Here is a 115343-nt window from a genome sequence, read left to right as displayed (position 1 = left end):
TGCCTTTTGTCGGTATTCCTACTATCGCAGCGACCTGCGCCGCATGGACACCGCTCTCCGTCTGGTACAACGATGCAGGCCAGGCGCTGCATTTCGAAATTTTCGCTGACGCCAATTTCCTCGTGCTGGTCGAGCCAGAGATCGTTCTCAATGCGCCTGAAGAATACTTACTGGCGGGGATCGGCGACACGCTGGCGAAATGGTACGAGGCAGTCGTGCTCGCACCTGAGCCGGAAAACCTGCCTCTGACCGTACGTCTGGGTATCCATGCTGCGCAGACGATCCGCGACGTCCTGTTGGAAAGCAGCGAGCAGGCGCTGGTCGATAAGCAACAAGGTACGTTAAGCCGCACGTTTTGCGATGTAGTGGATGCAATTATTGCCGGAGGCGGCATGGTCGGCGGTCTGGGTGAGCGCTACACCCGCGTGGCGGCGGCGCATTCGGTACATAATGGCCTGACCGTGCTCCCGCAAACGGAGAAGTTTTTGCATGGCACCAAAGTGGCGTACGGCATACTGGTGCAGAGCGCGCTGCTGGGACAAGATGATGTGCTGGCGCGGTTAATTACCGCCTATCAGCGCTTCAACCTGCCAACCCGGTTGGCTCAACTGGACGTGGACATCAACAACCGCGCTGAAATCGACAACGTGATTGCGCACACCCTGCGCCCGGTGGAGTCCATTCATGCACTGCCGGTAACGTTAACTCCACAGACGCTGCGCGCAGCGTTCGAAAAAGTAGAATCGTTTACGGTGTGATTATGGTGTGAGATGCCTGATGGCGGCAACGCAGCGAAACCCTGGAGCTTACAAAGGTAAGTGACCAGGGTGAACACGCCTGCAGCTTGAATGATGAAGAGCATTAACAGCAGCGCGCGCCGCCTTTCCCCCCGTAGCGCGCATCCTGGCGTTCGCGGAAAAATTCTTCGTAGGTCATTGGCGTCAGGTCCGGATGCGTGATGCGCATATGCTCAACATAGTTGTCGTAATCCGGCACACCTATCATTAATCGGGCGGTTTGACCTAAATACTTCCCGGCTTTAGAGAGCGTTTCAAACATAGTGGTTCCCTGTCGAACAAACGCCCTCCCCATTCAGGAGAGGGCTCGTTGGTTAAGAGAATATTAGTGCGCGCCTTTCGCCTGCGCCACGATCTCTTCGACATTCTCAGGCATCGGTTCGTATGGCGTTTCTTTCGACGTAGGTTTGTCCTCTTTCAGTGCTGCCAGTGCAGTTTTGATGGAGAACAGACCCAGCACCACAACGACTACCATGAAGAAGATAGTGAGACCCGCATCCAGGCGGTTGTTAAACACCAACTGCGTCAGCTGCGACTGAGTGTACTGCGCCGGAATATTACCGCTGTCGATCATCGCCTGGAACTTGTTAGCGATGGCGAGGAAGCCAATTTTCGCATCCGGGCTAAACGCTTTCTGCCAGCCGGCGGTCAGGGTACAAATCAGCAGCCAGGCCGTTGGCACCAGCGCCACCCACGCGTAGCGTTGACGTTTCATCTTGAACAGCACCACCGCGCAAAGCATCAACGCCATACCGGCCAGCATCTGGTTGGCGATACCAAACAGTGGCCACAGGGTATTAATACCACCCAATGGATCCACCACACCCTGGTGCAAGAAGTAACCCCAGGCCAGCACGCACAGCGCCGTTGCCAGCAGGTTCGCAGGCAGCGAATCGGTACGTTTCAGACCCGGTGACACCACGCCCAGCAGATCCTGCAGCATAAAGCGTGCGGCACGGGTACCGGCGTCTACCGCCGTCAGAATAAACAGGGCTTCAAACAGAATGGCGAAGTGATACCAGAACGCCACATCCATCATTCCGCCCAGTGCACCATGCAGAATATACGCCATGCCCACCGCCAGCGTCGGCGCACCGCCTGCGCGGGAGATAATGGATTGTTCGCCGACATCGTTCGCAATCTGGTGCAGCGTATCAGGCGTGATAACAAAGCCCCAACTGCTCACAACCTGTGCCGCTGACGCAACCACATCGGTGGTTCCGGCAGGTGCCAGTACAGCCATCGGGCTGTTCATCGCAAAGTAGACGCCCGGGTCGATAACGCAGGCCGCCACCAGCGCCATAATGGCGACAAAGGATTCCATCAGCATCCCGCCGTATCCAATAAAACAGGCCTGACCTTCATTCGCCAGCATCTTCGGCGTGGTGCCGGAGGCAATCAGCGCGTGGAAACCAGAGACCGCACCGCAGGCGATGGTAATAAACAGGAACGGGAACAGGTTACCGCTCCAGACCGGGCCTGTACCGTCAACAAACTTGGTCAGCGCAGGCATGGTCAGCGTCGGACGCATGATCAGAATCCCTACCGCCAGACCAACAATGGTACCGATTTTCAGGAAGGTAGAGAGATAATCACGCGGCGCCAGCAGCAGCCACACCGGCAGTACGGCGGCGACAAAGCCGTATCCCACCAGCATCCAGGTCAACTGTACGCCGGTAAAGTCAAAGTACGGTGCCCAGGTCGGGCTTTCAGCCACCCAGCCGCCGGAAATAATAGCAAACACCAGGAATACCAGACCGATGACCGACACTTCACCAATGCGGCCCGGGCGCAGATAACGCAGGTAAATCCCCATGAAGATCGCCAGCGGGATAGTAAAGGCGACGGTGTAGGTTCCCCACGGGCTGTGGGTCAGCGCTTTCACGACGATCATCGCCAGTACCGCGAGGATAATCACCATGATCATAAAACAGGCCACCAGCGCAATGACGCCCGCCGTTGGGCCCATCTCTTCTTTCACCAGTTCGCCAAGGGAACGACCATCGCGACGGGTAGAAACAAACAGCACCATAAAGTCCTGCACCGCCCCCGCCAGTACCACCCCGGCAAGCAGCCAGATCATACCCGGCAGATAGCCCATTTGCGCCGCCAGCACCGGTCCAACTAATGGACCCGCTCCAGCAATCGCCGCGAAATGGTGGCCAAACAGCACTTTTTTATCGGTAGGAACATAGTCCAGACCATCGTTATGACGCACGGCAGGCGTCATACGCGTCGGGTCCAGCGCCAGTACATTTTTCGCGATGTACAGGCCGTAGAAACGATAAGCGATAAGGTAGACACAGACCGACGCCACGACTATCCACAACGCGTTGATCTGTTCGCCACGATTTAATGCGATATAGCCGAGGGCAAATGCTCCCATAACGGAGAGCACTGTCCAGACGAGGTACTTCCCTGATTTATTCATACTTGGTTTTCCGTTGTCCTGGTCAGAGAGATGTTACATTTTGTTTCTATAACATCTTTTCTGAATTTAACAACCTGACAACCATGTAAACCCGAAGTATCACTGAGTATTTACATTGCATTGTTAACTGGATCACTTCATTTAGCCGTTAACCCTGCAATTTCATTTTACTTTGTCGGGCGACTTCACCCCATCACCGCAGTGCCTAAACGACAGGTGCAACAGCGTCGTCCCTGCTCATCAAAGATGACGATTTCCCAGCTTTGACTCTGACGCCCGAGGTGCAGCGACTGGCAAACGCCGCGCACTTTCCCCTGCGCAACCGCCCGATGGTGCGTGGCGTTCAATTCCGTACCCACCACACACTGCCCGTCGCGAGTCATCAGATAACCCGCCATCGAACCCAATGTTTCCGCCAGGGCCGCCGACGCGCCGCCGTGCAGCAGACCAAACGGCTGATGCGTCCGGCTATCCACCGGCATTTCGGCTTCCAGCACATCATCCCCCAGTCGGGTATAGACCATGCCTAAATGCGCCACCATCGTGTTCTGACTGGTGGCATTCAGTTCATCCAGCGTTAAATGACGTTTCCAGATCATCGTCATGCCCCCAGCGTGGAGCCGCCGTCCACCACGATATCCTGAAGCGTAATGTGGCTCGCCAGATCGGAAGCGAGGAATAAAATAGTGTTAGCGATTTCCTGTGGACGCGCGATTTTCCCCAGTGGAATGCCGAGCTTAAACTGCTCGCCAAACCCACGAATGCGCTGTTGCTCCGCATCATCGCTGACCCACAACGTACGCTGCATGTCGGTATCGGTCGAGCCTGGCGAAACCACATTGCAACGCACACCGCTGCCTGCCAGTTCAAGTCCGACGGTCAGTGCCAGGTTTTTCAGCGCGGCTTTTGACGCACCGTATGCGCTCATACCGATACGCGGCGTGTGCGCCGCATCCGACGCGACGGTCACGATTGCCCCGCCCTGCTGGCGACGAAACTGCGCCATCGTCTGTTGAAACAGATTGAACGCCCCACCAACGTTAACCGCAAACGTCTGCTGCCACTCCTCAATACTCAGCGCATCGGTGGCCCCCATACGCAAAATACCCGCCGCATTGACCAACACATCCAACCGCTCGCGCGTTTGCAGGACGCGCTGACACACCTCAGCCACCTGTTCAGCATTCGCCACATCCAGCACTTCGGTGGCAAACGGGTAGTTATTCTGAGAAAATTCACGATCGAATCCTGTCACCTCAGCACCCGCTTTCACAAACGCCAGCGCCGTGGTGTAGCCAATCCCTTTTCCCGCGCCGGTTACCCAGACGGTTTTCCCTGCGAAGTCAAATCCAGACATTACTTCACCTCGCGAGAGAGCAGCGTCCACCAGGCGTCAATGGTCGGGTTTTTCGCCAGCATCACGAAGTCAATATCGCCATGAACCTTACGCCAGCGCGCCGCCAGCGCCATCATGCGCACGGAATCCAGTCCGTAGTCGATCAGGTTTTCGTCATCCATCGGCTCTTCGGACTCATCGAGCAGCGGCAGAATAATGCTGCGTAACGCATCTTTGCTGGCCGGTACCGGCGTCGGTAATAATTCCTGAGTCATCACCACACGCCCGGAGCGTCCCGCCACGTATTTCAGCGACATCAGATGTTCGTCACGGCTAAAGTCTGCCAACGCATCGGCAACCATAAACGGCTTGATGTCGCGCATAAAGGCGTCCGTTGCGGTGGTCATACAGCCAATATGCGCATACACGCCGGTAATGATCAGTTGATTACGTCCGGTCTCCTTAAGCATCTGTTCCAGCGGGGAGCGATGAAATGCGCTGTAACGCCATTTCACCAGAATGGTATCCGCTTCATCCGGCGCCAGCGCCTCAACGATTTTCTGCTGTTCCGGCGAACGCGTCAGTCCCGGTCCCCACATATCATTGAGCAGAGCGCGGTCTTCATCACTCTGTTCTTTCGGCTGAGCGGTGTAATACACCGGAATGTTATGCTCTTTGCAGTACTGACGCAGTGCGGCGATGTTAGCGACGACCTGCTCCATCATCGGGCAGTTATCGCCCCAAAAACCGATAAAATAGTCCTGCATGTCGTGGATCAGCAGTGCGGCGCGTTCGGGGTCAAACGCCCAGTCCACTTTGTTCACCGGAACATCAAGCGCCGTGGGTAGCGCATAAGCCTGCAGTTTAGGAATTGCCATCTCTTATTCTCCTTCAGGCCAGTGAACGTGATGCCAGCCACTGACGTAATTGTTTTTTATCTACTTTCCCAACCGGAGTCAGCGGTAACGACTCAACGCACTCCACGCGGTCAGGTAATTTAAATTCCGCTACGCCCTGTTCGCGTAGAAAACGACGCACCTGCACCGCTCGCAGCGGCTCTTTTACCACCAACCAGGCACAGCTTTTCTCGCCCATCAGTTCGTCATCCATACTGACCAGCGCGGCATGGATCACCATCGGGTGGCGCAGCAGCAGGTTTTCAATCTCTTCTGCAGCGATCTTCTCTCCACCGCGGTTGATCTGATCCTTCTCGCGTCCCTGGACGGTGATGTAGCCATCTCGATCGATGGCGATCAGATCGCCGGAGCAGTAAAAACCGTTGGCGTCAAAGGCGCTGGCATTGTGCTCAGGACTTTTGAAGTAGCCGCGGAAGGTGTATGGGCCACGTGTCATCAGGCGCCCGGTTTCTCCCTGGGCTAAAGGGTTGCCGTCAGCGTCTGCTACCCAGACTTCATCATCGGGACACATCGGGCGGCCCTGGGTATTGATGATGCGTTCAGGACTGTCGTCCAGACGGGTGTAGTTCACCAGCCCTTCCGCCATGCCGAAGACCTGCTGCAGCTGGCAGCCAATCTCCGCCGGAATACGCGCCGCAAGCGAGGCGGAAAGCCGTGCCCCACCGACCTGTAGCAGCGTCAGCGAAGCCAATTGCGCATTGCTCCCCCACTCCGCAATTGCCTGCAGCCACAGGCTCACCGCTGGCGGCACTAGCGCCGTGACGTTAACCTGATGCTGTTCAATCAGAGGGAAGCACAGGGTGGCGCTCGGGTCAGCCGCCAGCACGACGGTGCCGCCAGCCAGGAATACCCCCAACGCGCCAGGCGAACTCATCGCGTAGTTATGCGCCGCCGGGATCGCGCATAAATAACGCGTTTCCCCGGTGAAGCGGCAAATCTCATTGCTGCGACGCACGCTGTAGTAGTAATCGTTATGGGTACGAGGAATCAGCTTTGGCGTCCCGGTAGTCCCGCCTGAAAGCTGGAAATAGGCCACCTCATCAGCAGGCGATGGCGTGGCGGAAAAATCAGTCGCAGGCTGGCTTATCGCCGTTTGCAGATTGTGTTCGCCTTCGTCATTGCGCAGTTGCACCACGCGCACTGAATTGTGTTCAGCCACAAAAGCGTTAAGAAAATCGTCTCCGCTAAACAACGCATGCTGACGATCGGCAATCAGCAGCGCAGGTTCGATCTGTTTGGCATAGGCGTTAAGTTCGTTTCGCTGATGGCTGAATAATGCCAGCACCGGGGCTACACCCAGCTTGAGCAGCGCAAAGAAAGTGATATACAACTCAGCCACGTTGCCCAGTTGCACCAGCGCGGTTTCGCCGGGTTTGATCCCCTGACGGCGCAGGCTGCAGGCGAGATTGTCAGTGGCCTGATTCAGTTGGCGATAGCTCAGGTGGCGTTCGCCATCGATCACCGCCGTATGGTCGCTGTCGGCGTGACGGGTCAGAATGTCGGTCAGCGGCAAATCCTGCCAGTAACCTTTTTCACGATAGCGGCGGGCAAACTCCTCCGGCCAACGGGTGAAAGGAATACTCATTATCGCTCCTTAGAGGCCTGGTCAATAAGGCTCTTAATGCAGTCCAAAAACATTCAACATCGTGGAGAGTTTGGCTCCCGTTTCACGCCATTCCGCAACCGGGGACGAAGCCGGAACAATCCCGGCACCGGCAAAGAAACGTACCTGATTACGCAGCAGCTTCGCACAACGGATCGTCACCACCCATTCGCCGTTACCTTGGGCATCACACCAGCCGACAATGCCACCGAACAGTTCGCGATCGAACGGCTCCAGCTCGGCGATAAGTTTGCGCGCAACCTGATGCGGGAAACCGCTCAGCGCAGGCGTCGGATGCAGCAGGCACGCGAGCGTCAGGGCGTTTTCTTGCGCGTTGGCTTTACCCTCAAACGGCGTGCCGAGGTGCCAGAGCGTAGGCGTGGTGACCAGTTGCGGAGAAGAAGGGAGTTGCAGTTCACGGCTGCGATCGCGCAGGACATTTTTCATGGCCTGCGTCACCAGTTCGTGCTCATGGCGATCCTTTTCGGACGCCAGCAGGCGGATGCCCGCCTCCCGGTCCAGCACATCGTCCGGTTGACGACGTGCCGAGCCTGCCAGCGGTAATGAGCTGAAACGCTCGCCTTCTTTGCGTAACAGCAGTTCCGGACTGGCGCCAATCAATACGCCACCGTCTTCAAGGGGAACGTGGAAGTTGTAGCTCGCCGGATTTTGCGCCACTAGGCGCTCCAGCAGCGCCCCGCTGTCAATATTGGCATCAGCGGTGATATCGATCAGGCGTGACAACACCACTTTGTCGACTTCCGGGGTTGCCGTCAGCGCAGCCGCACGAGCGACCATATCTTCAAAGAAGTTCTGTTCCGGGATCGATTTACGTTCAACGACGTTCAGCGACTGATGCGCGTTAAAGTAACGAGATGATTGCTGCTTCGCCGTTCGGGAGAACGTCTGCCACGACTGGGGAATAAACAGCGATGACGGCTGGCGGGTGTCAAAAGGAATCGCCCCGACCATGATGGGGTTAGCGATACCCTGCGCTTTGGCATCAGCAAACAGTACATGCATTTTCTGTTGGAAAGGGCTGTCTGGCGAATCGCCATCAATTGCCGGTTCCGCATAGCGGGCGAAGCATCCTGACGTCGTAAAACTACGGTACGGCGACATAAAGAAAAAACTGTCGGGAGCGAGCGTCTGCATAGTCTGCGTTTTTTCCTCGGCCAGTGACGTTTCCATATCATCCTCCAAAAATGATAAAAGCTCTAATAATGATTATCATTTATATTTTCGGTCGCTAACCTAAAAGCAAAGCGGCGGTATGTCAACTCTTGTGGCAGCACAATGTGCGACTTTGGCTTGCATCCTTGTCCACTAACAATGAAAATGAGAAGCATTACTTATACTGATAACAGGATGCTGATTCGTGAGTCTCCCCTCTTTTTGCCGCACCGTGCTCTTACTGGCAGGTTTGTCTATTTCAGGAATTTCTTCAGGTTATGCCGCCGACTGGCCGCGTCAGGTTACCGACAGTCGTGGTACGCATACGCTGGAACATAAGCCGCAGCGAATTGTCTCCACCAGCGTCACCCTCACCGGCTCGCTGCTGGCAATTGATGCCCCGGTCATCGCCAGCGGCGCCACTACGCCGAACAATCGCATCGGCGATGCACAGGGCTTTTTACGCCAGTGGAGCGAAGTGGCAAAAGCGCGCAAACTGAGCAGGCTGTATATCGGCGAACCGAGCGCTGAGGCCGTGGCGGCGCAAATGCCGGATCTGATTCTGATCAGCGCCACCGGGGGAGATTCAGCCCTCGCGCTATACGATCAGCTGTCCACCATTGCGCCAACGCTCATCATTAATTACGACGACAAAAGCTGGCAGTCGCTGCTGACGCAGTTAGGTGAAATTACCGGTCAGGAGCAACAGGCGGCTGCGCGTATTGCCGAGTTTGATAAGCAACTGCAGGCGGTCAAGCAGCGTATTACCCTACCGCCGCAACCGGTCAGCGCGCTGGTGTACACCGCTGCAGCGCACAGCGCCAACCTGTGGACGCCTGAGTCGGCGCAGGGCAAGCTGATGGAGCAGTTAGGTTTCACCCTGGCACCGCTGCCTGCCGGATTACACACCAGCCAGAGTCAGGGCAAACGCCACGATATCATCCAGCTTGGCGGTGAGAACCTGGCGGCTGGCCTGAACGGCGAAGCGCTGTTCCTGTTCGCTGGCGACAACAAAGATGCCGACGCCATTTATGCTAATCCGCTGCTGGCACATCTGCCGGCCGTGCAGAATAAACGTGTTTACGCCCTGGGTACGGAAACCTTCCGTCTCGACTACTACAGCGCGACCTTGCTGCTGCAACGTCTGTCAGCTCTCTTTTAATCGCCAGCGCCGGATACGGCTAACGCCTTATCCGGCCTACAAACCGTAGAAGACAACGCTATCCGGCATTCACAGGCATTTGTCGGAATCGGCGCACTTCTCCCAGCAACAGCAGCAGTAGCAGACCGACAATCACCAGCCCAAACCCACTTACGCTTGCCGAAGCAACCGGTGTCATCATCGCCCCCAATCCCCCTAACAGCGCCGCGCCGATCGCATCTCCTGTAACGTTCTGCGCAGTCCACAAACCGTTAATTCGCCCGAGCATCGCTTCTGGCGTCTGCGTCTGTAACAGGGTGTACTGCAACAAAGAGCTGACCGCACTCAGCCAGCCGAACAGCGCCAGGCAGACAACGCCAAGCTCCCAGACCGGCATCACCCCAAACAGACCGATAGCCAGGAACGAAGCCACGGTCGATACCAGCATGATCAGTCCCGGACGCACGCTGTGCGCCAGTTGTCCGCTGGTCAACGCGCCCACCGCCGCGCCAAGAGGAATGGCCGCATACAGCAGACCTATTTGCGCACTCGACATTTGCCAGTTAATCGCCAACGCGGGATACAACACGCGCACGGCGCTCGCCATAGTCAACAGACCGCCAAGCAGCGCAATGCCGCCAATCAGCGGGCTGGCAAGCAGAAAGCGAAATGCTGCCAGCAGCGATTTTAACGGATGCTCGCGCGGCTGAGTCGGAGGCGGCAGCGCGGGAAGGCTCAGCAACGGCAGCAAGGTAATGAAAGTGCCCGCCGCCGCCAGACCGTAGTTCCAGGCCACGCCACCGGTCGCGAGCAATACCCCGCCAAGCATCGGCGAAATAACCGAACCCAGACGTACCGTCAACATGGTAATCGCCCCGGCCTGCATCAAATTCTCCCGACCAACCAGCGCCGGTGTTGCCGCCAGCAACGCGGTCACGCCCAGCGAGGCAAAGAAACCGTCCCATAAGCCAAGCAAATAAATCGCCAGTAACGACGGTTCGGGCAGCAGCGCATTCAGACACAGGCCAATAAAGCCGATTCCGCAAGTTCCACGAGCCAACAGGATCACTTTTTTACGCTCATAGCGGTCGGCCAGCACCCCGCCCACCATCAGACCAATAAACATTGCGCTGCCGGTCAACGTTACTGACAAACCGACCTGCCAGGTCGACTGGGTCATCATCTGGATCTGTACCGGAACCGCCACGCCGAGTAGCCCCAGAGAGACAATGGAAATAAAACGGGCGAGGAAGACGGCGCGAAATGCAGGGTGGGTCTTTAACAGGCTGAGATTGAGCAGCCAGGATTGTCGATTCATTACAGAGCCTTACCAGGTACTTTTTCAATATCCATTCGATGGCTGCACATGCTAACATATCCAAATAAGATCGATAACGATAATTACTATCATTATCAGGGAAGTTGATATGTCATGCTCTGTTTCCGCGACACGTGCCTTCGCCGTGCCCGGACTATTGTTATTACTTGTTCTCACCACGGTATTAAGTCTGGTTATTGGCGCCAAGTCGCTACCTGCCTCCGTGGTGCTGGATGCACTTACCGGCAGTTGTCAAAGCGCTGATTGCACCATCGTGCTGGACGCGCGACTGCCGCGCACGCTGGCGGGGCTGCTCGCCGGTGGGGCGCTGGGTCTGGCTGGTGCATTAATGCAAACGCTCACGCGTAACCCTCTCGCCGATCCCGGCATTCTGGGCGTTAATTCCGGTGCCAGCTTCGCTATTGTGCTGGGAGCCGCGCTGTTCGGCTTTTCCTCTGCGCAAGAACAACTGCTGATGGCCTTTTCCGGGGCGCTGGCCGCGTCGCTTATAGTGGCATTTACCGGCAGCCAGGGCGGCGGGCAGTTAAGCCCGGTACGCCTGACGCTGGCGGGCGTTGCGCTGGGCGCGGTGCTGGAAGGATTATCCACCGGAATCGCCCTGCTCAACCCGGATGTCTACGATCAGTTGCGTTTCTGGCAGGCCGGTTCATTGGATATCCGCAGCCTGCAAACGCTGAAGGTCGTCCTGGTGCCGGTACTGATTGCCGCGGCTGTCGCGTTGTTCCTTAGCCGCGCCCTGAATAGCCTGAGCCTCGGGAGCGACACCGCCACCGCGCTTGGCAGCAAAGTCGCTCGCACGCAGTTTATTGGCCTGTTGGTGATTACCGTACTGTGCGGCAGTGCGACCGCGATTGTTGGCCCTATCGCCTTTATCGGCCTGATGATGCCGCATATGGCGCGCTGGCTGGTGGGGGCAGATCACCGTTGGTCGCTGCCCGTTACCCTGCTGGCAACCCCCTCTCTGTTGTTAATTGCCGATATCATCGGTCGCCTGATTGTCCCCGGCGAACTGCGCGTTTCAGTGGTCAGCGCATTTATCGGCGCGCCGGTGCTTATCTTTCTGGTACGCCGGAAACCGCGCGGGGGTGGCGCATGATGCACCTCTCCCGCCGCCTGATAGTCAGCAGCCTGCTGCTGGTTGTAGGTTGTCTCGCCGTTGGCTTATGGAGCCTGCGTAGCGGCGTCGTGACGCTGGAAACCCAGCAAATTATTGCCGCTCTGCTTGGCGATGCGCCGCGCAGTATTACGCTGGTGGTGACCGAATGGCGTTTGCCACGCGTGCTGATGGCGCTATTGATTGGCGCGGCGCTCGGCGTGAGCGGTGCAATATTCCAGTCGCTGATGCGCAACCCGCTGGGCAGCCCGGATGTGATGGGTTTCAATACCGGTGCCTGGAGCGGTGTGCTGGTGGCAATGGTGCTGTTCGGACAGCATCTCACCGCTATCGCGCTTGCGGCCATGGTTGGCGGGGTCCTGACGTCTCTGGTGGTCTGGGCGCTCGCCTGGCGCAATGGTATCGACACCTTTCGGCTGATTATTATTGGGATCGGTATACGCGCCATGCTGGTTGCGTTCAACACCTGGCTACTGCTGAAGGCATCATTAGAAACCGCGCTGACCGCCGGACTGTGGAACGCCGGATCGCTCAATGGCCTGACCTGGGCCAAAACCTGGCCTTCTGCCCCACTGATTATCCTTATGCTGGTGTGCGCCACGCTGCTGGTGCGCCGGATGCGTTTACTGGAAATGGGTGATGACAGCGCCTGTGCGCTTGGCGTCAGCGTAGAGCGCTCACGTCTGATGATGATGCTGGTTGCGGTTGTACTGACCGCAGCCGCCACCGCGCTGGCTGGCCCTATCTCGTTTATTGCCCTTGTCGCCCCACATATCGCGCGGCGGATTAGCGGCACATCGCGCTGGGGATTAACCCTGTCGGCGCTGTGTGGCGCGTTGCTGCTGTTGATGGCGGATTTATGCGCCCAACAGCTGTTTATGCCTTATCAGCTTCCGGTGGGCGTTGTCACCGTAAGCCTCGGCGGTATTTATCTTATCGTCTTGTTAATTCAGGAGTCCCGCAAAAAATGATCGAATCAGTAGCCCGTTTGCGTGGCGACCAGTTAACGCTGGGTTATGGCAAATTTACCGTAGCGGAAAACCTCAATGTGTCGATTCCAGACGGTCACTTCACCGCAATTATCGGGCCAAACGGCTGCGGAAAATCAACACTACTGCGCACGCTTAGTCGTCTGATGACGCCCGCGCACGGTAAGGTCTGGCTCGACGGCGAGCATATCCAGCACTATGCCAGCAAAGAGGTTGCTCGCAGAATAGGTTTGTTGGCGCAGAACGCCACCACGCCGGGTGATATTACGGTACAGGAGCTGGTTGCCCGTGGGCGCTACCCGCATCAGCCATTGTTTACCCGCTGGCGAAATGAGGATGAAATCGCGGTCTCAAACGCAATGCAGGCGACGGGAATCACTCATCTTGCGTCACAAAGTGTGGATACCCTTTCCGGTGGACAACGCCAGCGCGCATGGATTGCGATGGTGCTGGCGCAGGAAACGTCGATTATGCTGCTCGATGAACCTACCACCTGGCTGGATATCAGCCATCAGATCGATCTGCTAGAGCTGCTGAGTGAGCTAAACCGGGAGAAAGGGTATACGCTGGCCGCCGTTCTGCACGATCTTAATCAGGCGTGTCGCTATGCGACGCATCTGATTGCGCTGCGTGACGGAAAAATTGTTGCCGAGGGTGCGCCGAAAGAGATCGTCACCGCGCAGCTTATTGAAAAAATCTATGGTCTGCGCTGTATGATTATCGACGATCCGGTTGCCGGAACGCCGTTAGTGGTGCCGCTTGGGCGTACACCGAAAATTCATACCCAGTCATCTCTATAGGGATGACTACACGGGTCAGCGTTTAACACGCTGACCCGATGACGTTTATTGGATATTTTGGAGCAGGTCACGCATGACAGGCCCAATCTTCTCAAACGCTTCAGGAGTTATGATATCGACATGCGCGCAGTCCTGACGATATACATCCAGACTGGATATCCACGGTGACCAACTGCGTTCAGGACTGACCCCCGGCACTAAGGTGCGCTCAGCGACGAACAGTGTGGCGTGACCAGCAAACGGCACGCTGTGTGCGGTGGTGAGCAGGCGAACCGCATCGGCGTAGTTGCCTTCGATAGCATTAAATAAGGCCTCTGACGCATTCCCCTGCTGCGCTGCCAGAAACGCTTCACGTTCACGCTCGATCTCGGCCAGTACCGCGGGATCCAACCCATTGGCCTCCTTTTCCTGCCAGTTTTGCGTTTCCGGCGGCCAGGTATCCAGCAGCCCCAGGAATGCAACTGTCTCTCCTCTGGCATGTAAGCGTGCGGCGATTCCCTGCGCCAACGTCCCACCCAGCGAGTAGCCTAATAAATAATAGGGACCATGAGGCTGCTGGCTGAGCAGCGTTGCCAGGTGATGTTCGCATACCGCATCAAGGTTTTCCGCCGTCTGCATAGGGCCATCCGGTCGCGGCGACTGAATGCCAATAATCGACCACTGCGGGCTGAGGTAACGCGACAGCACGCTAAACTGCCAGGCGAAACCCGACGCCGGATGGAAGCAAAACAGCGTTGGGCCATGACTTTCACGCAGCGGCAGCAGCGTTTCGAATCCCAGACGCTGCGACTGTTCATCATCATTGCTCTCCAGCAGTGCACTCAGTTGTTCAACAGTAGAAGCCACCATTATTTGCCCAGGCGTTACCTGACGCTCAAAAATCCGGCTCAACTGCGCTGCCAGCTTCATCGCCAGCAGCGAATGTCCGCCAAGCGCAAAGAAGTCAGCCTCTACGTCATTAACCTCGCAATCCAGCAAAGCCGCAAAAGACTGCGCGATGGCGGTTTCAGTCCCTGCTCGCGGCGCACGTCCTGACGTACGCGACGTCAACTGCGGCATCGGCAGCGCTTTACGATCCAGTTTACCGTTTGCACTCAGCGGCAGCTCCGCCAGTTGCAACAATACCGTCGGCACCATATGCGCAGGCAGTTTTTCACGCAGAGTTTCTCGCAATGCAGACGTATCCAGCGGTAACCCCGATTGCGACACCAGATACCCCACCAACTGTCGCGCATCGCCGCCTGTCGCCGCCGCCTGGTTGAATACGCAGGCGTGGGCAACGGCATGTTCGACATCTGGCAGTTGCTGCATCACCCGATCAATCTCACCGAGCTCAATGCGCTGTCCGCGAATTTTAAGCTGGTCATCGCTGCGCCCGAGGTATTCCACTGCGCCATTCTCCAGCCAACGCGCCACATCCCCGGTACGGTACATGCGTTCACCAGGGTTAAATGGATCGGCGATAAAGCGGCTCGCAGTTAGATCCGCTCGCCCGAGGTATCCTTGCGCCAGTTGGATCCCCGTCAGATAGAGATCACCTGCCACGCCAAAGGGCACCGGGCGCATCATGGCGTCCAGGATCCGTAAACCGGTATTCCATACCGGATAGCCAATCGGCACGCTATTGCCCGTTACGGCAGCGAGATCGTCCCCCCAGGCCGGATACCAGCTCACATCGACCGCCGCTTCCGTTGGCCCGTATAAATTGTGCAGTGGCGCATGAGTCAACTGTTCCCATTCGCGGCATAAATCTGCAGGTAAGGCTTCGCCGCTGCAGAATACCCGTTTCAGCGAGGCACAGCTCTCCCGCGCGGTTTCCGGCGTCAGTGAAGCAACAAAAGCGGCCAGCATAGAGGGAACAAAGTGCGTGGTCGTCACCCCTGACTGCGCAAAGAACTGCTGCATCGCCAGCGGATCGCGGTGCGCTTCAGGTTCTGCCATGACCAGTTTTGCCCCAGCAATAAACGGCCAGAAAAACTCCCATACCGAGACGTCAAAACTGCACGGTGTTTTTTGCGCCACCACATCATCCGCGGTCAGAGGATAGTGATTTTGCATCCACAGCAAACGGTTAACGATGGCTGTTTGCCCAACCATCACCCCTTTTGGTCTGCCGGTAGAACCGGAAGTAAAAATAATATAGGCCGTATGATTAGGTTGAGATAGCGCCAGCGGTGCAGCATCCTCTTCTGGCAGCGGCGCGTTGTAGCACAGACTTTCCAGCTCCGGAATATCGCTAAAGCGCGCCAGTTGCTCTTCGGTCGCGATCAACAATTTTGGCTTCGCGTCTTCGAGCATCATCCGCAGGCGATCGTCCGGGTATCCGGTATCCAATGGCAGCCAGGCGGCTCCCGCCTCAACAATACCGTGCAGCGCCAGCGTGAGGAACACGGAACGCGGTAATGCCACGGCAACGCTGTCACCAGGCTGTACGCCACGTTCGCGCAGGCGGCGCGCCAGCGCCACAACCTGTTGGCGCATTTCACGATAGCTAAACTGATAGCGGGCATCAGCCAGCGCCGGGGCATCCGGCGTTTTATCGGCCTGCTGTGCCACCAGCGCGCTCAGCGTGGTAGACGGGATCGCCACGGTCGTGTCGTTAATCTTCGCCAGCCGCTCATGTTCTATCGGCAACAGCATCCCGGCATCGCCGCAGCATAGCGACGGATTGTCGGCAAACTGCGCGATAAGCGCGGTTAAACGTGATGCATGTTGCGCCAGCGTCGCGGCATCGTAGCGCTGTTTATTGGCCAGGATTTCAATACTCAGCCCGCCGTTTTCATCCGGGAACAGCGCCAGCTCCAGATCGTTCACCGGACCTGTCGCCAACGTATGGGTTTGCGCCTGAACGCCAGGAATATTCAGTTGATAGTCGAATATTTTCACGTTTAGTACCGGGCCAAACAGCGGTTCGGCACCGGCTGCGCGCCCGCTGTCGCGAACAATTTGCTCAGCATCATATCGCTGATGTCGGCGCATTTTCTTCAACTGTGCGGCCAGTCGTTGGGCAAGTGCAGGCAAGCTTTCTGCCGCATTCAACTGCACGCCAAATGGCAGGACGTTTAAAACCGGTCCGGTGGACGTGAGCGCCGCCGACCCCATACGCCGCATAAAGATAAACCCGGCGGCATATTCCATTCGGCTGCATAAACGTCCGAGCCACAGCGCCACCAGCGCAAGGGCCAGATCCGCACGCTGAACGTCTGGCATACGTGCCGCAAGCCGGCGAAACTCCCCTTCAGGCGCGGTTAACTTCAGACGAATAATATCCGCGCTGGCCGACCGCCCTGGCAGGGGTTTGTTAGACAGCGAAGCCGGAGGTGGGAGTTGCTTTCGCTGCTCGGTCCAGAAGGCGCCGTCGCGTTGCCAGGCATCGCTTTGCCGATACTGTTGATACTCTTCCACCACCTCAGAAAATGGCGTAAAGGTGATTCCGGCGTGGGCTCGCCATGCAGCCATACGCGGTAAATCGCGGCTATCTGGCGGGTAATGGCCGGGAAACTGAAGCCATCAACCAGCAGATGATGATAACGCTGATACCAATACCAACGCTTTTCTCCCACCTGAATGAGCAGGTGAAAAACCAGCGGCTTAGTGCCATCAGCACGGATGTCCTGCTGCAGGTCTGCCTGCATCAAGGCGCGCGCTGCCGCATGCGGATCGGATTTTTCGCGCAGATCGATAATTTCTGGTGGCGCAAAGGCAAGCGCAGAGTCTACCCATTGCCAGACCTCGCCGTTATCTTCGCTAAACCGCATCCTTAGAGTATCGGCCTGCTCCAGACCCGCCACTACCGCTTTCGCCAGCAACGGTGCGTCCAGTTCGCCGGTTAATTCTACGTAGTGCGCCACGCTCCACGCAGAGGGCAATGTGGAGAGTTTTTCCGCCATCCAGATCCCCGGCTGAGCCGCAACTAACGGTAAACGTTGAGTCATGGAGCCTCCTGCACATCGACGTAGTTCGCTGGCGTCAGCGTGGTCCAGTTTGCATCCAGCCATTGCTGGCAGGCTTCCTGTGATTGGGGTTCGCACGCGACCGTCCAGCCAGCAGGAAGTGAGCATTGCTGCGGCCAAAGGCTAAACTGACGTTGGGGATTTTGCAGAATGTAAAACTGGCCCTGCGGATTATCGAAGGGGTTACTGAATTCCATACTCAACTCCTGTCGTGGAACATCGTCCGGTTAAATCGTGTCGGTAAGCGGTTGCCAGAGCGTGATCAGCCCTTGCATCAGTCCGCCGCGCCAGCAAAGCGCATCGTGTCCACCATCAACCTGACGCCAGAAAATAGACTGTGGTGCAGAGGGTAACTGGGCATAAAGCGCCTGATTTGCGCGATAAATAATGGGCTCGCGGATCCCGGCTTCCAGGACAATACGCAGCCCCTGGGCGCTTATCTTTCCGCTCTTCAGTTGCTCAACGATCGCCCCATCCTGATGACCACCGCGATGCGGCCACCAATAAGAGCCCGACTGGCTGAGCACGCAGCCAAAGCGCGCGGGCCAGTTAAGCCCGGCATATAGCGATGACAGCCCGCCAAAACTTTGCCCGGCGACGACGGTACGCTGCGGGTCGTCACTGAACGCGGTCGTGGTCTTCACCAGCGGCAATAGTTCCTGCTGTACTGCCAACCAAAAATCCGCATTACACGGCAATTCGCGGCTGCGGTGAGCCGTGTCGATGGTATCAATCAGGAGATAAACGGCGGGCGGGAGGTGTCCGCGATGGGTGAGTGAAGTCAGCGCAGGCCAGACCGGCATACTTTGTGCCCAAAACTGTCCGTCCAGCAGGATAGCCAGCGGACGCGCTTCCGGTTGGGCTTCACCAGTGGTAAACACCCACACGCGGCGTGTATTGCCGAGCCTGGCGCTACGCCATTGCAGGCAAACTGCGGGCGAGTCGGGGTTTTCAGGTCGATCCCATCCCGGTTGTACGGGTGCATCAGGCATTTCCAGCGCAGACACCGCATGGCCACGACCGCCCTGCCAGCTCTGCGGATTGAGGGGATCGGCAATAGCCTGCGGCAACAATTGCCGCCAGCCTTCACGCAGCACGGTTCGGTCAGGCGCTTCGCCCGGCGTCTGCGCAGCAAAAATATCATTTCGTTCTGTTGGGATAAAACAGTAACTGCCGCGCCAGTTGGCGCTAAGGGAAACACTCCAGCACCAAACATTTGTTCCGTCAATGCGTTGCATCGACTGCGGGGTGGCATTTTGATGGTGGTCGGTGACGCCGGTGATATAGACCCATACGCGATGAATGGCTGACTCTTTTTCCGTTCCCTGCGGGTCGCGCCACCAGAAGGTTACCCGATAATTTCCGTTGTCTTCACGCTCCCACTCCGGGCCTTTTTTTGACTGCCACCACGCCTCGCTTCCCATCTTTAACGTCGTCACCGCCATAACCCCATGTTTATTGTCGAATTTTATGATCTAGCGTGAAATATATTGATAATATTATTGATAACTATTTGCATTTGCAATAGCGTATTGTCGCGCTGTGGGAAGCGCGCACAGTTTTTCACCACTTATAAACCGGCCTGGCGCTGCGTACTTTTTCTGGAATGGAGGGTTTACGCGGATGCGGGCGACATCAGACCAAATGCCGCACCACGGCACATTGGTACTCGTGGCTAAAAGAACAGCAGGACATACAATGAACAACAAGATTCATTCACTGGCCTTATTGGTCAATTTAGGGATTTACGGGGTAGCCCTGCCAGCGATGGCAGAAGATCAAACCGATAGCGCCGCTGTCTCTCATGAAGACACCATCGTGGTTACCGCCGCCCAGCAGAACCTGCAGGCACCGGGCGTTTCAACCATTACCGCTGATGAAATTCGTAAGAATCCTCCCGCTCGCGATGTGTCGGAAATCATCCGTACCATGCCAGGCGTCAACCTGACCGGTAACTCAACCAGCGGTCAACGCGGCAACAACCGCCAAATCGATATTCGCGGCATGGGGCCGGAAAACACCCTGATTCTGATCGACGGCAAACCAGTAACCAGCCGTAACTCTGTGCGTCAGGGCTGGCGCGGCGAGCGTGATACCCGCGGCGATACCGCCTGGGTGCCACCAGAAATGATCGAACGTATTGAAGTGCTGCGTGGTCCTGCCGCGGCACGCTATGGCAACGGTGCGGCTGGCGGCGTGGTGAATATCATCACCAAAAAAGGCAGCAACGAATGGCACGGCTCCTGGGATACCTATTTCAACGCCCCGGAACATAAAGACGAAGGTTCGACCAAACGCACCAACTTTAGCCTGAACGGCCCGCTGGGCGGGGATTTCAGCTTCCGTTTGTACGGTAATCTCGATAAAACCCAGGCCGACGCGTGGGATATCAACCAGGGTCATCAGTCAGAACGTACCGGCACGTATTCAAATACTTTACCGGCCGGTCGTGAAGGGGTGATCAACAAAGACATTAACGGCGTGGTTCGCTGGGATTTCGCCCCGCTCCAGTCACTGGAACTGGAAGCTGGCTATAGCCGTCAGGGCAACCTGTATGCGGGCGACACTCAAAACACCAACACCAACCAACTGGTGAAAGATAACTACGGGAAAGAGACCAACCGTCTTTACCGCCAGAACTACTCTCTGACCTGGAACGGCGGCTGGGATAACGGCGTCACTACCAGTAACTGGGTGCAGTATGAACATACGCGTAACTCCCGTACGCCGGAGGGCCTGGCGGGGGGTACCGAAGGGATTTTCGACCCGAATGCGTCACAAAAATACCTCGACGCCGACCTGAGTGACGTCATGCTGCACAGTGAAATCAGCATTCCGTTAGATCTGCTGGTTAACCAAAATCTGACGCTCGGTACCGAATGGAACCAGCAGCGCATGAAGGACATGTTGTCCAATTCGCAGACCTTTATGGGCGGTGATATTCCAGGGTCCAGCAGCACCAACCGCAGCCCGTACTCAGACGCAGAGATTTTCTCTCTGTTTGCTGAAAACAACATGGAACTGACCGACAGCACCATGCTGACGCCAGGTTTGCGTTTCGATCATCACAGCATTGTGGGCGATAACTGGAGTCCGTCCCTGAACCTGTCTCAAGGTCTGGGCGATGACTTCACCCTGAAGATGGGGATTGCGCGCGCCTATAAAGCGCCAAGCCTGTATCAGCTCAACCCGAACTACATTCTGTACAGTAAAGGTCAGGGTTGCTACGCCACCGGCTCCGCGACCGGTATTGGTTGCTACATGATGGGCAACGATGATCTGAAGGCCGAAACCAGTATCAACAAAGAGATTGGTCTGGAGTTCAAACGCGACGGCTGGCTGGCCGGGGTAACCTGGTTCCGCAACGATTACCGTAACAAGATTGAAGCAGGTACGGTCCCGTTCGACAGAACGTCTATCACCAACAAAGGGAAAACGACTTATACCGATATCTATCAGTGGGAAAACATTCCTAAAGCGGTAGTTGAAGGTCTGGAAGGGACGTTGAACGTGCCGGTTAGCGAAACCGTTAACTGGACTAACAACATCACCTACATGCTGCAAAGTAAGAATAAAGAGACCGGCGAGCGTCTGTCGATTATTCCTGAATACACGCTGAACTCGACCCTGAGCTGGCAGGCACGCGAAGATTTGTCGCTGCAGTCAACCTTCACCTGGTACGGCAAACAGCAGCCGAAAAAATACGATTACCAGGGTAAACCCGTTACCGGTAGCTCGGCCAGTGAAGTCAGCCCATACAGCATCGTCGGCCTGAGTGCGACCTGGGATGTGACGAAAAACGTCAGCCTGACCGGCGGCGTGGATAACGTCTTTGACAAACGTTTATGGCGTGAAGGGAATGCCCAGACCACGGGCGATATCGTGACCGGGAACTATATGGCGGGCGCAGGCGCGCACACCTATAACGAACCGGGCCGGACGTGGTTCATGAGCGTTAACACACACTTCTGATAACGTTTTTCCCTCTCCTCGCTGCGGGGAGAGGGAAACCGTAAGAAATCATGCACACAACGCACATCCCGCTCCCTTTCGCAGATCATACGCTGCACATTGTCGAATTTGATCCCGACACTTTCCATGAGCACGACCTGCTCTGGCTCCCCCACCACACTCAGCTCCACTCCAGTGGGCGTAAGCGTAAAGCTGAGCACTTAGCGGGGCGTATTGCTGCAGTCCACGCACTGCGTGAATTTGGCCACAAAACCGTGCCCGGCATCGATGTGCAACGCCAACCATTGTGGCCGCAGGATCTGTTTGGCAGCATCAGCCATAGCACAACAACGGCGCTGGCGGTCGTATCAACGCATCCCATTGGGCTGGATATAGAAGCTATTTTTACACCACAAACCGCAGTTGAGCTGGCTGATGGCATTATTGATAACCACGAACATCAGATTTTGCAGCATGCCTGCCTGCCCTTTCCGCTCGCCTTAACCCTGGTATTCAGCGCAAAGGAGAGCCTGTATAAGGCGTTTTCCAATCAGGCATCGGGGCTACCAGGTTTCACCAGCGCAAAAATCACCGCACTCACGACTCAGCAATTAACATTACAAATCATGCCGTCATTTTCGGCAAACCTCGGCAATCAAGAAGTTAACGTTCATTGGTTTCAGCGTGATAAAAATATCGTGACGCTATTTCCATTCTCACCATCAGGATCGTGATCCTTTTCTCTTTTTAAGAAATTAGCTGCGCAAATCGTAGACAGTTCGATTATCTCGACTTATCGTTAACTTGAATAATAAATCATATTTGAATAAATATTCAAAGTGGAGAAAGAGATGAACAAGACCTTGATTAAATCCGTATTACTGGCCTCGATCCTTACCACATCGGGTTCGCTGTATGCTGCCGACAACGGACTGATTGCGATTATTACCCCTTCTCACGATAACCCGTTTTTTAAAGCCGAAGCCGACGGTGCAGTCGCCAAAGCAAAAGAGCTGGGATACGCCACGCTGGTTGCCTCTCATGATGATGACGTCAATAAACAAAACCAACTGATTGAGACTGCTATTGCTCGTAAAGCGAAAGCGATCATTCTTGATAATGCGGGTGCAGATGCCACTGTAGGGCCGCTGGAAAAAGCCAAAGCAGCGGGTGTAGCTGCTTTTCTGATCGATCGCGAAATCAATAAAACCGGCATCGCGGTGGCGCAAATCGTGTCGAATAACTATCAAGGCGCACAGCTCGGCGCAGAGAAGTTCGCCAGGTTACTGGACGGAAAAGGGAAGTACGTTGAACTGCTGGGACGTCAATCCGACACCAACGCCCATGTACGCTCGCAGGGGTATCACGATGTACTCGATGACTATCCGGACATGAAAATGGTAGCCCAGCAGACGGCAAACTGGAGCCAAACCGAAGCCTTTACCCGAATGGAAGCCATTCTACAAACCAACCCAGATATCGTAGGCGTGATCTCAGGTAACGACACTATGGCGCTGGGTGCAGAAGCCGCACTAAAAGCGGCGGGGAAAAATAATGTCATCGTGGTCGGTTTTGATGGCAGCGACTACACCCGCGATTCAATCATTAATAAAAGCAATATTAAAGCGACAGTACTGCAGCCCGGCTGGCAGCAGGCACAAATGGCTGTTGAGCAGGCGGATTACTATCTGAAAAACGGCAAAGCCCAGAAAGAAGAAAAACAGCTCATGGATTGCGTGCTGATTGACGAAACCAATGCCAGCAAGCTGAACAAGTTCAACCTGAGCCACTAAGCGGAGGCACTATGTCGTTAACACAATGGGGTGCCGCGCTGGTTGGATGCGCCACCCTGTTGCTGACGGCCTGTACGGTAGTTGACCTCGACGAAAACGGCAAACCAATTATCCCGGCCGATCCTCAGGCCAAAGCCAGTTTCGACAACCAGACTCCCGATCAGATCGCGCAACAAACCTGGCAATCCCGCGTCCTGGAAGCGGCACAGCAACATGTTCTGGATGCTTCAGCGCTGACCACTCGCCTGAAGGCCCCCTCACCCGCTCCCGAAAGCGTGTTTGTACGCCTGACCAGCCAGATTGATAGCGTCGACACCACCAATGGGCGAGAGCACACCATCGTGGTGAGGGTCAATGATATGCCCGTCACGATTCAGATTGGCCCGGTAATGCGTGGCAATGCTATTCGCGATGCCAGTGGTTTCAAGTTTGAAGATTTTACTAACCAGGTTCAGTTTGCCCAACTGTCACGGGCTTATAACCGTGAAGCGGCGAAACAGTTACCCGCCGTAGACACTAGCTGGCAAGGGAAAACTGCCACGGTGCTGTTTGCCGTGACGTTGAATGCTGGAAAAGCGGAAAACGCAGCAGCACTGACGCTGGAACAGGAGGCTCACTAATGCGCAATACCTCAGCTGATGACATCATCCTGCGCACGCATGCCATTTCAATGCTGTTTCCCGGCACAATTGCACTGGACAGCGTCGATTATCAGGTCTGGCGTGGCAAGGTGAATGTGATTATTGGTGAGAATGGTGCGGGGAAATCGACGTTGATGAAGATCCTCGCAGGCGTTCAGCAACCCAGTAGCGGTGAGATGTCGCTCAATGGAAATCCCGTGCGCTTTGCCAGCACCCGGGATGCTGCGGCACATGGAATTGGTATGGTGCATCAGGAGTTAAACCTGTTTGAGAACCTCACCGTCGCGGAAAACATTTTCCTCGGTCGGGAGATTCAAAAAGGCATGGCCCCCATCAATGAGGCCGAGCAAGAGAAACGCACCGCGGAATTATTAACCCGGCTCGATCAGCCGATATCACCGCGCGACCTGGTTGGCAATCTCAAAGTAGGGCAGCAACAGCTGGTCGAAATCGCCAAAGCACTGGCTGAAGATGCAGATATCCTGATTCTTGATGAACCCACCTCAGCGCTCAGTAAAACTGAAGTCGAGATTCTGTTTCGCGTGATCCGTGAACTTACTCGCCAGGGCGTGTCGATAATCTATATCTCCCATCGCCTCGAGGAATTGATGGCAATTGGCGATGTGATCACTATTTTACGCGATGGTAAATTTCAAGCCGAAGCCAAGGTTAGCGACATCGATGTCCCGTGGATTGTGCGCGAGATGTTGGGCAGTGACCCGGTAAGTAACTTTCTCGAACCCGGCCGCACGTTTGGAGCTCCGGTTCTGGAAGCTGAACATATCACCTGCGTGAATACCGCTGGCAGCGCAGTCGTCAATGACGTCACCTTTAACGTTCACGCCGGTGAAATTGTCGGTATCTATGGACTTATGGGGGCTGGGCGAACCGAATTGTTCGAGTGCTTGTTAGGTACTGAGCGCAACTACCTCGGAAAACTGTGGCTCGACAGCAAACCGGTCCCGCAGCGCTTAACCACCGCCGATCGCATCCGTATGGGAATGAGTCTGGTGCCGGAGGATCGCAAGCGCACAGGGATTTTCCCCATTTCATCCGTCGCCACCAATCTGACCATTGCCAGCCTTTGGCGGCGTCTGCAACGTGGCTTTGCCATTGCCCGCAAAGACGAAGAGGCCGTGGTCGCCAGCACAATTGGCAATCTGTCGATAAAAGTCTCCTCGCCAGAGGTTGAAATTCAGGCGCTGAGCGGGGGGAACCAGCAAAAAGTGGTGATTGGTCGCTCTCTGCTCACCAATCCCAAAATTCTATTTCTTGACGAACCCACACGCGGCATCGATGTCGGGGCGAAAGCCGATGTGTTCCGCATGATGGTCCAGCTTTCCCAGCAGGGTATTGCTGTGGTCTTCTCCACCTCAGATTTAAAAGAAATTATGGCGGTTTCTGACCGCATTCTGGTGATGTCCGGCGGCAAGCTAACTGCCGATATCGCCCGCGATCGTGCCGAAGAATCGGCGCTGGTAACCGCAAGTGCTCAGGGGTTCTGATATGAAAACACTACAATCTGCCGCCATCGCGCCTCGCTCCACAGTCGCCTTCTCTCGGGAAAATATCCTGCTACTAATCCTAAAACTGCGCACTTTTATTGCACTGTTTTTAATCGTCGGGTTCTTTGCCTTCACCGTACCGGGATTTCTCTCTGGCGGCAGCATGGTCATTATGATCAAGCATATCGCCATTAACGCCTTTCTGGCTCTGGGGATCACGTTTGTCATTATTACCGCCGGGATTGATCTCTCAATTGGCGCTACGCTTGGGCTGTGCGGCATGGTCGCGGGATGGCTAATCACTAAAGGCATTGTATTGCCAATGTTCGGCATCGCAATTTTCCCCAGCGTCTGGGTGATTGTGCCTGTCGTCTTGTTGATTGGTGGGCTGATTGGCGCGGCGAATGGTTGGATCATCACCCACTATAACGTCGCACCGTTTATTTGTACGCTCGGAACCATGTACGTTTTGCGCGGGGCGGCGATGCTGACCTCCGATGGGCAAACCTTTCCCGGGCTTTCCGGCAATCCGCAGCTCGGCAATACCGGTTTTGATGAGATTGGTGCCGGTACACTGTTTGGGATTCCGTGGGCCATCTGGATGATGATTGTGCTGGCACTGGTCATTGCTTACGTCGCTCGTCGTCTACCTTTTGGTCGCCACGTTTACGCCATCGGGGATAACGAACGCGCTGCTGAGCTGTCAGGGGTAAAAGTAAAACAGGTGAAAATCTGGGTGTATACCCTATCCGGACTGTGTGCCGCGATTGCTGGAATTGTGGTCTCGGCACAGCTTTCCGCCAGCCATCCGGCCAACGGTACGGCATTTGAGATGAACGCCATTGCCGCAGTGGTTCTCGGCGGTACGTCACTGGCCGGTGGACGGGGCACGATTTTAGGCACGCTGATTGGCGCTTTCGTTATCGGTTTTCTGGCCGATGGTCTGGTGATGATGGGCGTCAGCGAGTTCTGGCAAATGGTGATTAAAGGTATCGTGATTATCGTCGCGGTCATCATCGACCAGATGCAAAACCGGATGCAGCAAAAAGCCGCGGTGGTAGCACAAAAGGCGGCGATGGAAAGCCAGTAATCCCCTCTGAAAAGTCTGATATGCACAACCAGACAGCTCCAGGAACCTCCTGGGGCTGTCAATTGTTTAACTCACCGTGACATCACCCTTTCACCAGACTGCGGGCTGTCGGGTAGTCGGTGATCAATACGTCAATATAATTCCCCTGCAATGCCCCGCGTATCGCATTCTGTTTTTCCACACCACCAGCCAAAGCAATCACGTGGTTACACTCCCGGATCTGCGAAAGCTCCATTCCGATGACCGGGTCTTCCTCATGGCTGAGTACCGGGTTACCTGCTGCATCGTAATAATGCAGACAGATATCGCCTACTGCGCCGCGCTCGGCGAGCAGTCGCAACATTTCTTCGTTGTAGTAGTTGCCTGAGTTTTTCAGCAATTGAGAAGGCTCCAGTTCGCCAATACCGACAATTGCCACATCCACTTCAGCAAACTTTTCAACCACCGCGGCAACGTCAGGGCTGTTAACCAACCGTGTACGCTCTTCAACCGAATGCTCAATACTTTGTGAAGGCAGCAGCCAGGCCGGACAGCCAAGGTGCGCTGCCAACTGTTGCGTAAGAATCGTGGCCTGCACGTTACCATTCGGCCCTACGCCGCCCAGCAGTTGGATCACCCCCGCCGCACGGATATTTTGCGGGTGCATCTCATCGACCATACAGCGAATGGTGCTACTCCAGGAGGAAATTCCAACCAGGTCCTCGGCTCGCAAGCGGGTTTCAACGTAATGCGCCGCCGCACTGCCAATAGCATGCTTAATTTGCGTATTGCTAGGGTTGTCACCGACATCCACGACAATCGCCTGACGAATACCAAACTGCTCTTCAATGGCTTTTTCCAGCGCCACAAAGATATTGGTCGGCTGTACGACGGTGATTTTCACCAGCCCTTCTTTCTGACAACGCGTTAAAGCACGGGAGACAAAGGACTGCGACAAATGCAGCAGCGTGGCGATTTCAGACTGTTTTTTATTTTCGGCGTAGTAAAGCGTGGCAATCTTAACCAGCAACCGCTGTTCATCCTGCTTTGACATGGCATTCCCCCTGATAAACTGCCTGTTATTTTTATTCATACCTGAATAGATAACAAGTCATCAGTACCTTTCCAGTTATCACGTTAGTGTGATCCTTTTCTCTTTTCTCCAAAATTTGGTGGCACAAGCCGTAGACAAACCGCCAGACAAGGCATATCTTTAATCGTGAATAATAAATCAGTAGTGAATATTTATTCTAACCAATAACGACTGACTGTTTTATCTGCAGATTACGTGGTGGGTAGAGAGACAGTTGCACTACTGCACTCACATGGAATATTTATTCATTCAAGATTAAACATTCAAGAGGTGTCTTATGAATCCGTTTTCGCTCTCAATACCAGAGCTAGAAAAGAAAGCACGTGCCGTGCGTCGCCGCATTATCGTGTTGAATGCTGAAAGCCCGGCTGGCGGGCACACTGGCGCAGACCTGTCGCAGGTTGAACTGCTGACAGCACTCTATTTTCGTATCCTGAATTGCTCCCCGGAGATTAAAGAGAGCGACGAGCGCGATATCTACATCCAGTCAAAAGGTCACGCTGTGGGCGGTTACTACTGTGTCTTGGCAGAAGCCGGTTTTATTCCTGTGGACTGGCTGGCGACCTATCAACACGCTGATTCGCATCTGCCGGGACATCCGGTAAAACATAAAACGCCAGGAATTGAATTGAATACCGGAGCTCTTGGTCACGGTCTGCCGGTTGCAGTAGGGATTGCGCTGGCGGCTAAACGCAGCAACAGCAAACGCCGGGTGTTTGTCGTCACCGGTGATGGTGAACTGGCCGAAGGCAGCAACTGGGAAGCGGCACTGGTCGCTGCCCACTATAAACTGGATAACCTGATTATCATCAACGACAAAAATAACCTCCAGCTTGCCGGCTCAACCAAAGAGATCATGAACACCGATCCGCTGGATGAAAAATGGCGAGCCTTCGGTATGCAAGTCACAGAGTGTCGCGGGAACGATATGAGCGATGTGGTGCGCACGCTGGAAGGATTAACCCCTGAAGGCAAGCCATATGTCGTCATTGCACACACCACCAAAGGAGCCGGGATCTCTTTTATCCAGGGCCGCCCGGAATGGCACCACCGCGTGCCAAAAGGAGAAGAAGTTGAACTGGCGCTGGAGGAACTGAAAGATGCGTAATAGCGAACACCTCGCCACCGTCATGGTGAACACGTTAATTGCCGCGGTCAAACGTGGAATGGATGTTGTGCCGGTGGTGGCTGACTCAACATCAACAGCAAAAATCGCCCCATTTATGAAGGAATTTCCCGGTCGTCTGGTCAACGTGGGTATTGCCGAACAGACGTTGGTCGGTGCTGCTGCCGGACTGGCGCTGGGCGGTAAAATCGCCGTCACCTGTAACGCTGCGCCCTTCTTGATTTCACGGGCCAATGAGCAAATTAAAGTCGACATTTGCTACAACAATACCAACGTGAAGTTGATTGGCCTGAACGCAGGGGCCAGCTACGGACCGCTCGCCAGTACGCACCACAGCATTGATGATATTTCCGTGCTACGCGGTTTTGGCAATATTGAGATTTACGCCCCGTCCTGTCCGGTGGAATGCCGACAGATTCTCGACTACGCCTTAAGCCACATAGGTCCGGTTTATATTCGCTTGGATGGCAAAGCCTTACCCGAATTACACGACGAAAACTACCAGTTCGCGCCGGGTAATATCGATATTTTGCGCAAAGGAAAAGATGTCGCACTGGTGGCAATGGGCTCAACTGTGCATGAAATTGTCGAGGCTGCCACAGTGCTGGAACAGGCGGGTATTGACGCCAGCGTAATCAGTGTACCGTCAATTCGTCCCTGCAATACCCAACAGTTACTGGCAGCTTTAACCCACTGCAAGGCAGTGGTTAGCGTGGAAGAACATAACATTAATGGCGGCGTGGGAAGTCTGGTGGCTGAAGTGCTGGCAGAAGCTGGCTGTGCTATTCCACTGCGTAGATTGGGGATTGCCGATGGCCAATATGCAATCGCAGCCGATCGTGCAGCAACGCGCGCACGCCATGAAATTGACGCGGCGGGTGTCGTGAAAAACGCCACCGCACTGTTGCTGGCAACACGATAAAACAATAACAACAACAGAACACTTACTGGAGAAAGCGATGTCACGAATTCCTCATCAGTTGACCATGGCGGTGATTATTGGCAATCGGGGATTTTTCCCGAGCTATCTGGTTGCTGAAGCCCGCGAACAAGCCAGCGTGCTCTTTGAGCGGCTGGGCATTAACACCATAATGCTCAACGAAACGCAGACAGAACTCGGCGGTGTTGAAACCCGTCAGGATGCGAAAGTTTGTGCTGAACTTTTCCGCGCTCACCGCGACAAGATTCACGGTGTGGTGGTACTACTGCCGAACTTTGGCGATGAAAAAGCGATAGCGGAAACGCTGCGACTTTCCGGTTTAGATATCCCGGTTCTGATCCAGGCGCAGGAAGACAACCTGGATAAAATGGGGCTTGCCACTCGCCGTGACAGCTTCTGCGGCAAGATCTCCCTGTGCAATAACATGCGCCAGTACGGTATTCCGTTTACGCTAACCACCCAGCATGTCTGCGACCTGTCAGGCGAGGTGTTTGCACAAGACCTGAAACGTTTCGAACAAATCTGTCGCGTGGTCGCCAGCATGCGCGGAGTTCGCGTCGGCGCTATCGGCGCACGTCCAGCCGGGTTTAATACCGTCCGTTACAGCGAAAAATTGCTCGAGAGACTGGGTATTGCCGTCGAAACACTGGATCTGTCTGAAGTCTTTACCCGCATCAAACGACTGCGCGACGACGATATCCGGGTGGATGAAAAACGCCGCCTGTTGATGGATAACGCCGACGCCAGCGCCATTCCAGCCGACAAACTGGTCACCATGGCAAAACTGTTTGTCGTTATCAGCGAATGGGTCATCGCTAATGATATTGATACGACTGCCATCCAGTGCTGGACATCGCTGCAGGAAAATTTAGGCATCAACGTGTGCTCAATCATGAGCGTGATGTCCGGGCAGTTAATGCCCAGTGCCTGCGAAGTGGATGTGATGGGCGCGTTGTCAATGTACGCCCTCGCCAGCAGCAACTTAAGTCCAGCGTCCATTGCCGACTGGAACAATAATTTCGGCGACGATCGTGATAAATGCGTTCTTTTTCACTGCGGTAATTTCGCATCAGCCAGTCTGGACAGCCCGAAGATGGGGACGGCGGATATCATCGGTACCACCGTCGGTAAAGAGAACACCTGCGGTGCAGTTCACGGTCGTATGAAAAGCGGTGCCTTGACCTACTTCCGCCTGAGTACCGACGATTTAACCGGCGAAATCAAAGCCTACGTCGGTGAAGGGCTATCGGTTGACGATCCGCTGGACACTGTCGGCTGCCGAGCGGTAATCCAGGTACCTCATCTGGAGAACCTACTGGCCTGGATTTGTCGTAATGGCTTTGAGCATCACGTGGCAATGAACCATTCCGCCAGCGCAGAGGTGCTGCATGAAGCTTTCACCCGCTATCTCGGGGTGGATACCTTTTTCCATCGCTAATACTCAGGGAAACCGAAGGGCTGGAGAAAACAATGTCAGCACAAAAAGACATTATTATTGCGCTTGATGAAGGCACCACCAATGCCAAAGCCGTAGCGCTGGATGGTCAGGGAAACGTGGTCGCGAAGTTCTCCCGCGCGCTGGCGATCCACACGCCCCGTGAAGGCTGGGTTGAACAGTCAGGTGATGCACTTCTGGACGCATCGCTGGATGTTGTGGCACAAACCATTACCTGCGTCGGCGCACAACGCGTCGCAGCGCTGGCGATCAGCAATCAACGTGAAACGGCGATAGGCTGGTATCGTGCCAGCGGTCGCCCTCTCGGCCCTGCTATCACCTGGCAATGTTCGCGCACGGCCGATTTTTGCCGTGCATTACGTGAACAGGGGCACGAGGCGTACATAAAATCCATCACCGGATTACCCGTTGCCCCACTCTTTTCCGCCTCTAAAATGCGCTGGCTGCTGGAGTCAGTTCCCAACGGTATGACGCTCGCACAGCAAGGGGAAATATGTCTCGGGACCATCGATAGCTGGTTACTGTGGAACTTAACGCACGGCGAGGAATTTCGTTGCGACATCTCCAACGCTTCACGCACGCAGTTGCTCAATCTCAACAGCGGACAATGGGATAGCGAGATGTTGGCTCTATTCGGTATTCCGCAGCAGGCGTTACCCGAAGTTTGCCCTTCCAGCCACCATTTTGGCGTAACAAAAGGTCTGGAGAGGATACCTGATGGAATCCCTATTCTGGCGATGATTGGCGACTCTCATGCTGCGCTTTTTGCCCATGGGCTGGGTATGGAAGGCTGCGTCAAAGCGACCTATGGCACCGGATCTTCCATTATGGCACCCGTATTCTCGGCGCAGTCCGAGGTGAGCGCGCTGGCAACGACCATTGCCTGGCATGACGGTGACACCCTGGTCTACGGGCTGGAAGGTAATATTCCGCATACGGGAGATGCCGTCGCATGGATGGCCGATAGCACAGGTCTTAGCGAATTACCGGAAGAGCAACTGCTTCATGAGCTCAATACGCTGCCCGCCACGGTTGACTCCACGCTGGGCGTCTATTTTGTTCCGGCCCTTACCGGGCTGGGCGCGCCCTGGTGGGATGAAGATGCCCGGGGGTTGATTCACGGTCTCAGCCGCGGAGTGAAACGCGCACATCTGGTACGTGCGGCACTGGAGTCGATTACCTATCAGATTGCCGATGTTGTTTTAGCGATGCGCCAGCACAACGGTTTTCGACTCAGCGCGTTAATGGTTGATGGCGGGCCAACAAAAAATGACTGGCTAATGCAGTATCAAGCCGATTTATTGGGCTGTCCGGTGATGCGCAGCGATATCCCTGAACTTTCCGCTATCGGTGCCGGATTGCTGGCACGCAAGAAGCTGCAAGGTGCATCTACCTGCCAGTTGCGAGATTATCTGCCCGATCACGTATCGTTCCAGCCAAACATGGCGCGCCATGGGAGATTGCAAAAACGCTGGCATGAATGGCAAGGAGCCGTCGAACGCACCCGTTGGCAAACCCGTTAATAAATCAACGCTAATGATAAATGCGCCCGCAGCCATAACTGACTGTGGGTGCACTGTTAATTCTTCAAAAGCGAGCTACTGCGGCTGACACGCCGCCAGCGATCGGCGTTGCTGTCCTTTTTCATCGAAGTTGTCGGCAGCCAGCCAGTGCTGCAAAACAGCGTCGCACTGGGGCCATTCGCTATCAATCATCGATAACCAGTCGCTGTCGCGATTACGCCCCTTGCGCACAATCTTCTGGCGAAAACGTCCTTCGAAGATAAACCCAAGGCGCTCCGCCGCCCGACGGGAAGCCGTGTTCAGAGAGTCACATTTCCACTCCACGCGACGATAGCCCAACGCAAACGCCTGGCGCAGCAACAGCCAGATGCTTTCGGTGCCGAGTACCGTATTTTTCATGCGCGGTGACCAGGTTACATGACCAATTTCAACCGAACCATGCTCCTGTTCGATCGCCATAAAGCACACCAGTCCCACCGCACGACCGGAACCCTGTTCAATGACAGCATAGGGAACCAGAGATGCATCCGTAGATTTGCCCTCTACCCAGCAAGCTGTGGCCTCAACGCTCGTGGGGCGAGAACTTGCAAGCCAGGTCCAGTCGCGATCGTCTGGCGCCTGCGCGTAAGCATCAAACAGATCGGCGGCATGGCTGTCGGCATCCAGGGGAACCAGTCGACAATATTGCCCTGCAAGTTCTTCCCGCGGCAGTACGGCGGCACCATTCCTGTCAGGCACAATATCGCCGACGGTCTGTCCATAAAGATTAATTTCCGGCACGATTCAACCCCTGTTGCGAAGTAAAAAATAGTTATAACACCGGCCATTTCGCCGTCAAAGCATCGCGGGGGGATTTCTGACATCGAACAGAAATTCAGCGGCCCTTCTATATGCAGCTTGCAAGATGACGCGTCTATACTGATTAAAAATCAACGCTGAAGAGAACACTATGTCCCTACCCGATTTTCATGTTTCTGACCCTTTTACGTTAGGCATTGAACTGGAAATGCAGGTGGTCAATCCTCCGGGCTACGACCTGAGCCAGGACTCTTCCCGACTGATTGACGCCGTAAAGCCGCAGCTCACCGCCGGAGAAGTAAAGCACGATATCACTGAAAGTATGCTGGAGATGGCGACCGGGGTTTGTCGCAATATCGACCAGGCGAGTGCTGAATTATCCGCCATGCAGCAGATAATCTCACGGGTTGCTGCCGAGCATCACCTCGCCATCTGTGGCGGCGGTACGCATCCGTTTCAAAAATGGCAACGTCAGGAAGTCTGCGATGACGAACGCTATCGGCGCAACCTGGAAAATTTTGGCTATCTTATTCAGCAGGCGACGGTATTCGGCCAACATGTGCATATCGGCTGCGCAAACGGCGATGATGCTATTTACCTCCTGCACGGCCTGTCGCGATTTGTTCCCCATTTTATTGCACTCTCTGCCGCCTCACCTTATATGCAGACGTCCGACACGCGGTTTGCCTGCGCGCGGCTGAATATTTTCTCCGGATTTCCCGATAATGGCCCGATGCCGTGGGTGAATAACTGGCAGGAATTCGAGGGGTTATTTCGTCGACTGGCTTACACCAGCATGATTGATAGCATTAAAGATTTACACTGGGATATCCGCCCCAGCCCGCACTTTGGTACGGTAGAGGTTCGCGTCATGGACACTCCGCTAACCCTTGAACACGCAGTCAATATGGCGGGACTTATTCAGGCTACCGCCCACTGGTTGCTCACTAAACGGCCATTCAAGCACCAGGAGCGTGATTACCTGCTGTATAAATTTAACCGTTTCCAGGCCTGCCGCTTTGGCATGGCGGGAATCATCACCGACGTCAATACCGGCGATGGGCACCGCCTGTCAGATGACACGCTACGGCTACTGGAGAATGTCGCCGCTTCTGCGGACAAAGTGGGCGCGACCAGCGCGATTGAATCCTTACGGCTGCAGGTTAAAAATGGTCATGATGAAGCGCAGAGCATGCGTGATTTCGTCGCCGACGGCGGATCTCTGAGTGGTCTGGTGAAAAAACATTGTGAGATTTGGGCCGGGCTGTAAGCGTGGCGTTTGCGTTGCCCACAGAGATCCCGGACAATGGCTTTTTAACTCAAGTTTAACAATGCCATGAAACACCCGCTTGAATCACTGATGACCGCCGCAGGGATCCTGCTACTGGCTTTTTTGTCTTGCCTGCTGCTGCCCGCCCCCTCACTGGGCATTGTGCTGGCGCAAAAACTCGTCGCCACCTTTCATCTAATGGATCTCAACCAATTTTATACTTTGCTGTTTTGTCTGTGGTTTTTACTGCTGGGGGTGATTGAATATTTTGTACTGCGTTTTATCTGGCGGCGCTGGTTCTCGCTGGCGGATTAGACCCGCGAGAACCCTTTGCCGTTAATGCGTTCGGCTATGATTTTCTTTGCGATACGCGCCCGGCGGCTGGCTGAACGTACGGGTGAAAATTCGCGTAAAGGTCTGCTGCGAATCGAATCCGTATTTCAAACAGATGTCATACACTTTCTGGTCGGTATCGCGTAGATCGCGCGCCGCCAGTAGCAGCTTACGCTCGCGGATGTAGCGCCCGAGGCTTTCACCTTTGTACTGCATAAAAAGACGCTGCAGGTGCCATTTGGAATATCCCGCATGGCGTGCAATATCATCAATGCGCAATGGCTGATTCAAATTATCATCAATCCATTCAACAATCGTATCAATGACCTGAGCAGAAATCGTCATCATGCTCTCCCCTGTATTCATTGAGTCGCCTGTTGCCACCAGGCCGTAAACGGTTGGTCCGGTTCGGACAAAATTACCGGTTCACCCAGCATTGGCGTCAGTAGTCGGTAATCCTGACGACGGCTGGCAAGCGCCAGTCGTTTGTAAGGATCATCCCAGGTATGTTTCGCCAGAACGAAACGGCCGGCATGCCCTGGCAACACGGTTTTCGCATGCAGATCGGCCGCGGCCTGCGCCGTCTCTTCTGGCATCATGTGAATAAACTTCCAGTCCTGGTCATATTGACCGTTCTCCATAATCGCCAAATCAACCGAGCCAAACTGCTCACCGATGGCTTTAAAATGCGGTCCATAGCCGGAATCTCCGCTGTAATAAACGTTCTGCTCCGGCGTTTCGAACATGAAGCTCGCCCATAGCGTCTGGTTGCGCTTGATACCGCGCCCCGAAAAATGACGAGCAGGCAGCACATGAACGATCAGTGAATCCGTCACTCTGACGGACTGATTCCAGTCCCGCTCTTCGATTATCTCGCTGCGCATCCCCCAGTAACGCAGATGCGACCCTACGCCGAGCGGCGTAATCACCCGCTTAATTTTCGGCATTAACGCCTTGATAGTGGCGAGATCCAGATGGTCATAGTGATCGTGCGAGATAATGAGCAGATCGATCTCCGGCATCGTCTGCGCAGTCCACGGATAATCCCCGGCAAAGGCTTTGTTCAGGAATGAAAACGGTGCGGCATAATTGCTAAATACCGGATCAATCAGGATACGTTGACCCGCCAGCTGCAAATACCATGAGGAGTGGCCCAGCCAGACCAGAGTATCCTGCTGTGGCGAAAGTCCGGCGAGATCGGTTGCCACCAGCGGTAACGGCTGCGCCGGGCGCGCATTATCACGCTTAGCGACCAGAAATTCCCACCAGGCCGCCAGCATGCCTTTGTTGCCGGTATAGCCCGGTGTCGGCACCTGGTTATGAAACTGTCCATCACGATAGTGAGGTGACTGTTCAACCAAACTCAGTTGTGCCCCTTGCGGGGCCTGACCAAACCCGGCATTGAGTACAAACGGTAAACTTGCAGCTGCGGCAATAAGCATAATAACAACCACATAAACTGTGAGACGCTTCATATCCTGACCTTAAACGCGCCCCTTTCCGCTGGTTTGCGCGACTGACTCTTGATTATGAGTGAGTAAGCACTCATTATAGAAATCGAAAGTTCGCCGTCAAGATGATTTTCAATCTTTGACATTCGCCGTTGCGGTGCTGCAAAGGCCGTGATTCAATCATGTTTTTTACAGACTTAAGGGTAAAGTGTAGTGGCTCGTCCGAAGAGTGAAGACAAAAAACTGGCATTACTGGAAGCTGCAACCACAGCATTTGCACAATCAGGCATTGCGGCATCTACCGCCGTGATAGCCCGCAATGCAGGGGTTGCGGAGGGGACGTTGTTTCGCTATTTCGCGACCAAAGATGATTTGATCAACGAGCTTTACCTCTTTTTGAAGCAAGACCTTTGTCAGTCGATGATGGCAAATTTGGATCGATCGGTGACCGATGCCAAAACCATGACTCACTACATCTGGAACAGCTACATTAGCTGGGGCCTGAACCATACCTGCGGGCATCGCACGATTCGTCAGTTGGCCGTCAGCGAGAAAATCAGTAAAGAAACGGAACAGCAGGCTGACGATATGTTCCCGGAACTGCGCGATCTTTGTCATCGCTCCGTACGACCTGAGTTTATGTCTGACGAGTATCGCGCCTTTGGCGACGCGCTGTTTCTTTCTCTGGCAGAGACCACCATGGAGTTCGCCGCCCGCGACGCGGCTCGCGCAAAAGAATATATTTCGATGGGATTTGAGGCGATGTGGCGCGCACTCTCACCCGTGAGGAAAAATAATGGACGGCCAGACCTTACATGCCTGTGCAAAGCGCCTTGCGCTTGAACTGCCTTTTACCGAGCACTGCTGGCCATTCGGCCCGGAATACGATGTCTTCAAAGTCGGCGGCAAAATTTTTATGCTGGTCTCAGAGCTTCGCGGACGCCCGCTGGTTAACCTGAAAGCCGATCCGCAAAAGTCACTGTTAAATCAGCAGATCTACCCCAGCATTGAACCCGGCTATCACATGAATAAAAAGCACTGGATATCGGTCTACCCAGGCGACGACATTACCGAGTCATTACTGACGGAGTTGGTAAATGATTCATGGCATCGCGTCGTAGACGGCCTGGCGAAGCGGGATCAAAAACGCCTGCGTCCAGGTTGATTTATCGTTAACTCCGATAAGTGTTTTTGCATTTTCCTGTCTTATCTTTTTCTTGCTAACCCTGTACTCTGCTGAAACAAAACGCACCCGCAGGGTATGAAAAATCACCAGGAGTAGTTATGGATATTGTTTCTGTCGCCTTAAAACGTTACTCCACTAAGGCATTCGATCCGAATAAAAAACTGACCGCAGAGCAGGCCGAAAAATTAAAAACGCTGCTGCAGTTTAGTCCGTCCAGCACCAACTCTCAGCCGTGGCACTTTATCGTTGCCAGCACTGACGAAGGTAAAGCGCGCGTGGCGAAATCCGCAGCCGGCGGCTTTGTATTCAACGAACGTAAAATGCTGGATGCTTCCCACGTCGTGGTGTTCTGCGCCAAAACGGCGATGGACGATGCCTGGCTGGAGCGCGTGGTCGATCAAGAAGAGCGCGATGGCCGTTTCGCCACCCCTGAAGCCAAAGCTGCAAACCACAAAGGCCGTACCTTCTTTGCCGACATGCATCGCAAAGAGCTGAAAGATGACAACCACTGGATGGCAAAACAGGTGTATCTGAACGTCGGTAACTTCCTGCTGGGCGTGGCGGCGATGGGTCTGGATGCGGTGCCGATCGAAGGCTTCGATGCGGCGGTGATGGATGCAGAATTTGGCCTGAAAGAAAAAGGATTCACCAGCGTAGTTGTGGTCCCGGTGGGTCATCACAGCGTAGAAGATTTCAACGCCGCGTTGCCAAAATCTCGTCTGCCGCTGGAAACAACACTGACGGAAGTTTAATCCCCGCATTTGCATAAGCTCTACACAGCGGTCATCATAGACCGCTGTTTATTAAGGAGACGTTATGCAGGAATTGATATCTCAGGTAGAAGAACTCGGCATTGAAATAAATCACACCACCTCACTGGTGATGATTTTTGGCATTATTTTTATCACCGCCATTATTGTTCACGTTATTTTGCATTGGGTGGTATTACGCGCATTTGAAAAGCGCGCCAACGCCAGCTCCCGCCTGTGGCTACAAATCATCACGCAGAACAAGTTATTTCATCGGCTGGCATTCACCCTGCAGGGTATCATTGTCAATATACAGGCCGCACTCTGGTTACAGAAAGGCAGTGAAGCAGCAGAAATATTAGTAACCTGCGCACAGCTGTGGATCATGATGTACGCCCTGTTGTCCTTGTTTTCCCTGCTGGACGTCATTCTCAATCTGTCGCAAAAATTCCCTGCCGCATCGCAATTGCCGCTAAAAGGCATATTTCAGGGCATCAAGCTCATCAGCGCTATTGTCGTCGGAATATTGATGATTTCCCAGCTGATTGGTCAGTCACCGGCAATATTGATAAGCGGTCTGGGTGCCATGGCCGCCGTGTTAATGCTGGTGTTTAAAGATCCGATCCTCGGGCTGGTGGCCGGAATACAGCTTTCAGCCAACGATATGTTGAAGTTGGGTGACTGGCTGGAAATGCCTAAATACGGCGCAGATGGCGCGGTAATTGATATTGGCTTAACCACCGTAAAAGTGCGCAACTGGGATAACACCATCACCACTATCCCAACCTGGTCACTGGTATCGGACTCTTTTAAAAACTGGAGTGGGATGTCGGCTTCCGGTGGGCGACGCATTAAACGCAGCATCAGCATTGATGCTACCAGCATTCATTTTCTTGATGAGGATGAGCGTCAGCGGCTGCATAAAGCGCACCTGCTGAAACCGTATTTGACCACGCGCCATCAGGAAATTGACGAGTGGAATCAGCAGTTAGATGCGCCTGAATCGGTATTAAACCACCGTCGGATGACGAATATTGGCACCTTCCGCGCCTATCTGAACGAATATTTGCGTCATCATCCGCGGATTCGCAAAGATATGACGTTAATGGTGCGCCAGCTTGCGCCAGACGATCACGGCTTACCGATCGAAATTTATGCCTTTACCAATACGGTGGTCTGGTTGGAATATGAAAGTATTCAGGCTGATATTTTCGACCATATATTCGCCGTGATCGAAGAATTTGGCTTGCGCATTCATCAGTCGCCCACCGGAAATGATATTCGCGCGCTGTCAGGCGCGTTTCAACGCTAACGCTCAGGTACTGGCGCGTGAAATATAGCGCCAGTCCATCATCACCCTTTCCGTCTGCGCGTCAGGATTTTCTATTTTATTCAGCAGCAATCCTACCGCTTTGCGGCCTATATCCCGCGAGGGCTGCTCAATGGTCGAAAGCTGTGGGGAAACCATTTCTGCCAGTTCCGTACCGTCGAAGCCCACGACGGCGATATCCTGCGGGATCTGTAATCCGGCATTGAAAATAGCACGCATCGCGCCAGCGGCCAGCGTGTCCGATACGGCAAACACCGCGTCGGGTTTCACCTCTGCGGCAAGCAATGTTTTCATCGCCGCAATTCCTGCGCTGGAACTTAATTCGCTGGCGTATTCTACGGCCTGATACTCAAGCGACAGCGCATGCAGCGCCGCTTTATAGCCACGTTCGCGCAACCGGGCGTATTTATAACTCAGATCATGATTGATTAGCGCAATGCGTCGATAGCCCTTTTCCACCAGGTGAGATATTACCGACTGCGCAGCGTCAACATCGTTAATCCCTACGCAGGAAACCGCGCCTTTATCAGCATATTCCGCACACTGAACCCAGGGAGCGTCGCCAATCAGCGTGGTCAGTTCCGGTAATTTTGAGAATGCATCCATGGTGATAATGCCATCAACGATTTTCCCCGACAGCAGCTTTAGCGCCGATTTTGAGCGGGCGGTATCCGAGCCGGAATTACACAGCAAAATGCGATAGCCATTCTTTTCCGCCTCTTCTTCAATGCCTTTAACAACCTCTGCACAAAAAGGATTGGCAATGTTGGAAACCATCACCAGAATCATCGAACTGCGTGCCGTACGCAGCTGACGAGCCAGCAGGTTGGGCTGATAATTGCTTTCTTTAATAGCCTGTAGCACGCGCTCGCGATTTTTGGCTTTGACGGTATCACTGTGATTCAGCACACGCGATACCGTCGCCACCGACACACCGGCAAGCTGGGCGATTTTTTGAATAGACATAACGACGACAAGTCCTGCGGTTTAGGCTTTACGTTGAGGCTACCATAAAATCACTGCCCGGCGAACCGGGTGCGTGTTTAGCGCTGCACTGATACCCAGCGCTGCTGCTGATGGCTTTTTATAATCGCATCAATGATATACATCACATCCGCACCATCAGAAAATGACGCAAATCGACGCTCAGCCGTCGCGGGCATTTTGCCTGCCTGCACCGCCTGATAGAACTGCTGCATCATATTCTTGAACGCATCCGGCCAGCCCTCAATATGCCCACCCGGAAAGTGCGCACTGGCAGCAACATCCGCATTCATCAATCCTGGGTCATCGGTCAGGATCTGGTTCGCCTGCTGACGGTGCCCGATCCAAAGCTGTTGCGGCGTTTCCTGATCCCAGTGCAGTGAACTCTGGCTACCGTTAATTTCAAAGCTCAGGTGATTCTTGCGCCCGGCACTCACCTGTGAAACGCTAAAGCAGCCTTTGCTACCATCGTCAAAACGTACCAGCACCGATCCACAATCTTCCGTCGTCACCGCTTTATCCTCAAATTGCAGGTCAGCCGTTTGCTGGCCAAACGTAGCGTTACTGGCGATGCTGGCTTTTCGTACCGGCCAGACGATAGCCAGATCGGCCATCACCTCGACAATACGTTTTCCAGTGACGAATTGCACCGTGTCACACCAGTGGGAACCGATATCCGCTACCGCCCGTGAGTTGCCGCCCTGTTTGGCATCGACCCGCCAGTTGTAGTCAGTTTCCAGCAGCATCCAGTCCTGCAAATAGCTCCCCTGGACGGCAAACAGACGCCCCACGCTACCGCGCCTGACCATGCTGGCAGCCTGTTGTACCATCGCAAACTGACGATAGACAAAGCTCACGCCGTGCACCACTCCTCCCTGCTCCGCCAGCGTTTCCAGTTCACGAGCCTCCTCAGGCGTCATACACAGCGGCTTTTCTGAAAACACATGCAGACCCGCGCGTAGAATCTGCCGATTGATGTCGGCATGCAGATGATTCGGCGTACAGTTATGCACCACCTGCAGCCCGGGATGCGCCAGCAGCGCCTCAACGCTGCCGTACGCCTGAGGAATATGAAGAGCATCTGCACGTTCCTGAGCAACCGCCAGCGAGCTATCACAAAGCGCCACCACGTTCACACCGCCGAGTCGACGCAACGCCTCGATATGTGCAGGCCCAATAAAACCGCTGCCAATAATGCCAACCTGTATCATTTGCGTACCTCATCGCCAGCGGCGAAATCATCAAATGCGCGTGAAGAAACCGGAATAATGTGGCGGCGTATAAAATCGCTCCCCTCACGCGCCCCGGTTTGCGCGTCTTTCAGGCAACACTCCCATTCCAGTACCGCCCAGCCAGGGAAATCATATTGTGTGAGCTTGCTGAAGATGGTTTTGAAATCGACCTGACCGTCCCCCAGGGAACGGAAACGCCCAGCGCGATCGAGCCACGGCTGATAACCGCCATAGACACCACTGCGGCTACTGGCATGGTACTCAGCGTCCTTGACGTGAAACGCTTTAATGCGCGAGTGGTAAACATCGATAAACCCAAGGTAATCCATCTGCTGCAATAACAGATGGCTCGGGTCATAGAGAATGTTGCAGCGAGGATGATGATTAACCAGCGCCAGAAAGCGCTCGAACGTTACGCCATCGTGCAGATCTTCACCGGGATGGATCTCAAAGCAAACATCCACCCCATGATGATCAAAGCGATCGAGAATGGGTCTCCAGCGGCGCGCCAGCTCCAGAAAAGCCTCTTCAAAGCGCTGACGGTTATGCGGTGGCCACGGATAAAAGAAAGGCCAGGCGAGCGAACCAGAAAACGTAGCATGCGCCGTCAGCCCCAGCCTTTGCGAAGCCGCAGCGGCCTGGTGGAGGGTTTCGATGGCCCACGCCTGCCTGGCCTGCGGATTAGCGCGTACAGATGGCGGAGCAAATCCGTCAAAAGCGTCATCGTAAGCCGGATGGACGGCAACCAGTTGGCCTTCAAGATGGGTAGATAGTTCGCTAATCACCAGCCCATGCCCGGCCAGCATCCCATGAATATCATCACAATAGGCCTGACTTCTGGCTGCTTGTTCGACATCAAACAAAGACTTGTGATTACACGGGATTTGTAATGCCTTATAGCCCAGCTCCGCCGCCCATTTTGCCACGCCTTCCAGGGTGTTAAATGGGGGACGATCCCCGATAAATTGCGCCAGAAAAATGCCAGGCCCCTTGATGGTTTTCATAACCCCTCCTGAAAATTACGCCTGCTCTTTGTCGTCATACTTGAAAGAGAAAAGGAAAATCACGGCAATCACTGCGGCAGCCACTGCCGGGATCCACCAGAATGTGGTCCACGCCTGAGGCACCGTTTGCCCCGCCACCAGACGGTTGTAAAGTGCGCCTGAAATTTGCGAACCAAGCAGCATACCGATCCCATAGGTAAACATAACGATCATGCTTTGCGCCTGGCCTTTTACTTTCTCCCCGGCAATACGATCGGTGTAAATAAAGCCGACCACGAAGAAGAAGTCGTAGCACACGCCGTGCAGCAGAATGCCGAGATACAGCAGGAATCGGCCCTCTTCGCTGATGCCGAGGGCAAAGAATGCGTAGCGCACAAACCAGGCGCACATCCCGATTAACAACATGTATTTCACGCCCAGACGCCTGAACAGGAACGGGATCACCAGCATGAAGAAAATTTCAGACATCTGACCAAACGACATCGCCGTACTGACATCGCCAACGCCCGCATCAGCCAGAAACGACGCGGTATATGCGTAATAGGTTCCCAACGGTACAGAAATAAGGGTCGCGCAGAGCGAGAAGACAAAAAAGTGACGAACCTTGAGTAAGGCGAAAGCATCCGCACAAAACAGATCGCGCACTTTTACCGGCAGTCCTTTCGCCGGTGCGGGCGTGTTGGGCAACGTCAGGCTGTAGAGCGCCAGAATCACAGAAATAACCGCCGCCAGCGTAAAGATGCCGGTAGTATCCGAGATTCCGGTTACGCCGATAAAAATCCCCGCGACAATCCAGCCAATGGTGCCAAACACCCGCACCACCGGGAAAGTTTTGTCTTTATCCGACAGGCTATGAAAAGCAATGTTGTTGGTAAGCGCCAGCGTTGGCATGTAGCACAACGTGTAGCCAAACAGCAGACCAATCAACAGCGCACCGTTTTGCGCCACCAATGCCTGCGGAACAAACCAGAGGATCGCCGCGCCTGCAAGGTGCATCACCGCCATCACCTTTTGCGAGGCAAAGAAGCGGTCTACCAGCATCCCTAAGACGAACGGCGACAGAATAGAAGCAATGGGCCCGGCTGAAAACGCATCGCCAATCAGCAGCGACATGTTGTGCTGGCTCATCACCAACCCCAGCGTGACGGACCAACTTCCCCAGATAAAGAACTGTAAGAACATCATTAGCGACAGCCGGGGTACCAGCAGCCGGTACTGTACGTTCTGTTTTCCACTACTTTCGGTTGTTGACACCATTTTTTGCCTCACCTTTAAAAAGTAATCGATTACAAAATAGATTCAATAGAAAAGTAATCGATTACAAAATAAAGATCCTGCCAGCAAAGGCAAAATTGCGAGAGCGGTCACGATAAACATTGGGAGAAGATCCGATCCCATCCTGACGATGGGATCGGTAGAAACTTAGCGGGACTTACGACACAGCAGTTTGAAGGCAACGAACAGGAACAGGATCCACACCGGCAGGAGGATAGCTGACAGGCGCATATCGTCCATCGTACACATCAGCACCAGAATCATGCCAAGGAAAGCAATACACAGATAGTTCCCTGCCGGGTACAGCAGCGCTTTGAACTGCGTCTCACGTCCCTTACGACGCATCGCCGCCCGGAATCGCAGATGGGCCAGGCAGATCATAATCCAGTTCAACAACAGCGTCGCCACAACCAGCGCCATCAGCAGGCTAAAGGCCTTTTGTGGCAGGACATAGTTGATCAGTACGACCAGAGACGTAATAGCACCGGAGAGGATCAGTGAATTCACTGGTACGCCGCGACGGCTGACGCGGGTTAAGAACTTCGGCGCGTTCCCCTGGACAGAGAGACCAAACAGCATACGGCTGTTAGAGTAGACGCCACTGTTATATACCGACAGCGAAGCCACCAGAATGACAAAGTTCAGCGCTGAAGCCACCACGTTGCTATCAAGATTATGGAAGATCATCACAAACGGGCTGCTGTTGGATTTCACTTCCACCCACGGGTACAGCGCCAGCAGCACCACCAGAGAACCGATGTAAAACAGCAGAATACGGTACACCACCTGGTTTACCGCCTTTGGAATGCTTTTCTGCGGATCCTGCGCTTCTGCGGCAGTAATCCCGATAAGCTCAAGTCCGCCAAAGGAGAACATAATCACCGCCAGCGACAGGATCAACCCGTTCCAGCCGGTGGCAAAAAAGCCGTTGTAACGCCACAGGTTATCAATGCTTGCATGTTCCCCGCCGTGACCGGAAAACAGCATCCACACGCCAAAACCAATCATGCCGATAATGGCCAGCACTTTAATCAGCGCAAACCAGAATTCCGTTTCGCCATACAGACGTACGTTGACCAGGTTAACTGCGTTGATGATCACGAAGAATGCCGCGGCCCAAATCCAGGTCGGGACATCGGGCAGCCAGTACTGCATGTAGATCCCAGCCGCGGTCAGTTCCGCCATGCCAACCAGCACAAACATCACCCAGTAGTTCCAGCCGGACAGAAAACCCGCGAACGGTCCCCAGTATTTATAGGCAAAATGGGCAAACGATCCGGAAACGGGTTCTTCCACCACCATTTCGCCCAGTTGACGCATAATCAAAAAAGCGATGATCCCGGCAACGCCGTAACCCAGTAACACCGCAGGTCCCGCCATCTGAATAGCCGGGCCAATGCCCAAAAACAGGCCGGTACCAATTGCGCCGCCCAGCGCAATTAATTGAATATGGCGGTTTTGCAACCCCCGCTGAAGCGTCGGCTCATTCGTTGACGCGGCATCAGACACGCTGGTGTCAGATGCAGTTGACGCGTTTTTCACGCCCTTCCCCTGTGTCGTTTTTATTGAAGGGGCTTCTTTTAACATTTCAACCTGGTTGTCGCAAGGCGCAATAAGGACCCGCTGTGCCCGTGGCATTGCGTTTGTTCATAATTACAGTGAATTATTCTGGACGAAAAGGCATCGCAGGCCACAGAATGCGCTTTACTGTTTTTCTAACATTTTCAAACGGGTGAACCCGCTGTGTTTCAGCCACTCGTTTTTGAGCCAGGCCAGGCAACGACTGTCATGAATAAGATCATCAAACGACTGGAAATCGTCAAAAGCGCTATTGAACTGGAAGATGAGGAGATTATTTTCCAGCAGGTAGATCATCTGAAAAATGAGCCTATGTCAGTCTTGCCAGGCGCCATCGTTCAGGCGCTCGAAGCACGGCGCTTTAGTGATGCCCTACGTGAAATCACGGCCTGGCTGCAATCTCAACGGGCAGTCTCAACGTGGCAGGATCCTGCCATTGCCGCCAGTAAACTGGAACTAAAAGCGCTCGAAACACAGCTGCGTGACCTGATCGATAAGCGCAACACGCGCATTCAAATCCTCGATGATTTCAACGATCTGTATCATCTTCGCCTTGGGCCGCTGATGAGCCGGATCCTCGAGTTGCGTAAACAGCTCGCCGCCAGCGCCCAGCGCAAACAGGAAGCGGAGCGAAAACGCCGGGAACAAGACTATCAATCCTGCCAGCACTATATTTCCCAGGCTGTTGATCAACTGGCCAGGCTTAAGCAGCTCTGGATGAACCAGAATTCAGATTCGCACGAATCGGTGGAAACACGTCAACGAATTCAGCAACAAACGGAGCTTATTACCGCCCTGCTGGCGGAGATTCGTGAGCTGGAAAACGACTTTTCTCGCCAGGACGACAGCGCAGCCCGTCAGGCACAGGAAGAAGCCAGCCATGAATATGATGAATATCAGGAGCAGCAGCAGGATGCGCAACATCGTTTTAGCCGTGACCAACGGCTTTCTTCTGAAGAGCGTAATGAGTTAAAACGCCTGTGGCGTCAGGCCAGCCGTCTTTGTCATCCGGACGTGGTGGCGGACGATCTGAAAGAGAAAGCGCATCAGATGATGGTGCAGCTTAACCAGGCGCGCCAAAATGCCGACCTTGCTGCCGTTCGGGCGCTACTGACTCAATTGCAAAGCGGCCTCGAACCGATGATGGCGAGTGACCGATTGAACGATCTGCAGCATTTACGCAGCAAAATACAGCAGCTCAGAGAACAAATTAACGCTCTGCTCAAAGAGATTACCGAACTGGAAGCTGAGAACGCCTGGCGCCTTGCCACCTCCGTGACGGATAAAGAGGCTTACTTCTCCGATCAACAACGGGCGCTTACGGAAATCCGCAATACGCTGGAACAACAGGTGCAACAGGTTGAGCAGGAGCTGTTGGCGGGGTAAGCGCTATCAGCGATAGCAAGCAGAAAATACAACATCTTCAAGGGAGGTTTGAAGATTAAGCACCAAATGATAAAAATAGCACAAAATGCTTAGTTATTAAGATAGGTCAGAGTTATCACCTTAAATGCTCGAATTTTAGGTCGATAACTGCAAATAAGACAATATTTCTCTCTCCCACCGCTCTCCCTCTCTCTTTATCCTGGCCTTGATTAAGAATTCTCCTACCTGCCAATAGTCCCATTAAGAAGAATGGTTATCTGTTTGAAATATAAGATTTTTCATATAAATCCCCTCCAGTATAAATAGGAATACCCTGTCTTTATAGAAATGGCTGAAACATTATTCGCGTGATCCATAAGCGAAATCTATCAATCATTTACTCAGAGCTGAAATAAACGATTTATCTTAAATTTTAACAAAGTGTAATATCTACTTTAAGAATAGTTAATGATTCAAATTAATACAGAAAATATCTGTTGAATCTGCAATAAATAAGGATGCGTTCACACCAAAGAACGTCATACGAGATTTAATTAACATTTCATGCGTCGCAAGAAACTCTTTTTTTAGACTAAAAAAAGAGGCGACCGCCTGCACCAAAATTTCAAGGAGATCGTTATGTCTAAGGCTATTTTTTTGGGTGAATCAATTTATCCCTGGCTAGGCATGCGTGAAATCCTACGTGGTTCATCATTATATATTGATATCGCGTACTACTCCTCTCAGACGCTTTCTGCCGTCAACATAATCCCTTATGAAATGGATTGCATCATTATTAATCCTGACAACTCAGATTTTTTAAAATATGCCAGGATTATCCGCAACATGGCTTTACGCCCTGCCACAAAAATTATTGTTTTGGCAGATGAAGCTACTTTTTCTATTTTTCAAACCGTTTGCGGGAGGAACATGCTGTTCCTCGATCAAGACGCCAGCCTTGATCGGTTACTGCATGCCGTGACGTGCATATCACAAAACAAAAAACCAATTAATATCAAAGAAATAAATAACAAAATCACAGCAAACGAATTTAACGTAATGATGATGCTTGCCCGGGGTTGGTCATTGACTCAAATCGCTGGGGCATCACAAAAAAGTGAAAAAACCATCGGTGCGTACAAAAGCAACATTGCCAGAAAACTCGGGAAAAATAACTCCCGACTCAAGTACACCATTTCTCACTATAGCCAGCCGTAACTGACTTATTTAAGGACAATTATCACGGTTATTATTTAAAAGATTTCCTTTCGGCTCACTTTTTAATTCCGCATTGCACGGAAGGGAATCCTATTTCCAAAAATCTATTACCGGGTAGCACATCCGCGTGCCAACCATAGCCAACAACTCAATGTATTAACAATACACATAACAGGAATGTAGACGAGGGTTATATATGAACAAAGTTTACAGCATTATTTGGAACGCGGCGCTCGGTATCTGGGTGGTCGTTTCCGAATTAACCAAAGGAAAGAAAAAAAGCAGCTCACGTAAAACTGTCGCCGTACTGGCGGCCGGCGCATTAAGCGCTGCTTCAATGCAAGCTTCAGCAACTCCGATCATCGACATCGGTGAACATAATATTTTCGCCGACTACCAGACAGGTATTTCTGTTGGGGATTATGAGGGTGTCCACGACTACGGATTCTTATATGAAGATATCACTGCTGGTCAGGCGCTCAATATCAGCGGCGCGATCCCAACCATCAGTCCGGGTCAAAGTGGCGTTGTTGAATCAACGACCATCAGAGAGCTACTGCAAACCGGCAAAATCACCCTGCAGGCCACCAGCCCTGACCAGGGCGTAAAAACGATTACTACCGCCGAGGAGCTGGCGGAATACCTGACTTATAACCAATCATCAACGCCTTCGCAGAGCACAGAATTTGAGATTAACGACCCGGCGTTCCCCGGCGAAAAAACAACCATTAAAGTCTTTGATACCAACGCGTTAAGTAACTTTCTTACCGAATCACAGATTGGCGATTCGGCATTAAACACTTACGATCCGACGCAGTCTAAAATCTACAAACAATTTGGCATCGCGCTGGCGACAAACGGCTCCACGGCCAATCTGAATTTGGGCGACGACACGCTCAATGTACGCGCCAAAGCCAATACCATCGAATTACTGGCCAAAGACTCCTCCTTACTGGAGGCTCAGGACGCGGGTAGCCAGGTTTACTGGCAATCCGATAACTTTATAAAATTTAACGCCGCCCCGGTTATTCCTGAAAAAACCTTCGCCGGCTCAGCGCAAACCTCCGTGTTTGGCGATGATGTCACGCTCATGACCTACGGCTATGATACGGACGGCAAAGTCGTCGAAACGGGTGAGCGCACATTTAACATCACCAACACGCAGGAGTTGGCCGAATTTAACGACTGGCTGTTGGGCAATAGCAGCGACGCGGCGGAAAACCCGGAAGGCGAAAAAGTCAGCCAAATCCAACTGTGGCTGGAAGCGAATGAAGTCACTACCGTCACCGCAGCACAAACGAAGTATGCCGAGCTGATTGATGGTCTGATCAATTCCAGCAAGCCCTCTGACGTGCTCAGTTGGATTACGACGTCTGGACAGACGGCTTATCGCATGTCAATAACGCGACCGCTGGCCGCGGTGAGCTGCATGCTATTTACGCCAACGGCGCAGGCACCTCCGGCACCCTGAACAAAGATGCGATTCTTGCCGTTGACGGCAGTATTAATGGCGTCATGAAAGCCGTTGATAGCGGGGTTATCACAAACTTTGGCGAACTGAACGCATTACGAACGTCTACCGGGCAGAGCCTGGCGATTGGCATGCTGGCACAAGACGCGACGGCAACCAACAACGGGATGATCAACTCCGGGCTGTTTATCGATAAAGACGGCAACCAAAACGTCAACAGCTATGGCGCATTTGGTATGCAAGGTCAAGGCACCAGCCAGATCGCTAACAACGGCATCATCAACCAGGCGATCACCACCGATAACTTTGGTACCGCTTCGGCAGCCGATCCCTGGAGCAAAGACGTCCCCGCTTCTTCGCTGACGCTGGCGATTGGTATGCAATTGTCTGACGATGCGCAAGGGGTCAACAATGGCGAGATTAACGTCGTAGACGGACGTAAAAGCGGTACATCCTTTGCCAGCGGCACCGCTTATGGCGTAGAAGTCGCCGGGAATGCCACCTTTACCAATGCTCAGAATGCCTCTATTTATCTTGGTCGCGACGCAAGCGATCCGGCTAAAGATGTCACCATGGCAGGCGGTTCCAGCCTGAGCGCCGGTATTATGATCAAGAGCGCCAAAGAGGTGATTAACAACGGCCTTATCACGCTGGGAACCGGCGTCCGTAACGCCGCAGGGATTTTGGTCGGAAATGCCACGGGCAACGTCCTCAATACCGGCAATATCGTGATCAATGGCGGTTCTAAAGGGGGCAGCAGTAAAAACTACGGCATCTCCGTACACGACAGCGGCGCAGAAAATAATCAGGAAATCCGTAACGACGGCAAGATTAACGTGAATGGCACCAACAACGTAGGGATCCACGTTAGCGCCAATAACAAAAATGCCGAAGTCACCACCAGCGCTGCAGGCTCTATCGTGGTGGACGGTGAAGGCGGCGTCGGTAACCGTAACTACGCCATCTGGGCGGAAGGTGGCGCCAACGGTCAGGCAGTGGTCAACGTCTACTCTAATATTACGCTGGATAAAGCCGGTAACATCGGCGTCCACGTGCGTGATAACGCCATCGCTAACGTTGACAGCTTAAGTAGCCCCTCATTTAACAGCACCGATCAGATTGGTTATTACCTGTATGGTAAGGGCGCTACCGCCAATATTGGTCAGGCGGTGATGAATGACAACGGTCAGGATCGCACCACCATTTTCCGTATCGCCAATGGCGCATTGCTGGCCGGTAATACCACTAACCCGAAAGATCAGTCCACCTCCAACCTGGATTTGACTCTCAGCGGTAACAATTCCGTGGGCGTACTCGCCACCGGCGCAGGCAGTAACGTAGATACCGGTGAAGCAACGTTTACCGTTAAGGGCACTGACTCTGCGGCGCTGGTTATCGAAGGCGGCGCGAAAGGGACCATCAGCGATAAAACCACCATCAATTTAACCGGTGAAAGAACCGTTGCCGGGGTTGTGGATGGTCAGGCGCATCAGTTGAATGGTAATGTGCAGGGCAATGCCACGAGCACGACCCTGACCTCAAACGCGAAGATCACCTCTGAAGCCAGCGGCAACAAGGTAATCGCCTATGTGGCGAGGAATCTGGGCAACCTGATCCTCGATACCAAATCGATTATTGATCTGGCCAGCGTCGACAGCATCGGTGTCGATGTTCAAAAAGGCGGTAGCTTAACCAATAACTCCTCCCTCGCCCTGCATGTCAGCAACGGCATCGGCGTACGCGCCTCAGGCTCCAGCGCGCAGATTAATAAGCTGGGCAAAATTCAGGTTGATGATGGCACCGCTGGCGTTCTGTTGACCCAAGGGGCAAGCCTGCTGATTAACGGTATGACTGGCGACAGCATTACCACCGATGGCTCCGCTGACGGTATTCGCCTGGCCGAAGGCGCTGGCGCTCTGGCCGCGCAAAGCGTGATGATCCGCGCTGATGGTACCGGTGCCGGTATTCAAAACGATGCCAACAACACCAATATCACGCTGCGAGATGTCACCATCGACTCCAACGATGGCCCAGGGATCCGCACCAGCGTGGCGCTGACCATGAACGATGGGCTGAACAACATCCTCAACGTCAACGGTAAAGGTACCGGCTTCGCCTTTGAACAACGAAATGGCGACGCGGTGACGGGCAATCTAACCATCGGCAAAGGCTATACCATTGAGGTACTCAACAGCGAAGGCAGCGGTATTCGCGCCAATACGGACGGTCGTATCACCACCAATGCCGACATCAACGTACATGACAGCGCAGGTGGTTCAGCAATCATCGCGAAAAACGTTAGCGCATTGACCAACAGCGGCAAGATTATCTCTGCCAGTACCACCTCACCGGTAATAGACGCCAGCGGCGACAGCAGTAAAGCCATTACCAACACGGGAACCCTGCAGGCCATCAACGACTCGGCCGTGGCAATTCAGTCTGGTAAAGGCAATGACACCATCGATATCAGCGGCGGTGTGACCAGCGGCGTAATCAACACCGGCGAAGGTACGGATACCTTCAACTGGCGTAGCGGCTCTTATGCTGGCGAAGTGAATTTCGCGGGTACTGGCGGTAACAATAAAGCCAACATCGGCAATGTGACGCTGGATAAAACGCGCCACATCCTTACCGCAGCGGGTACGGGCAACGCCCTCACCTTCACTGATACAAAAGATGCGAAGATTGGTACGCTGGCTAGCGACAACCTGAATACCGGTACCAACATTGGCACTGGCTGGGATTCACTGACCATCAGCGGGTCAAATGCAGATGTACGCATCGTTGAAAACCTGAATCTGGCGAGCGAAACCCTTGCTGTAAACAATGGCGCCACGCTGCGTACCGGCGACCACGTCGAACCAACCAGCACTGCCGCAAGCATTGGCGATTACAATGTCACCACCCAGGGCGCAGACAGCAAGGTTATCTTCGATACTCAGGGGGATACCTCAACAGCACAGATCTATCGCGGCATCATCAGCGGCGACGGGAAATTTGAACGTGCGGCGGGCGGTACCACGGTATTTACCGCCAACAATAGCTACACCGGCTCTACCACCATTGATCAAACCGGTACGCTGCAGTTAGGTGACGGTGGAAATGAAGGCGAAGTGAGCGCCGTCTCTGACATCATCGACAACGGCGTATTGGCGATTAATCGCGCCAACACCGTGCTGCTCAACGGTGTGATCTCCGGTATCGGTGCGCTACAGCAAATCGGCGGCGGCATTACCCGTCTGAACGGCAACAATACCTATACCGGTAACACCACCGTTACTAACGGCACTCTGCTGGTGAATGGCGATCAAAGCGCGGCGCGCGGCGTCACCACCGTCAGCGGTACGTCCACACTTGGCGGTAAGGGCATTATCGGCGGTAACGTGCTGATGAACGATGCCACAACCATCAGCGCCGGTGACGGCGGTGCGGGTACGCTATCTGTTAACGGTAATCTGCAGCTTGGCAGCAAAACGACCTCCGCTTTCGAACTGGGGCAGGCCTTTACGCCAGGCGGTGCGCTAAACGATCTGGTGAACGTGGCAGGCGATCTGCAACTGGACGGGACCCTGGATGTTACCACTTCGCAAGGCGGTAACTTCGGACCGGGCGTGTACCGTATCTATAATTACGGCGGTACGCTGGATAACCAGACGCTGGAGCTGGGCGCAATACCGGACAGTCAGGATAAGAGCAATATTTTTGTCCAGACCTCTATCGACAAACAGGTCAACCTGGTGAACGCCAACGGCGTTACCCTGCAATTCTGGGACGGGGCGACGGTAAGTCAGAGCCACGGCGCGTCGGGCATTGAGGGCGACAGCAAAATTGACGGTGGCGATGGCAAATGGATGGCGATCGGCAGTCAGGGTGATAACAACTGGACCACGGCAACGGGCGAAGGTAACGCACCTTGGGCGCAGAAGTCCTTTGCCGTCTTCACCACCAAAGGTGGCACCGTTACCGTGGATAACGCCGCAGGAGAAGTTAACTTCTCCGGGGCACAGTTTGACGCCGATGGCTATGTCGTTAAAGGCGACGCACTTAACGCTTATGCCACCACGGAAAACGCGACCCACGCCGGCCAGACGCCGGGAACCGGTGAACTGCTGCTGCGCGTTGGCGCGGGTGGCGCGGGGCAAAACTATACCGCGACCATTGAGTCCGTCATCCGCGAAGCCAGCACGACTGACAAGCTGACGCTGGTGAAAACCGACCTTGGCCGTCTGATCCTCAGCGGTGATAACGCGTATCGCGGCGGCACACGCATTGATGGCGGTACGTTGCAGATTTCCGCCGACAGCAACCTCGGTCAGAGCGGAACCGACCTGGCTATCAACAATGGCTCCACGCTGCAGATGGGTGCGGACCTGACCAGCAATCGCACCATTGCGCTGGGCGCGAATGATAACGCGGCGGTGTTTGACCTCAATTCACATAACTTCACGCCAACCGGTGAGATTACCGGCGACGGTAAACTGAAAGTCACCAGCAGCTCAAGCGATGCGGGCAGTACCTTGTCGCTCAATCGCGCGAACAGCTATAAAGGCGACACAGAAATTGCCGGTACCGGAAATGCCAACAATGTGACGGTCAACGTCAGCAAAACCGGGGCCTTAGGTAGCAATGAAAGCAGCACCGTGAACGTCAATAACGGGGCGACGCTCAATGTCAGCGGAACAGAGACCAGCCTGAAATCCCTGACCATGAACATCGCCGACAGCCTGTTAACACTGGCGGATAACGTCACCGCCGCGAGCGCAAAACTGAACCTGACGGGCACAGCGAAAGCGCTGTTAACCGATAACGCCACCGCGGGCGAGGCGACGGTTAACGTGTCAAAAGACAGTACGTTGGCGCTGGAAGAAAACGCCAGCGGTGGTTCTGCTAGCGTGAATAACAGCGGACTGATGACCTTTGCGGACCAGGCGCTAGCAGAGAATACCGTCGTTAAAAACCTGGCTGGCGGCAAGGTCGATATCAGCGCAGTCGACAGCGCAACATCTATCGGCTCGTTGTCCGGCGCTGGGAATGTCGAACTGGGCAATAAAGAATTGTCGCTGGGTAATCTGCATCTTGATGACACCATCAGCGGCATTATCAGCGGCAACGACGGCAGCCTGGTGAAAATCGGTGACGGCACGTTAACGCTGACCGGCGATAACACCTGGACCGGCACCACGGACGTCAATGAAGGCGTACTGCTGGTCAACGGTAATCAGTCTGCCGCGACCGGTCAGGTGACGGTGAAATCTGGGGCAACGCTCGGCGGGAACGGTATTATCGGCGGCGCGGTTGATGTACTGGATGACGGCCATATTACCGCGGGTGCGGCCATCAATAGCGTGGGTAAACTGACTACCGGTTCACTGACGCTCAGCGATAACGCACAGCTTGATTACCAGTTTGGTCAGGCCTATACCCCAGGCGGAGCCTTCAATGACCTGATTGATGTGAATGGCGATCTGACGCTCGATGGTAAGCTCAATATCCAGACCTCTCCAGGCGGAAGCTTTGACGTTGGTGTTTACCGCGTCATCAACTATACCGGCACATTAACCAACAATGTGATGGACATTGCCGACGCGCCGGAAGCTGCGGACAGCCTGTACGTACAAACCTCGGTTAAAAACCAGGTTAACCTGGTCAACCATGCCGGGCTGACGCTGCGTTTCTGGGACGGCACCGGCGGTGAGAATGGCGAGCTGAAAAACAACGGCGTCATCAACGGCGGCGACGGTATCTGGCAATCCAGCCAGGGTAATGACAACTGGACTACGGATGAATCAACGCCAGAAGGCGCGCTGAATGCACCGTTTACCGATGCTGCGTTCGCCGTCTTCCAGGGTGAAGCGGGCAACGTAACCGTCGATAACAGCAAAGGCGACGTCATCATCAGTGGCGCACAGTTCGCCACCGATGGTTATCGCGTGGGCGGTGAAGCCATTACCACCGATACGGCTAATACGCTGATTCGCGTCGGCGATGGCACAGTAGACGGCGCTAACTACACCGCGACTATCGACAGCGTGATCCGCGGCACCGGCGGCTTGAATAAAGGCGACCTCGGTACGCTCATCCTCACTGGCGACAATACTTACAGCGGTGGAACCACCATCACCTCAGGTACGCTGCAGGTAGCGGGTGATACCAACCTTGGCGCACCAGAGACGGGAATTACCTTTAATGGTGGTACGCTGAAATATGGTGAAGCGTTTGATACCGCTCGTCAGGTGACTCTGGAATCCGGCGGCGGGACATTCGACACCAACGGACATAACGTTTCTCTGCTGACGGAAGTCGAAGGTAACGGTCAGTTGACCAAAACCGGTAAAGGTTCCCTCACCCTGACGCTGGATAACACCTACACCGGTGGCACCACCATCGAGCAAGGCGTTTTACAGCTGGGTAACGGCGGTGATATCGGCAGCATTCAGGGGGATATCGTTGATAACGGCGTACTCAACGTCAATCGTGGCGATACCCTGGCGCTGACCGGTAATATCAGCGGCGAAGGCCAACTGCATCAAACCGGCAGCGGTGTTACGGAGTTGCATGGTGAAAACAGCTACAGCGGCGCAACGCTGATTGCCAACGGTGTACTGCAGGCGGGTAATACCAACACTCTGAGTAGCGCATCACACCACTACGTTGTCGCTGACACCACCCTCAACACGCAAGGTTACAACCAGACGGTAGCGGGACTGAGCAACGGCGGCGATGTTTCACTCATCGGCCAGCAGACTGGCACAACGTTAACCGTCAAAGGGGATTACACCGGCGAAAAAGGGACTATCAACATGGCGGCCACACAAAATGGCAGCGGCGCAGGCATTGCCGACCGTCTGATTATCGATGGCGGTAAAGCCAGCGGTAGTACGCTATTGGATGTCGATGGTTCTGGTCTCGGCGCACCAACCATTGGTGATGGTATCGAAGTGGTAACCGCGCTCAATGGCGCAACCACTACGGCACAAACGTCACGAGACGCCTTCCATCTTGCCGCCGATCGTATGGCAGCAGGCGCATTTGAGTATCAACTGCATGCGGGCAACGCTCAGGGTCAGGGTGAAAACTGGTATCTGAGAAGCGAATATCGTCCAGAAACTATGCTGTATTCTGGTCTCGCCAGCGTCGTTCGTCAGGGCGACATCAGCCTGTTAGGCAACATGCACCAGCGTATGGGTGACGAGGTTAAACCGGGTATTGATGAAGACAATCGCGCCTGGGCAAGAATGATTGGCTACTCCGGTAAAACCAAACTGGATGATGCGGCTGGAACGCAAACCAGCTCCCACACCATGGGGATTCAGGTTGGCGTCGATATGTATGCCAACGAAAGCTGGAAAGCCGGGATGTATACCAGCATTCTTGATATCGACAGCAACGTGAAAGGCACGAAGACAGGCAGCGACGGCAAAGGCGGCAACATCGACGACAACGCGTTTTATGTCGGCGGCTACGCCACCTGGTTCTCGGGCGACGGGATGTATGTTGATAACGTCCTGCAATACGGTAACCATAAATCCCGCCTGGCGGCGACCGGTAACAACGGCTCGTATACCGTCAGAGGCAACACGCTGACGGCGTCAACAGAAGTGGGTAAATCGTTCCGTTTAGGCGCCAGCGCATGGAGTCTGGAACCTCAGGCTCAGTTGATCTATCAATACAGCGACTTTGATAACGGGCGGCTTGATGGTGTGACCCAAACGAAAGTGAAAATGGATACCGCGGATTCCTTTACCGCCCGTCTGGGCGTGCGTCTGGTCGCTGACTATGACACCAACCATGGCAAATTCCAGCCTTACGGCAGGGTCAACGTCTGGCAGGGTCTGGGTTCAAAAGACAAAACGCACTTTAGCAATGCGGTAGCCACCACCACGCTTGAGTCTTCACAACAGTACTCCAGCACTGAAGTTGCAGCCGGTCTGTCATGGTCTATAGACAGAAACCTGCAGGTTTACGGAGAACTGGGTACGCAATTTAGTAACGGTGGCAGTAAGTCGCAGGTTGAAGCGCCGGTTAATGCATCAATTGGCTTTAAGAAATCGTTCTAAGCTGACATAAACTCGCTAGCCCTCTGTTTAACAGGGGGCTTTTTTTTTGCCTGTCACAGATACAAAGCTACCTGATGCGCTTAACGTATCAGGCCTACGGACTTATTTTTATAGGCAGGAAAAGCGCGGGAGCGGCCCTCTGGCAACGCGAAACAAACGAGATTCAGGGGAACAACAGAGAGGGAGAAGATTAAGGATTATACTGCGTCAGGAGTAACGGGATCTCTTCTGCTAACACTGGGGGAGAAATGAAAAAGCCTTGAATTTTGTCACAACCAATCTGCATCAGCCGGTCCAGTTCGGACTGGGTTTCCACCCCTTCAGCAAGAACTTCAATACCAAAATTGTGCGCCAGTGAAATTATACCCTCGACAATCTTTGTTGAGCGGGTATCGGGTTCAATGCCGGCGATAAATTCCTTATCAATTTTTAAGGTATCAAAAGGATATTTCAACAGATAGTTAAGATTGGCGTGGCCGGTTCCAAAATCATCAAGGGCAATTTTGACCCCTATCGCCTTCAGCTCCGTCATATTTTTAGCCGCGACTTGACTGTCGCACAGCGGCGACGTTTCCGTGACCTCTATCTGGCATCGATGAGGCGGGAGACCACATACAGTAAGATTTTTTCTGACGCGTTGGGGTAACAGCGGATCGCAGAATTCAAGCGCGGAAATATTGACGGACAATACAAGGGGCTCTGGCCAACGGGTTGCCACATCCCAGGGAGTGTGGGTAACCATATCTTCAATTGACATGATATTGCCGCTGTCTTCCAGCAAGGTAATAAAAATATCGGGAGAGATCATCCCCATCTGGGGGCTATTCCAACGCATTAATGCTTCAAACCCGCTAATACGCTGATTACGCAAATTAAAAATTGGTTGATAAACCATATAAAGCTGACTGGTATTCAATGCCTTTTCAAGCGCGGTTAACACCTCACTAGAATTAAACATTCCTCTCTCCCTCAACAAATCATAAAAATTAAAAACCAGTCAATATCACTCCCGAATTGTATCTACTATTAGGTGTGTTACATCAGAATAGAATGGCCAGGTTAGGGTAAAAAAGACATACGATGGGTAAATCTGACAATTAATTTATTTAATTCCGAGGTATTGGTCAGTCCCAGCTTGGTGACGACCCTCATTTTATGCGCCTGGATAGTTTTATAATTCAGGCTGACTAACTCTGAAATTTCTCTCGCGGTATATCCGTTTACCAATAAACTCAGAATCTGCTGCTCTCTCTCGGTTAATCTTTTCTGTGAGCGATACAGCCGGGGATTCCATTTCCCGGCCGTTAACGACGCCAGTTGACCGAAATCGCGCAGTGAAGATTTCTCCGTCAAAACTATCGTTTTTTCAACATATAATAACTCTACACATAATTTCGCCACCAAACTATCAGCAATAATTACCACGACATTATTATAAAACTTGAAGCGGTTTTTATTCAAAAACTGCACGATAGCTGAACATGGTTGTTCGTTATCAATGATATTAAAAACCATGGTTTGATGCTGGCATAATGATGACTGATGCAACATATCCTCAAACTGGAATGTTTGTATCGGTACATGTTTGCTTGTCAGGTAGGCGAACAAACCGTTGCCCACAAAATTATCACTGCCACACATCAACATCCTGTTCATCGCTCCTTATCAGCATCAAATCTTGTTACTCATTAAAAATTTAATAATAATCTTTTCGACCTCTGCCTCTTCACGACGATTTTTAAAATCGAACTCACATGAGATCTGATGACAGGCATACAATTGATTATCCTCATCAAATTCATTGATCATGACGACATCGATCACTTTCAAATCCAGCTGTAAACTGCCAAACGTATCAAAATCCAGCGCGGCATTTTTAATCACCGCATCTTTATAGAGAAAACGGGAGTTCACATCTTTAACAATTAATGCACAACCGCCCTGCGAGATGTTTTTAATCTTCAGAGAGTAGTTTTCTCCGTTTTTGTAACGACCAAAACAGAAAAAGTCGTAACCCTTCAGGAAGGAAAAACGCTGATTTTGTCGCTGCTGGGCAAAGAAAATCATATCTGGGATGAAGTAGGATAATCCTGCTTGTGCACCTGCTGATAAGGTTTGTTCGAATCTGGCACTAAATTTTACAATCCCACTTTCACTGTGCAGGATAAAGTACTGGACCTTTTCAGGAACAATATCTTCGTGTCCGGAGATGACAAACCGCTCGAAATCAATCTTCTCTAACTGCGTGATAACACTATGGTTTTCACATAACACTTCCAGTTTCGTTTTCTTGTGCAACTCTTCACGAAGGGTAGCGATGATTTCAAACTTGTTGTCCTTTGCTAATCCAAAGCTCATTCTAAAACCCTTATTTCCATATTTAAGATATGTCTCGCTTGTGGTTACTCACAAAACGCAAGATCAGCATCCACCCCTGGTGCTTAATTACCATAGTGGATTCCATGTCGAACAGTTGGTTAAAAATTAAGTTTTTAACTATCTTTAGCCATTTATTGATACGTAAAAACATTTAATCAAAGTTAATTCTAGCTGAAGCCATGCCTAAAACCACATGAAGTTGTTGGCTAACTATAACAAAAGAGAATAATAAATTTTTTTGAGATGTCATTTTGAGATAACAAATAGCAAGAACTACACAGAAAAAAAATAGAGGGAAATGAATGGGTTTTGATGGAAGGACCACGCAGTATGCGGACTGGCGTGCTATCGCAAGAAGAAGAGAAAATGCTTACGGCACTATATCATTAACCAGGAATATAGCTCCGACTAGTTATTGTGAAAAAGTGAATAATTATAATTCACATGTAAAATGAATTTACCTTAGGGCAGAAAAAAGGCCAGCATCCTGCTGGCCCGGTAATTACCGAATCGAACTATAGAGGCTTACTGTCTTACAGAGGGTACAACGTTAAAAATTCAATACTTTTGCTTAATAATTGATCGCGATGAATCTGCGATGATCATCACCGCTCCCGCCAGCATTAATGTGTCTTTCAACACCAGACGCCCGGCTCCTGACAAGTACGGAAAACCGTGGTGCAAATCGCCCAGTGGCATCACCCATGCTTCCGGTGTGGTAATTAAAAATGATAACGTCACAATCGGAGTAGCAAATGCCAGTACGCCACCAATTAATCCCAACCAACGGCTAACAGGATTAGCCAGCACCAGCAATGCGATCAGCACTTCGACTACGCCCAGACCATTGGAGAACGTATAGGTGTTATTCGCCTTCTGCCATTCCCGCTCCTGCGGTTTAAACTCACCTTCGTGGGTTAAATGCTGCTTATATTCTTCTGGATGTTCATAAAAAAATGACATTACCGGACTATTGGCAACAAATGGCGTAATACTATCGGCTTCGTAAGGTACAAATTTCAATAAGCCAATCCAGATAAAAACAATGGCAATACTCAGGCGAATCAATGTTAATCCAATTCTATCGCCCTTGCTGAGTAAACGCAGATACTTTTCCATTCAGACTCTCCTCACTTGTACAAAATTGCGGTTGCGTGAGTGCTGCTATCAATGCGCATTGAGGTAATTTTCCAGGAAGTTGCCTTCTTTTCCTGCGCCAGCCTGGCGATTGCATGTTCAACAACAGAAGGTGCAGCGGCAATTGCCGACACGCTGACGCGGGCTACTTCGACTGGCTGTTGTGCCAGTGCAGAAAATGTCACCGGCGCAGTCAGTAAAGCAGTCAACAATAATGAAGTTTTAAGCATGTTCATTTCTATTTCCATTAACAAGTGATTTCACTCGTAATAGAATAAAACATTATTGCTTATCTTATTTCCTCCATAACACCAGAATAACTGTTCATGAGTATTTCTTTATATATGATAAAAAAAAGCCCCACACAGGTGGGGCAATCATGCAAACTATATTATTATTTTATTAGAGAGAAGAGATCGTTCAGTGATTCGCTCATGCTCGGATGAGTAAATATTTGATCGCGCAATGTCGTGTAAGGTAAACCAGCATCCATAACGGTTTTAATGATATTAATCATCTCATGAGAATCCACGCACAGCAGCGATACGCCTAATATCTGTTTCGTTTCGCGATTTACCACCGCTTTAAGTACGCCACGCGTGTCATTCATCACCCGTGCACGCGGGATAGCCGCGACAGGCAGGGTGACAACCTGGACCGCCGCGCCGCTGGCGCGAGCTTGTTCTTCTGTCATCCCCACACGGGAAAGCGGCGGCGTCATAAAGACAGAATACGGTACGTTTTGGCGATCGCCGGTGTTACGTAATCCCTCGCCTAACAGGTTGTCGCGCACAATACGGAAGTCATCCAGCGAGATATAGGTAAATTGTAACCCCCCCGTCACATCGCCCATGGCCCAGATATTGTCTGCCGAAGTACGCAGATATTTATTCACTACAATGGCACCGCGCGCGTTGACATCCACACCCGCTTTCTGCAACTGCAGATTTTCAGTTGCCGGTTTGCGACCCGATGCCACCAGTAGCGCATCCACAGTCTGGACGCCTTCCGGCATTTGCACCTGCACCGCGCCGTCATGGGACGAAACCGCCTGCACCCTGGCATTAAGGATAATCTCAACCCCTTTGTCGCGTAAAATGTTGGCGATAGCGTCGGCAATATCCCGATCTTCGCGGGCTAAAAACAGTGGGGCGGCTTCATAAATGGTGACCTTACTGCCAAAGTTGGCAAACATTGATGCGAATTCAACACCAATATAACCGCCGCCCAAAATCCCCAAACGTTCCGGACGTTGCGTCAAATTTAACAACCCGGTACTGTCAAACACGCCCGGTGTAGTCATTACCCCTGCCACGTTTGGCATCGTTGCCTGTGCGCCGGTATTAATAAAGATCTTTTCGCCGCTTAGCTCAATCGCGCCTGTTGGCTGCACGACCCGCACCGTATGGTTATCAATGAATTCAGCACGACCTTCAATCACATCTACATTTTCCAGATCGGCAAGATTATGGAAGTTTTTATCACGCAGAAAGCTGACAACGGAGGCCTTGCGCTGCATCGCCGCAGCAAAGTCATGCTGAAGTTCAGCATCGTGTACCAGGGTTTTGGTGGGAATGCAGCCGATATTGATACATGTCCCGCCATACATGGTGTTTGACTGTTCAATAATCGCCACTCGCCAGCCCGTTTTCGCCAGGGTAGCCGCCAGCGTTTTACCCGCTTTGCCAAATCCGATAATAATCGCCTGATACTGATTCATGCTGTCTCTCCGCCATGTCACTGTTCGTTTGTTGAACTGAAGTATAGGTTTAACGATGCATGAACAATGTATCCATATCGCGCAAATTACTGTCAAATCGTCTAAATCACTACTATCTATCTTCCACTCAATCCATCGAGGAAATAAACTAATACCATAAATTTATTTAATAAATAATGAGTAACAGCGTTACTTCATCTCGACAAGCATCAACAAGAACTGCTCAGGAGTCTTTATGGATGCACTTAGCCGATTACTTATGCTTAACGACCCGCAGGGCTCGATTGATCAAAACTGCCTGCTGAGCAGGGACTGGCAACTGCCGCACGCGGCGGGTGAGCTGTCCGTTATCCGCTGGCATACGGTAACCCAGGGATTTGCTCAACTGGATATGCCAGACGGAACGTCTTCTACGTTACGCCCAGGAACAATAGTCATTCTGCCTCAAAACTCCGCGCATCGGCTGTGCCAAACAGGGGAAGAACAAACGCATATTGTCTGCGGAAGCCTGCGATTGCAGGCATCTTCACGCTATTTTTTAACCGCCCTTCCGGAAATATTAATACTGGCACCAGAAGATAACAGTCCCATTAGCCACTGGCTGAAGGCCATGATTGCGCTGATGCAGCAGGAATACATCAACGATCTGCCTGGCTCCAACATCGTTTGCAGCCAGCAATGCGCTACGCTGTTCGCGTTAGCCGTTCGCGAGTGGCTAGCCCAGCCGACACCCGCTAAAAATGTGCTGAATTTACTGCTGCACCCAAGGCTGGGTGCCGTTGTCTTCATGATGCTGGAGTCACCGGCTTTTCCCTGGACTGTCGAAGAACTGGCAAAGCGTGCCCATATGTCGCGGGCCAGCTTTGCGCAGCTATTCCGTGAAGTATCAAACTCCACGCCGCTGGCGGTGTTAACCGAGCTACGCCTGCAATTCGCCGCCCAGATGCTGTCACGCGGATCGCAGCCGTTGATCGTTATTGCCGAGTCGGTGGGTTACGCCAGCGAATCATCGTTTCACAAAGTCTTTTTACGGGGATTTGGCTGCACGCCGGGCGAGTACCGCAAACGCGTGAAAGCGTTGGCGGCATAACGCACCGCCTGCTTCGGCAACAAAACCGACGCAGGCGAGCGCTTCAAGGCATTACTTTTAGCTACGATGCCTGTGCAGCCACATCAGCTTATAAGCTGCCGGAATAATAAACAGCGACAGCAATGGCGCGGTAATCATGCCGCCAATCATCGGCGCGGCAATGCGGCTCATCACTTCTGAGCCCGCCCCTGTCCCCCACAAGATTGGCAACAGGCCCGCGATAATCACCGCCACGGTCATCGCTTTCGGACGCACGCGCAGCACCGCGCCGTGATACAACGCTTCATCCAGCTTATCCGCCGTAAAGGTTTGCGGATTTTCCAGCGCAGGCTCGGCTTCAATAGCATGGCGCAAGTACATCAGCATCACTACGCCAAACTCCGCGGCAACGCCAGCCAGGGCGATAAACCCGGTTCCGGTCGCAACCGACATATGGAACCCCATCCAGTAGAGGAACCAGATCCCTCCTACCAGCGCAAAGGGCACGCTGGTGATAATCAGCAGCGCTTCACCAAAACGACGGAAAGCCAGATAAAGCAGGACGAAGATAATCATCAGCGTCATCGGCACCATCAGTTTGAGCTTATGGCTGGCGCGTTCAAGCAGCTCGAACTGCCCGGAAAACGCCACGCTGGTCCCCGGCTTTAACTGTACGTTTTCAGCGATCGCTTTTTTCAGATCGTTCACCACCGAAACCATGTCACGGTCGCGGGCGTCGATATAAATCCAGCTGGTGGGTCGCGCATCTTCGGTTTTCAACATCGACGGACCAGAAACCACTGTCACATCTGCAACATCAGCCAGCGTGATTTGCTGCTTCATGGGCGTCAGAATAGGCAGATTACGCAGCGCTTCCGGGCTATCACGATAGCTCTGCGCATAGCGAAGGTTAATCGGATAACGTGCAATCCCTTCCACCGTTTCGCCCACCATCGCGCCTCCTACCGCGGAGGTGACAAACAGCTGTACCGCGCCAACGGTCATACCGTAGCGGGCTGCTTTCTCCCGATTAATGGCCACATTAATATAGCGCCCGCCCACCAGCCGCTCAGCCAGCGCCGAAGCGACGCCCGGCACGGTTCTGGCTACCTCTTCGATTTGTTCCGCCGTGGCGTCGATATCAGCCAGAACATTACCTGACACCTTTATCCCAATCGGGCTTTTGATGCCGGTAGAAAGCATGTCGATACGGTTACGAATAGGCGGAACCCACAGGTTCGCCAGCCCTGGCAAGCGCACGGTTTTGTCGAGTTCGGCGATGATTTTGTCCATCGTCATCCCCGGACGCCACTGATCCTGCGGCTTCAGTTGGATCGTTGTTTCGACCATTTCCAGCGGCGCGGAATCCGTTGCGGTTTCCGCCTTACCGGTTTTACCAAACACACGCGCCACTTCCGGAACGGTCATGATCAGCTTGTCGGTTTTTTGCAGCATATCCGCCGCCTGCGCCGCCGAAATCCCCGGCAGGGTTGACGGCATATACAGTAGATCGCCTTCGTTAATCTGCGGCAGGAATTCACCACCGACTTTATTCAGCGGGTAGATAACCGTCAGTATTGAAAGTACCGCCACCAGCAGGGTGGTTTTAGGCCAATGCAGCACCTTCAACAACAGCGGATGATAAATACGGATCAGGAAACGGTTAAGCGGGTTACTGCTTTCCGCCGGAATTTTGCCACGGATCCAGAATCCCATCAGGATCGGAATGACGACAATAGCCAGAAACGCCGCGCCTGCCATGGCATACGTTTTGGTGAACGCCAGCGGGCCGAACAGTCGCCCCTCTTGCCCCTCGAGCGTGAAAATAGGGATAAACGACAGGGTGATAATCAGCAAGCTGATGAACAATGCCGGGCCGACCTCTACCGAGGCATCGGTAATAACCTTCCAGCGCGTTGCGTTATCCAGTTTTTCATCCGGATGCTGATGTCCCCACTCTTCGAGCCGCTTATGGGCGTTTTCAATCATCACGATCGCGGCATCGACCATCGCCCCAACGGCAATGGCAATGCCCCCAAGCGACATGATATTGGCGTTCAGCCCCTGGAAATGCATCACGATAAACGCGATACACAGTCCCAGCGGTAGGGAAATAATCGCTACCAGCGCCGAACGCAGATGCCACAGGAACAGCGCGCATACCAGCGCAACAACGATAAACTCTTCCAGCAGCTTATAGCTCAGGTTATCAATAGCGCGATCGATGAGCTGACTGCGATCGTATGTTGTAACTACCTCAACGCCTTCCGGCAGGCTGCTTTTCAGCGTGTCGAGTTTGGCTTTGACGGCGGAGATCACTTCACGCGCATTTTTACCGGAACGCAGAATTACCACCCCGCCCGCCACTTCGCCTTCGCCATTCAGTTCGGCGATCCCACGGCGCATTTCCGGCCCAATCTGCACACGCGCGACATCGCGCAGGTAAACAGGTACACCGTCGGCCCCTGTTTTCAGGACGATATTATTGAAGTCATCAAGCGTTTGTAGATACCCACTGGCGCGGACCATATATTCCGCTTCAGCCATCTCAACAGACGAGCCGCCCGCCTCCTGATTCGACGTATCCAGTGCAGATTTCACCTCCGCCAGGCTGATGCCATATTGCGTCAGCTTCATCGGGTCGATAACAACCTGGTACTGTTTAACCACGCCGCCTACCGAGGCCACCTCTGCCACGTTCGGAATCGTTTTTAACTCATACTTTAAAAACCAGTCCTGAAGAGTACGTAACTCTGCCAAATCGTGTTTACCGCTGCGATCGACCAGCGCATATTCAAAGATCCAGCCGACGCCCGTGGCGTCCGGTCCCATCTCCGCGCTGACCCCTGCCGGTAATTTCCCCTGAACCTGGTTGAGATACTCCAGTACGCGCGAGCGCGCCCAGTAAGGATCGGTGCCATCTTCGAAAATGACGTACACATAGGAATCACCAAACTGCGAGAAACCACGTACGGTCTTCGCGCCCGGTACCGACAGCATGGTGGTGGTCAGCGGGTAAGTCACCTGATTTTCAACGATTTGCGGTGCCTGCCCTGGATAGCTGGTTTTGACGATCACCTGAACATCAGAGAGATCGGGCAACGCATCAACCGGGGTATTGATGATGGTCCAGGTTCCCCAGATACTGAGAAACAGCGCCCCCATCATCACCAGAAAACGGTTTGCCACCGAACGGCGGATAATCCATTCAATCATTTATCATGTCCTCAGTGTGAATGGGTCGCCTGGGCTGGCTTTGCGGATGCGTCTTGCGCACCACTGTTCTGCGCGCGCATACGATCCAGTGCACCAGAGATATTCGCCTCGGAATCAATCAGGAACAGACCACTGGACACCACTTTTTCACCTTCAGTCAGGCCTGAGCGGATAGCCGTCAGCCCTTGAGATTCATGGAATACCGCAACCTGCTTCGGTACAAATCGACCTTCGTTATCGACAGTGATCACCCGTTGCTCGGTGCCTGTATCAATCAACGCCTTTGAGGGGATCAGCAGCATCGGTTCACTTTGCGTTTTCAGTTGCAGGTAAGCATTCATCCCCGGCTTGAGAGCCTCATCAGGGTTATTGACCTGCAAACGGATCTGCAGCGTACGCGTGGAGGCATCGACACTAGGTAAGATATTCCACTTGCTAATGGTGAAAGGCTTATCCGGCCAGGCGGGCACGGTGATGGTAAATTGCGAGGCGTCTTTGATCAGCCAGGCGATAGATTCCGGGACCGACGCGCTGACCCATACCGGGTCCATCCCCTGAATTTTCGCAACCACATTGTCTTTGGAAATGTTCATGCCGGTACGCAAATCGAATGCGGTAATCACCCCATCAATAGGGGCTTTCAGGGTAAAGCGGGTCTGAATTTTACGCGTCGATTTTAAGCGCTGAATATCCGCTTCCGGCATACCGGCCAGACGTAATCTCTCCAGAATCCCTTCCACCTGTGTCGCGCTGCCGCCGGTCTCCCGCAGTAACAAATATTCGCTCTGCGCCTCAACCCAGTCGGGAATCGTCAGATCGATAAGCGGCGCACCTTGCTTAATTTTGTCGCCCACGGTTAGCGGGTAAACCTTCTCAATAAAGCCTGCGGAGCGAGCCTGGACAATAACAAACTGGTATTCGTTATAGCTAACGTTAGCCGGGAAAGTTTGCGCATAGTGCAGCGGGCCACGGCGCACAGGTTCTGTTTTCAGCCCCAAATTTTGGGTCTGAGTGGGATCGATACGCACGCCAGGCGCTGACGCGCTCGCGGTCTCTTCATCGGCATATTTGGGGATCAGATCCATATCCATAAACGGTGATTTACCCGGCTTATCAAAGCGCGTGTTCGGGTACATGGGGTCATACCAGAACAACACTTTTCTGGCTTCTTTTTGCGAAGCCTGCCCGGTTTCAGCCGTTACGTTTGCTGATGAATAATAAGTATAAATACCGACAGAAATAACCCCACCGGCAATCATGCCAGCGAGAATAAGCGCGGTATTTTTAATATTTAAAGACGCCATAGTGATTTCCATTGCGCGATAGTCTCACCCGAATTTCGAAGAATCCGGGCAAGAATAAAAGAGACCAGCGAGAACGTTATTTACTGAAGTGAATATCGCGTAACACAGAGAGATTTCCCTGCTGAACAAACGTAAACGCAACCTTATCGCCGGGTTTAATATCGTCAGCCTTGGTGTCGGCAACCCGCGTAAAACGCATCGTCATGGCAGGCCAGTTCACCGCGGCAATGGGATCGTGCTTGATCGTGATTTTTTTACTTTCTTTATCAATAGCTTCAATCACCCCGGTGGCGCTAATGACGTCTTCCTGTTGGGCCGCTGGCTGCATGTTCATCATCTCGCCATGCTGATGCTCATTGGCCTGAGCGTTAAACATGACCACAGAGAAAAAGCTAAACAACACGGCTTTGGCGGTAGTATTCATACTTGATGCTCCTGAAAAATTAATATTAAGGATTACTCCACCCAACCGCCGCCTAAGGCAGCAAACAGCTTAATTTCATTAACCTGTTGGGCGTAATTAAGATCGAGCAGCGATTGCTGCGTAGCGAATAAAGAACGTTCAGCGTCCAGTACTTCGATGTAGCTAACCGCACCATTTTGATAAAGCGCTCTGGCGCGTTGTAAGGTGATTTGCAATGACGTCAGGTAGCGCTGCTGACCGCTAATTTGATCGGCAATGCTTTGGCGCAACACCAGCGCATCCGCCACCTCTTTAAACGCGTTCTGAATTTTTTGTTCGTAATTCACCACCGACTGCTGTTGGCGAATTTCAGCGAGGTCGAGATTGGACTGATTACGTCCGGCGTTAAAAATGGGAATATCTATTTTGGGGACAAAATTCCACATGCCGCTGGTCGCATTAAATAAGCTGGAGAGATCGCTGCTGCTGCTGGAAACTGAACTGGTCAAGGTAATCGACGGGAAAAACGCTGCTCGTGCGGCGCCGATATTGGCATTCGCCGCCATTAATCCGTGTTCAGCTTCCAAAATATCCGGGCGCTGCAACAGGATTTGCGACGAGAGCGATGGCGGCAGCGTTACTGGTTTGATATCCCCGCTGCTGCGCATCTGGTCGTTGGGTAATTTCCCGTACGTACCCAGCAACAGTTGCAGCGCGTTGTTCGCCTGCGCCAGTTCACCTTTACGCTTCGCGATTTCGCTGCGCGTGCTTTCAATCACGCCCCGCGCCTGTTCCAGCGCCAGTACGTTGGTGCTTCCGGTCAGCAACTGCTTCTCAACAAAAGCGTAAGAACGCTGATAGTTTTGCAGCGTTTCTTCGGCAATTTGCAGTTGTGCATAAGCCAGACGCTGATTGAAATAACTTTGCGATACGTTGGAGATTAATGAGATGTGTACCGCCCGACGCGCCTCTTCGCTGGCAAAGAAGTTCTGTCGCTCGGCTTCACTCATATTCTTCAGCCGACCAAAGAAGTCCAGATCGAAACTAAGATTGAGTCCAGCTTCGAATTCACGATCGGTGCTGCTATCGCCTTTTAATTTGCCGCTGTAAGTACCGCTGGAACCTGCCGTGATTTGCGGATAGCGGTCAGCGTCCGTGACGCCATATTGCGCTCTCGCTTCCTGAACTTTTAGCACTGCCATACGTAAATCGCGGTTATTGACCAGCGCCTCGCCAATCAGCGCCTTTACCTGAGAGTCAACGAAGAAGCTCCGCCAGCCCGTGTCCTGATATCCCACCGGTGCAGAAACCAGGGCGTTCTGGCTTAAGGAGAATTGCTGCGGCACAGGCAATGTCGGACGCTGATAGTCCGGCGCCAATGAACAACCGGCGAGAACGAATACAGCGCTGAGGGTAAGAAGCTTAAATTTGCTCATAGTTCTTCTCGTCCTGACCGGACTGATGGCCCTAAAAAATGTAGGAATTTATAGTGTTGTACTTTAACGAAGTGACTCTGTTTAAGCGGTGACAGGAAAATGACAAAACTGTCATTTTCCCAATAACCGATTGCTATCCGATCCCGCTTCCCTAGAATTGAAAGTCCGCACAACCCGTGTGAGAAGGAGAATGCGATGAAGGTGTTGATAGTCGAAGATGAGAAAAAAACCGGTGAATACCTGACGAAAGGCCTGACGGAAGCGGGTTTTGTCGTGGATTTAGCGGATAACGGCCTGAACGGGTACCACCTGGCGATGACCGGCGATTACGACCTGCTCATACTCGACATCATGCTGCCGGATGTAAACGGCTGGGATATCGTACGGATGCTGCGTTCCGCTAACAAAGGGATGCCCATTCTTCTCCTCACCGCGCTGGGTACCATTGAACATCGGGTTAAGGGTCTGGAATTAGGCGCTGATGATTATCTGGTCAAACCGTTCGCCTTCGCCGAACTGCTGGCGCGGGTCAGAACGCTGCTGCGCCGCGGGGCGGCGGTGATTGTCGAAAGCCAGTTTCAGGTCGCGGATTTAATGGTCGATCTGGTCAGCAGAAAAGTCACCCGCAGCGGGACGCGTATTACTCTGACCAGCAAAGAGTTTACCCTGCTTGAGTTTTTCCTGCGTCATCAAGGGGAAGTTTTACCCCGCTCGCTGATCGCTTCCCAGGTCTGGGATATGAATTTTGACAGCGATACCAATGCCATCGACGTCGCCGTTAAGCGTCTGCGCGCCAAAATTGATAACGATTTTGAGCCGAAACTGATTCAGACCGTACGCGGCGTGGGATATATGCTTGAGGTTCCTGATGCCCAGTAAACGATGGCGGCGCCCTTTTTCGCTGGCAACACGACTGACCTTTTTTATCAGTCTGGCGACGATCGCTTCATTTTTCGCCTTTGCATGGATAATGATCCACTCCGTGAAGGTCCATTTCGCCGAGCAGGACATCAATGATTTACAAGAGATCAGCGCCACGCTGGAGCGGATTATTAACCAACCCAACGAGCCGGAATCACGCCGTCTGGAAACGCTAAAAAACGTGGTTGAGGGCTACTCGAACGTCATTATTTCTCTGGAAGACAGTAAGCAGAAAGCCATTTTTCATTCGCCAAATGCGCCGGATCTCCGGCAATTTATCGCCAGCGCAAGACCGGATAAAAATGCCCATGCCAGCGATGTTTTTATTATATCCGGCCCAACACTGCAAACGTCCAAACATATTCACGGACAAAAAACGTCGTCTAACTGGCGAATGATTCGCCTACCGGTAGGAAAGCTGACTGATGGAAAAGCGGCGTATACGTTGTATCTGGCGTTATCGATCGATTTTCATCTGCACTATATTAACGACCTGAAAAACAAACTGATTATGACGGCATCGCTGATTAGCATGATGATTGTATTTATCGTGCTGTTCGCTGTGTATAAAGGCCATGAACCGATCCGTAATGTCAGTCGGCGCATCCAAAATATCACCTCAAAAGATCTTGATGTGCGCCTCGATCCGCAAGCGGTCCCTATTGAACTGGAACAACTGGTAAGTTCGTTTAATCACATGATCGAACGCATCGAGGATGTATTTAAACGTCAGTCGAACTTCTCGGCGGATATTGCCCATGAGATCCGCACGCCAATAACCAACCTGGTCACACAAACGGAAATTGCGCTCAGCCAAACCCGTAGCCAAAAAGAGCTGGAAGACGTGCTGTATTCCAATCTTGAAGAGTTTGGTCGTATGTCGAAAATGGTAAGCGACATGCTGTTTCTGGCGCAGGCAGACAACAATCAGCTTATCCCGGAAAAGACAGCGCTTAATCTGGCCGATGAGGTTGGTAAAGTGTTCGACTTTTTCGAAGCCTGGGCAGAAGAGCGCGAGGTTGGCTTACGTTTTGAAGGACGCGCATGCTGGGTTTCAGGCGATCCGTTAATGCTACGCCGGGCAATGAGTAATCTGCTTTCAAATGCCATGCGCTACACGCCAAAAGGCGAGTCGGTAACCGTGCGGGTGAAAGAGGCGGATGGCCTGGTCCAGATAGTCGTGGAAAATCCCGGCCCCCCCATTCCCCCACAGCATCTATCGCGGCTATTTGATCGTTTTTATCGGGTTGACCCTTCGCGACAGCGTAAAGGCGAAGGCAGCGGTATTGGCCTGGCGATTGTGAAATCGATTGTTATCGCCCATCAGGGGAAAGTCTCGGTGACATCCGATCAGCTTGCCACCCGTTTTATTCTGACGCTGCCCAAGCATGCGATGTAATTTATGGTAATGGCGTTGATACCTTAAACAATTCGAGTTGCAGGAAGGCGGCAAGAGAGGTAATCCCCGGTCACTTACTTAAGTAAATGACTGGGGTGAACGAGCGCAGCCAACGCATATGCAGCTTGAAGTATGAACGATATATATCATCACCGATTCTCTGACATAACCGTCATAGTCCTGTCACGCCGCTGACAGCCCTCACCAATTATAATTTCTTCCGTAAACCCAAACAGGAGAAATATGATGAATAAGATATCCTCTTTTTTCGCTATCGCGTTTTTTATTTCAGCTGGCGTTAATGCGGCAGACACACCCAAAATGCATCAGCAGGCCGCAGCAGCCCATGAAATGATGAATAACAGCAGTGCCCCTGCACATCAACAAATGGCGCAAGAACACGTCGCGCAGACGAATAATTCAACGTCAACGCCATCCCAGGCTCGCCCCTTTTCACAAATGAATAAACATGAAAAAGCGATGGTCGTTCACCAGTCAGTGAATAACGGTCATTCATATGCCCATGAGGTTCAGGCCAGGCAGCACCGCGCACAGATCCCCGCGCAAGGGTAACGTTGTTCTGTGTTGAATAAAATGTCCATCAATTCACTATGTATGAATATTGCGGACAAAACGCGCCACGCAGGCCTGTACATATACAAGCCTGCGTTCCTGCCATTAATGTCAATATTAATATTTCTTTAAACACTTCATTAAAAAGTAAATATAATTAAGCGTTTTATCTTACTTGTATAAACTACGTAATTCACCTGCTTGTAATGTTGCATATTACAGCCCCCCACGCTCTCACCATTAATATAAATTAGGATTCCCCCTGGTATGCGTCATTAATATTTAATGGGAGACTGCCGTCGTCGTAAACATGACATTCGAACAGTTCGTATTCCTATAAATAAACTTAATGATGATAGTGAGCAAAAAAATGAAAAAACGTCTGCTGACCCTCTTTGTCCTCGGCCTGACAACGGCCACAACAGCATGCGCAATTACCCCGGCAATGCAGAAAAAGTATGAACATTCAGGTTGTACACAAATGAGTGAACTCAATGGCTGCGATATCAATAAATCCTATCAGTGGAACCGCGATCATGGTTTTATTGAGAACGGCAACAGCCAGCAGAGCCGTCATCATCATCATGGTGAAGAGCAGCAAAATACCGCTGACCGGGATAACCACGATAATGCCGATATTTACGGCAAATTCAGCGGAAATTACGTAGCCAAATTTGCCAATGGTCAACGCAGCGTTGATATTCACGTCGAGGGTTCCAGCGTGTACGTCAATGGTAATGAAGTGCGTGACGTAAATACCTATCAGGATACGATGACCTTCCGTGTCGGCTATGCCACTTACACCATTAAAACGAATGGTCGCGGTAGCTGGAATGACAGCGATGCCGGGAATGATGGCAAAATTGTGCGCGAGTAACGGATACCGCCACAATGAAAAAACTGATTTCCACGTTGGTTATTATGGCTAGTCTGTCGGGCTGTGCCGAACATCCTTATCTTTCTGCAGCCGCTGCTGGTATTGGGGCCGCAGCAGTTGCCACGGCGATCGCTAATCACAAAAACCGTGAAGCCAACCGTGATAAAGAGCATGAACGCCAGGAGCGTGAGCAAAGGGAGAACCAGCATGCGTGGCGGCATAGTCACCATCACTCCGATGATGACGGCCATTACTATCACCGCTAAGTCAGCACAAAGAGCGCTGCGATCACAGCGCTCTCAACGGTCATGTATTACAGTATGCCGTTTTAATACTGGAGTCAGGCATGGCATTAACCCTCACGGTATTGCTTGAAAACAGGCGCGCTGCGAGCGCAGATAAATCATTACGGGCAAAGCCTGGATTAAGTCTGTTAGTTCAGGATGAAACCACCACCATACTATTTGATACCGGCCCGGACGACAGCTTCATACTTAACGCCGCGCAAATGGGCGTAGACCTGACGCAATTGACCGCCGTGGTTCTTTCGCACGGCCATTACGATCACTGTGGCGGCGTGCCGTGGCTGACGGATAACAGTCGTATCATTTGCCATCCCCAAATAGCCTTCGAACGGTACGCCTCAATAACCCTGGCGGGAACGCCAAGAAAAATAAAAAAACTCTCGCGTGATAACGACTACTCTCGACTAATCATGGAATACACCCGTGAACCGTTGGCGATCAGCGATCGATTTTTGTGGTCCGGGGAAATTAGTGTCGCCACTCCACAGGCCTATGGCGTTATTAGCGAGAAAACACCTCAACCGGATTACATCAGCGACGAAGGCGTATTGATCTATAAATCTGATCGCGGGTTAGTCATCATTACCGGATGCGGGCATCGGGGAATAGAGAATATCGTACGCCATTGCCAAAACATCACCGGCGTTAACCAAATTTACGCCCTCGTCGGTGGGTTCCATTTACGCACCGCCTCCCCCGCTAAGCTATGGCGAACCCGACAATTTATTAAGCAACAACAACCAGAAAAACTACTCGGCTGTCATTGCACCGGTTCGTGGGGTCGATTGTGGCTACCGGGAACTGACGCCCCGGCAACGGGAGATGTGATTGTGCTGGCAGAGTAACGGCGGTAAGACATTGCCGAAAAAGCAATAAAAAGCGGGAGCCTTACGGCCCCCGCTTTTCAACCATCATTACAGAGTGACGATTGCTGGCTCATCAAAGACGGTGAGTTTTGGCGCTTCGCCGGTGAATTTCTCTGCGTATACCAGGCTGGTATTCCCCGCGCAGCCATTCGCCAGCCTTGAGGTTGGGATATCCGCCGTCAGCACGTTCGCGCCGCCATTTTTGCAGATACCGTTCTCAATATCTGGCCATGCGCCTTCATGGATACAGATGATTCCCGGTTTGATACCGTCACTGATGTGTGCCCCCACCAGCACCTGTCCACGCGCGTTCCATACGCGTACCAGATCGCCCTCGGCAATACCTCTGGCTTTCGCATCATCCGGGTGAATCGTTACCGGCTCACGATTGGCAATCGCGTACTCTTTGCGCAGCGAAGCGTAGTTCAACTGACTATGCAGACGATGTGCCGGGTGCGCCGTCAGTAGCTGCAGTTGATCTTTATCCGCAGTTCCTTTCCATTCATCGGGTTCAATCCATGACGCATGCGGCGGGCAATCTTTGTATTGATAGCCTTCAATCGTTTTTGAGTAGATTTCTATCTTACCGCTCGGCGTTCCAAGCGCATTCATCACCGGATCGCTGCGGAAATCCGCGTAGCGTACATATTTGTTATTCTTTTCATTCTCACGCATTTCGATCAGTTTGTTTTGCTGCCAAAACGCGTTGAACTGAGGCATGGCGATACGCTGGGCGCGGGCGGCTTTTTGCGCGGCATCATAGAACTGCTTCAGCCACGCCATTTCATCTTTGCCCTCGGTGTAGACCGCCTTACCGCCAGGCTTGAGCATCTCCGCCAGATCGGCAAATACGTCAAAATCACTGCGTGCTTCAAACTGCGGCTCAATGACCTGCTTCATCGGTACCAGATGTTGGTTACTGTAATCACCGGTCATGGTCAGATCGTTGCGCTCAAACGACGTGGTTATCGGCAGGACTATATCGGCATGTTTGGCCGCTGCGGTCCAGTAGCACTCAGAGATGACAACCAGTTCAGGCTTCTGCCAGGCTTTGATTAAACGGTTAGTATCCTGATGATGGGTAAAGTTTGCGCCGCCCGCCCACCAGATCATTTTGATATCCGGGAAGGTTTGCTCTTTACCGTTATGCTGATATTTGCCGCCTGGATTTTCCAGCGCTTCGACAATTCGCGCTACCGGCAGGCTGATCACCGCATCGGAAACCGCCCAGTCGTTACCCGCAGATGACCCACCCTCAATTTGGGCGGAGATGGCTGGCAATACCCCCCCGGTACGCGTTGGGTTACCGCCGTTGGAATAGTGATAAGAGAACCCGAAACCACCGCCTTCGGTACCAATTTGCCCCAGCATCGCCGCCAGAGTCACCAGCATCCAGTGTTTTTGCTCACCGTATTGCTGGCGCTGAATCCCCCAACCCGCCATGAGCATGGTTTTATTGCTGGAGAAAATTTCCGCCAGCTTCTCCAGTTGCTCAGCAGGCACGCCGCACACGCCGGAAGCCCACTCGGCGGTTTTCTCTATTTTGTCGCTCTTGCCGAGCAAATACTCTTCAAACTGCGGATATCCAGTGGTGTATTTTTCCAGGAAGGCTTTGTCATGGAGATTTTTCTTCACCAGCGTATGGGCGATCCCTAACATCATCGCCACATCGGTCCCCATATGTGGCGCAATCCAGGTTGCATTATCACCAAAGAACTCAATGGTTTCGGAACGCATCGGATCGATGGCGATGACGCTTTTCCCTGATTTCTTCAGCAGATTAAAGTATTCAATCCCCTGTTCATCCGTGCTGCTCCAGGCAATCTTGAGGGTATTGAGCGGGTTCATCCCCCACAGCACCACGACCTGACTGTGCTCAAGCACCATCGGCCAGGTGGTTTGCTGCTCATAGACTTCAACCGATCCCACAACGTAAGGCATGATCACCTGCGCGGCACCGGTTGAATAATCTCCGGTATGACCTGCGTAACCACCGGCCATGCTCATATAGCGTTGCAGTAAGGTTTGCGCTTTATGCAGAACGCCGCTGGAGCGCCAGCCATAGGAACCAGCAAATATCGACGCTGGGCCATAGCTGCTACGGATCCGGCTATGCTGCTCATGTATCAGTTTCAGTGCCTGCTCCCAGCTAACCCGCACGAAAGGATCGCTTCCACGTTTACCATCCGCATTACCCGGGTTTTCCAGATAGCTTTTGCGCACCATCGGATATTTTACGCGGATATTGGTATGGACCTGATCCGGCGCGGTTTGCTGTAACGAGTTCGGCACCGTTTTAGGCAACGCGCCTTTTGAGGAAACCACTTTGCCATCTTTTACTTCCACGTATACCGCGCCCCAACGCGCTGCCGTCAGAATCGCTCCGCCATTTTGGCCTTCGGCCCAGGCCGGCATTGGGATCACCGAAGAAATCGCCATTGTCCCGGTTGCCGCGCCGGCCGTCTTAATAAAGTCACGTCTTGTGAGTTTCATGATTTCTCCTGATTTATCGCTTATTTGTTCATGTCTTTAGCGTTGTACTGGAAGTAACGGCTCAGGATATCCAGTTCGTTTTCACTGATATTGGTGCGAGCGCCCATCCCTTTTGCTACTGAAGGCCAGGCGTTGAGCGTGAAATGATTCGCCGGAATTGGCGCATGGCAGCCCGCGCAGTACACATTGTCGAGTTTGCGTGCGTAATCCCACATCGGTTCACGGCTGGCGAGAGCGGAACCGCTCCATTCACCCTGCAGCACGACATCTCGCCACACATTGCCGTAATCATCTTTTTTCCAGTCGGAGAGGATCTTCAGCGATTGCTGACCTTTTTCACTCAGGCTGGCAAGAATCAAACGCTGTCCTGCCGCGTAGTAAATGACCTGTTCATTTCCCTGCATCTGGCTACCGCGAATCTCGACCTGTCGCGTATTGTCCGTTGTTTTCAGAACCTGCATTTTTGTTGCCGGGTAAACGGTTCCCAAATCGCCCAGCGCGGTGTTGCTTACGGCATAAAGCTCTGTTGCCGAAGCAGGGGTGGAGGCGGACTGCGCTTCAAGCCCTTTGAGCGCGCTGTCATCCATTTTTATTTCAGGTGGGAAATGGGCGACGCCTTTGTGGCAATCAATACAGGTTTGCTTTTCCTCAATGCCCATTTTGTGCATTTTCTGGGCCTCCGCGCTTTGTGCGGCAAGATCCATCGCGTCCATGCTGTGACAGCTACGGCAGGTCGCAGAATCGCTCGCTTTTAGCTGTGCCCAGACGGTTTGCGCCATCTCCAGACGGTGTTCTTCAAATTTTTCTGGGGTATCGATTTTTTTGGTTATGAACTGATGATAAACATCTTTTGAGGCCCGCAGTTTAGCCACCAGATAATCCAGGCCGCCCTGGGGGATATGACAATCAGCACACTCTGCACGAATACCTTTCTGATTCTGAAAGTGAACCGAACCGGTATATTCCTCATACGGTGCCTGCATCGTATGACACGACAAACAGAATTCCGTGCTTGAGGTTTTGTGCAACGTCCATTGCCCTGCCAAAACGATAACAGCACCAAGAACAATGCACAGCAGCATCGTCCCGAGGATGGTTTTATTTATTTTTCTCATCTTTTATTCCCACAAGATGAATACCCTTTAATGGGTAGACAATAATTACCCTAACGCGGCTACTTATTGATATTCATCAAACGCAGAGGGAAATGAGAATCAGCATGTGGGTAAGTTTGAAGGCGCTCGCATAATTAATACGAACGAAATTAAATATAAAATACCTTTTTAAATTCAGATAATTAAACCAAATCCAAGGTTTAATTAACCATTAATTATGGAAACGTCAGAATAAAAGTTTGATGAGTGCTGAATGGCATTAAAATTATGCCCTTGGCAATAGTCGCTATATAATAAAATATACAATGAAAAAACATAAAAACGAACCCTTTTCTATTACGAGATAACACGTATTAATGAAGATACCCCTCTTGTGGTTGTGCTCAGATATACATTCACGACAAGAGTTGTGACACACACCTATCATTGACGCGCATTTATGCATGCAACCTTGATCTGGTCACTTATTATACAGATTCGATTTTCGCTACACTCTGGGTAGAGGTAAACAAACAGGAGGTAGTGAATATGTATCGCTCAATTCTGGTACCCATTGATATCTCTGAAACCGATTTAACCCGCCATGTTGTTCCACAGGTCCAGGCGCATGCCAAAACCGCTAAGGTCCACTTTTTAGCCGTTATTCCTACCGTTCCGTTCTATGCCTCGCTGGGGCTGGCCTACTCAACAGAATTCCCGGACAGAAGCGGTCTGCAGGCCAAGGCCAGCGAAAAACTCGAAGAGATTATTAAGCAGTTCAATATTCCTGCAGGCAGGAGTCAGACTCACGTCGTTTACGGCCCGCCGAAGGATCAGATCCTCAAACTGGCGGAGGCGGTTGACGCTGAGCTTATTGTTATTGCCTCACATAAGCCTGGTTTTAGCACTTATCTGCTGGGTTCAACGGCGGCTGCCGTAGTACGCCATGCAAAATGTCCCGTGCTGGTTGTGCGGTGATAGGGTCAAAATGGGGGCGAATTTGCACTAACGTTTATAGGTTAAGCATTATTGAGCACATGTGATGTTTGCTCAGGGTTGCGTTCACCTCAGCGGTAAATGTAGCAATATACCGGAGGCAACAGATTCATTGCCTCCGGATGTCCCACTCTCAGTTACTCATTACGCCCATTCATTTTCGTTAAAATGGCAAGCATTAGAGCGAATGTATTCTCGGTGTTCTGTGGCTTAGGCCATCACTCAGTTCTGAATATCCAGTCTGACCAGTGCTAGCAACAGCTGACTCAGCGCACCGTAGAAACCAAAGTCATCATAGCGGCGGCATTTGGCGGTGAATTCCGGTAACCAGCGTAACAGCCCCGCCAGCGTTTCTCTGCGCAGCGCATCAATACGCTGGCGGCTAAGCCCGGACTCTCCCAGAGAAAAATGCAGATGACTCAGCAGTTCGATAAAAATTGCCAGATGATCGGCTGACTCGCTAAACGTTTCGCTTACCTGCATGCCAGCATCGGCTAACAATCGTTTAATGACCCCGTAATTCGGCCCTCCTTCAAGATGGGCCGACGCATAGGGTAACGCCGCGTGTTTTTCCGACATCAGAAACAGGCTACAAAAATCAGCCGCCAGTTCGAGGGTTGAGTCCTCACGCACCTGAAGCGCAGCAATTTTCTCCTCCAGCTGAAGGACTTCCGCTTCAAGCGACGGTTCACCTTTTAGCACCGCGAACCACTCAGCCATTTCGCTGGACTGCAAAAGTGCCAGGCTGTCATCGTCCCGTTCCCGGGAAAACAACTGCGCCAGCCAGGCGTAAACGCAGGCCATCTGTTCTGTTGTAAGGGAAGAGTGTTTTATCATGACGATACCTTCTCCGCCGGAACATATTCGCACTGCGCCACCATTTTTATCGGGCCGCTAAACGCCGTCACGTTATCCACCTTGCCGGTATATTTCTCAATTTCCACCAGCGTAGTATGAGCGCTGGTCGCCTGCGCCAGTTGAGACGTGCCGATATCGATTGTTAATACGTTTGGATTGCCGTATTTACACAGCGCCCCAGTTTCTCCGCCGTTATCAGGGTCGTACCAGGCACCTTCATGAATACGCGCCACGCCTGGCGAGTAGAGATCGGAGACAACCGCCCCGGCCAGTACTTGTCCACGTGCGTTAAACACACGGACAATATCACCGTTGCGAATCCCCCTGACGCTGGCATCCTGCGGGTTGATAAACACCGGCTCTTTACCACTTACCGCATAATGCTTACGCAGCGCTTCAGATTCACAAAGCTGCGAGTGCAGACGGAAATCAGGGTGAACAGATTGCAGATGCAGTGGCCAACGCTGCGACCCGGGTCCACCATGTGAGCGTTCGATTTTCTCAAACCACATCGGATGCCCCTGGCAGTCGTCATACTGCATACCGGCAATGGTTTTCGAGAAAATTTCGATCAATCCGCTCGGCGTGCCCAGCGGCTCAAGATCGGGGTCTTCACGGAATGCCTGATGACGTACAAACATCTGCGGATGTTCGAATTCAACGTACTCTTGCTGATTCCAGAAAACGTCAAAAGCGGGGAGATGAACGCCGCGCCCTTTCCCCTGCTGGCTTCCTTCCTGCCAGATCCGTTTCAGCCACCCCATCTCATCCAACCCTTCGGTAAAGGCTTCTTCACGATTAAAGCGGCGGCAGAGATCGCGGAAAATATCGAAATCATTACGTGCTTCAAATTGCGGCTGCACCAACTGTTTCATGGCGATAATGCCGCGGTTGGAGTGGTTGCCATACTGGTCAAGATCGTTACGCTCAAACTGGGTCGTCGCGGGCAATACGATGTCAGCGAATCGACAGGTCGAGGTCCACTGATTATCGATGGCGATAACGGTTTCCAGCTTACGCCAGCCCTCAATAATACGATTGATCTGCTGGTGACGATGGAAAGGGTTGGTCCCGGCAAAAACGCACATCTTCAATGGCGGCAACTTGACGGTTTTGCCGTTCCAGTTAATTTGTTTACCCGGCTCAAGAATCGCATCGATAAAACGCGCGATCGGGATGGTGCTGCTGTACCCCTTATAATCAGTGCTGTCATGCACAGGAGGTACGGTGGTGGAGCCAGAAAAACCGCTCAGGATAATCCCTTTGCGGCTTGGCGTGCCCGCGCCGTTGTAGTGCCAGCCAAAGCCGAAGCCACCGCCGGGTAAGCCGATTTGTCCAAGCATTGAGGCCAGCACCACGATCATCCACGCCCACTGTTCCCCGTGCTGCATACGCTGGACGCACCAGCCGGCAATAATCTGCGTTCTTCCGCCCGCCATTTGCCGCGCCAGTTCACGAATCGTATCGGCATCAATCCCGCATATTTTTTCCGCCCACTGGGCATCTTTAGGCTGTCCGTCACTTTCCCCCAGCAGATAAGGCAGAAATGCTCAAACCCTACGCAGTAGTTATCGAGAAAATGCTTATCGTAGAGCTTCTCGGTATAAAGCGTGTGCGCCAGCGCCAGCTGTAGCGGCACATCGGCCTGCGGATTCACGGCGACGTGTTTAACCTTGTCGCGGCCCAGGTAGTCGTGCGTCGAGGTTATGACCGGATCAACACTGATAACCGAGATCTCGCCGCGCGCCACTTTTTCTTTCAGTTGTTCGTAGTATTCATAAACATCATGATCCGGGCACCACCAGTTCGCCTGCTGGTTTTTAATCAGGTCGGAACCCCACAGCACAATCGTTTTGCTGTTTTTCAGCACCAGCGGCCATGAGGTTTGCTGTTCATATACCTCCATTGACCCGACCACGCGCGGCAGAATCACCTGGGCTGCACCAGTGGAATAGTCGCCCCCGGTACTTACGCTGTTGCCGTGCAGCGCAATGGCGCGCGCCAGCATCCCCGAGGCGTTATGGAACATGCCGGTTGATTGCCAACCGCTGGCCGTCAGCAGCGCGCTCGGGCCATAGGTCTTCTGAATTCGCTCCAGCTCCTGATAGAAGAAGTCCAGCGCTTCATCCCACGAAACGCGCACAAAGCGGTTATCTCCACGCTGCGTGGTATCGCTCTGATGGCGTTTACGCAACCAGTCGACGCGGACCATTGGATAGCGAATACGCGCCCCGCCATGCACGTGGTCCGGCAGTCCGGCGATCATTTTTGACGGGTACTTATCACGCTCAAACGGTTTGGCTTCAATAAAACGCCCATCAACCACGGTGGCGCGGATTGCCCCCCAGTGAGATCCGGTCAGGATCCCCTCTTTGACGCCAGTTCCCTGCACCTCTGCAGCGTTGGCGCTGCGCGGTGTGAGCAGCGAAGGTCCTAACATACCGGCGACGGTCAAGCCGCCCAACTGCAGTAGAAAACGACGGCGAGATGCCTGAAAGAGATCGTTATTTTTCATTGCTTTCTCCCTTATCGCCATGCGGCTTGTCCGTGGTGTCAGAGGCATTCATCTGCAGATATTTCAGTAAGGTACGTTCTTCACGTTTATCCAGACTGGTAAATCCAATCATGCCGTTCAACGTGCCAATCCAGCCGTTGGCGTCAAAGTGTTCTTTCTCAGGTGCGCCGTGGCACTGGTTACAGGTTCCGTTATAGAGCGAGTCGGCATAAGCCCAGATTGGCTTAATGTCGTTAACCATATCGCCCTTCTGCATCCAGGCGGTGGCCTGCAGCTTGCTCCACTGCGTATTCGTTTCCGCGACGGTCGTTTGCTCCAGGGTTTTCACGTGCTGCTGAATGTCGCCACGAATGGAGGCCACAAAAATGCGTTTACCTGGCAATTGCGCCAGCACGCGCTGACGCCCGTTACTCTCAGTCCAGCCCACAATTTCAATTTGCAGCCAGTCGCCGTCACGCTTTAACACTTTTACTTCAGAAGCAGGCAGCAGTGAGCCCGCAGGTTCTTTATCCCCTTTGGCGGCATAAATAGGTTTGATGTCCAGGGAATAGAGCGTATCGCCATCGTCGTTTGCGTTGGCGCGTAACTGGTCAAACTGCTTGCGGAAACCGCTGCTCATATCGGGAAGCTGATGCGCAATACCTTTATGGCAGTCAATACAGGATTGATTGTCCTTGGCCGCAATCTTCATCTGACGCGCAGCTTCAGGGTGCTGTTTCGCGTGATCCATCGCATCATAGTTATGACAGGAACGACAGGTCGCGGAGTTATTCTCCTTCATTCGCGCCCATTCGCGCTCCGCCAGCTCGGCACGTTTGGCTTCGAATTTCTCAGGAGTATCAATAGAGTGGGCAACAAAGGTCTGGTAAATATCGTTGCTGGCCTCCAGCTTACGTTTCACCATGCCAGGGATATCGGAAGGAATGTGGCAATCATGACACTCTGCGCGCACCCCGGAGGCATTCTGAAAATGCGCAGACTGTTTATATTCTTCATAAACCGGCTGCATGCTGTGGCAGCTCACGCAAAATTCGGTTGAACTGGTTAATTTAATGCCAACGTGCGGTAAGACGATCAGCGCGATACCGACCACCATCCCGATGACGACCAGCGCCAACACTGACCAACGTGCGCTCGGTCTGAGCAGCGCCCTCCATAGTTTCCGCATAATAGCCCCTGTAAATATATGGTTTAGTTACAGAGGATCTTATTTCGCAAATGTGAACGGCAACACTGGTCAGGATGAATGGCTTACGGCACAATGTGAACAGATATGAACAGAAAGAGACAACAACCAGGATGTCGCATCACATTGTCATTGTTGAGGATGAACCCGTTACCCAGGCACGATTACAGGCTTATTTTGAACAGGAAGGTTATCACGTCTCGGTCACCGCCAGCGGAGCCGGCCTGCGTGAAATCATGTCACAACACTCTGTCGATCTTATTCTGTTAGATATCAATCTCCCGGATGAAAATGGCTTAATGCTGACCCGCGCCCTGCGTGAACGCTCAACGGTGGGGATCATCCTGGTCACGGGTCGTAGTGACCAAATTGACCGTATCGTTGGCCTGGAAATGGGGGCTGATGATTATGTCACCAAGCCGCTAGAGCTACGTGAACTGGTGGTGAGAGTGAAAAATTTACTCTGGCGTATCGACCTTGCCCGCGAGGCGCGACCGGAGGCCAAAGACAACTGCTATCAGTTTGCCGGGTATTGTCTGAACGTCTCCCGTCATACTCTGGAACTGGGCGAAGAGGCAATCAAACTCACCCGCGCCGAGTATGAAATGCTGGTCGCGTTTGTCACCAATCCGGGGGAAATTCTCAGTCGCGAACGTTTACTGCGCATGCTGTCGGCGCGACGGGTAGACAATCCGGACTTACGCACCGTGGACGTACTGATCCGCCGTTTACGCCACAAGCTGCGTGCTGATTTACTGGTAACGCAGCACGGGGAAGGTTATTTTTTAGCGGCTGACGTGTACTGATACAGATAAACAGGACGGAATCCGCCGGGTGACAACGAGCACTTTACATGCTGGCTGTCGGCATTTTTCGGGGTGAGCACCAGGATCGGTGGACTGATATTTTCCGGCACCGGTTGTCCTTGTAATACTCTGATAGCCTGCTGAATCGCCAGTTCACCTTGCCAGACCATTTGATCGCTGGCAGCCATAATGATTCTTTCGCGTTTAAGCCCGCGATATACCTGATGCGACAGATAAAAAGAGACGACAGTTAACGGCGCGCCCTGATTGCGCTTCTCCCCCATTGCCGCTTCAGCAGCAATTGCTGTACCGGCCACCACGTCGGCATCCGGGTGACGCTCAAGCATCTCCTGCAACAGGTTACGCTGTATTTCAATATCATTATCGCCCAACGCCACATCCACGATGCGCACCTGACTGCCGGCAATCGCCTGACGGAACCCGGCCACCATCTCACGACTGCCCCCGGCGTCATCAGGTCCTGGCAATAATAAGACCTTTAGCGGTTTGCCCGCGCTCCACTTAACCAAATAGCGGCCTGGCTGATAACCCATCTGGAACCACGGAACCCCAACCCGGGCTTTTACCGTTGCGTCATGGATAGCATTCACCACCTCGATAACCGGTAGCGTGCCAACCTGTGCCTGCAAATCCGGAAAAGTCGTCGTGCTGCTGCCCAACAAAATGGCATCCGCGCCCCATTGCTGGCATTGAGCGATTTGTGATTTTTGCGTGTCGAACTGGCGATACCCTCCCGCCTCAAGCACCTTCAGGCTTACGCCGTATTTTTTCGCCGCCTCCAGCATGCCGTAATTCACGGAAAGCCAGTAGGAATCCTTCAGGCTGGGATACAGCGCGCACAGTTTCCAGACTTTGTTTGCAGTAACGTCCGTTAGCGGCTCCGGCACTGCCTGCTGGGTATCCGGCCAGCGCAGCAGTGCGGACCCGGTCGCGTGACCTAAGCCGGGAAAAAGTGTGATAAGCAGGAAAACCAATACGCGCATGATAGCCTCAACATTGATAAGGCTTTATCCTAGTTGCTTTCCTCTTTTGGACTCAACCTTTTTAATCTGTGGCGACCCGACAGTGAATTTATCTCTGACCAAACGACTGTGGATAGGCTTCGGGCTGATGGCGGCACTGACCCTCATTAGTACGCTGGTAGGCTGGTATAACCTGCGTTTTGTCAGCCAGGTTGAGCAGGCCAATACCCAGGCGCTGATCCCGACCATGGACATGGCGCGCCAGCTCAGCGAAGCCAGCGCCTGGGAACTGTTTTCCGCGCAAAATCTGACCACCGCAGATAATGAAAATATGTGGCTGGCTCAGGGGCGTATGTTAACCGCCCAAAGCCTGAAAATTACAGCTTTACTGAAAACCCTGCGCGAGCAGGGCTTTGACACGTCGGCCATTGAACAACAGGAAAAAGAGATCGCCCAGTCGTTAAGCCATCAGGGGGAGTTGGTTGGCGAACGTCTGAAACTGCGCGATCGGCAGCAACAGCTCAGCCAACATATTGTTGAGGCTACCGCCGACGTTGCCGAAATGGCGCGCGGTCAGGCCAGTAATGCCGCCACCTCGGCGGGCGCTACGCAGGCAAGCATTTATGATTTGATTGAGAGCCATCAGGGGCAGGCGGCAGAACACGCTCTCGACAGACTTATCGATATCGATCTGGAATATTATAACCAGATGAATGAACTGCGCCTGAGCGCGCTACGCGTGCAGCAAATGGTGATGAATCTGGGGAATAACCAGGCGCAGAATAACCTTGCCGCGCTGGAAACCCAGCTTAATGCCGCCGTCAGAGTGCTTCACCGCCGACAAATACGCATTGAAGATCCGGTGGTACGCACCCAGGTTGCCGGCGCTGTAAATTCGATAAGCCGTTATGTCGATCTGCTGGCCCTGTATCGTCAGGATAATGACATCACCACCCGCTTACAGATCTTATCGCAGAACAATATCGAGCAATTTACCCGTTTCAGTAGCGAAGTGAGTCAGTTGGTAGAAATCATTGGCCAACGCAATCAGACCGGGCTGGCGCATCTCAAACAGGCCAGCCAGCGCGGGCAAACGCTGCTGCTGCTGTTAGGTGCGGTGTCATTGTGCTTGTTAATTCTCATTCTTTGGCGCGTAGTTTACCGCTCGGTCACGCGCCCGTTGGCGCAGCAAACCCAGGCGTTACAGCGTCTGCTTGAAGGTGATATTGACTCCCCATTTCCGGAAACAGCGGGCGTTCGCGAACTGGATACCATAGGTCGGTTAATGGACGCCTTTCGCGGTAGCGTTCACGCCCTTAATAGCCATCGCGAACATCTGGCCGCTCAGGTAAAAGCTCGCACCGCCGAGCTGCGTTCTATGGTGTCGGAACACCGGCAGGCGCGGGCAGAAGCCGAAAAAGCCAACCAGGCAAAATCGGCGTTTCTGGCCGCCATGAGCCATGAGATACGCACCCCGCTGTATGGGATCCTCGGCACTGCGCAGTTGCTCTCAGACAATCCCGCTCTGGCGCAGCATCAGGAGAATCTGCGCGCAATCACCGACTCTGGCGAGTCTCTGCTGACCATCCTCAACGATATCCTGGACTATTCCGCCATCGAAGCGGGCGGAAAAAATGTGGCGATCGGCGATGAACCTTTTGAGCCCAGACCCTTGCTGGAAAGTACGCTTCAGCTCATGCACGGTCGCGTTGTGGGTCGCCCGGTCGTGCTGGTTACGGATTTTGCCGACGATGTCCCCGACTCCCTACGCGGCGATCCGCGCCGCATTCGGCAAATCATAACTAACCTATTAAACAACGCGCTGCGCTTTACCGATCGCGGACACATCACCCTGCGTAGCCGATGTAAAGATCAGGACTGGTATATTGAGGTCGAGGACACGGGATGCGGGATTGACCCTGTCCATCAGCGCGATATTTTTCAGCCGTTTGTTCAGGTTAGCGGTAAACGTGGGGGGACCGGGCTTGGACTCACTATCAGTGCCAGCCTTGCGCAGGCGATGCAGGGAGAACTGAGCGTCACCAGTACGCCGGGAGTCGGAAGCTGCTTTCGTCTTCGTCTGCCATTACGGGCTGGCGCGATGCCGGTAGCTAAATCCGTTCCACGTGCCATATCGTTACAGGGTTTACGCTTACTGCTAATCGAGGATAACCCCCTCACGCAGCGCATCAGTACAGAAATGCTCACCCTCAATGGCGCCCAGGTCACCGCTGCCGACAGTGCGGCTGCGGCGCTCACCATACTGCAGCAAGACGCCCAGTATAATGCCGCGCTGGTTGATTTTGATCTTCCGGATATCGACGGCATCACGCTGGCGCAACAGTTAACCCGCGAGTTTCCGACGTTAAAGCTAATAGGCTTTAGCGCACACGTCATCGACGAAACGCTAAGCCAAAGAACCAGCACCCTGTTTCTCGGCGTTATTCAAAAACCGGTTCCCCAGGATGAACTCAGTCGGCTCATTACCCATTATCTGCACGGTAACGCCCCTCTCCCGGTTGCATTAGAAAATGACGACCAACGGTTAGATACCCAGCAATTAGCCGGGGATATCCAGCTAATGGGATGGCAAAAGGTGCACGAATGGTTAGCGCTCTTTAAGCAACACACCCTTCCTGTATTAGATGAGATTGACGCAGCGCGCGCAGCATGTGAGTACGAGAAGATAAAACGTCTGGCACATCAGCTAAAAAGCAGCTGCGCCAGCATGGGGATGCGTTCCGCCAGCAGGATGTGCGCAGCGCTTGAACAGCAGCCGCTAGCTGATTTTTCACTCAGAGAGGAAGTACAACTAAGTCTTACAGAAGTGGAAATGTGGTTGGCAAAAGAAAATTTGTCGCGATTAGCAGAAGCTGAACATCAGAAGTGACGTTGAAATGGTACGCCCTGTAGGATTCGAACCTACGACCTACGGCTTAGAAGTTCCTAGAACTACTATCAAGTACAGCAATTACAGCATCATCACTGCGCTCACAAGTCCCATGATGATAAAAGTTAGCAACACATGACAATAAGTATAAACTCCTGACAGTCCCAAATTCGTCCCAACCCACACAGAATATTAGCGCAAGACGAATCACCACCTCCCGAGGTTTTGAGTTGTTTTGCGCTAATTTTTTGCCACATCCATGCCCCGTTGCTTATTACTGCTGCGGAACGGCCCACTGATAATTGCAAGCTGAGCACTTGTAGTAATACTTCACTACTCCTCCGATCGTCTTAGTGATGATTGTCACTGTTCCGATAGCCCCACACCGCGGGCAGATTTCTGGGATCTCGGTTACTGCATTAACTTCTTTCATTCTCTAACCTCCATATTTCTCATCAAGCGCTGCAATATCCGCGTCATACTTGTTATTGAGCGTTGTTAGCCGTGCGTAAATATCTGCTTTCTTTTGCTCTTCAGTAACGACATCAAAAAGACCGGCGTTAAGGTATGCACTTGCAAGCGTGGCTTTGTCTGTTTCGTATTGATTGTTAATTTCAGCAAGTTCTGCATCGTATAGCTCAGAATCTGACGGTTGCGTTGGGATGTCATCTTCCCATGTCGGCAAGCCGTTTGATCCGGCCACTCTTTTCTTTCCATTCTTTGGCGTCACCGAGTACTCGTTGAAAATTTCCATTTCCACAACAACAGAATCCGATGGCTTGGATGGACTGTCTGAGAACCAGAATGCATTTTGCGAAGCGCTATATACAAACGTATTCATTAAATTGTCCCTATTGCTATCCAGTTGAAGTTTGTGGACTGCGCAATGAATTTTCCATCAATGCCTCTATAAGAAGCGGATTTAGCCAGAAACGTGGTTGTTGTGGTCCCCTGCGCTCCATAAACAGTAAAGAAATCATAGACATTCCCTGTACCTGTCCAGTTACTAACCAGTCCCTCAACAATAATTGGAGTAAACTCAGTCATTGCAACGGGTAGCGAAACAACAGCACCACCCGATGAATCTGTGCTGCTATTACCTCGCTGAACGCACATCCTATTAGGAAATCGGTAAATGCTGATCCCTCCAGAAGTGGAGTATGTGAAAGTACTCATGTCTGGGATCTGGTTTGTGCCGGTTCCTACGTCCCTAGATGCCGCGTCCCCCAAGCCTAGATATTGGATAACATCAGCAATATCACCCTTTCCGATAATGTCCCTACCTACCTGAGTTAGGTCGGCCAAATCAGCAGTATCATCCCCGTTGAAATACGGAAGTTTATTTGCAACCCCTACCAATGCGGATAACGCCGTCAATGTAGGATCAAGAGGCTGGAAGTTACCAAGAATGTATGACAGCGTTCCGGCCGTCATCATGTTCGCCAAAATGTCATTCGCTGACCACGCTCTTGGTATAGTACCTTCCTGACCCCTTTCAATTGTCATGGTGTCCCCTGTCCTTGCGGTGACATGAACAATCTCAGTAAGCAATCCAGTAGCCGAGTCGACAAGTGTTAATTTAAAAAAGCTTGTACCAGCAACTGGAGATGGAAATAAATTTCCTGTTCCGGTATTAACTGTTAGTGTCGTTGCAGTTGAGTTAATGCCAGATGCGAGCACGGTTTGTGCATTGTTGGCGGCTAAAAGTGTAAGTGCCATTTATCCTCCGGGATTTGGGCAACAAAAACCACCTAATATTGATATATAGTGGTGTTATTAGTTAATAATATTAAACGGAGTTGTATATGAACAATCTGTCAGTTGCTGTTGCAAAAATACTTTTATCCTCGTTTAGTGCTATAACAATTTTTCTTTCTTCTTTACTTATAGTTTTAATCTTTAACATGTGGCTACAGGAAGGAATGCCGCCGTTCGAAAACATAAAATTCAGCATTGCATTGTTCTTCACAATCATGATGATGCTTGTTATATGTCAGTGCCTTAAGTACTACACAGACATGGCTACAGACAGAAGAAATAACTTAATCAAAGAAAAATTAATAAATGGAAGAGTCAGAAATGACGACGTAATAGGATGATTATCCAACAATAGTTATATTTACAGGTTGGTAAAATGGCATATGTAGCAGGCCGCTATCAAAGGCCTGCTTGAATAATGATGCGTATCCATACTCATTGCTTTTAATTAGTACATTATTTTTCTGATTATACGCCCGAGAGTTGAATGAAAAACTATTGAAGACCGATGACTCTGTTAACTTTCTGTATCCTTTGATGATAGTTATACTAGCTACAGATCCTGAGAAAAGAACTGAAATACTCCACCGCTGATCGTTAACAACGTCAACGCCATCAATGCCAGTAAGGAAACGCATGATCCGACGCTTAAGCCATGGAATAGTAAAGTAGTAACCGTCACCCTTGTAGAAATTCCATGTCATTATGCGTTTGAACAGGTCATCGGAAACGACAACTTGCTCGGACTGATTGACCACCTTTCTACCACTGAAGGGCAACTGGTTGAACAACATTGCGTTAAATGGACCATATATGCTCTGCTTTCCGCTTACAAGTACTGGTGGCTTCACACCATAAATACCTCTGGCAATCCATTTAAGCTGATCTCCAGAATTATACCCTCCAACAAAAATAGGAAGATTGGCGTTAATCATCCATGAATAAATTTCCTGAGCCATAGAGTTATACGCAGTAACGAATGCCTGAATATTGTCATCGTCGTTATATTGCGTATACAGGTAGGATTTAATGATATCTTCCAGCATTTTATATCCCGTCTACGATAACCCCATCAGAGGCCATGAACCAGTAACTGTATGGATCACCGCTAATAATATTAGTACCTGCATCCACACTAGTTATGACGCCATTCACAGTGACAATAACATTAAGAGTAGATATCAAGCTCATATCCAGCGTGCTATTAATTGATTGTAGAAATACATCCTTCACGTTATTGATATTAATTGGCTTTCCAGCGAATATCCCGTTAACGTAGTTAATTACTGGCTGAGAAACAAGAGAGGCAATAGTAGCGTCAGTCAGGTAGTTCTCGCTTTCCGTTGACCATTCAAACTTTATCGTCACAAGCTGCTGTAGTGGGATCACAAATGGTATGACATAGTTATCAGGCCAGTCATTGATCGTGACAACATTATTCCTCAGGTTCGGGGTAACAATTCCTCCACCCGTCCACGTGCCGGATGAAGTCGTATTGATGCCAACGGAAAAGGTATGTGAGCTTAGTACGGTAATGGTAAGTGGCACGTTATTGATGCCGCTCATACCGGTTACTCCGGTAATGTTAATCACCTGACCTGAGCTGAACCCATGGGTGATGTCAGTCGTGACAACCCCAGGATTTGCATTGGTAATTCCCGTGACATTCAGGTCTGCGCCCTTGAGCCTGCTGATGTCGCCTGCTGATTTATAAATGGCCCCTGCCATCTCATAGATATCGCCGCCGCCACACATCACAATCCATGCATTACCGCTCTGGACAACCGAAACCAGCCGAGCCTGAACATTTCTCAGGTCGGTTAGCTTCTGACGGATAAATCCAGGATAACCCTGAACGGTTGACATCTGACCTTCCCATACACGATCGCGAAACTCGTAATTGGTTTCAGGCGCACCGCCGGGCGTACCGGAAACAGGGTTAGTACAGTTCATGGTAATGTCAGACGGCAGACTCGTAAGTATCTGGTTAACTGATCCAACAGGCACCGCCCACGAACCGGTATTCGTTGCAGTGGCTGTTACCATCGCGCTGATACCTGAAGACAGGATCACTGTCGCATCGGCGATCTGGTAGGTATACGTGCCATCGCTTACCAGAAATCCCTGTGGTACTACAAACCCTACCGGACCTTCAAAAACGATAGGTACAGTTGTCGAACCATCTGTTTTTTGTGGTGTGATACCTGCCTGCTGAGCCAGCAGGTTCAGCATGAACTTATTCGCCTTCAGCGGACCTACGGAGTTGATGTTGTCGACGCGTATTTGATCTGCAATAAGCAGCGCGCCAACGTCGGTACCTACGATATCCTCAATCAAGGAACCAGGAAGGTCTGTCGTGATACCCGGTGATAACTCAGTTGCTCTTGAAACAAGCTCGGCGCGAAGATCTTCGGATGTTTTCGGCACGGGGCCGGCTGCGTCATAGCTAACGGACAAATCACTCATACGTTCACCGTTGTGATAATTTTTGAACCGGCGTTCGTTATCGCCGAAATGTTGTATACGGGTGGATCATCGCTCACCAAGGCGATCTGCAGCGATGAGAAATACTGGCTAAATTGCCGTTGAAGCCTGTCAACATAGTAGGTTGGAAGCACCTGCTGAATGACAGAGCTCTGCGCCGGAATGCCATTATTTGCAAAAAATGGTGACTCCTGAGGTGCCAGCTTCAGATTCTGGATCAGCGTCGTCAGGTAAATTGAATCGTTGAAGCCATTTTCATCAGGAACCACCAAGACCCACTTACCATTTTCGTCTCTTCCATAGGTTCTCATTGCGTGATATTCCCGTTGAAAGTGGTGGTTGGAGCTCCAGTGTTTGAACCTCCATTACCATTTGAATGCTGGTGAGAATTCAGCCATGTAACCAGGGCCTCCCATCCTGCATGCATGATCGCTGGACTGGTGCTAGCTGTTGAGTCCTGCAGATTGCCAGCATCTCCAGTGATGCTCCACATGCCCTGTGTAAGGGTTAGGACGGTGCTTCCGACTGTGACCTTAAACTGATCCACGGCAGCGATTGCCACGCTGTAAGGCGTTAACAAAAACGTCGTGTTTCTTCCTTGGTCCCGGATGGTCACACCCTCTGGCCCGTATATGGTGACAACTTTACCGTCGACTGACTCCCATTCGGTGTTGCTGATCGGCAGGTATACCAGGGCGCTTAGGTTTGCAGGTGGCGTGAGATCGGCAACGCCTCCCCCCTGGCCGCTAACCCCGCCAAGATAGGTGTCAGCAGGGATGACAATACCTTTGTCCCCAGGATGCATCGGATAGCGGATGTACTGCGGACCGAAAAGCGGAATAGTTACATTCATGAAAACGTACGGTGTATCATGCAGCTCGAAAGCCACTGTGACCATGTTTCCCTGCTGCTCAACAATGCTGGCCGGCAGGATTTTCCCTGCCGCCTGAAACGCCTCATTAAATTTCTGCTCAACAAACCGGTTCATGTTCCGGCCGAAATTAAGCTTCTGGTCAACACTCATTTTGTCCTAACCGCCTCCGCCGGGTATGCCTCAATCACGGTGATCCACGCTTCCTCTGTTGGCTGCCTGCTGTTACCCAGCAACCTCACCGATTGAACGACGAATTCACCGTTAAAGGCCGAGTCATCGCGAAACTGCGAGTAAGAAGATGCCTGGATCATTGGCCTTGCCTTTTCCGGCATAAGGATGTGGTCGCCAGTCTGCAGGTCTGCGCGCATAACGCAGATGACGCTGACAACGCCAAAACTGATCCACGTTGGCTGTCCGATCAGGTCATTGAAATTTATCTGGACAGGATTTTTGCTCCTTTCCGTCGCGCTTGTCTTTGAGACCTGATCAGGGTGATTGGCGTAGTCGTTATCCCATACACGTATTTCGTTTCCGTTGACCACGGCAATTTCAACGCCCGTGTAGCCAGGGTCTTTGATGCGGGACAGCGAAAACGCGCGCAGGTTTTTTGCCAGATCAGAAAGAGATCCGCAAAACATCGGTCGATCGTAATTCAATGTCAGCCTATCGCTAATGCTGATATTAGGCGTAAACCCTCCCATCGTCATGACACATTGTGTCAGCGCTAATGAAAGTTTCTGCCCCATAGACCATGGCATAGTGAGCTGGAGAGGCGCCATTTGCCCGCGGGTAGTAGTATTAACCGGACCCGCGACAATGATGAAGTCAAGACGTAACTCTGTGCCCTGCCAGTTTCCGAAAACCTGAAAAATGGTGCCCTCAATGGCAAGCTTTTTATCCCATACGCCCGCCAGCGGAAGACCTTTTGACATGCCAGCAAAGATCTGAATTCGCTTTCCATAAAGGTTCTGTCTGGCCTGCTGCATGTCTTTGGGGCCGATACCCCATACAGTCAGGTGGGTTTCTCCTGCTGGCGTTGATTCACCAAAGCGCATGATGTCAAACTCCACCATCAGCGCCCCCGGATTGTAGACTCCGTTCTTCAGGCTGGAATATTGCTGAATTAAAGTGTCGCCATCAAAAATATTAATTTCGTAATAGCGCATCAGCTCGTTACCTCAATCTTCCCGTTCTTTTCCCGCCATATCATGGTCGTCGAAGTGAACACCCCATTCAGAAGGTTTATCCCTCCGGCAGATGTCGATCCCACAACGGCAGTATTCAGCACCAGATTTCCAGCGCTATTGGTAATCAGTAGATACCAGCGCTGCGCGGCGATGTTCCACTTCATCTGGCAGGTGTAGACCGTCCCGTCGAGAACGGGCGAGAATGTCATGCTCTTCCTTTCAAGCCCGGTGAACGGGTAATTGACGATGCTCATATGCCAAATACCCCCTGCAACTTGCCAATTACACCAGTAATCGCCTCAGTAACTGATCCGCCAAGCGATGTGTTGCCAAGTGCGCTGACAGTGTTTGTCCATGCGCTGCTGTTGTTCTGGTCTCCACCGTCAATTTTACTAAGGAAACTATTAACGGCCTGGTCAGCAGCAGTTTCGGTAACAAGTGGCTGTTCAAAATCCCAGAGCCACGACCGCTGAGGTAGAGGATCATTACCGGTTGAGTTGTCCTTAACCGTTTTCAGGATGCAATTGTTGTAGATGATTGATGGTGTGGCCACGATGTAAGTTCCGCCCAGATTGGCATGTGCATGAAGCACAGCCTGCAGAGAACTTAGCGTTACCAGTTTGGTCATGGCGCCGGTATTTTCGTTTACCGGTGCATCCATCATCAGACTTACCCTCAACGGCTGAGCCAGAAGCGCATTGGCCGCGACGGTCTGGTTAGCAAACGGGTAACGTGCGATGTCATAGTCGACCATCGTCGCGCCCTGAACCGGCCGCCAGTGACAAAAATACTTGTCCAGGTCAGTAAGGTTGATTGCCCCACCGATCAGGCCAGTCACAAAACTGGCGCTCTGGGTGAGCGCCACTATCGGCAGCATGCCGCCGGGGATAGCCTCCGCAACTCCATTGCAGAGGATGACTGGTGAGATTTCAAATCCAAGCCTGTAGAGTTCGCGAGTAAATGCCATTATCCAGTCACTCCAAGCTGTGATGATGAAACGATGGCATTGCCGCCTGTATTGTTGAATATCTGGATAACAGCGCCCTCGCTAACCCGGTTACCGGCCCCCTCTTTCACTGACATAGCGGAAATGAGTTTTGCCAGAATCGCAGGGTCGTTGAGATTCAGCTTATCGTTAGCGCCAAGACCGGTCGTTTTGACAACGTGCCGAATGTACTCAGCCGTATCGTTCTCGTTAGACGGAGCCCATTTTTTCGCTATATCGCTGACGGTATTGATACCGCGGGTGCCATAAATTTGCAGTTGTTTCGCCGACGCTAGTACGCCCTCATCCAGAGTAGGGAAGACAGCAAATTTCCCGCTCTGAGTGTTGTGCGTGCCGTACCCATCTGCCCAGCGCAGGTTTGTCGGGTTATTGAACCGATCGGCTATCGTCCTTCCTTTGGCTGACACATCCGCAGGGGTTGGGTCAACAGGTTTAACATCACCACTGGAGAAGAAGCGCTTAACGCCCTTCAGCCATCCCCACACCCGAGGGTCATCTTCAGAACCAGGCGTATAAGTCTGGCCAGAATTCGGATCTGTGACTTTCTTGTCGCTCAGTATCGAGGATACTGACGCCACGTCCGATACAGAGATATCAGTTTTACCCACAACCCAGTCGTAAACCTTCCCGATAAGTGTTCCAAGTTTCTCAATACCTGACATGAATCTGTCAACGTCCTTGGTGAACTCTGGCGACGCCAGGTAATTTCCGAAGCGCTCAATACCGCCAGCAAGTCCGTCAATCCACTTTCCCAACTCCGGTGACTGCAGAACTGTGTCGATGGCTCCAGCCAGGGCGTCAGAAAGCTTGCTCAGTTGCGGGGCGAGCGGCCCAAGACCGCGCACAAACGTGTTACGGATGCTCTGATTACTGTAATCCAGTTGGACGTTGAAATCCTGCCACTGCCGCGCCTGCTGATCGGTGATCTGCAGTAACTTCGCATCCTTCTGCGCCCGGCGCTCCATCGCATCGATTTCTTCATCGCTCATGTTTTTAAAGCGATTCAGGTCATCAAGGCTGAAAAAGTTGGTCATACCGTAGGCGTTTGCCCCCTGAAGAGTGCTGCCGTTTTTGACGAATATGTCTCGAGCATTTCGAATCAATTGAGGAAGGAGCTTCGACGGATCCTGATCAGGGTTGTTGATGCCCATAGCCTGGAACTGCCAGCGTTTTGACAGATCCATCTGGCTGTCGCGGATAGCGCCCAGCGTTCCCGTCGGGTTGCCGAGAGCTTTCTGGTAGTTAATTCCAGTTGAGTCCAGATCGCCAATGCTTGTACCAATCCCGAGGGATGTGAATCGCTGAGATCCGGTTGCTGCTGCCAGTCGGTTAATGCCGAATAACCCACCAACCCCCAGCACTCCAGTGAACAGTCCGACAATACCGCCCCATGACAGCAGGCTTACTGTCGCATCCTTGATATGGCCAGCCAGTGATTTTGCATCCTTTGTCGCGTCGCTCAGGAAGCCCTTTGATGACCTGGTTTTTTTATTAAATTCTTCCTGGCTTTTGCTTGCTCTGTCCAGGCCTTCGCTGAGGCGATCAATACCGCTGTTTATAGACAGGATGGCATTGGCCCCCTCTGAGAAAGCTTTTGCCAGCATTTCACCCTCCGCTTTTGCTTTGGATGTCTCTTTAGTGGCGTCAGTGGCTCCATTGGCAAGCCCGCGCCATGCCTCAGGCAATTCCTCAAGGGCAGCCTGATATTCCTTGAACTTCTCCATAAATGAGACAAATTTGTCGTCATTTACGTCAATATCGACAATAGACTTAGCCACCATTGAAGGAACCCCTGTCTTTTAGCGCGGAAATGATGTATCGCTGGCGGTACTGCGCAGGGCTGGCGAATTCTTCGCCGGTTATTTCCCTTATCACCCGCCAGAATCCCTCATTCGACGCCCAGTCTAGGATGGTATATATGACATTTCCGGCTGGGCAGTCTGGGTATGGGTATCGGTAGGCTGATTCGACGTCTGCAACGAATCTCGGAACGCCGTAACGCTCGATGATACGAGTTGCCCACCGAACATTTCGAACACTGTTCCGACCGTCGGAGCGATCAGATGTGCTTTCTGAATGGCAGAGGTAACCATAAAAAAAACCACTTCGCCCTCGACTTCTCGATATTCATCAGGAGAGATAATCCCCTGTTTCATAGCTACTTCGAATGATGTAGTTTTCCAGACGCCGCCATCATTCCAGACAACTGACGTCATTCGTTGAATTTCATCAACAATGGTTGGAGTCTGCTGAGACTGCTGAGTAGATTGGTTAACTTCATCCTTCAGTTCCTGCTCGCGCTTGAGCTTTTTTCGGAGCATCATTGCGGCGACCCGTGCCGAGCCAAGGCCTCCTACCTGTGAGATGAAGTTGGTGAATAGGTTGCCAAGCAGCAGGCAATGCTCCTCAACCACCTCATATGGGAACGGTGTCACATGCAGGTACACGATTGACCCGTCTTCACGGGTGATATTTGTTACAAGGTTGAGCTTTTTGTCAATTTTCACAATCAGACCCACATGTTGTCGTTAGCCAGTATGTAACCGCTGATGGTCACCACGTACCCGGCATCCATACCGGTAAACGGAAGTTCGTTGAAGTTGACCAGATAAGCGTTAAGCACGGTGAAATTACTCAACGTGTTTGCGTCAGGAGTGATCACCACCTCCCCAAGCGCCGTGTCGGTGGCGAACCGGTTTTTGTAGCTGTCACTCAGCCCCTGGGTACGCAGCAAATGAACAGTAACTGTCACCTGCTGATATGGAGCCTGACTGCCAACAGTTCCGGTCATCGTCGGGATGATATCCGTTGCTGCGCCATCAGGACGCATGCTGATACCATCTTTACCAAGATAAGAGGCGGTAATGTTTAGTGCAGGAACGTCAGTTACCGATACCGCTCCGCGTACACGATTAAGGAATCCCTGCGGTACTAATGGGTTTGCCATTTTTTACGCCCCTACAAAGTTGGTTACGTTCACGTTAAACGTGATGGATTCGAAGCCGCGGCGCGGTGTCATTACGGCGCTCAGACCATTGTATTTGCCATCTGCGTAATCTGACGGATTCAGGCTGGTGTAATTCGCGAAAGGCACAGCGTTGATAACAGCGTTACCCGCATACGTACCTTTTTCGTACTCGGTGTTGAAGTCTTCTTGGGTCAGACCGGTACCAATTACTCGTCCGAGGATCAGGCCGTAACTGATGCCGTTACGCAGAGTTTTAAGAGCGCGGCGCTGCAGTCGGTCGATGCCGTTCTGCTCATAGTACAGCGGGTTAACAGTGGTGTTTGATCCGTTGATTATTTCGTTAGCCAGGTCGAGCTCGAGGTTAATGGCAGTCCACGCCACGGAATACCAGTAGTTGAACGGATTTCCGTCCAGCATGTGGCCAGCTACCAGCATTTTGTTGCTAAGTCCACCCTCCGCAGCAGTGCCAACGTAGTTGATGCTGTTATCCTGTAGTGTCTTCAGCAGTGTGCCATTACCTTCAACCGGATACTCGGTAACCCCGTAACCAAAGCGGTATGCCATCGGCGGAACCATGTTTGATGATCCAGGGTCGTTTGCCAGAGAGGACTGGAACCAGGCGGCCATGGAAAATTCGCCTGCAGGGATATTTGTCGATTCCACACCGGCAAACACAGATTTGTTTTTGGTGGCGACCCACGCCTGGTAAGTGGCGATCGTGGTGGTAACGAAGAAATAAACCAGTGATGCCGGGCTGGTATACAGGCCAGTCAGGGTCTTGAAAGTCGTCTCACCGTCCCATTCTCGCGGCACCAGGTACGAGAAGAATTTCTGGTAGGTGTTGCCCAGAGAGATATCTTCATCGATGAAGTCAGACAGAGCGGCGACAGCAGCAGCAACCGACACATCACCAAGCTCCAGGACATATACCGCACGGGTCGTTCCCTGGGACCAGAACGTGGTGTTCATTTCGATGATTTCGTTTTCCGCTACGGTTTTCACCGTACCCATGACTGTTGCCGTTCCAGGATCTGTCGCCAGCGGATAAGTGAAAGCGGTAGATGTGGTCACAGTGGCGGTGACAGCGCGGTTATATGCTGATGGGGTAACTCCAGATACAACCAGCGGGACAGTTTCGCCAATGTTCCATCCATGAGCTGCTGAAAGCGTAACGGTAACAACACCAGTTGCCCAGGTAATCGTTGAAATGGTCTTGGCTGGTGAGGTGATATCCTTCAGATCATCTTTAGTCGTCAGGAGTTGATACTCACCAGCCGCAAGGGTTGTTCCGCCCATGGAGATCATCGCGCCGGATTTGAGCAGTTGAGAGGGCTTCGGTGGATTTGTCACCGAGAAGTTAATGTTAACAATTGCCATTTATTTATTTCTCCGGGTAAATGGACGGAATCGCTGACGTGATCAGCCTGCGCGCGACGTTCCGCATGCGCTGCTGGTAATAGTTGACTTTGAACTTGATCGTTTTTCTCATGGCTATGATGTTCAGTTCGTTCTGCGTGACGCGCTCGTCCTGAACAACCGGGATGTTCATCACGCCCATTTCCGCATCATCGGCGAGCGTGTACTGGTGCACATACCTCAGGAAATCTTCCACTCCGGAATTGCGTAGCCCGGTGATGGAGATCGTCACATCCTCAGAAACAAGTTGATACTGGTTCTGCTGCTCATCGAGATAGAAGCTACCGGCGATCGGCGCGGTGTTGCTGCACTTTACCGTTGCATACGGCGGTGAAAGGTTCTGCGTAGACAGCATGGCCGGGAACATCGGCATGTACTGACTCAGCGTCAGCCATACCGGCAATGAGCTCGAAACCACTACATCAGACAAGTCGATATCGTCAGCAGAGTTGATGATCTGCGAGCGCATATAGGGGAATATTGCCTCCCCAGTGTAGTGGTAGAGGTTGGCCGGTTCGTTTAGTCCGGTACGCCTGGAGAATGAAAACTGGATGCCAAAGAATTCTCCGATGTACAGGACATCAGATCCGATGTCGTTGAACGGGTCGATGTCAGCCTGCGCGGTAAATGTCACGACGTTCCTGTCGTAAAGCTGCTCATCGTCCTGAATGGTTTCGGTAGTAAGGTGCAGGTAGCCTTTAACGTCAACCGTATCGGGATCGCTGCTTGGGTCGTCAGACAGTACTGACGCTTTCACCCAGAAAACGAAACCATCGAGGGGGAGAACCTTACGGATATACTTCGTGAACGTGACCACCTGAAATCGGCTCAAGTCGTCAAGACCCTGCGTCAGCGTGGCGTTAAGCTCGGTTTTAGCAGTCTGCTGCAACTCACTCAGGGAAGGCATTCAGCACCCCGCTTACCCAGGCGCGCATCGCTGCCTGATAGGTTCCGGTATCAATAAATGAAGGACGCGGTGGCCCTTTTTTATTCTTGAATCGCCTGGAAATACCATCCTGCGCGCGGCGCGTAGGTACGCCAGGCAATCCGTTCATTTCGGTATTGTCGAGGAAGGCGACGAACAGGTCATGTATCCGTGACATCGACTCAGCAAGAGGATCTCTGATAGGCGGTGCTCCGGCCATCATGTTCTCAAGCGACGCTGCCATGTCATTCGCCATCAGGTCAGCGATGTCGTTGCTATACCTGTCAAAAAACGTCTGCATGATCTGGTACTTTTCCTCCAGATACTCGGCGACGTCTCCGGTCGTGGTGTTTTCGTCCTCATACGGGATGTCAATCACTCCCAGGTGGAAGGTGATCATGACAGCCCCCACAAACTACCGAACTGCTGGGCAATCATCAGATAGCGACGTCCCCAAGGGTCCTGTAACATCTGCAGATCTGCCAGAGACAAATCTTTGAAGAAATCAGGCACCAGACGCTGCGCGCTGGTTGAGTTATCCCCGGCACCAGTAATCACGCCAGCCTTGAAATTATTCAGGCCATACTCTTTCCTGAATTCGGCAAATACCGATTCGGCACCGTAGTTGACCAGGAAAGACGCGCCCAGGTTGTACACTGCAACGGTGTACAGGTTCGGCGTGACGCACGCGATATCAGGGTTTACCCATTCAACCGCGCCGCCATACGCCAGGGTGAAAGACGGCGAGTCGTCGGGAACCTGCGCGGCGGTCACGCCCATGTCAGTTCGAACGAATTCGATGAATCCCGACAGGCTCGTTGTCATTTTTTCTTGCTCCCGGATTTCTCAGTAACGATTGTTTCGTTAACCGTTTGGGTGTCTTCGTTGTCTTCGCGCCCTTTAGCCTGCTCAGCGCTGACTTCCATCTCACCGGAATATCCGGTGCCACTTTCGCGTAGAGAGCTATCAAGAGCAGCTACAGATGCCTGACGGCGACCGTGTGCACCACGGGTCAGGTGAATATCGTTATCACGAATTGCTTTTTCGATTACCGACGACGGAACAGGTTTGTTGATGCTATAGCACAGGCCGACAAACGCCTGGCTTTGATCAATTCTCGTTGAGTCAACCAACCCGTAAACCTGGTGATGCTGAACAACAGCATCAACTTCTTCAGTTGAACCGTCCAGAACCATCATTTGTTCGCCGTGGTTAATAGGGAACTGAACAAGTCGGCCAGTTTCAAGTCGGCGGAAAGCGAAAATTTGTCGTTGTTTGGTGGTATTAGCGATAAACAGCTTCATTTATTGACCTCATAAGAAAAGCCCCTGCTGAGTTTTCTCGGCAGAGGCTTACGCGATTCTCAAGTTAACGGGTTAGGAGCTGTATGCCATCGACAGGATAGTGATAGCTTCAGGACGCACAGCCCAGCCAGCAGTGGAACGCATCTCTGACAGGACATCAATCGCACCACCTGCAATCGGCGTAGGAATTTCACGCGGAGCAGCCATATCGGTAAACATCAGCGCGTTAGCAGAAAGTGACGGGGTCAATTTGGCGAATTCGTTGGTGTTCACAGTCGAGTTGACCATAGGCACTTCAACCTCTGGGATGGTGATTACCACCGCATCGGTACCGCCTGCACCAGCGCCGATCAGAGTGTCGTCATATACCCAGTCAACCTGAACATTCGCACCTTTCAGTACGTCTTTAACTGTTCCGCCAACTGTATCGGTACCACCACCAGGACGCTGATAAGAGGTCAACTGAACGATCTGCTGAATTTCCATAGCACCAAGTACGCGCTGAGGACCGAGGATTACGACGCGCTGCTGGCGACCCAACTGCATGGTTCTGGTCAGGGCTGCCTGTACGTGCCCCAACAGATATACTGCCATCTGGCCGTGGTCGTATGTCAGCACCGTAGTATTTCCGCTGCTGTCTGCCGGCAGTGACTCTGTTGTCGCACCAGCGGTGTTCAGAAGCCCCTCACCACCTGCAGGGTTCATTCCATACAGCAGAGCAGAGCGTAGCTGCTGAAAGATTCCCTGACGCATACCGAGTCGCTGAGCTTCAGGCAGTGCAAAGTTCCAGTTACCAGCAGCGGCCATATCATGGTGATCGTAGATACCACGGCAGCGGAACAGGTAGGTTGGGGTGGAAATCATCTTCGCATCCAATGCAACGCTCGGCAGTTGGTTACCGTTACCGGACTGACTGGAGGTGGTCTGGGTTCGAATATCCAGGCGGCGCATGTAGACGTACTGATCGCCTACGCCGAGACGGACTTGCGGGTTACCGCTGGCGATGGTTTCAAACGCACCTGATGCCTGCTGGTAACCAAGGATCATCTCCGGCGCGATATACGACGGATTGACGATGGTGTAGCTGGGGGTAATTGCAGCCATTTAATTCAGCTCCCGATTAAAGTAAGACCAGCGCGCAGCTGTCGGTGTTATTCCAGGTCAGGAAGCCCGTCGCGCTGTCATAGCTGACAGTCTTGGAGTTCCCTGATTCGATGGCGATCACTTTTACCGGCAGCGTGATGTCTGAAAGCGTAACTGCTCCGATAGTGCCCTGCGTAGTTGCTGCGCCGCTTGGTGCAGTTGCCGGTGCGTAGGTGAAGGTGGTTGTACTCGGTACAGACAGAACTACAACGGTACCGTTGTACGCAGCAGGAACAACGCCACTGATTTTCACGTACTGACCAGCAGTAAGTCCGTGAGCAGACGCCGTGGTTGCTGTAGCTACGCCAGAGGCATAGGTCACAGCGGTTGTCGCAATATCAGAACCAGAGAAACCGGCCGCCGCCGCGGTGGTGATCTGGTTGTTCACGAAATCCCAGGCCAGCGGAGTTTTCACTGAGGCGCAGGAAGTGCCCAGCGCAACAACCTGCGCAGAAGCTTTCAGCGGAACGCGCATGTTAGAACCAAGGCGGTAATACGAAACGCTCATGCCAGAGGCGTACAGCGGGACAGGAGATTGCGGAGTTGTCAGGCCGTTGTGAGCCTGATTGAAGACGGTAAATCCTTCCAGTTCGGCAACTGAAGCTGCGCGACGGATGTATGATCCTCGCGGACTTGAACTGGTGCCAGGCAGAAGCTCGGCAACCGGCAGACCGCCCCAAATTGGTTTGGTCTCAGTTGCAGCCACAGTGCCAGCCGCCAGATTAAAGCGGTTGGCAGGGTCATCGAGCGCCACGCCCTGAATATAACCGTCGGACTGCACACCAAAGGAACCAAGCGCATTCGTGGTTGCCATCGGGTTAAGAGATAAATTAGCCATGCTTGAGAGCTCCCGTTAAGCCTGGTTGTTAAAACTGGTGACCTGACGTTTACCAGACTGGAACGGTGCCCAGGTGGCAGCAGGATCGCCTTCAAAGGTGCTAATCTGACGACCAGTAGCATCAGCACGCTTAATTTCACGCAGCATGCCAGGGCCAACAGACAGACTTGCTGATTTCTGTGCATCGGCGTAGATCTGTTTTTCTGCCACATTCAGCAGAGCGGAATCAGCGATAGATGACAGGTCTACAGACTTGAAGTCAGGCGAATGCTCCTGAAGCTGGATCATCAGGCGGCGGCGATATGCCAGCGGCTTTTCACCAGACAGTGGAACTGGCGCGCGCTTGCCAAAGCAGGAAAACACGCTATCAGCCTTAACCTGCGCGTCGGCGACTTCGTTACGCTCTTCATCGCTAAGTTCCATAGGAATGCGGGAGCGAAGCTCTGCAATTTCATGTCGCAGTTGAGAGTCTGCTTTTTCGCGTTCACGTTCTTTACGCTCACGCTCCAGACGGTCATCCTCTCCCTTTGCTTCATGTTCCAGTTTTTTTAGCTCACCTTCATCGGCCTTTTCCTTAGCGTTTTTTTCTTCCTCGTCTGCTTTGGCTTTCGCCTCTTCGGCCTCTTTTTCCTCAGCATCAGCCTTTTCTTTCTTGGCTGCTTCTTCGGCATCGGCCTTGGCCTTAAGGTCTGCTGCTTCTGAGTCAGCCTTGGCCATACGTGCATCGATCGCCTTATTAATCAGCGCTACGATTTTTTCCTCGTCCATCTTTTCAGCCTCGTTTGGAATGGAATCAGATTTAACACCAGTAGGGGCAAGGAGCTTGTCCCATACGCCCTGTTCACAAATTGCAACGTGGTCGAGCAGCTCAGGGGATGGCTCCACCAGTAGAGGCTGACCGTCGATCTCAATGATTGAATCGGGAACCTCAACAAACTTGACCGTTGGAGAGGTGCTTAATTGCCTTGTCGCCATTATTTCGGCAGCCTCGGCGTCATATACGCGTGCAATCGCCCACACCTCGCCATTATCAGCAACCCAACTATTTGTCAGGGTGCCGATAACGCGCTTTGCGAACTCATTGCTATCAAGCGTATTTTTCTCCGGGTGCAGCCATATGAGCGGTAGCCCGGCAACTCGCTGGAGAAAATCTGGGGTGAGATAGTCGTCCGGGTTACGAAAGGCCATCTGTTGATCTGCGGAACGCCAGGTAACCCCTGTTCCGGTAACCCGGATGGCGAACATCCACATGTTGATAAAGAATTGCGGGCTGCTTAGCGTCCCGTCAGCGATGAGCGCTGCCACCTCGGTTTCATTAAGCGCCTGCTGCTCCAGCATCTCAGCGAAGGGCTGATGAAGCGGTTTGGGCAGATCGTCAATGTGGAACCATCCGGCGGCCAGCGACTCGTCGTTAAGCTTCGCCTCGAATTTCTCCGGCACTTCGGCGCGAAACGTCAGGTAATCTCCGTAAACGCTGTGCGGAGTTAGCGGGCCATCGTACTGATAACCAACCTCTTCCAGCACCTCGCGGCGCGCGGCATCAATAGCCAGCTCGCCCGGCTCTACCGTTCCGCCAGGCTGACACCACGTACCATCATCCGAGCGCTGGATCAGGAAGACGAACTTACCCTGACGGAACATTATCCCGCTGCCAAAAATAGCCACGTTTTAATGCTCCTATGCTGCTTTCTTCATCGACTCCATGAACTTATGCCCCTTCCGGGTCAGCATGTATTCTGGAATGCTTCGGAGGTTGTAGATGTAGGTCACGTAGCACTGACAAAAGACCTCTTCGCCAGGCTGAGTGATTTCGTCGAGGTAACCGGCAGGACCAGCTTTCACGTACCCATTTTTTTGCGCCCAGTTCCCGCGAATCAGGTAATACAGCCGATCGCGTTCCTTGTGGTCCTCGCGGAAGTCATAACCCGGCCTCCTCCAGTGGCTGTGCCATATCGCTGCAATCGCGTTGTTGCTCGTTGCGATCACGTTGTCGATGTTGGCTATCAGCTTATGGTTCTGGTCGATCATCACCCGGCGCGCTTCATAGTCCACCTTCTCGGCGGCCTTCTGAATGTGGTCTGCCGTCTCCCGCATCGTTCCCTGGATACCAGTCAGCGCAATGCTGTCAGCAGATGGAATGCTGCTGGCCCAGCCGCTAAACCGCGACAGTGTGGTGTCGATGGCTTTTTTGCGGTTGAGCTGGATTAGGTCAGCGCTGGCGAGGATCCGCCTGTCGAGTTCCGTCCTCAACTTAGGCTCAAGGTAGTTGAGCGTAAACCGGGATATACCCTGATGGCGCTTCAGTGCGCCAGCGCGCCCAACCTGCAGGTCGTATGCTTTCGTCAGGTTGCGAGTGACCATCGCCATGTAGTCATCGGCTGTTTCTCTTTCGGCAGCCTGCCGGATAATCGCCTGCCAGCGCTCCAGCTCTTCACGGGACGAATAGCCGTTGCGGAGAAAGGACTTCACCGCATCTCTCACTGTTCTGGTGAAAGTGTTCATAGCATCATCCCGCCGCCAGGCGCTTCAACTTTCGGCGGTTCAGGTGGAGGGTTGTCCTTCAGCGAGTCGTAATCTAGGTTAAGCCGCTGAGGGAATAGGTTCTCGTTAGCATTGGCGTTTTCACACGCCCACTCGATAAGCGTCGCCCGGTTTTCCGGGTCCGCGGTGAGCTGAGGCAGTACCACTTCCAGCATGCTGACGATCGCCTTAAATCGCGTCTCGTCTACCTTCACCTTCTCGCTTTCCGGCTCTTTCAGAGAGGAAGGCCAGCGATATTCGAAGTTGTTTATCCAGCTCGCGAAATACACGCTGTAGGTGTTTTTCAGCTCCGGGAAGTCGGCGCGCAGAGACTGGAAAAACTCAATGCTCCAGGCTCGATACTGGCACACACGGATGAAGAACGCATAAAGCTGATCCATCCACTCACGGACGTTGTCGATGTAGACCGCCACGGCGCGGGCATCTTCAGTTCCTTCACCGAAGCCCTGGGCAAACGTTTCAGAATTGAGAATGATCGCCGGCATATCGGCGGCGGCAGCAATGTTCTCCAGTATGTGCTTACGCGCAGAGTCGAGAGGCTTTTCCAGATTGCTTAGGTCGATTGACTCGATACCGTCCTGCGGCCCAATCTGCAATACTTCGCCAGTTTTCCCCCTCTTCAGCAACATGCGCTTGAAGCCACCAAGCGCCTGCATAACTTTGTTAACAACGGCCCCGGCACTTGCAATTTTGGTGATCAGCAGCCCCCCCTTCACCGCGACCATGTCATCAGTTCGCATGGTCTGAATGAAGGATTTCAGCGGGAAAAGCGCTCTCTGGTATACACTTCGCCCAGTGAATCCGAATGCCGCAGGGTTGTACGCGAGGTAAATCGGGTCTTCATTCTGCACGACGACGCAGCGCGATTTGTGATAGGGCTTTCCCGCCACCCGGATGCCGTCGACTTTCTGGAAGTCTTGGGCGTTAGGGTCCTGGTTCAGCACGATGCTGCCCGCGGTATTCAGCGGGTCCAGGATATTAAAGCTGACGTTGTGTTTGTACAGCGTACGGTAGTCAAGCGATTCGTTCGGCTCCTGGTTATCAACCAGCATTGCGATCGCTGATACACCGTAAATTCTGGCGATGCGAGCGGCGTTGGCGATGTGCTGGTTAGCACCCATCGCTTTCCATTCACGTTCGAACGCGTCACGCAGGCGCTGCTCAAGACCGTAGGATTGTGCAACATGCACGGTGCGCGGCTCATTCATCGCCATTTTAATCGGGCGATCCACCATCTTGCCACCCAGCGGGTGGTATAGGTAAATCGTTTTGCAGGCCTGATACCCTACAGATGATCCTGGCTGAATATCATCACTATCCAGCAACGCCATCAACTCGGGAGAGCAGCTGCCGATTTCGAAATCGTCTTCGTTCATTGTTTCTCTCGTCAGATTGCGTCGCCGCTGCCGAAGGCGATGATCAGCCCGTAGGTGTAGTCATCGAGCAGGTCATCAGCGCGCTTATGCGCTTTCTTGTCGGCCAAGTGGAATCGGGAAACCTGCTTATGCAGATGGTTTGCTGTTTCGCCCTTGAATACGGCTGTCTTCTCATAGGCGTATCGGGATATTTTTGCCAGTCCACGGTAGTGATAACCGGATGCCATGATGGCGCGCTCGTCCTTTCCTTTGCTGGTCAGGGCGGACTCAATTTTGTTGACCGGCCATCCCAGGCTTTCTCCTTTCTGCAGGAGGATGCTGCCCATACTGGCGTCTTCGATGAACACGCCCAGGCTGCCGTTGATGGCAACGCACTGGCCGGAAAGTTCGTTGAGCCGGTCGAACACCGACGGCATCCATGTTTCCAGCAGCGCGCCGTCAATCTGCACCACATCCCAATCGAGAATGGTAAGGCGCTGGATGCCAGGACGGGTGTCGACGGCGTAATACACCACCGCAGTGCCGTCATGCTCTGAACCACCTTTGACGGCGGTGTCCATGACAGCGAAGACGGCCTGGCACATTTCAGGGTAATCGACAGGCTGATCCTGATTCTCACCCTCGAACCATTTGCGGACGTCGAACAGCGAAGCGGCGGACCAGTCAACAAACTCTGCCAAAAACTCCTGGCGGAACACGCGCGGGTCGTTGTTGGCTTTCTCCTTCTCCAGCTCTTCCGGCGGAACGAACGGGTTGGAAGATGTCGGTGCGTGGTGCTCGATAAAGCCGAGGTTCTTGTCGTGGCAGATGGCATAGAAGAAGTTCTCCTCGTCCACCCCGTCCGGCGTTGAAAACACGTAGGCCCGGCCTTTCGTCGTCAGCAGCGTTGGCTTAATCGACTTCGGCCATATCTCCCTCAGCATCTCCGGCGACTTTGTAAACGCCGCCTCGTCTATCAGGATGATTTCATATTCACGGCCACGACCCGCCAGTTTATTGTCGTTGGTGACCCAGAAGTCGATCTTTCCGCCGTTCTTCAGTAGAAGACGCTTCTCCTGGCGGCTGAAGCTTTTCTTCAGTGGTAACAGGATTTCTTCTAGCTTGTCGTAGATCTCCTGATACTGGCGGTATTCGGCAGTGAAGATTCCGACGCGGCCGCCGAGTTCAATGTCCATGCCAGGGCGCTTAAACGGCGCAGTGGCATACGTCACCGCGGCGCTGGAAAGCATGAATGTCTTACCCCAGCGTCGCCCACACCGTACCGCGTGAAGCTGGCCATCCCATGAATCAGACCAAACCTTTAACTGACCGTCATGCAGCGTCGGTAGGTAAATGTCAGCCATATCATCTTCCAGGTATAGGCAGGGTGTTGTGTACGACGATCGCATTGTCGCTGTCGCCGTCCTTCATGATGTTGATTTCCATTTCCACTTTTTCAGTGGCGCGCTCTCGGTAAGCAGCATCGACCCGAAGCTTCTCAATAGAGCTTTTGGTGTACTCCAGAGATTCAATGCGCTGAGTATTTCGGTGCATTGCTTTTTCAGCAGATGAAATTAGCGAGTGCAGTTCTTTCGCTCTTTCTTCAGTAGCCAACTCCAACTCAGACTGCCAGCGACCGATATTTTCAGCAGCCGTTAGGTTCGCAGCACGCAGCCAGAACAGCTCATCGTCTAGCGTTATTAACCTGGCGTCTTCAGTGATTGCGTCAGACAGGAGCATCCTGCGACCGTATCCGCCATGCTTGAGTGCGTGCTGATTTCCGGGTGCGAATGCGTTAATCGGTGGAGCATGCCTGGATCCGCGTATCGGTTTCGCGTCTCGGGAAATTTTGGGGGAGCCTGTTTCGCGGGTGGATTTTTTATCCTTCCCGGATTTGCTGGACTCGCCATCTAACTTTTGCGAATTCGCATTTTTTTTCGCAGATTCTTTCTGCGATTTCGCACCATACGAGGTTACTTTGATGTAGCGTTTCGCAGATGCGTAATTAAGTCCCTGAGCCTGGCACCAGTCTTTGGGGGATATTCCTGTTTTGGCATGCTCGGCGAGGAACTGGACTAATAAAGCTCCCCAGTCCGGTTTTGCCATGATTCACCTACATGTAAGTAATGACTAATTTTGTTCCAGGAGTGAATGTTTTAACCCATGCCTTTGTTGGTGGGGTTATGTTTAATTCTGAAAGCACATGGAAAGCCTGAGGCTCAACAGGATTCGAATCACTTACACACAATGCAAACTTTCCTGAAATGGTTTGAATCAACGCATTCTCCACTCCAGTAGTAATTTGCTGCCAGTTGTTAGTTAATGCGATGCTTTGAGTTGATGCCATATCACTAACCTTTTAAGTTGACGGGACCATCTGCTCGGCAACAAGAAGAATCGCTGTTGCAGTAAATGTCGCGCCGTTAGATACGATGGTGATGTCACTGCCGCTGGTTGCCAGATTCCCGTCCTTATCGACACTGAAGAATGTCGGGAAAGAAAGGATATCCGTCGTGACCTGAGCGTCTCGCGTTTTCGTCAGCGAGTTACCGTTAGTCTGCGGGAAATCGACCGTCATGCTGCGGTTTGTTGAGGCGCCGGACCATGTGCCGATCACGTTAACCTTGAACGTTACCGTAGTGTTCTGGTTGAACACATTCAACTTGTTGGTCGTGGTGTTGAAGAACGGTGCAAGGGAGCCGGTGTGCGTCAGGTTTTTAATCAGGTTAATCAGATTGGTCGGCGTGGTTGGAATTACCAGGCTTAATCCGCTGAAGTAGCACTCTGATTTCTGTCTTACTAATGATGCTCCTGCCGGACCTGGTGGACCTGCGGGCCCCGGCACACTACCAAATGGATAAAGCATACCTTCTCCTTAGCGCAACGGTTTCTCTGCTTCTCAGTAGTGATTGGTCACTTCCGTCTGTTCCGGCTTGCCAAGATGGTGAATCACGCTCCTTAGAGGGTCACACAAATCATTTAGCGCACAGCCTGTCCCATGTGTCGTTATGGGTGTTTATTGCTTTTACTGTTCTACCATCCATCACATCAGGATCTTTCCCATGAGTGATGATTGGCTGAAAAGCTGTACACGCGCTATCGACGTATACGTATTTAATCTGCGGAGTGGTATTTCGATCCACGCATGCGCTGGCGAGCAGCATCATCAGACAGAGACTGATTTTCCTGTGTAACATCTTTCACCGCCTTTATGGTGGCTTCCTGTTTTGTGGTGATGTTCTGTGCCATCTCTTTTTCTGAGTTTGCACTCTTAACATCAGCGTCAGCTTTTGCCTCTGTCTGACCTTTGTTTTTCGCTGTGAACCAGGTAAGAGCAATAGCACTAATTATCCCTATTGCACCAAGTATGTACTCCCATCCGACAGCCATTAACGAACTCATTTTGGTTCCCTCATTTTACGGCCTTGTCTTTCAGCTTTGACTGACGAACGAACTGAGCAAGCACCGCGATCACAACCATGCCCTGGCTGATGTAACCTAGAATGTCGTGAGGGATATAGCCTTTGATGTCTTCAGGCAATAACATCCAGGCCTGAATAGCTGCATCAGGGAAGCTCTGTATCCATGCTCCCAGCATTGCGCCCATTGAAGCCAGCCAGACAGACCAAGTCTTGAACAACAGCTTTGCGTGTGACACGAACTCGAGACGGGTATATCTCTGGGCCATTAACAGAACAACAATAGCAACCAGGCAGAATGCGATGAATATTTTCATCAGATAACCCCCTTATAGGCGTCAAGCGTCCCGGTTCGCATTACCTCTGCGTGACGGTTTGCACGGTTTGGAGTTTGCTTTGCCCATTTGCTTGATAGCATTCCGGATGCAGCACCAGAGAAGTTACCAGAAGACACCATAGCGAGAGTGTTCTTGAACCCCGCGAGCCCCTGAACGCCCATCTGATAAGCCATGCTAATTAGGATGTCTTTGCGTTCCTGATTACATGCTTTCATCGCGGAAATGATGAGAGGGTTTTCATTCATCTTTTTGATAGTTGAAGCAACGAATGACTCCAGCCATACATCGCCAACTTCACGAGGAACGGTGAATATATAATTGCTCAGAGATGCACCTTTTGGCCCAATCTTCACACCACACGCTACAGTGGGATAACCCTCCGTATCGATGTATGGTCGCTCCTTATACCCCTCTTCATAATTTAGGATTTTCACAATGTTACTCATTATTATTTCCTTCAGAAGATGAGATCTTTCTGCACGCTGGGGTAAGCTCTGGGGGCATCAAATGTGTGAACCTTGGAACCTTCTGGCGAAATGATCACCACACCAGGGGATTGACCATTACTTTTCTGTGACGCCAACTCCTGCTCCGCAGTACGGCGCTTTAAATCTGATGCAGTCAGCCGCTTTGAAAGGCTGCTGTTTTCTTTTTGCATCTGGACGATTGTTTGCTGACTATTGTCAATAACCGCCTGGATGTTGTAACAGGCGAATGCAGTTATTAGGAAAAAAAGCACAGGCATAATCCTGATAACATAACGCCCAACCTTCAGCTCAACGTTATTTGTCATCACTTTCACCATCTGGTCCGAACCCAGGTGGATGGATACGCCTTATTATTGATGCACCCTGCCAACCGGCAGCGCCGCAACCAATACCCATAACGTATAACGACCACCCGTTCGTCATTGAAAATAAAAACATCATCATTCCGGCAAAGAGTGACACGATCACATGATTAAAGAGCGGAACTCTTTCATCAGGAGAGCTGTAAGCATACTTCGCCAGTGAGCCAACCAGATTCATGATGACCGCGAGAAGCAGAGCCGGAATGAAGTCGATTCCGTTTGCCATTGCGTAGTCTCCACCACTCTGGTGGCTGCTTAAAATGCGCCTGGCCGTAAAACGGCGCGGGGAGAGACTAGCCAGGCCGCGAAAGATGCGACCCTCAAATTGAGGGACTTGTTCACATTTATTAATGTGGATCTTGTTTAATGAACAAATCCGAACTAAGTTACATCCGTCTGATCAGACGATATGGGCCTTCGGTCTTTGTTCGTGAGTCTATTCACGGGCAAGATGGCGGCGAGTAGCGTCAACTACTTGCCGTCGCCCATTTTCACGAAGCCCGCCATTGTGCGGGTTTTCTTTTTTGAAGCGCACTAATCACCGTAGCCACAGATATTCAGCAATGAGTTGGTTGGGTCTGGTTCTTGGTGGTAATGCGCTCGAAAAAAGCCAGCGGCGCGGCTGGCAAGATGAGGGTAGTGCGTTGAGCTTTCGCTCTTATGTTCCTGGTAGGAATTTGGGCAATAAAAAAGCCCCGACATTTCTGCCAGGGCCTTTTTCGTTGGGTGGGTAACCGCAACTCTTTTGCGTTAGAACTCTTGCAANAAAAAAGCCAGCGGCGCGGCTGGCAAGATGAGGGTAGTGCGTTGAGCTTTCGCTCTTATGTTCCTGGTAGGAATTTGGGCAATAAAAAAGCCCCGACATTTCTGCCAGGGCCTTTTTCGTTGGGTGGGTAACCGCAACTCTTTTGCGTTAGAACTCTTGCAAACCTCTCAGCTTGCGATGGTTGGAGTACCAGACGATGCGTCGAAGATACCAACTAGGGGGTTCAGTGGTGCGCGCCGCCTCGCTTATCTCACCACCTCGCTCTTTCGCCTTTGACGTCCGAGCATACATGGAAATATACACTTCTATTTCCCGAAATCAAGATATTTACAAAATATTTCTACTTATGCTGCAATTTCTGGAATCTCCTTCTCCATTTCNCCTCTCAGCTTGCGATGGTTGGAGTACCAGACGATGCGTCGAAGATACCAACTAGGGGGTTCAGTGGTGCGCGCCGCCTCGCTTATCTCACCACCTCGCTCTTTCGCCTTTGACGTCCGAGCATACATGGAAATATACACTTCTATTTCCCGAAATCAAGATATTTACAAAATATTTCTACTTATGCTGCAATTTCTGGAATCTCCTTCTCCATTTCTCGCCTCATTGCGTAAAACATTTCCGCATCGAGGACGTTCTCGCACCACACAACGCGCTTACGGCAATATTGAATATCAGCACCAGTGTGGTATTGAATTCGTCGAGCGATGTCTTGCGTGTTGTTGCAATCACAATATCGTCTAATAGCTACATC

98 protein-coding genes and 4 pseudogenes (1 of these 102 running past the window's edge) are annotated in these 115343 nt (G+C 52.4%); 34 read left to right on the top strand and 68 right to left on the bottom strand.

Annotated features, from left to right (window positions below; all coding sequences use genetic code 11):
- Positions 1–758: the 3' portion of an oxidoreductase gene (locus B9P82_RS00510; RefSeq protein ID WP_101699798.1), read on the top strand. The gene continues 331 nt to the left of window position 1, outside the view; the window shows 758 of its 1089 coding nt (coding positions 332–1089); its start codon lies beyond the left edge, outside the window; it ends in the stop codon at positions 756–758.
- A 103-nt stretch (positions 759–861) separates the two neighbouring features.
- On the opposite strand, the gene B9P82_RS00505 is transcribed toward B9P82_RS00510, so the two are convergent.
- The 7 genes from B9P82_RS00505 to entC form a co-directional block, all read right to left on the bottom strand.
- On the bottom strand, positions 862–1059 hold the full coding sequence (locus B9P82_RS00505; RefSeq protein ID WP_047415117.1) for a YbdD/YjiX family protein: 198 nt from the start codon (positions 1057–1059) through the stop codon (positions 862–864).
- A 63-nt stretch (positions 1060–1122) separates the two neighbouring features.
- The gene (cstA, locus tag B9P82_RS00500) at positions 1123–3228 is read right to left on the bottom strand and encodes a pyruvate/proton symporter CstA (protein ID WP_016152202.1); all 2106 of its coding nucleotides are present in this window, start codon (positions 3226–3228) and stop codon (positions 1123–1125) included.
- Positions 3229–3413: 185 nt separating this feature from the next.
- Positions 3414–3827 carry a proofreading thioesterase EntH gene (gene entH, locus B9P82_RS00495; RefSeq protein ID WP_101699797.1) on the bottom strand — a complete coding sequence of 138 codons (414 nt, stop codon included), beginning with the start codon at positions 3825–3827 and terminating at the stop codon, positions 3414–3416.
- Between the two features lie 2 nt (positions 3828–3829).
- Positions 3830–4585: a 2,3-dihydro-2,3-dihydroxybenzoate dehydrogenase EntA gene (gene entA, locus B9P82_RS00490; protein WP_016155947.1), complete on the bottom strand. Its 756-nt coding sequence runs from the start codon at positions 4583–4585 to the stop codon at positions 3830–3832.
- Positions 4585–5442, bottom strand: a complete 858-nt coding sequence (locus B9P82_RS00485) for an isochorismatase (RefSeq protein WP_016152199.1) — start codon at positions 5440–5442, stop codon at positions 4585–4587. The genes entA and B9P82_RS00485 overlap by 1 nt, the downstream gene beginning before the upstream one ends.
- Before the next feature lie 13 nt (positions 5443–5455).
- Positions 5456–7066, bottom strand: a complete 1611-nt coding sequence (gene entE, locus B9P82_RS00480; protein WP_016155946.1) for a (2,3-dihydroxybenzoyl)adenylate synthase EntE — start codon at positions 7064–7066, stop codon at positions 5456–5458.
- Between the two features lie 33 nt (positions 7067–7099).
- Positions 7100–8275, bottom strand: a complete 1176-nt coding sequence (gene entC / locus B9P82_RS00475; protein ID WP_101699796.1) for an isochorismate synthase EntC — start codon at positions 8273–8275, stop codon at positions 7100–7102.
- A 187-nt stretch (positions 8276–8462) separates the two neighbouring features.
- Here entC and fepB point away from each other — a divergent pair, with 187 nt between their 5' ends.
- Complete coding sequence (fepB, locus tag B9P82_RS00470) at positions 8463–9419, top strand: Fe2+-enterobactin ABC transporter substrate-binding protein (RefSeq protein WP_016152196.1); 957 nt, start codon at positions 8463–8465, stop codon at positions 9417–9419.
- Positions 9420–9477: 58 nt separating this feature from the next.
- Here fepB and entS read toward each other — a convergent pair whose 3' ends face one another.
- Complete coding sequence (gene entS / locus B9P82_RS00465; RefSeq protein WP_101699795.1) at positions 9478–10716, bottom strand: enterobactin transporter EntS; 1239 nt, start codon at positions 10714–10716, stop codon at positions 9478–9480.
- 109 nt (positions 10717–10825) lie between these two features.
- On the opposite strand from entS, the gene fepD reads away from it, so the two are divergent.
- The 3 genes from fepD to fepC are packed head-to-tail and all read left to right on the top strand — an operon-like array spanning position 10826 to position 13640.
- Positions 10826–11833 (top strand): Fe(3+)-siderophore ABC transporter permease, encoded by a 1008-nt coding sequence (gene fepD, locus B9P82_RS00460; RefSeq protein WP_016152194.1) that lies wholly within the window; start codon positions 10826–10828, stop codon positions 11831–11833.
- Positions 11830–12822 (top strand): iron-enterobactin ABC transporter permease, encoded by a 993-nt coding sequence (gene fepG / locus B9P82_RS00455; protein ID WP_016152193.1) that lies wholly within the window; start codon positions 11830–11832, stop codon positions 12820–12822. The genes fepD and fepG overlap by 4 nt, the downstream gene beginning before the upstream one ends.
- The gene (gene fepC, locus B9P82_RS00450) at positions 12819–13640 is read left to right on the top strand and encodes an iron-enterobactin ABC transporter ATP-binding protein (protein ID WP_016152192.1); all 822 of its coding nucleotides are present in this window, start codon (positions 12819–12821) and stop codon (positions 13638–13640) included. Before fepG ends, fepC begins: the two co-directional genes overlap by 4 nt.
- A 45-nt stretch (positions 13641–13685) precedes the next feature.
- Here fepC and entF read toward each other — a convergent pair.
- The 3 genes and pseudogenes from entF to fes form a co-directional block, all read right to left on the bottom strand.
- Positions 13686–17575: pseudogene (entF, locus tag B9P82_RS00445) on the bottom strand (enterobactin non-ribosomal peptide synthetase EntF).
- Complete coding sequence (locus B9P82_RS00440; RefSeq protein ID WP_016152190.1) at positions 17572–17790, bottom strand: MbtH family protein; 219 nt, start codon at positions 17788–17790, stop codon at positions 17572–17574. The pseudogene entF and the gene B9P82_RS00440 overlap by 4 nt, the downstream one beginning before the upstream one ends.
- A gap of 30 nt (positions 17791–17820) precedes the next feature.
- Complete coding sequence (gene fes, locus B9P82_RS00435) at positions 17821–19038, bottom strand: enterochelin esterase (RefSeq protein ID WP_016152189.1); 1218 nt, start codon at positions 19036–19038, stop codon at positions 17821–17823.
- A gap of 253 nt (positions 19039–19291) precedes the next feature.
- Here fes and B9P82_RS00430 point away from each other — a divergent pair, with 253 nt between their 5' ends.
- The 6 genes from B9P82_RS00430 to B9P82_RS00405 all read left to right on the top strand — a co-directional run bounded on the left by B9P82_RS00430 (position 19292) and on the right by B9P82_RS00405 (position 26573).
- Positions 19292–21565, top strand: a complete 2274-nt coding sequence (locus tag B9P82_RS00430) for a TonB-dependent siderophore receptor (RefSeq protein WP_016155941.1) — start codon at positions 19292–19294, stop codon at positions 21563–21565.
- Positions 21566–21615: 50 nt separating this feature from the next.
- Complete coding sequence (gene entD / locus B9P82_RS00425) at positions 21616–22278, top strand: enterobactin synthase subunit EntD (RefSeq protein WP_101699794.1); 663 nt, start codon at positions 21616–21618, stop codon at positions 22276–22278.
- Positions 22279–22395: 117 nt separating this feature from the next.
- Positions 22396–23337 (top strand): D-ribose ABC transporter substrate-binding protein, encoded by a 942-nt coding sequence (locus B9P82_RS00420; protein ID WP_016152186.1) that lies wholly within the window; start codon positions 22396–22398, stop codon positions 23335–23337.
- Between the two features lie 11 nt (positions 23338–23348).
- Entirely contained in the window at positions 23349–23957 is a 609-nt protein-coding gene (locus tag B9P82_RS00415; RefSeq protein ID WP_016152185.1) for a DUF2291 family protein, read from the top strand.
- Complete coding sequence (locus tag B9P82_RS00410) at positions 23957–25483, top strand: sugar ABC transporter ATP-binding protein (RefSeq protein WP_170973930.1); 1527 nt, start codon at positions 23957–23959, stop codon at positions 25481–25483. The genes B9P82_RS00415 and B9P82_RS00410 overlap by 1 nt, the downstream gene beginning before the upstream one ends.
- 1 nt (position 25484) lies before the next feature.
- Entirely contained in the window at positions 25485–26573 is a 1089-nt protein-coding gene (locus tag B9P82_RS00405) for an ABC transporter permease (RefSeq protein WP_016152183.1), read from the top strand.
- An 82-nt stretch (positions 26574–26655) separates the two neighbouring features.
- Here the strand turns inward: B9P82_RS00405 and B9P82_RS00400 are convergent, their stop codons facing one another.
- The gene (locus B9P82_RS00400; protein WP_047358065.1) at positions 26656–27606 is read right to left on the bottom strand and encodes a sugar-binding transcriptional regulator; all 951 of its coding nucleotides are present in this window, start codon (positions 27604–27606) and stop codon (positions 26656–26658) included.
- 316 nt (positions 27607–27922) lie between these two features.
- On the opposite strand from B9P82_RS00400, the gene B9P82_RS00395 reads away from it, so the two are divergent.
- The 4 genes from B9P82_RS00395 to B9P82_RS00380 are packed head-to-tail and all read left to right on the top strand — an operon-like array spanning position 27923 to position 32690.
- Positions 27923–28753 carry a transketolase gene (locus B9P82_RS00395; RefSeq protein ID WP_016152181.1) on the top strand — a complete coding sequence of 277 codons (831 nt, stop codon included), beginning with the start codon at positions 27923–27925 and terminating at the stop codon, positions 28751–28753.
- Positions 28746–29693 carry a transketolase family protein gene (locus B9P82_RS00390; protein WP_047358064.1) on the top strand — a complete coding sequence of 316 codons (948 nt, stop codon included), beginning with the start codon at positions 28746–28748 and terminating at the stop codon, positions 29691–29693. The genes B9P82_RS00395 and B9P82_RS00390 overlap by 8 nt, the downstream gene beginning before the upstream one ends.
- A 37-nt stretch (positions 29694–29730) precedes the next feature.
- Positions 29731–31149, top strand: coding sequence for an L-fucose/L-arabinose isomerase family protein (locus B9P82_RS00385; protein ID WP_101699792.1), 1419 nt, complete (start codon positions 29731–29733; stop codon positions 31147–31149).
- 32 nt (positions 31150–31181) lie between these two features.
- Positions 31182–32690, top strand: a complete 1509-nt coding sequence (locus B9P82_RS00380) for an FGGY family carbohydrate kinase (RefSeq protein WP_101699791.1) — start codon at positions 31182–31184, stop codon at positions 32688–32690.
- 75 nt (positions 32691–32765) lie between these two features.
- Here the strand turns inward: B9P82_RS00380 and B9P82_RS00375 are convergent, their stop codons facing one another.
- Positions 32766–33470 (bottom strand): GNAT family N-acetyltransferase, encoded by a 705-nt coding sequence (locus tag B9P82_RS00375; protein ID WP_101699788.1) that lies wholly within the window; start codon positions 33468–33470, stop codon positions 32766–32768.
- Between the two features lie 169 nt (positions 33471–33639).
- Between B9P82_RS00375 and B9P82_RS00370 the strand changes: the two genes are divergently transcribed.
- Both B9P82_RS00370 and B9P82_RS00365 read left to right on the top strand, forming a co-directional pair.
- Positions 33640–34758, top strand: coding sequence for a YbdK family carboxylate-amine ligase (locus B9P82_RS00370; protein ID WP_019076232.1), 1119 nt, complete (start codon positions 33640–33642; stop codon positions 34756–34758).
- A 66-nt stretch (positions 34759–34824) separates the two neighbouring features.
- Entirely contained in the window at positions 34825–35073 is a 249-nt protein-coding gene (locus B9P82_RS00365; RefSeq protein WP_016152175.1) for a DUF1158 domain-containing protein, read from the top strand.
- 21 nt (positions 35074–35094) lie between these two features.
- On the opposite strand, the gene B9P82_RS00360 is transcribed toward B9P82_RS00365, so the two are convergent.
- On the bottom strand, positions 35095–35436 hold the full coding sequence (locus B9P82_RS00360) for a RamA family antibiotic efflux transcriptional regulator (protein WP_003021996.1): 342 nt from the start codon (positions 35434–35436) through the stop codon (positions 35095–35097).
- A 17-nt stretch (positions 35437–35453) separates the two neighbouring features.
- Positions 35454–36566, bottom strand: a complete 1113-nt coding sequence (locus B9P82_RS00355; RefSeq protein WP_101699786.1) for an MBL fold metallo-hydrolase — start codon at positions 36564–36566, stop codon at positions 35454–35456.
- A gap of 189 nt (positions 36567–36755) precedes the next feature.
- On the opposite strand from B9P82_RS00355, the gene B9P82_RS00350 reads away from it, so the two are divergent.
- The 4 genes from B9P82_RS00350 (at position 36756) to B9P82_RS00335 (ending at position 39789) form a co-directional block, all read left to right on the top strand.
- Positions 36756–37385 carry a TetR/AcrR family transcriptional regulator gene (locus B9P82_RS00350; protein WP_101699783.1) on the top strand — a complete coding sequence of 210 codons (630 nt, stop codon included), beginning with the start codon at positions 36756–36758 and terminating at the stop codon, positions 37383–37385.
- Complete coding sequence (locus tag B9P82_RS00345) at positions 37339–37707, top strand: MmcQ/YjbR family DNA-binding protein (protein ID WP_016152172.1); 369 nt, start codon at positions 37339–37341, stop codon at positions 37705–37707. The genes B9P82_RS00350 and B9P82_RS00345 overlap by 47 nt, the downstream gene beginning before the upstream one ends.
- Positions 37708–37826: 119 nt before the next feature.
- A complete protein-coding gene (gene nfsB, locus B9P82_RS00340) occupies positions 37827–38480 on the top strand; it encodes an oxygen-insensitive NAD(P)H nitroreductase (RefSeq protein WP_016152171.1) in 654 nt (217 codons plus the stop codon).
- A gap of 64 nt (positions 38481–38544) precedes the next feature.
- Entirely contained in the window at positions 38545–39789 is a 1245-nt protein-coding gene (locus tag B9P82_RS00335) for a mechanosensitive ion channel family protein (protein ID WP_101699781.1), read from the top strand.
- A gap of 3 nt (positions 39790–39792) precedes the next feature.
- Here B9P82_RS00335 and B9P82_RS00330 read toward each other — a convergent pair whose 3' ends face one another.
- From B9P82_RS00330 to pheP, 5 genes are all read right to left on the bottom strand, one after another.
- Entirely contained in the window at positions 39793–40773 is a 981-nt protein-coding gene (locus B9P82_RS00330; protein WP_016155936.1) for a LacI family DNA-binding transcriptional regulator, read from the bottom strand.
- A 77-nt stretch (positions 40774–40850) separates the two neighbouring features.
- Positions 40851–42002, bottom strand: coding sequence for a Gfo/Idh/MocA family protein (locus tag B9P82_RS00325; protein ID WP_101699779.1), 1152 nt, complete (start codon positions 42000–42002; stop codon positions 40851–40853).
- A complete protein-coding gene (locus B9P82_RS00320) occupies positions 41999–43027 on the bottom strand; it encodes a sugar phosphate isomerase/epimerase family protein (protein ID WP_019076229.1) in 1029 nt (342 codons plus the stop codon). Before B9P82_RS00320 ends, B9P82_RS00325 begins: the two co-directional genes overlap by 4 nt.
- A 15-nt stretch (positions 43028–43042) precedes the next feature.
- A complete protein-coding gene (locus B9P82_RS00315) occupies positions 43043–44284 on the bottom strand; it encodes an MFS transporter (protein WP_016155933.1) in 1242 nt (413 codons plus the stop codon).
- 165 nt (positions 44285–44449) lie between these two features.
- Entirely contained in the window at positions 44450–45844 is a 1395-nt protein-coding gene (gene pheP, locus B9P82_RS00310) for a phenylalanine transporter (RefSeq protein WP_047415083.1), read from the bottom strand.
- Between the two features lie 246 nt (positions 45845–46090).
- Between pheP and B9P82_RS00305 the strand changes: the two genes are divergently transcribed.
- The 3 genes and pseudogenes from B9P82_RS00305 (at position 46091) to B9P82_RS00295 (ending at position 57991) form a co-directional block, all read left to right on the top strand.
- A complete protein-coding gene (locus B9P82_RS00305) occupies positions 46091–47266 on the top strand; it encodes a coiled-coil domain-containing protein (RefSeq protein ID WP_046275128.1) in 1176 nt (391 codons plus the stop codon).
- Between the two features lie 618 nt (positions 47267–47884).
- Positions 47885–48463: a helix-turn-helix transcriptional regulator gene (locus tag B9P82_RS00300; RefSeq protein WP_049040880.1), complete on the top strand. Its 579-nt coding sequence runs from the start codon at positions 47885–47887 to the stop codon at positions 48461–48463.
- Positions 48464–48659: 196 nt separating this feature from the next.
- Positions 48660–57991, top strand: a pseudogene (locus B9P82_RS00295) (autotransporter outer membrane beta-barrel domain-containing protein).
- A gap of 190 nt (positions 57992–58181) precedes the next feature.
- Here the strand turns inward: B9P82_RS00295 and B9P82_RS00290 are convergent.
- The 6 genes from B9P82_RS00290 to rclA form a co-directional block, all read right to left on the bottom strand.
- Positions 58182–58949 (bottom strand): putative bifunctional diguanylate cyclase/phosphodiesterase, encoded by a 768-nt coding sequence (locus B9P82_RS00290; protein WP_047501818.1) that lies wholly within the window; start codon positions 58947–58949, stop codon positions 58182–58184.
- Positions 58950–59050: 101 nt separating this feature from the next.
- Positions 59051–59638, bottom strand: coding sequence for a helix-turn-helix domain-containing protein (locus B9P82_RS00285; RefSeq protein ID WP_101699776.1), 588 nt, complete (start codon positions 59636–59638; stop codon positions 59051–59053).
- 24 nt (positions 59639–59662) lie between these two features.
- Positions 59663–60349, bottom strand: coding sequence for a flagellar brake protein (locus B9P82_RS00280; RefSeq protein ID WP_016152158.1), 687 nt, complete (start codon positions 60347–60349; stop codon positions 59663–59665).
- A 579-nt stretch (positions 60350–60928) separates the two neighbouring features.
- On the bottom strand, positions 60929–61489 hold the full coding sequence (rclC, locus tag B9P82_RS00275) for a reactive chlorine resistance membrane protein RclC (protein ID WP_016152157.1): 561 nt from the start codon (positions 61487–61489) through the stop codon (positions 60929–60931).
- Between the two features lie 11 nt (positions 61490–61500).
- The gene (gene rclB, locus B9P82_RS00270) at positions 61501–61737 is read right to left on the bottom strand and encodes a reactive chlorine resistance periplasmic protein RclB (RefSeq protein ID WP_029139445.1); all 237 of its coding nucleotides are present in this window, start codon (positions 61735–61737) and stop codon (positions 61501–61503) included.
- A 164-nt stretch (positions 61738–61901) separates the two neighbouring features.
- A complete protein-coding gene (gene rclA, locus B9P82_RS00265; protein ID WP_101699774.1) occupies positions 61902–63227 on the bottom strand; it encodes a reactive chlorine resistance oxidoreductase RclA in 1326 nt (441 codons plus the stop codon).
- 235 nt (positions 63228–63462) lie between these two features.
- Here rclA and rclR point away from each other — a divergent pair, with 235 nt between their 5' ends.
- On the top strand, positions 63463–64317 hold the full coding sequence (rclR, locus tag B9P82_RS00260) for a reactive chlorine-specific transcriptional regulator RclR (protein WP_101699772.1): 855 nt from the start codon (positions 63463–63465) through the stop codon (positions 64315–64317).
- 57 nt (positions 64318–64374) lie between these two features.
- Here the strand turns inward: rclR and B9P82_RS00255 are convergent, their stop codons facing one another.
- From B9P82_RS00255 to B9P82_RS00240, 4 genes are all read right to left on the bottom strand, one after another.
- Positions 64375–67512, bottom strand: coding sequence for a CusA/CzcA family heavy metal efflux RND transporter (locus B9P82_RS00255; RefSeq protein WP_101699771.1), 3138 nt, complete (start codon positions 67510–67512; stop codon positions 64375–64377).
- Between the two features lie 11 nt (positions 67513–67523).
- Complete coding sequence (locus B9P82_RS00250) at positions 67524–68816, bottom strand: efflux RND transporter periplasmic adaptor subunit (RefSeq protein WP_101699769.1); 1293 nt, start codon at positions 68814–68816, stop codon at positions 67524–67526.
- Between the two features lie 76 nt (positions 68817–68892).
- Positions 68893–69240, bottom strand: a complete 348-nt coding sequence (gene cusF / locus B9P82_RS00245) for a cation efflux system protein CusF (protein ID WP_101699767.1) — start codon at positions 69238–69240, stop codon at positions 68893–68895.
- Between the two features lie 32 nt (positions 69241–69272).
- Positions 69273–70655 (bottom strand): efflux transporter outer membrane subunit, encoded by a 1383-nt coding sequence (locus B9P82_RS00240; protein ID WP_016155924.1) that lies wholly within the window; start codon positions 70653–70655, stop codon positions 69273–69275.
- A 195-nt stretch (positions 70656–70850) separates the two neighbouring features.
- On the opposite strand from B9P82_RS00240, the gene cusR reads away from it, so the two are divergent.
- From cusR to B9P82_RS00210, 6 genes are all read left to right on the top strand, one after another.
- A complete protein-coding gene (cusR, locus tag B9P82_RS00235; protein WP_016152149.1) occupies positions 70851–71534 on the top strand; it encodes a copper response regulator transcription factor CusR in 684 nt (227 codons plus the stop codon).
- On the top strand, positions 71524–72975 hold the full coding sequence (locus B9P82_RS00230) for a Cu(+)/Ag(+) sensor histidine kinase (RefSeq protein WP_016152148.1): 1452 nt from the start codon (positions 71524–71526) through the stop codon (positions 72973–72975). The genes cusR and B9P82_RS00230 overlap by 11 nt, the downstream gene beginning before the upstream one ends.
- A 246-nt stretch (positions 72976–73221) precedes the next feature.
- Entirely contained in the window at positions 73222–73548 is a 327-nt protein-coding gene (locus B9P82_RS00225; protein WP_016152147.1) for a hypothetical protein, read from the top strand.
- A gap of 370 nt (positions 73549–73918) precedes the next feature.
- Positions 73919–74425, top strand: a complete 507-nt coding sequence (locus B9P82_RS00220) for a hypothetical protein (RefSeq protein ID WP_053389938.1) — start codon at positions 73919–73921, stop codon at positions 74423–74425.
- 14 nt (positions 74426–74439) lie between these two features.
- Positions 74440–74691: a membrane lipoprotein lipid attachment site-containing protein gene (locus B9P82_RS00215; RefSeq protein ID WP_019076216.1), complete on the top strand. Its 252-nt coding sequence runs from the start codon at positions 74440–74442 to the stop codon at positions 74689–74691.
- A gap of 80 nt (positions 74692–74771) precedes the next feature.
- A complete protein-coding gene (locus tag B9P82_RS00210) occupies positions 74772–75575 on the top strand; it encodes an MBL fold metallo-hydrolase (RefSeq protein WP_101699765.1) in 804 nt (267 codons plus the stop codon).
- 69 nt (positions 75576–75644) lie between these two features.
- On the opposite strand, the gene B9P82_RS00205 is transcribed toward B9P82_RS00210, so the two are convergent.
- Together B9P82_RS00205 and B9P82_RS00200 are read right to left on the bottom strand one after the other, a co-directional pair.
- Complete coding sequence (locus B9P82_RS00205; RefSeq protein ID WP_016152143.1) at positions 75645–78089, bottom strand: trimethylamine-N-oxide reductase 2; 2445 nt, start codon at positions 78087–78089, stop codon at positions 75645–75647.
- A gap of 20 nt (positions 78090–78109) precedes the next feature.
- The gene (locus B9P82_RS00200) at positions 78110–79204 is read right to left on the bottom strand and encodes a NapC/NirT family cytochrome c (RefSeq protein WP_016155916.1); all 1095 of its coding nucleotides are present in this window, start codon (positions 79202–79204) and stop codon (positions 78110–78112) included.
- Between the two features lie 528 nt (positions 79205–79732).
- Between B9P82_RS00200 and uspF the strand changes: the two genes are divergently transcribed.
- Positions 79733–80161, top strand: a complete 429-nt coding sequence (uspF, locus tag B9P82_RS00195; protein WP_003021923.1) for a universal stress protein UspF — start codon at positions 79733–79735, stop codon at positions 80159–80161.
- A gap of 240 nt (positions 80162–80401) precedes the next feature.
- Here the strand turns inward: uspF and torD are convergent, their stop codons facing one another.
- From torD to torC, 3 genes and pseudogenes are all read right to left on the bottom strand, one after another.
- The gene (gene torD, locus B9P82_RS00190) at positions 80402–81016 is read right to left on the bottom strand and encodes a molecular chaperone TorD (RefSeq protein ID WP_101699764.1); all 615 of its coding nucleotides are present in this window, start codon (positions 81014–81016) and stop codon (positions 80402–80404) included.
- Positions 81013–83552, bottom strand: a pseudogene (gene torA, locus B9P82_RS00185) (trimethylamine-N-oxide reductase TorA). The gene torD and the pseudogene torA overlap by 4 nt, the downstream one beginning before the upstream one ends.
- Entirely contained in the window at positions 83542–84720 is a 1179-nt protein-coding gene (torC, locus tag B9P82_RS00180; protein WP_016152138.1) for a pentaheme c-type cytochrome TorC, read from the bottom strand. Before torC ends, torA begins: the two are co-directional and overlap by 11 nt.
- Before the next feature lie 131 nt (positions 84721–84851).
- Between torC and torR the strand changes: the two genes are divergently transcribed.
- The gene (torR, locus tag B9P82_RS00175; RefSeq protein WP_101699763.1) at positions 84852–85544 is read left to right on the top strand and encodes a two-component system response regulator TorR; all 693 of its coding nucleotides are present in this window, start codon (positions 84852–84854) and stop codon (positions 85542–85544) included.
- Here torR and torT read toward each other — a convergent pair.
- On the bottom strand, positions 85517–86548 hold the full coding sequence (gene torT / locus B9P82_RS00170; RefSeq protein ID WP_047358039.1) for a TMAO reductase system periplasmic protein TorT: 1032 nt from the start codon (positions 86546–86548) through the stop codon (positions 85517–85519). The genes torR and torT overlap by 28 nt on opposite strands.
- Before the next feature lie 82 nt (positions 86549–86630).
- On the opposite strand from torT, the gene torS reads away from it, so the two are divergent.
- A complete protein-coding gene (gene torS / locus B9P82_RS00165; protein WP_101699762.1) occupies positions 86631–89417 on the top strand; it encodes a TMAO reductase system sensor histidine kinase/response regulator TorS in 2787 nt (928 codons plus the stop codon).
- Between the two features lie 436 nt (positions 89418–89853).
- Here torS and B9P82_RS00160 read toward each other — a convergent pair whose 3' ends face one another.
- From B9P82_RS00160 to B9P82_RS28650, 32 genes and pseudogenes are all read right to left on the bottom strand, one after another.
- Positions 89854–90258, bottom strand: coding sequence for a hypothetical protein (locus B9P82_RS00160; protein WP_101699761.1), 405 nt, complete (start codon positions 90256–90258; stop codon positions 89854–89856).
- The gene (locus tag B9P82_RS00155) at positions 90258–91136 is read right to left on the bottom strand and encodes a hypothetical protein (protein ID WP_101699760.1); all 879 of its coding nucleotides are present in this window, start codon (positions 91134–91136) and stop codon (positions 90258–90260) included. Before B9P82_RS00155 ends, B9P82_RS00160 begins: the two co-directional genes overlap by 1 nt.
- A gap of 380 nt (positions 91137–91516) precedes the next feature.
- Positions 91517–92221 carry a hypothetical protein gene (locus tag B9P82_RS00145; RefSeq protein WP_101699758.1) on the bottom strand — a complete coding sequence of 235 codons (705 nt, stop codon included), beginning with the start codon at positions 92219–92221 and terminating at the stop codon, positions 91517–91519.
- Between the two features lies 1 nt (position 92222).
- Positions 92223–93641 (bottom strand): ubiquitin-activating E1 FCCH domain-containing protein, encoded by a 1419-nt coding sequence (locus tag B9P82_RS00140; RefSeq protein ID WP_101699757.1) that lies wholly within the window; start codon positions 93639–93641, stop codon positions 92223–92225.
- Entirely contained in the window at positions 93638–93970 is a 333-nt protein-coding gene (locus B9P82_RS00135) for a hypothetical protein (RefSeq protein ID WP_101699756.1), read from the bottom strand. Before B9P82_RS00135 ends, B9P82_RS00140 begins: the two co-directional genes overlap by 4 nt.
- A complete protein-coding gene (locus B9P82_RS00130; RefSeq protein WP_101699755.1) occupies positions 93967–94683 on the bottom strand; it encodes a hypothetical protein in 717 nt (238 codons plus the stop codon). The genes B9P82_RS00135 and B9P82_RS00130 overlap by 4 nt, the downstream gene beginning before the upstream one ends.
- Positions 94680–95699, bottom strand: coding sequence for a hypothetical protein (locus tag B9P82_RS00125; RefSeq protein WP_101699752.1), 1020 nt, complete (start codon positions 95697–95699; stop codon positions 94680–94682). The genes B9P82_RS00130 and B9P82_RS00125 overlap by 4 nt, the downstream gene beginning before the upstream one ends.
- Positions 95699–95974: a phage baseplate plug family protein gene (locus B9P82_RS00120; RefSeq protein WP_101699750.1), complete on the bottom strand. Its 276-nt coding sequence runs from the start codon at positions 95972–95974 to the stop codon at positions 95699–95701. The genes B9P82_RS00125 and B9P82_RS00120 overlap by 1 nt, the downstream gene beginning before the upstream one ends.
- Positions 95971–96687 carry a hypothetical protein gene (locus tag B9P82_RS00115; protein ID WP_101699749.1) on the bottom strand — a complete coding sequence of 239 codons (717 nt, stop codon included), beginning with the start codon at positions 96685–96687 and terminating at the stop codon, positions 95971–95973. The genes B9P82_RS00120 and B9P82_RS00115 overlap by 4 nt, the downstream gene beginning before the upstream one ends.
- The gene (locus tag B9P82_RS00110) at positions 96687–98507 is read right to left on the bottom strand and encodes a hypothetical protein (RefSeq protein WP_101699747.1); all 1821 of its coding nucleotides are present in this window, start codon (positions 98505–98507) and stop codon (positions 96687–96689) included. Before B9P82_RS00110 ends, B9P82_RS00115 begins: the two co-directional genes overlap by 1 nt.
- A 123-nt stretch (positions 98508–98630) precedes the next feature.
- A complete protein-coding gene (locus tag B9P82_RS00105; RefSeq protein ID WP_101699746.1) occupies positions 98631–99233 on the bottom strand; it encodes a hypothetical protein in 603 nt (200 codons plus the stop codon).
- Positions 99234–99235: 2 nt separating this feature from the next.
- Entirely contained in the window at positions 99236–99673 is a 438-nt protein-coding gene (locus B9P82_RS00100) for a hypothetical protein (RefSeq protein ID WP_101699744.1), read from the bottom strand.
- A 3-nt stretch (positions 99674–99676) separates the two neighbouring features.
- The gene (locus B9P82_RS00095) at positions 99677–101071 is read right to left on the bottom strand and encodes a hypothetical protein (RefSeq protein WP_101699742.1); all 1395 of its coding nucleotides are present in this window, start codon (positions 101069–101071) and stop codon (positions 99677–99679) included.
- Between the two features lie 4 nt (positions 101072–101075).
- Positions 101076–102017, bottom strand: coding sequence for a hypothetical protein (locus B9P82_RS00090; RefSeq protein WP_101699740.1), 942 nt, complete (start codon positions 102015–102017; stop codon positions 101076–101078).
- A complete protein-coding gene (locus B9P82_RS00085; RefSeq protein WP_101699739.1) occupies positions 102001–102435 on the bottom strand; it encodes a hypothetical protein in 435 nt (144 codons plus the stop codon). The genes B9P82_RS00090 and B9P82_RS00085 overlap by 17 nt, the downstream gene beginning before the upstream one ends.
- Complete coding sequence (locus tag B9P82_RS00080; RefSeq protein WP_101699737.1) at positions 102432–102860, bottom strand: hypothetical protein; 429 nt, start codon at positions 102858–102860, stop codon at positions 102432–102434. Before B9P82_RS00080 ends, B9P82_RS00085 begins: the two co-directional genes overlap by 4 nt.
- The gene (locus B9P82_RS00075; RefSeq protein WP_101699736.1) at positions 102857–103339 is read right to left on the bottom strand and encodes a hypothetical protein; all 483 of its coding nucleotides are present in this window, start codon (positions 103337–103339) and stop codon (positions 102857–102859) included. Before B9P82_RS00075 ends, B9P82_RS00080 begins: the two co-directional genes overlap by 4 nt.
- 72 nt (positions 103340–103411) lie before the next feature.
- Positions 103412–104443 carry a DUF2184 domain-containing protein gene (locus B9P82_RS00070; RefSeq protein ID WP_101699734.1) on the bottom strand — a complete coding sequence of 344 codons (1032 nt, stop codon included), beginning with the start codon at positions 104441–104443 and terminating at the stop codon, positions 103412–103414.
- 16 nt (positions 104444–104459) lie between these two features.
- On the bottom strand, positions 104460–105320 hold the full coding sequence (locus B9P82_RS00065) for a hypothetical protein (protein WP_101699731.1): 861 nt from the start codon (positions 105318–105320) through the stop codon (positions 104460–104462).
- A gap of 15 nt (positions 105321–105335) precedes the next feature.
- Positions 105336–106985, bottom strand: coding sequence for an NUDIX domain-containing protein (locus tag B9P82_RS00060; protein WP_101699727.1), 1650 nt, complete (start codon positions 106983–106985; stop codon positions 105336–105338).
- A gap of 12 nt (positions 106986–106997) precedes the next feature.
- The gene (locus B9P82_RS00055) at positions 106998–107822 is read right to left on the bottom strand and encodes a hypothetical protein (protein WP_101699724.1); all 825 of its coding nucleotides are present in this window, start codon (positions 107820–107822) and stop codon (positions 106998–107000) included.
- Complete coding sequence (locus B9P82_RS00050) at positions 107819–109237, bottom strand: anti-CBASS protein Acb1 family protein (RefSeq protein WP_101699722.1); 1419 nt, start codon at positions 109235–109237, stop codon at positions 107819–107821. Before B9P82_RS00050 ends, B9P82_RS00055 begins: the two co-directional genes overlap by 4 nt.
- Before the next feature lie 11 nt (positions 109238–109248).
- Positions 109249–110580 carry a terminase large subunit domain-containing protein gene (locus B9P82_RS00045; RefSeq protein WP_101699721.1) on the bottom strand — a complete coding sequence of 444 codons (1332 nt, stop codon included), beginning with the start codon at positions 110578–110580 and terminating at the stop codon, positions 109249–109251.
- 1 nt (position 110581) lies between these two features.
- Positions 110582–111322, bottom strand: a complete 741-nt coding sequence (locus B9P82_RS00040) for a hypothetical protein (RefSeq protein ID WP_101699719.1) — start codon at positions 111320–111322, stop codon at positions 110582–110584.
- A gap of 7 nt (positions 111323–111329) precedes the next feature.
- On the bottom strand, positions 111330–111563 hold the full coding sequence (locus B9P82_RS28185) for a hypothetical protein (protein ID WP_143704258.1): 234 nt from the start codon (positions 111561–111563) through the stop codon (positions 111330–111332).
- 12 nt (positions 111564–111575) lie between these two features.
- The gene (locus B9P82_RS00035; RefSeq protein ID WP_101699718.1) at positions 111576–112082 is read right to left on the bottom strand and encodes a tail needle knob protein; all 507 of its coding nucleotides are present in this window, start codon (positions 112080–112082) and stop codon (positions 111576–111578) included.
- Between the two features lie 248 nt (positions 112083–112330).
- Positions 112331–112618, bottom strand: a complete 288-nt coding sequence (locus B9P82_RS00030; RefSeq protein ID WP_101699716.1) for a hypothetical protein — start codon at positions 112616–112618, stop codon at positions 112331–112333.
- Positions 112619–112628: 10 nt separating this feature from the next.
- On the bottom strand, positions 112629–112952 hold the full coding sequence (locus tag B9P82_RS00025) for a DUF7940 domain-containing protein (protein WP_101699715.1): 324 nt from the start codon (positions 112950–112952) through the stop codon (positions 112629–112631).
- A complete protein-coding gene (locus B9P82_RS00020) occupies positions 112952–113419 on the bottom strand; it encodes a glycoside hydrolase family protein (RefSeq protein ID WP_101699713.1) in 468 nt (155 codons plus the stop codon). The genes B9P82_RS00025 and B9P82_RS00020 overlap by 1 nt, the downstream gene beginning before the upstream one ends.
- Positions 113420–113430: 11 nt before the next feature.
- The gene (locus tag B9P82_RS00015; RefSeq protein WP_101699711.1) at positions 113431–113766 is read right to left on the bottom strand and encodes a hypothetical protein; all 336 of its coding nucleotides are present in this window, start codon (positions 113764–113766) and stop codon (positions 113431–113433) included.
- Positions 113756–114049 carry a hypothetical protein gene (locus B9P82_RS00010; RefSeq protein ID WP_101699709.1) on the bottom strand — a complete coding sequence of 98 codons (294 nt, stop codon included), beginning with the start codon at positions 114047–114049 and terminating at the stop codon, positions 113756–113758. The genes B9P82_RS00015 and B9P82_RS00010 overlap by 11 nt, the downstream gene beginning before the upstream one ends.
- Positions 114050–115151: 1102 nt before the next feature.
- Positions 115152–115343 (bottom strand): annotated as a pseudogene (locus tag B9P82_RS28650) (hypothetical protein); the annotation flags it as partial.

The sequence above is a fragment of the Citrobacter sp. L55 genome, from assembly GCF_002850715.1.
Classification (GTDB): domain Bacteria; phylum Pseudomonadota; class Gammaproteobacteria; order Enterobacterales; family Enterobacteriaceae; genus Citrobacter; species Citrobacter braakii.
This window is presented reverse-complemented; position numbering and strand designations above follow the sequence as displayed.

Excerpts from the sequence above, each read along its gene's own strand:
- B9P82_RS00505 (WP_047415117.1), bottom strand. The coding sequence starts at position 1,059 with ATGTTTGAAACGCTCTCTAAAGCCGGGAAGTATTTAGGTCAAACCGCC.
- cstA (WP_016152202.1), bottom strand. The coding sequence starts at position 3,228 with ATGAATAAATCAGGGAAGTACCTCGTCTGGACAGTGCTCTCCGTTATG.
- entH (WP_101699797.1), bottom strand. The coding sequence starts at position 3,827 with ATGATCTGGAAACGTCATTTAACGCTGGATGAACTGAATGCCACCAGT.
- entA (WP_016155947.1), bottom strand. The coding sequence starts at position 4,585 with ATGTCTGGATTTGACTTCGCAGGGAAAACCGTCTGGGTAACCGGCGCG.
- B9P82_RS00485 (WP_016152199.1), bottom strand. The coding sequence starts at position 5,442 with ATGGCAATTCCTAAACTGCAGGCTTATGCGCTACCCACGGCGCTTGAT.
- entE (WP_016155946.1), bottom strand. The coding sequence starts at position 7,066 with ATGAGTATTCCTTTCACCCGTTGGCCGGAGGAGTTTGCCCGCCGCTAT.
- entC (WP_101699796.1), bottom strand. The coding sequence starts at position 8,275 with ATGGAAACGTCACTGGCCGAGGAAAAAACGCAGACTATGCAGACGCTC.
- entS (WP_101699795.1), bottom strand. The coding sequence starts at position 10,716 with ATGAATCGACAATCCTGGCTGCTCAATCTCAGCCTGTTAAAGACCCAC.
- fepD (WP_016152194.1), top strand. The coding sequence starts at position 10,826 with ATGTCATGCTCTGTTTCCGCGACACGTGCCTTCGCCGTGCCCGGACTA.
- fepG (WP_016152193.1), top strand. The coding sequence starts at position 11,830 with ATGATGCACCTCTCCCGCCGCCTGATAGTCAGCAGCCTGCTGCTGGTT.
- fepC (WP_016152192.1), top strand. The coding sequence starts at position 12,819 with ATGATCGAATCAGTAGCCCGTTTGCGTGGCGACCAGTTAACGCTGGGT.
- B9P82_RS00440 (WP_016152190.1), bottom strand. The coding sequence starts at position 17,790 with ATGGAATTCAGTAACCCCTTCGATAATCCGCAGGGCCAGTTTTACATT.
- fes (WP_016152189.1), bottom strand. The coding sequence starts at position 19,038 with ATGGCGGTGACGACGTTAAAGATGGGAAGCGAGGCGTGGTGGCAGTCA.
- B9P82_RS00430 (WP_016155941.1), top strand. The coding sequence starts at position 19,292 with ATGAACAACAAGATTCATTCACTGGCCTTATTGGTCAATTTAGGGATT.
- entD (WP_101699794.1), top strand. The coding sequence starts at position 21,616 with ATGCACACAACGCACATCCCGCTCCCTTTCGCAGATCATACGCTGCAC.
- B9P82_RS00420 (WP_016152186.1), top strand. The coding sequence starts at position 22,396 with ATGAACAAGACCTTGATTAAATCCGTATTACTGGCCTCGATCCTTACC.
- B9P82_RS00415 (WP_016152185.1), top strand. The coding sequence starts at position 23,349 with ATGTCGTTAACACAATGGGGTGCCGCGCTGGTTGGATGCGCCACCCTG.
- B9P82_RS00410 (WP_170973930.1), top strand. The coding sequence starts at position 23,957 with ATGCGCAATACCTCAGCTGATGACATCATCCTGCGCACGCATGCCATT.
- B9P82_RS00405 (WP_016152183.1), top strand. The coding sequence starts at position 25,485 with ATGAAAACACTACAATCTGCCGCCATCGCGCCTCGCTCCACAGTCGCC.
- B9P82_RS00400 (WP_047358065.1), bottom strand. The coding sequence starts at position 27,606 with ATGTCAAAGCAGGATGAACAGCGGTTGCTGGTTAAGATTGCCACGCTT.
- B9P82_RS00395 (WP_016152181.1), top strand. The coding sequence starts at position 27,923 with ATGAATCCGTTTTCGCTCTCAATACCAGAGCTAGAAAAGAAAGCACGT.
- B9P82_RS00390 (WP_047358064.1), top strand. The coding sequence starts at position 28,746 with ATGCGTAATAGCGAACACCTCGCCACCGTCATGGTGAACACGTTAATT.
- B9P82_RS00385 (WP_101699792.1), top strand. The coding sequence starts at position 29,731 with ATGTCACGAATTCCTCATCAGTTGACCATGGCGGTGATTATTGGCAAT.
- B9P82_RS00380 (WP_101699791.1), top strand. The coding sequence starts at position 31,182 with ATGTCAGCACAAAAAGACATTATTATTGCGCTTGATGAAGGCACCACC.
- B9P82_RS00370 (WP_019076232.1), top strand. The coding sequence starts at position 33,640 with ATGTCCCTACCCGATTTTCATGTTTCTGACCCTTTTACGTTAGGCATT.
- B9P82_RS00365 (WP_016152175.1), top strand. The coding sequence starts at position 34,825 with ATGAAACACCCGCTTGAATCACTGATGACCGCCGCAGGGATCCTGCTA.
- B9P82_RS00360 (WP_003021996.1), bottom strand. The coding sequence starts at position 35,436 with ATGACGATTTCTGCTCAGGTCATTGATACGATTGTTGAATGGATTGAT.
- B9P82_RS00355 (WP_101699786.1), bottom strand. The coding sequence starts at position 36,566 with ATGAAGCGTCTCACAGTTTATGTGGTTGTTATTATGCTTATTGCCGCA.
- B9P82_RS00345 (WP_016152172.1), top strand. The coding sequence starts at position 37,339 with ATGGACGGCCAGACCTTACATGCCTGTGCAAAGCGCCTTGCGCTTGAA.
- nfsB (WP_016152171.1), top strand. The coding sequence starts at position 37,827 with ATGGATATTGTTTCTGTCGCCTTAAAACGTTACTCCACTAAGGCATTC.
- B9P82_RS00335 (WP_101699781.1), top strand. The coding sequence starts at position 38,545 with ATGCAGGAATTGATATCTCAGGTAGAAGAACTCGGCATTGAAATAAAT.
- B9P82_RS00330 (WP_016155936.1), bottom strand. The coding sequence starts at position 40,773 with ATGTCTATTCAAAAAATCGCCCAGCTTGCCGGTGTGTCGGTGGCGACG.
- B9P82_RS00325 (WP_101699779.1), bottom strand. The coding sequence starts at position 42,002 with ATGATACAGGTTGGCATTATTGGCAGCGGTTTTATTGGGCCTGCACAT.
- B9P82_RS00320 (WP_019076229.1), bottom strand. The coding sequence starts at position 43,027 with ATGAAAACCATCAAGGGGCCTGGCATTTTTCTGGCGCAATTTATCGGG.
- B9P82_RS00315 (WP_016155933.1), bottom strand. The coding sequence starts at position 44,284 with ATGGTGTCAACAACCGAAAGTAGTGGAAAACAGAACGTACAGTACCGG.
- B9P82_RS00305 (WP_046275128.1), top strand. The coding sequence starts at position 46,091 with ATGAATAAGATCATCAAACGACTGGAAATCGTCAAAAGCGCTATTGAA.
- B9P82_RS00300 (WP_049040880.1), top strand. The coding sequence starts at position 47,885 with ATGTCTAAGGCTATTTTTTTGGGTGAATCAATTTATCCCTGGCTAGGC.
- B9P82_RS00290 (WP_047501818.1), bottom strand. The coding sequence starts at position 58,949 with ATGTTTAATTCTAGTGAGGTGTTAACCGCGCTTGAAAAGGCATTGAAT.
- B9P82_RS00285 (WP_101699776.1), bottom strand. The coding sequence starts at position 59,638 with ATGTTGATGTGTGGCAGTGATAATTTTGTGGGCAACGGTTTGTTCGCC.
- B9P82_RS00280 (WP_016152158.1), bottom strand. The coding sequence starts at position 60,349 with ATGAGCTTTGGATTAGCAAAGGACAACAAGTTTGAAATCATCGCTACC.
- rclC (WP_016152157.1), bottom strand. The coding sequence starts at position 61,489 with ATGGAAAAGTATCTGCGTTTACTCAGCAAGGGCGATAGAATTGGATTA.
- rclB (WP_029139445.1), bottom strand. The coding sequence starts at position 61,737 with ATGCTTAAAACTTCATTATTGTTGACTGCTTTACTGACTGCGCCGGTG.
- rclA (WP_101699774.1), bottom strand. The coding sequence starts at position 63,227 with ATGAATCAGTATCAGGCGATTATTATCGGATTTGGCAAAGCGGGTAAA.
- rclR (WP_101699772.1), top strand. The coding sequence starts at position 63,463 with ATGGATGCACTTAGCCGATTACTTATGCTTAACGACCCGCAGGGCTCG.
- B9P82_RS00255 (WP_101699771.1), bottom strand. The coding sequence starts at position 67,512 with ATGATTGAATGGATTATCCGCCGTTCGGTGGCAAACCGTTTTCTGGTG.
- B9P82_RS00250 (WP_101699769.1), bottom strand. The coding sequence starts at position 68,816 with ATGGCGTCTTTAAATATTAAAAATACCGCGCTTATTCTCGCTGGCATG.
- cusF (WP_101699767.1), bottom strand. The coding sequence starts at position 69,240 with ATGAATACTACCGCCAAAGCCGTGTTGTTTAGCTTTTTCTCTGTGGTC.
- B9P82_RS00240 (WP_016155924.1), bottom strand. The coding sequence starts at position 70,655 with ATGAGCAAATTTAAGCTTCTTACCCTCAGCGCTGTATTCGTTCTCGCC.
- cusR (WP_016152149.1), top strand. The coding sequence starts at position 70,851 with ATGAAGGTGTTGATAGTCGAAGATGAGAAAAAAACCGGTGAATACCTG.
- B9P82_RS00230 (WP_016152148.1), top strand. The coding sequence starts at position 71,524 with ATGCCCAGTAAACGATGGCGGCGCCCTTTTTCGCTGGCAACACGACTG.
- B9P82_RS00225 (WP_016152147.1), top strand. The coding sequence starts at position 73,222 with ATGAATAAGATATCCTCTTTTTTCGCTATCGCGTTTTTTATTTCAGCT.
- B9P82_RS00220 (WP_053389938.1), top strand. The coding sequence starts at position 73,919 with ATGAAAAAACGTCTGCTGACCCTCTTTGTCCTCGGCCTGACAACGGCC.
- B9P82_RS00215 (WP_019076216.1), top strand. The coding sequence starts at position 74,440 with ATGAAAAAACTGATTTCCACGTTGGTTATTATGGCTAGTCTGTCGGGC.
- B9P82_RS00210 (WP_101699765.1), top strand. The coding sequence starts at position 74,772 with ATGGCATTAACCCTCACGGTATTGCTTGAAAACAGGCGCGCTGCGAGC.
- B9P82_RS00205 (WP_016152143.1), bottom strand. The coding sequence starts at position 78,089 with ATGAAACTCACAAGACGTGACTTTATTAAGACGGCCGGCGCGGCAACC.
- B9P82_RS00200 (WP_016155916.1), bottom strand. The coding sequence starts at position 79,204 with ATGAGAAAAATAAATAAAACCATCCTCGGGACGATGCTGCTGTGCATT.
- uspF (WP_003021923.1), top strand. The coding sequence starts at position 79,733 with ATGTATCGCTCAATTCTGGTACCCATTGATATCTCTGAAACCGATTTA.
- torD (WP_101699764.1), bottom strand. The coding sequence starts at position 81,016 with ATGATAAAACACTCTTCCCTTACAACAGAACAGATGGCCTGCGTTTAC.
- torC (WP_016152138.1), bottom strand. The coding sequence starts at position 84,720 with ATGCGGAAACTATGGAGGGCGCTGCTCAGACCGAGCGCACGTTGGTCA.
- torR (WP_101699763.1), top strand. The coding sequence starts at position 84,852 with ATGTCGCATCACATTGTCATTGTTGAGGATGAACCCGTTACCCAGGCA.
- torT (WP_047358039.1), bottom strand. The coding sequence starts at position 86,548 with ATGCGCGTATTGGTTTTCCTGCTTATCACACTTTTTCCCGGCTTAGGT.
- B9P82_RS00160 (WP_101699761.1), bottom strand. The coding sequence starts at position 90,258 with ATGAATACGTTTGTATATAGCGCTTCGCAAAATGCATTCTGGTTCTCA.
- B9P82_RS00155 (WP_101699760.1), bottom strand. The coding sequence starts at position 91,136 with ATGGCACTTACACTTTTAGCCGCCAACAATGCACAAACCGTGCTCGCA.
- B9P82_RS00145 (WP_101699758.1), bottom strand. The coding sequence starts at position 92,221 with ATGCTGGAAGATATCATTAAATCCTACCTGTATACGCAATATAACGAC.
- B9P82_RS00140 (WP_101699757.1), bottom strand. The coding sequence starts at position 93,641 with ATGAGTGATTTGTCCGTTAGCTATGACGCAGCCGGCCCCGTGCCGAAA.
- B9P82_RS00135 (WP_101699756.1), bottom strand. The coding sequence starts at position 93,970 with ATGAGAACCTATGGAAGAGACGAAAATGGTAAGTGGGTCTTGGTGGTT.
- B9P82_RS00130 (WP_101699755.1), bottom strand. The coding sequence starts at position 94,683 with ATGAGTGTTGACCAGAAGCTTAATTTCGGCCGGAACATGAACCGGTTT.
- B9P82_RS00125 (WP_101699752.1), bottom strand. The coding sequence starts at position 95,699 with ATGCGCTATTACGAAATTAATATTTTTGATGGCGACACTTTAATTCAG.
- B9P82_RS00120 (WP_101699750.1), bottom strand. The coding sequence starts at position 95,974 with ATGAGCATCGTCAATTACCCGTTCACCGGGCTTGAAAGGAAGAGCATG.
- B9P82_RS00115 (WP_101699749.1), bottom strand. The coding sequence starts at position 96,687 with ATGGCATTTACTCGCGAACTCTACAGGCTTGGATTTGAAATCTCACCA.
- B9P82_RS00110 (WP_101699747.1), bottom strand. The coding sequence starts at position 98,507 with ATGGTGGCTAAGTCTATTGTCGATATTGACGTAAATGACGACAAATTT.
- B9P82_RS00100 (WP_101699744.1), bottom strand. The coding sequence starts at position 99,673 with ATGGCAAACCCATTAGTACCGCAGGGATTCCTTAATCGTGTACGCGGA.
- B9P82_RS00095 (WP_101699742.1), bottom strand. The coding sequence starts at position 101,071 with ATGGCAATTGTTAACATTAACTTCTCGGTGACAAATCCACCGAAGCCC.
- B9P82_RS00090 (WP_101699740.1), bottom strand. The coding sequence starts at position 102,017 with ATGCCTTCCCTGAGTGAGTTGCAGCAGACTGCTAAAACCGAGCTTAAC.
- B9P82_RS00085 (WP_101699739.1), bottom strand. The coding sequence starts at position 102,435 with ATGATCACCTTCCACCTGGGAGTGATTGACATCCCGTATGAGGACGAA.
- B9P82_RS00080 (WP_101699737.1), bottom strand. The coding sequence starts at position 102,860 with ATGACAACGAGCCTGTCGGGATTCATCGAATTCGTTCGAACTGACATG.
- B9P82_RS00075 (WP_101699736.1), bottom strand. The coding sequence starts at position 103,339 with ATGAAGCTGTTTATCGCTAATACCACCAAACAACGACAAATTTTCGCT.
- B9P82_RS00070 (WP_101699734.1), bottom strand. The coding sequence starts at position 104,443 with ATGGCTGCAATTACCCCCAGCTACACCATCGTCAATCCGTCGTATATC.
- B9P82_RS00065 (WP_101699731.1), bottom strand. The coding sequence starts at position 105,320 with ATGGCTAATTTATCTCTTAACCCGATGGCAACCACGAATGCGCTTGGT.
- B9P82_RS00055 (WP_101699724.1), bottom strand. The coding sequence starts at position 107,822 with ATGAACACTTTCACCAGAACAGTGAGAGATGCGGTGAAGTCCTTTCTC.
- B9P82_RS00050 (WP_101699722.1), bottom strand. The coding sequence starts at position 109,237 with ATGAACGAAGACGATTTCGAAATCGGCAGCTGCTCTCCCGAGTTGATG.
- B9P82_RS00045 (WP_101699721.1), bottom strand. The coding sequence starts at position 110,580 with ATGGCTGACATTTACCTACCGACGCTGCATGACGGTCAGTTAAAGGTT.
- B9P82_RS00040 (WP_101699719.1), bottom strand. The coding sequence starts at position 111,322 with ATGGCAAAACCGGACTGGGGAGCTTTATTAGTCCAGTTCCTCGCCGAG.
- B9P82_RS28185 (WP_143704258.1), bottom strand. The coding sequence starts at position 111,563 with ATGGCATCAACTCAAAGCATCGCATTAACTAACAACTGGCAGCAAATT.
- B9P82_RS00035 (WP_101699718.1), bottom strand. The coding sequence starts at position 112,082 with ATGCTTTATCCATTTGGTAGTGTGCCGGGGCCCGCAGGTCCACCAGGT.
- B9P82_RS00030 (WP_101699716.1), bottom strand. The coding sequence starts at position 112,618 with ATGAGTTCGTTAATGGCTGTCGGATGGGAGTACATACTTGGTGCAATA.
- B9P82_RS00025 (WP_101699715.1), bottom strand. The coding sequence starts at position 112,952 with ATGAAAATATTCATCGCATTCTGCCTGGTTGCTATTGTTGTTCTGTTA.
- B9P82_RS00020 (WP_101699713.1), bottom strand. The coding sequence starts at position 113,419 with ATGAGTAACATTGTGAAAATCCTAAATTATGAAGAGGGGTATAAGGAG.
- B9P82_RS00015 (WP_101699711.1), bottom strand. The coding sequence starts at position 113,766 with ATGACAAATAACGTTGAGCTGAAGGTTGGGCGTTATGTTATCAGGATT.
- B9P82_RS00010 (WP_101699709.1), bottom strand. The coding sequence starts at position 114,049 with ATGGCAAACGGAATCGACTTCATTCCGGCTCTGCTTCTCGCGGTCATC.